Annotated in this window: 90 protein-coding genes, 1 riboswitch and 1 other annotated feature (2 of these 92 cut by a window edge); of the genes, 71 read left to right on the forward strand and 19 right to left on the reverse strand. The window is 45.5% G+C overall.

Translation table 11 applies throughout. The annotated features are described in order from the left end of the window. A protein-coding gene (locus tag MHI32_RS08075; RefSeq protein ID WP_076184718.1) for an FAD-dependent oxidoreductase crosses the window boundary here: on the forward strand, positions 1-249 show its end. The gene continues 1014 nt to the left of window position 1, outside the view; the window shows 249 of its 1263 coding nt (coding positions 1015-1263); its start codon lies beyond the left edge, outside the window; it ends in the stop codon at positions 247-249. Positions 250-543: 294 nt separating this feature from the next. Next, positions 544-1461: a DUF5692 family protein gene (locus MHI32_RS08080; RefSeq protein WP_076192878.1), complete on the forward strand. Its 918-nt coding sequence runs from the start codon at positions 544-546 to the stop codon at positions 1459-1461. A gap of 83 nt (positions 1462-1544) precedes the next feature. Here MHI32_RS08080 and MHI32_RS08085 read toward each other — a convergent pair whose 3' ends face one another. Then, on the reverse strand, positions 1545-2405 hold the full coding sequence (locus MHI32_RS08085) for a type II CAAX endopeptidase family protein (protein WP_340012138.1): 861 nt from the start codon (positions 2403-2405) through the stop codon (positions 1545-1547). A 520-nt stretch (positions 2406-2925) separates the two neighbouring features. Between MHI32_RS08085 and alaS the strand changes: the two genes are divergently transcribed. The 13 genes from alaS to MHI32_RS08150 all read left to right on the forward strand — a co-directional run bounded on the left by alaS (position 2926) and on the right by MHI32_RS08150 (position 18461). After that, positions 2926-5559 carry an alanine--tRNA ligase gene (gene alaS / locus MHI32_RS08090; protein WP_076126297.1) on the forward strand — a complete coding sequence of 878 codons (2634 nt, stop codon included), beginning with the start codon at positions 2926-2928 and terminating at the stop codon, positions 5557-5559. Positions 5560-5873: 314 nt separating this feature from the next. After that, positions 5874-6149, forward strand: a complete 276-nt coding sequence (locus tag MHI32_RS08095) for an IreB family regulatory phosphoprotein (protein WP_036675601.1) — start codon at positions 5874-5876, stop codon at positions 6147-6149. Beyond that, the gene (ruvX, locus tag MHI32_RS08100) at positions 6146-6565 is read left to right on the forward strand and encodes a Holliday junction resolvase RuvX (RefSeq protein WP_036675598.1); all 420 of its coding nucleotides are present in this window, start codon (positions 6146-6148) and stop codon (positions 6563-6565) included. Before MHI32_RS08095 ends, ruvX begins: the two co-directional genes overlap by 4 nt. 13 nt (positions 6566-6578) lie before the next feature. After that, positions 6579-6887, forward strand: a complete 309-nt coding sequence (locus MHI32_RS08105) for a DUF1292 domain-containing protein (RefSeq protein WP_038569507.1) — start codon at positions 6579-6581, stop codon at positions 6885-6887. Continuing rightward, the gene (locus MHI32_RS08110) at positions 6880-7188 is read left to right on the forward strand and encodes a DUF1292 domain-containing protein (protein ID WP_076104918.1); all 309 of its coding nucleotides are present in this window, start codon (positions 6880-6882) and stop codon (positions 7186-7188) included. The genes MHI32_RS08105 and MHI32_RS08110 overlap by 8 nt, the downstream gene beginning before the upstream one ends. Before the next feature lie 172 nt (positions 7189-7360). Beyond that, a complete protein-coding gene (gene mltG / locus MHI32_RS08115; protein ID WP_248547697.1) occupies positions 7361-8410 on the forward strand; it encodes an endolytic transglycosylase MltG in 1050 nt (349 codons plus the stop codon). A 56-nt stretch (positions 8411-8466) separates the two neighbouring features. Beyond that, entirely contained in the window at positions 8467-9399 is a 933-nt protein-coding gene (locus tag MHI32_RS08120) for a peptidase U32 family protein (RefSeq protein WP_076126299.1), read from the forward strand. 99 nt (positions 9400-9498) lie between these two features. Further along, positions 9499-10830: a U32 family peptidase gene (locus MHI32_RS08125; RefSeq protein ID WP_036675585.1), complete on the forward strand. Its 1332-nt coding sequence runs from the start codon at positions 9499-9501 to the stop codon at positions 10828-10830. Positions 10831-11149: 319 nt separating this feature from the next. Beyond that, positions 11150-13336, forward strand: a complete 2187-nt coding sequence (locus tag MHI32_RS08130; RefSeq protein ID WP_248547696.1) for a methyl-accepting chemotaxis protein — start codon at positions 11150-11152, stop codon at positions 13334-13336. 169 nt (positions 13337-13505) lie between these two features. After that, complete coding sequence (locus MHI32_RS08135) at positions 13506-15386, forward strand: sensor histidine kinase (protein ID WP_340012139.1); 1881 nt, start codon at positions 13506-13508, stop codon at positions 15384-15386. A 22-nt stretch (positions 15387-15408) separates the two neighbouring features. Next, positions 15409-16719 (forward strand): ABC transporter substrate-binding protein, encoded by a 1311-nt coding sequence (locus tag MHI32_RS08140; RefSeq protein WP_340012140.1) that lies wholly within the window; start codon positions 15409-15411, stop codon positions 16717-16719. A 45-nt stretch (positions 16720-16764) separates the two neighbouring features. After that, complete coding sequence (locus MHI32_RS08145; protein ID WP_076184715.1) at positions 16765-17829, forward strand: LacI family DNA-binding transcriptional regulator; 1065 nt, start codon at positions 16765-16767, stop codon at positions 17827-17829. A 71-nt stretch (positions 17830-17900) separates the two neighbouring features. Next, entirely contained in the window at positions 17901-18461 is a 561-nt protein-coding gene (locus MHI32_RS08150) for a GNAT family protein (protein WP_076184714.1), read from the forward strand. A gap of 62 nt (positions 18462-18523) precedes the next feature. Here MHI32_RS08150 and MHI32_RS08155 read toward each other — a convergent pair whose 3' ends face one another. From MHI32_RS08155 to MHI32_RS08170, 4 genes are all read right to left on the reverse strand, one after another. Beyond that, a complete protein-coding gene (locus MHI32_RS08155; protein WP_076126309.1) occupies positions 18524-19426 on the reverse strand; it encodes a manganese catalase family protein in 903 nt (300 codons plus the stop codon). 504 nt (positions 19427-19930) lie between these two features. Then, positions 19931-21103, reverse strand: a complete 1173-nt coding sequence (locus MHI32_RS08160) for a glycosidase (protein WP_076303821.1) — start codon at positions 21101-21103, stop codon at positions 19931-19933. After that, a complete protein-coding gene (locus tag MHI32_RS08165; protein WP_076307033.1) occupies positions 21103-22317 on the reverse strand; it encodes an AGE family epimerase/isomerase in 1215 nt (404 codons plus the stop codon). Before MHI32_RS08165 ends, MHI32_RS08160 begins: the two co-directional genes overlap by 1 nt. A 21-nt stretch (positions 22318-22338) precedes the next feature. Then, on the reverse strand, positions 22339-23289 hold the full coding sequence (locus MHI32_RS08170) for a 1,4-beta-xylanase (protein ID WP_340012141.1): 951 nt from the start codon (positions 23287-23289) through the stop codon (positions 22339-22341). A gap of 296 nt (positions 23290-23585) precedes the next feature. Between MHI32_RS08170 and MHI32_RS08175 the strand changes: the two genes are divergently transcribed. From MHI32_RS08175 to MHI32_RS08210, 8 genes are all read left to right on the forward strand, one after another. Beyond that, positions 23586-24365, forward strand: a complete 780-nt coding sequence (locus MHI32_RS08175) for a helix-turn-helix domain-containing protein (protein ID WP_340012142.1) — start codon at positions 23586-23588, stop codon at positions 24363-24365. Between the two features lie 319 nt (positions 24366-24684). Further along, positions 24685-26052: an extracellular solute-binding protein gene (locus tag MHI32_RS08180; RefSeq protein WP_076126319.1), complete on the forward strand. Its 1368-nt coding sequence runs from the start codon at positions 24685-24687 to the stop codon at positions 26050-26052. A gap of 128 nt (positions 26053-26180) precedes the next feature. Continuing rightward, positions 26181-27062 (forward strand): sugar ABC transporter permease, encoded by an 882-nt coding sequence (locus MHI32_RS08185; RefSeq protein ID WP_036675555.1) that lies wholly within the window; start codon positions 26181-26183, stop codon positions 27060-27062. Positions 27063-27065: 3 nt separating this feature from the next. Then, positions 27066-27899: a carbohydrate ABC transporter permease gene (locus tag MHI32_RS08190; protein WP_076126321.1), complete on the forward strand. Its 834-nt coding sequence runs from the start codon at positions 27066-27068 to the stop codon at positions 27897-27899. A gap of 76 nt (positions 27900-27975) precedes the next feature. Next, entirely contained in the window at positions 27976-29007 is a 1032-nt protein-coding gene (locus MHI32_RS08195) for a glycoside hydrolase family 130 protein (RefSeq protein ID WP_036675546.1), read from the forward strand. Positions 29008-30877: 1870 nt separating this feature from the next. After that, a complete protein-coding gene (locus MHI32_RS08200) occupies positions 30878-31840 on the forward strand; it encodes an alpha/beta fold hydrolase (RefSeq protein ID WP_139332032.1) in 963 nt (320 codons plus the stop codon). Positions 31841-31887: 47 nt separating this feature from the next. Then, positions 31888-33960 carry a methyl-accepting chemotaxis protein gene (locus MHI32_RS08205; RefSeq protein ID WP_081386426.1) on the forward strand — a complete coding sequence of 691 codons (2073 nt, stop codon included), beginning with the start codon at positions 31888-31890 and terminating at the stop codon, positions 33958-33960. A gap of 165 nt (positions 33961-34125) precedes the next feature. After that, positions 34126-35949, forward strand: a complete 1824-nt coding sequence (locus tag MHI32_RS08210) for a penicillin-binding protein 2 (protein WP_340012143.1) — start codon at positions 34126-34128, stop codon at positions 35947-35949. On the opposite strand, the gene MHI32_RS08215 is transcribed toward MHI32_RS08210, so the two are convergent. Further along, on the reverse strand, positions 35907-37100 hold the full coding sequence (locus MHI32_RS08215) for an AI-2E family transporter (protein WP_076126329.1): 1194 nt from the start codon (positions 37098-37100) through the stop codon (positions 35907-35909). The two genes, MHI32_RS08210 and MHI32_RS08215, sit on opposite strands and share 43 nt — an antisense overlap. A 208-nt stretch (positions 37101-37308) precedes the next feature. Between MHI32_RS08215 and MHI32_RS08220 the strand changes: the two genes are divergently transcribed. Beyond that, complete coding sequence (locus MHI32_RS08220; RefSeq protein WP_076192865.1) at positions 37309-38709, forward strand: polysaccharide deacetylase family protein; 1401 nt, start codon at positions 37309-37311, stop codon at positions 38707-38709. A 177-nt stretch (positions 38710-38886) separates the two neighbouring features. Here the strand turns inward: MHI32_RS08220 and ilvD are convergent, their stop codons facing one another. Then, a complete protein-coding gene (ilvD, locus tag MHI32_RS08225) occupies positions 38887-40572 on the reverse strand; it encodes a dihydroxy-acid dehydratase (protein WP_036680967.1) in 1686 nt (561 codons plus the stop codon). Between the two features lie 494 nt (positions 40573-41066). Between ilvD and MHI32_RS08230 the strand changes: the two genes are divergently transcribed. From MHI32_RS08230 to MHI32_RS08265, 8 genes are all read left to right on the forward strand, one after another. Continuing rightward, positions 41067-42020 (forward strand): glycoside hydrolase family 43 protein, encoded by a 954-nt coding sequence (locus tag MHI32_RS08230; RefSeq protein ID WP_076192862.1) that lies wholly within the window; start codon positions 41067-41069, stop codon positions 42018-42020. Positions 42021-42425: 405 nt separating this feature from the next. Next, positions 42426-44171 (forward strand): extracellular solute-binding protein, encoded by a 1746-nt coding sequence (locus MHI32_RS08235; protein ID WP_076126335.1) that lies wholly within the window; start codon positions 42426-42428, stop codon positions 44169-44171. A gap of 11 nt (positions 44172-44182) precedes the next feature. Beyond that, complete coding sequence (locus MHI32_RS08240) at positions 44183-45154, forward strand: ABC transporter permease subunit (RefSeq protein ID WP_076141368.1); 972 nt, start codon at positions 44183-44185, stop codon at positions 45152-45154. A 15-nt stretch (positions 45155-45169) separates the two neighbouring features. Then, positions 45170-46105, forward strand: a complete 936-nt coding sequence (locus MHI32_RS08245) for a carbohydrate ABC transporter permease (protein ID WP_076126337.1) — start codon at positions 45170-45172, stop codon at positions 46103-46105. 58 nt (positions 46106-46163) lie between these two features. Further along, positions 46164-47945, forward strand: coding sequence for a glycoside hydrolase family 2 (locus tag MHI32_RS08250; protein ID WP_076279754.1), 1782 nt, complete (start codon positions 46164-46166; stop codon positions 47943-47945). Positions 47946-47972: 27 nt separating this feature from the next. Continuing rightward, positions 47973-49721, forward strand: a complete 1749-nt coding sequence (locus MHI32_RS08255; RefSeq protein WP_076281100.1) for a sugar-binding domain-containing protein — start codon at positions 47973-47975, stop codon at positions 49719-49721. Positions 49722-49763: 42 nt separating this feature from the next. Further along, complete coding sequence (locus MHI32_RS08260; RefSeq protein ID WP_076279753.1) at positions 49764-51158, forward strand: family 43 glycosylhydrolase; 1395 nt, start codon at positions 49764-49766, stop codon at positions 51156-51158. A 145-nt stretch (positions 51159-51303) separates the two neighbouring features. Beyond that, entirely contained in the window at positions 51304-52251 is a 948-nt protein-coding gene (locus MHI32_RS08265; RefSeq protein WP_076126345.1) for an ArsR family transcriptional regulator, read from the forward strand. An 89-nt stretch (positions 52252-52340) separates the two neighbouring features. Here MHI32_RS08265 and MHI32_RS08270 read toward each other — a convergent pair whose 3' ends face one another. Further along, positions 52341-53381 (reverse strand): fucose 4-O-acetylase, encoded by a 1041-nt coding sequence (locus MHI32_RS08270; protein ID WP_076126348.1) that lies wholly within the window; start codon positions 53379-53381, stop codon positions 52341-52343. A 193-nt stretch (positions 53382-53574) separates the two neighbouring features. On the opposite strand from MHI32_RS08270, the gene MHI32_RS08275 reads away from it, so the two are divergent. From MHI32_RS08275 to mgrA, 4 genes are all read left to right on the forward strand, one after another. After that, positions 53575-54318 (forward strand): alpha/beta hydrolase, encoded by a 744-nt coding sequence (locus tag MHI32_RS08275; protein WP_076126350.1) that lies wholly within the window; start codon positions 53575-53577, stop codon positions 54316-54318. Between the two features lie 34 nt (positions 54319-54352). Continuing rightward, positions 54353-55117, forward strand: coding sequence for an HAD-IA family hydrolase (locus tag MHI32_RS08280; protein WP_076281099.1), 765 nt, complete (start codon positions 54353-54355; stop codon positions 55115-55117). 34 nt (positions 55118-55151) lie between these two features. Next, positions 55152-55892, forward strand: a complete 741-nt coding sequence (locus MHI32_RS08285) for an NAD-dependent protein deacylase (RefSeq protein ID WP_076134068.1) — start codon at positions 55152-55154, stop codon at positions 55890-55892. 107 nt (positions 55893-55999) lie between these two features. After that, positions 56000-56998 carry an L-glyceraldehyde 3-phosphate reductase gene (mgrA, locus tag MHI32_RS08290; RefSeq protein ID WP_340012147.1) on the forward strand — a complete coding sequence of 333 codons (999 nt, stop codon included), beginning with the start codon at positions 56000-56002 and terminating at the stop codon, positions 56996-56998. Positions 56999-57089: 91 nt separating this feature from the next. Here mgrA and MHI32_RS08295 read toward each other — a convergent pair whose 3' ends face one another. Next, on the reverse strand, positions 57090-57956 hold the full coding sequence (locus MHI32_RS08295; RefSeq protein ID WP_076126358.1) for an AraC family transcriptional regulator: 867 nt from the start codon (positions 57954-57956) through the stop codon (positions 57090-57092). 218 nt (positions 57957-58174) lie between these two features. On the opposite strand from MHI32_RS08295, the gene MHI32_RS08300 reads away from it, so the two are divergent. From MHI32_RS08300 to MHI32_RS08315, 4 genes are all read left to right on the forward strand, one after another. Next, positions 58175-59350, forward strand: a complete 1176-nt coding sequence (locus MHI32_RS08300) for a galactokinase (protein ID WP_076126360.1) — start codon at positions 58175-58177, stop codon at positions 59348-59350. A 4-nt stretch (positions 59351-59354) separates the two neighbouring features. Further along, on the forward strand, positions 59355-60341 hold the full coding sequence (galE, locus tag MHI32_RS08305; protein ID WP_076126362.1) for a UDP-glucose 4-epimerase GalE: 987 nt from the start codon (positions 59355-59357) through the stop codon (positions 60339-60341). A gap of 54 nt (positions 60342-60395) precedes the next feature. Then, complete coding sequence (locus MHI32_RS08310; protein WP_076184698.1) at positions 60396-61976, forward strand: UDP-glucose--hexose-1-phosphate uridylyltransferase; 1581 nt, start codon at positions 60396-60398, stop codon at positions 61974-61976. A gap of 163 nt (positions 61977-62139) precedes the next feature. After that, the gene (locus tag MHI32_RS08315) at positions 62140-63303 is read left to right on the forward strand and encodes an iron-containing alcohol dehydrogenase (RefSeq protein ID WP_076184697.1); all 1164 of its coding nucleotides are present in this window, start codon (positions 62140-62142) and stop codon (positions 63301-63303) included. A 181-nt stretch (positions 63304-63484) separates the two neighbouring features. Here MHI32_RS08315 and MHI32_RS08320 read toward each other — a convergent pair whose 3' ends face one another. Continuing rightward, positions 63485-63772 carry a hypothetical protein gene (locus MHI32_RS08320; protein ID WP_340012149.1) on the reverse strand — a complete coding sequence of 96 codons (288 nt, stop codon included), beginning with the start codon at positions 63770-63772 and terminating at the stop codon, positions 63485-63487. Positions 63773-65221: 1449 nt separating this feature from the next. Here MHI32_RS08320 and MHI32_RS08325 point away from each other — a divergent pair. The 7 genes from MHI32_RS08325 to pulA all read left to right on the forward strand — a co-directional run bounded on the left by MHI32_RS08325 (position 65222) and on the right by pulA (position 75831). After that, entirely contained in the window at positions 65222-65758 is a 537-nt protein-coding gene (locus tag MHI32_RS08325) for a protease (RefSeq protein ID WP_076184696.1), read from the forward strand. Further along, the gene (locus tag MHI32_RS08330) at positions 65758-67359 is read left to right on the forward strand and encodes a flotillin family protein (RefSeq protein ID WP_076308706.1); all 1602 of its coding nucleotides are present in this window, start codon (positions 65758-65760) and stop codon (positions 67357-67359) included. Before MHI32_RS08325 ends, MHI32_RS08330 begins: the two co-directional genes overlap by 1 nt. 411 nt (positions 67360-67770) lie before the next feature. Then, a complete protein-coding gene (locus MHI32_RS08335) occupies positions 67771-68649 on the forward strand; it encodes a PRD domain-containing protein (protein ID WP_076126370.1) in 879 nt (292 codons plus the stop codon). A 265-nt stretch (positions 68650-68914) separates the two neighbouring features. Then, positions 68915-70984, forward strand: coding sequence for a glucose-specific PTS transporter subunit IIBC (gene ptsG / locus MHI32_RS08340; protein ID WP_076135917.1), 2070 nt, complete (start codon positions 68915-68917; stop codon positions 70982-70984). Positions 70985-71082: 98 nt separating this feature from the next. Next, a complete protein-coding gene (locus MHI32_RS08345; RefSeq protein ID WP_076126374.1) occupies positions 71083-71358 on the forward strand; it encodes an HPr family phosphocarrier protein in 276 nt (91 codons plus the stop codon). After that, positions 71351-73063: a phosphoenolpyruvate--protein phosphotransferase gene (gene ptsP / locus MHI32_RS08350; protein ID WP_076126376.1), complete on the forward strand. Its 1713-nt coding sequence runs from the start codon at positions 71351-71353 to the stop codon at positions 73061-73063. Before MHI32_RS08345 ends, ptsP begins: the two co-directional genes overlap by 8 nt. A gap of 380 nt (positions 73064-73443) precedes the next feature. Beyond that, positions 73444-75831 carry a type I pullulanase gene (gene pulA, locus MHI32_RS08355; protein ID WP_340012151.1) on the forward strand — a complete coding sequence of 796 codons (2388 nt, stop codon included), beginning with the start codon at positions 73444-73446 and terminating at the stop codon, positions 75829-75831. 61 nt (positions 75832-75892) lie between these two features. On the opposite strand, the gene MHI32_RS08360 is transcribed toward pulA, so the two are convergent. The 5 genes from MHI32_RS08360 to MHI32_RS08380 all read right to left on the reverse strand — a co-directional run bounded on the left by MHI32_RS08360 (position 75893) and on the right by MHI32_RS08380 (position 83794). Continuing rightward, positions 75893-77506, reverse strand: coding sequence for a sensor domain-containing diguanylate cyclase (locus tag MHI32_RS08360; protein ID WP_340012152.1), 1614 nt, complete (start codon positions 77504-77506; stop codon positions 75893-75895). A 413-nt stretch (positions 77507-77919) separates the two neighbouring features. Further along, on the reverse strand, positions 77920-79092 hold the full coding sequence (locus MHI32_RS08365) for an ABC transporter permease (protein ID WP_139330124.1): 1173 nt from the start codon (positions 79090-79092) through the stop codon (positions 77920-77922). Further along, complete coding sequence (locus MHI32_RS08370; RefSeq protein WP_340012153.1) at positions 79089-79787, reverse strand: ABC transporter ATP-binding protein; 699 nt, start codon at positions 79785-79787, stop codon at positions 79089-79091. Before MHI32_RS08370 ends, MHI32_RS08365 begins: the two co-directional genes overlap by 4 nt. Further along, entirely contained in the window at positions 79784-81208 is a 1425-nt protein-coding gene (locus MHI32_RS08375) for an efflux RND transporter periplasmic adaptor subunit (protein WP_340012154.1), read from the reverse strand. The genes MHI32_RS08370 and MHI32_RS08375 overlap by 4 nt, the downstream gene beginning before the upstream one ends. A gap of 24 nt (positions 81209-81232) precedes the next feature. Further along, on the reverse strand, positions 81233-83794 hold the full coding sequence (locus tag MHI32_RS08380; protein WP_076281088.1) for a hypothetical protein: 2562 nt from the start codon (positions 83792-83794) through the stop codon (positions 81233-81235). Between the two features lie 265 nt (positions 83795-84059). After that, positions 84060-84345, forward strand: a binding site (T-box leader). A gap of 60 nt (positions 84346-84405) precedes the next feature. Here MHI32_RS08380 and pheS point away from each other — a divergent pair. The 3 genes from pheS to MHI32_RS08395 all read left to right on the forward strand — a co-directional run bounded on the left by pheS (position 84406) and on the right by MHI32_RS08395 (position 90293). After that, on the forward strand, positions 84406-85440 hold the full coding sequence (gene pheS, locus MHI32_RS08385) for a phenylalanine--tRNA ligase subunit alpha (protein ID WP_076126387.1): 1035 nt from the start codon (positions 84406-84408) through the stop codon (positions 85438-85440). A gap of 118 nt (positions 85441-85558) precedes the next feature. After that, complete coding sequence (pheT, locus tag MHI32_RS08390) at positions 85559-88003, forward strand: phenylalanine--tRNA ligase subunit beta (protein ID WP_340012156.1); 2445 nt, start codon at positions 85559-85561, stop codon at positions 88001-88003. Between the two features lie 199 nt (positions 88004-88202). Beyond that, on the forward strand, positions 88203-90293 hold the full coding sequence (locus tag MHI32_RS08395; protein ID WP_340012157.1) for a hypothetical protein: 2091 nt from the start codon (positions 88203-88205) through the stop codon (positions 90291-90293). Positions 90294-90431: 138 nt separating this feature from the next. Here MHI32_RS08395 and MHI32_RS08400 read toward each other — a convergent pair whose 3' ends face one another. Then, complete coding sequence (locus MHI32_RS08400) at positions 90432-90785, reverse strand: cupredoxin domain-containing protein (protein WP_340012158.1); 354 nt, start codon at positions 90783-90785, stop codon at positions 90432-90434. 315 nt (positions 90786-91100) lie between these two features. On the opposite strand from MHI32_RS08400, the gene MHI32_RS08405 reads away from it, so the two are divergent. Next, complete coding sequence (locus MHI32_RS08405) at positions 91101-92168, forward strand: GGDEF domain-containing protein (protein ID WP_076126393.1); 1068 nt, start codon at positions 91101-91103, stop codon at positions 92166-92168. 70 nt (positions 92169-92238) lie between these two features. On the opposite strand, the gene MHI32_RS08410 is transcribed toward MHI32_RS08405, so the two are convergent. Beyond that, the gene (locus MHI32_RS08410) at positions 92239-92586 is read right to left on the reverse strand and encodes a phage holin family protein (RefSeq protein ID WP_036683548.1); all 348 of its coding nucleotides are present in this window, start codon (positions 92584-92586) and stop codon (positions 92239-92241) included. A 152-nt stretch (positions 92587-92738) separates the two neighbouring features. Between MHI32_RS08410 and MHI32_RS08415 the strand changes: the two genes are divergently transcribed. The 3 genes from MHI32_RS08415 to MHI32_RS08425 all read left to right on the forward strand — a co-directional run bounded on the left by MHI32_RS08415 (position 92739) and on the right by MHI32_RS08425 (position 96314). Next, a complete protein-coding gene (locus MHI32_RS08415; protein ID WP_076126396.1) occupies positions 92739-95105 on the forward strand; it encodes an endonuclease MutS2 in 2367 nt (788 codons plus the stop codon). 31 nt (positions 95106-95136) lie between these two features. Then, positions 95137-95556 carry a DUF350 domain-containing protein gene (locus MHI32_RS08420; protein WP_036683543.1) on the forward strand — a complete coding sequence of 140 codons (420 nt, stop codon included), beginning with the start codon at positions 95137-95139 and terminating at the stop codon, positions 95554-95556. Positions 95557-95768: 212 nt separating this feature from the next. Beyond that, positions 95769-96314: a hypothetical protein gene (locus MHI32_RS08425; RefSeq protein ID WP_051491295.1), complete on the forward strand. Its 546-nt coding sequence runs from the start codon at positions 95769-95771 to the stop codon at positions 96312-96314. A 443-nt stretch (positions 96315-96757) separates the two neighbouring features. Here MHI32_RS08425 and MHI32_RS08430 read toward each other — a convergent pair whose 3' ends face one another. Beyond that, the gene (locus MHI32_RS08430; protein WP_076126399.1) at positions 96758-98008 is read right to left on the reverse strand and encodes an FAD-dependent oxidoreductase; all 1251 of its coding nucleotides are present in this window, start codon (positions 98006-98008) and stop codon (positions 96758-96760) included. Between the two features lie 176 nt (positions 98009-98184). Between MHI32_RS08430 and MHI32_RS08435 the strand changes: the two genes are divergently transcribed. The 11 genes from MHI32_RS08435 (at position 98185) to MHI32_RS08485 (ending at position 106782) form a co-directional block, all read left to right on the forward strand. Beyond that, complete coding sequence (locus tag MHI32_RS08435) at positions 98185-98418, forward strand: spore coat protein (RefSeq protein ID WP_036683535.1); 234 nt, start codon at positions 98185-98187, stop codon at positions 98416-98418. A gap of 30 nt (positions 98419-98448) precedes the next feature. Next, complete coding sequence (locus MHI32_RS08440; RefSeq protein WP_076126401.1) at positions 98449-98832, forward strand: spore coat protein; 384 nt, start codon at positions 98449-98451, stop codon at positions 98830-98832. Between the two features lie 259 nt (positions 98833-99091). After that, a complete protein-coding gene (locus MHI32_RS08445) occupies positions 99092-99592 on the forward strand; it encodes an Lrp/AsnC family transcriptional regulator (protein WP_036683529.1) in 501 nt (166 codons plus the stop codon). Positions 99593-99605: 13 nt separating this feature from the next. Further along, positions 99606-100826 (forward strand): aminotransferase class I/II-fold pyridoxal phosphate-dependent enzyme, encoded by a 1221-nt coding sequence (locus MHI32_RS08450; RefSeq protein ID WP_036683526.1) that lies wholly within the window; start codon positions 99606-99608, stop codon positions 100824-100826. A 250-nt stretch (positions 100827-101076) separates the two neighbouring features. Next, positions 101077-101265, forward strand: coding sequence for an aspartyl-phosphate phosphatase Spo0E family protein (locus MHI32_RS08455; protein ID WP_232061510.1), 189 nt, complete (start codon positions 101077-101079; stop codon positions 101263-101265). Between the two features lie 171 nt (positions 101266-101436). Then, the gene (locus tag MHI32_RS08460; protein WP_340012159.1) at positions 101437-102003 is read left to right on the forward strand and encodes a cob(I)yrinic acid a,c-diamide adenosyltransferase; all 567 of its coding nucleotides are present in this window, start codon (positions 101437-101439) and stop codon (positions 102001-102003) included. A 1-nt stretch (position 102004) separates the two neighbouring features. Next, positions 102005-102991: an RluA family pseudouridine synthase gene (locus tag MHI32_RS08465; protein ID WP_340012160.1), complete on the forward strand. Its 987-nt coding sequence runs from the start codon at positions 102005-102007 to the stop codon at positions 102989-102991. Positions 102992-103184: 193 nt separating this feature from the next. Further along, entirely contained in the window at positions 103185-103550 is a 366-nt protein-coding gene (locus MHI32_RS08470) for an arsenate reductase family protein (protein WP_076126405.1), read from the forward strand. A gap of 60 nt (positions 103551-103610) precedes the next feature. Then, on the forward strand, positions 103611-104510 hold the full coding sequence (locus tag MHI32_RS08475) for a 5'-3' exonuclease H3TH domain-containing protein (RefSeq protein ID WP_076279418.1): 900 nt from the start codon (positions 103611-103613) through the stop codon (positions 104508-104510). Between the two features lie 163 nt (positions 104511-104673). Beyond that, positions 104674-105555, forward strand: coding sequence for an ROK family protein (locus tag MHI32_RS08480; protein WP_051491338.1), 882 nt, complete (start codon positions 104674-104676; stop codon positions 105553-105555). 210 nt (positions 105556-105765) lie between these two features. Further along, positions 105766-106782, forward strand: coding sequence for an HRDC domain-containing protein (locus MHI32_RS08485; protein ID WP_076192821.1), 1017 nt, complete (start codon positions 105766-105768; stop codon positions 106780-106782). A gap of 86 nt (positions 106783-106868) precedes the next feature. On the opposite strand, the gene corA is transcribed toward MHI32_RS08485, so the two are convergent. Then, positions 106869-107804, reverse strand: coding sequence for a magnesium/cobalt transporter CorA (gene corA, locus MHI32_RS08490; protein ID WP_036684479.1), 936 nt, complete (start codon positions 107802-107804; stop codon positions 106869-106871). A 396-nt stretch (positions 107805-108200) separates the two neighbouring features. Then, a riboswitch (SAM riboswitch) is annotated at positions 108201-108330 on the forward strand. A gap of 115 nt (positions 108331-108445) precedes the next feature. On the opposite strand from corA, the gene metA reads away from it, so the two are divergent. The 6 genes from metA to thrS all read left to right on the forward strand — a co-directional run. After that, a complete protein-coding gene (gene metA / locus MHI32_RS08495) occupies positions 108446-109366 on the forward strand; it encodes a homoserine O-succinyltransferase (protein WP_076126410.1) in 921 nt (306 codons plus the stop codon). A 36-nt stretch (positions 109367-109402) separates the two neighbouring features. Then, a complete protein-coding gene (locus MHI32_RS08500) occupies positions 109403-110575 on the forward strand; it encodes a PLP-dependent transferase (protein ID WP_076126412.1) in 1173 nt (390 codons plus the stop codon). A gap of 626 nt (positions 110576-111201) precedes the next feature. Next, a complete protein-coding gene (gene mqnC / locus MHI32_RS08505) occupies positions 111202-112338 on the forward strand; it encodes a cyclic dehypoxanthinyl futalosine synthase (RefSeq protein WP_036684474.1) in 1137 nt (378 codons plus the stop codon). Between the two features lie 530 nt (positions 112339-112868). Beyond that, positions 112869-113711 (forward strand): SPFH domain-containing protein, encoded by an 843-nt coding sequence (locus MHI32_RS08510; protein ID WP_036684473.1) that lies wholly within the window; start codon positions 112869-112871, stop codon positions 113709-113711. A gap of 11 nt (positions 113712-113722) precedes the next feature. Next, a complete protein-coding gene (locus tag MHI32_RS08515; protein WP_036684471.1) occupies positions 113723-113893 on the forward strand; it encodes a toxin-antitoxin system HicB family antitoxin in 171 nt (56 codons plus the stop codon). Between the two features lie 506 nt (positions 113894-114399). Further along, a protein-coding gene (thrS, locus tag MHI32_RS08520; RefSeq protein ID WP_076135889.1) for a threonine--tRNA ligase crosses the window boundary here: on the forward strand, positions 114400-115343 show its 5' end (the start). Its footprint extends 997 nt past the window's final position; the window shows 944 of its 1941 coding nt (coding positions 1-944); the start codon lies at positions 114400-114402; its stop codon lies beyond the right edge, outside the window.

A 115343-nucleotide genomic window follows, 5' to 3' on the forward strand; every position in this document is an offset into this window, starting at 1 on the left:
CTGGAAATGCGAGAGACGGTAGAAAATAAACTTCGCGAGCTGGGCGGAGAGAGCATTCGACTATATATGATGAAGCGTTGGAGGCATTTCCCACATGTGGATTCTAATGCGCTACATGAGGGATTTTATGAACGGGTTGATCAGATGCAGGGGAAAAACAATATCTATTTAGCTGGAGAAATCATGAACTTCCCTACACTTGAGAATTGTATTATATACGCGAAACACTTGGTTGAACGATTCTTTTGAATAACATTAATGAGGAACCTTGTCCACAAAGAAATTTGTCGACAAGGTTTTTTTACATTCAAGTTAGGTTTGCAGTATATAGTTCTATAGACATGTATTCTAATAGATTTCTCAGAAGAAAGGTAGAAAGTTTGGCGAATTCTAGTGCTAGGGTTGTGTAAACTCAACTTGAAATGAAACTAAAAAAACACTGATAAATCAACGTTTTAAGCGATTTGATCGTTTAAAGAGGGATGGGCTATATTGGACCTGAGACACAGATTACATACACCAACCTACAAGGAGGAGTAAAACATGTTTTTATTCGAATCGATTCCCTGGTACTCTGCGCTAATGTGGTTAGTAGTACTAGCAGGATTAATGTTTGTAAATGAAATCGCACGGAAGAGCAAGTGGTTCTCAATCATTCTTTTTATAGTTGTCCCTATTGTTCTTACCATAGCGGTTTGGCCAAATACGGCAGGAGAAGGTTCCAGTACTGGAACATGGTTTCACTGGGTAAAAGTATATTCTGCTTTGGCAGGATGTATAGGGTTTATGGCTATCCGTTATGTTAAAGGATGGGACAAAAATAAATATATATTAATGTTCCCGGCTATTATCCTTGCAGTTAACATTCTTGAAGCAGTTATTCGTGATTTCCAAGTGTACAGCTTGCAAGGTATGGTGGATGGCGTAATGATGGTAGGTGGTCCTTGGAACATTATGAACGGGATCGCAGGTATTCTGAACATTATTACGATTTCTGGTTGGATGGGTATTGTGATCAGTAAAGATAAGAGTAAAGATATGTTGTGGCCTGACCAGCTTTGGTTCTGGATCATTGCTTATGACATTTGGAACTTTGCCTATGTATATAATGCAGTTTCTGACCATTCCTTCTATGCAGGTGCAGCATTGTTGATCTCTTGTACCATCCCGGCGTTCTTCTTTAAAAAAGGGGCATGGCTGCAGCATCGTGCACAGACTTTGGCGATTTGGATGATGTTTACGATGTCGTTCCCGGCGTTTGTTGGCGAGTCAAAGTTCTCTGTACAATCCTCTCATAGTGAAACCGCTCTGTGGATAGTAAGTGCATTATCTTTAGCTGCTAATATTGCAGTGTTTGGTTATCATTTCTATAAAATCATCAAGCATAAACGCAATCCGCTTAAAGCGGAAGTTTATACGGATTTAGCTGCTTATAAAGCTATTGCAGAGGGTGCGAATTAATAGAGACATTATAGTAATAGTGATAGAAGTTCCTCCTGCTTAAAGGGGGAACTTCTTTTTGTGAATAATTAAAGTTCTAATTATCAGAGCCCCATATCCGCCCGTTGCTGCGCACGAAATGTTTTCCTTTTTATACAAAGCAAAAGACAAGTCAGTAATAAGACACATAATAAAGTTGCCGTATATGTGAAATTGCTGTTCCAAAACACTATCTGAATATTCATTAATGAGTGAACGCCGATCACGAAAACTAAATTTCGGGTTAAGATATAGAGTAGAGCGAATATAATTCCTAGAATTAGAAGCATGATAAAATCATAAACAAACTCCATTCCAACTAATCCTGAGTAAATCCGGTTTGGGATATGTATGGCGGCAAAGATCGATTGTGAAATTAGCATTGCAGAGATCATCCGTGTAGTTTTGTTGTTGATTTTTTTTAAGCATAGATAGATTTGAACGAGCAGGAAGCCGCGAAATAAGATTTCTTCCAATAAAGCATTTCCGAAGATTTGACCTAGAATTTCACCGAAAACTAAATTTGAATGGCTGAAGATAGCATTGTTAAGTGTTAGCTCTGAGTGATTCAGGTGTACCATACACAAATCTACTATATTTATAGCGAGCCAAAACAGAAAGGTACCCAGCAGTCCGGCTCTTAATTTTTCTATTTTTAACCCAAAATCCCGGGGCGAAACTTTAGCTATCAGAATCAAAAAAATAATTACTTCTAAGAGAAGCCCAACTAGATTGGCGGCTAACGTTTCATTGATCCAGTGGTTTGTGTTTTTGGCAATAAAACTTAAATATCCATGCTCAAAAAGGATGAGATTAACCGTAAGAGTACAGATAATATGAATAAAAATGAGGCTCGCTATAAAAAGGTAGTGTGTAGGCTTTGCTTCAAAAATCGATGATGGATTGAACTCCTTGGCGTGAAGCATCGACGGCAGTCCTCCCAATACAAAATATTCCAAATTAACCTTAGATTTCACTATATCCTTTTTGAGGCCAAGTTTACTGTTACAAAAATCATGTGTTATTCTTCACATTCGCCCATCCCCAGATTGACAGAAGCAAGGGCACTGGCTATACTTGAAATGTTAAAATGCAAATCGGACAAATCGTTGATGAAAATGAAGTACACCGGAGGATGGCTTGATCAGAGAAAAGGTTCCTTTACGAAACGTTTCGTAATGGCTGTGAGAACCTTGAAGACAGGCCGGTGGAAAGCTAATTTCGGAGTGTGAGATCAATGCTCACCGGGGGCGCCCGTTATCAGCCGCGACAAGGCGATCGTCTGCAATTGTCCCATTAGTGGGGTCAAGGCGATAACCAGGGTGGTACCGCGATATTAATCGTCCCTGAATTATTCAGGGGCGTTTTTTTGTTTTTATTTTTTAGGTATTTTGTAATTTCCGGTGTAAATGCCGAAGTAAAAAGATGAGACGGGAGCTGTAAATGATGAAAGCAAGTGAAATTCGTTCCAAATGGCTTAAATTTTTTGAAAGTAAAGGTCACAAGATTGAACCAAGTGCGTCCCTCGTTCCTCACAACGATCCTTCGCTTCTGTGGATTAATGCGGGTATGGCACCTTTGAAAGTGTACTTCGATGGCCGGGAGGTTCCAGAAAATCCGCGCCTGACTAACTCACAAAAATGTATTCGTACCAATGATATCGAGAATGTGGGTAAGACACGCCGTCACCATACATTTTTCGAGATGCTGGGTAACTTCTCCATCGGCGATTATTTCAAAGAAGAAGCTATCACATGGGCTTGGGAGTTCCTAACCGGCAAAGAGTGGATCGGCTTTGACCCGGAACGTATTTCCGTAACGGTGTACGCAGAGGATGAAGAGGCATTTAAGCTGTGGAATGAAAAGGTTGGCCTGCCTGCTGAACGCATCATTAAGCTGGGCGACGATAATTTCTGGGATATTGGCGAAGGCCCATGCGGTCCTTGCTCGGAAATCTTTTATGACCGTGGTGAAGCTTACGGCAGTGATATGAGCGATCCGGAAATGTATCCAGGTGGAGAAAATGAACGCTGGTTAGAAGTATGGAACCTGGTGTTCTCACAATTCAACCATAACAAGGATGGCAGCTATACGCCGCTTCCGAATAAAAACATTGATACAGGGGCTGGCTTGGAGCGTTTTGCATCCATTCTACAGGATGTAGATTCCAACTTCGACACTGATTTGTTCCAACCTATTATTCAAAAGACAGCACAGCTCGCGGGTGTAACTTATAAAGATAACGTTGAGCAGGATATCGCGCTTAAAGTAATCGCTGACCATGTGCGTACCGTTACTTTTGCGGTCGGGGATGGAGTACTTCCTTCTAATGAAGGACGCGGTTATATTATCCGCCGTTTGCTTCGCCGTGCTGTTCGGTACGGAAAGACCTTGGGTCTGGATCGTCCATTCCTGTATGAGCTGACTGAAACCGTTGGCGAAATTATGGGTGTCTACTATCCATCCGTTGTGGACAACCGCGAATATATCGCAAAGATTATTCGTACTGAAGAAGAACGTTTCCACGAAACATTGTCTGACGGATTGGCTATTTTGGGTGAGATCAGTGCTAAAGCAAAAGCAGAGGGTCTCAGCAATATTGCTGGAGCCGATGCATTTAAGTTATATGATACTTATGGGTTCCCATTTGACCTGACCGAAGATTTCGCAGCGGAGCAAGGTTTAACTGTAGACCGAGAAGGTTTTGATGCGGCTATGCAGGAGCAACGGGACCGTGCGAGAGCTGCACGTCATGATGGCGGCAGCATGAAGATCCAGGGAGGCGCACTAGCAGACCTGACGGTTAAAAGTGAATTTGTTGGATATAATGACTCGGTAACAGAGTCGAAAATCCTGGCTATTGTTGTGGGTGATGAATTGGTAGATGTCGCCGGTGAAGGCGCAGAATGCCAAGTTATTCTTGATACAACACCGTTCTATGCTGAGAGCGGCGGACAAGTAAGTGACACGGGTGTGCTTACTGGGGGTTCAGTTACAGCTAAGGTAAAAGGACTCTTTAAAGCTCCACACGGCCAACACGTACATTTGGTAACTGTGGAAGCGGGAGAATTGAAAGTGGGCGAATCCGTTCGCGCGGAAGTGGATCGTGCGGAGCGTGAAGATATCGTGAAGAACCACACAGCTACCCATTTATTGCACAAAGCGCTTAAAGAAGTTCTTGGCGGGCATGTTAATCAAGCGGGATCTTTAGTGGAAGGTGCTCGTTTGCGGTTTGACTTCTCCCATTTTGGAGCGATTACTCCAGAAGAATTGAGCGATATCGAACATCGCGTAAATGCACAAATCTGGCGCGGTCTAGATGTAGTGATTGAGAACAAGCCGATTGATGAAGCTAAAGCAATGGGAGCAATGGCACTCTTTGGTGAAAAATACGGTAATATCGTCCGTGTCGTTCAAGTGGGTGATTACAGCCTTGAGCTTTGCGGTGGTTGTCATGTATCCAACACGTCGCAAATCGGAATTTTCAAGCTGCTTAGCGAAAGTGGCATTGGTTCCGGAGTGCGCCGCATCGAAGCGGTTACCGGACGTTACGCTTACCAGTTCACTGAAAGTCAGCTAGATTTGCTCAAACAATCAGCAGGCCTTCTTAAGTCTTCTCTGAATGACGTTCCGAAACGGATCGAAGCGCTGCATAACCAGGTGCGTGAGCTTTCGCGTGAGAATGAGTCCTTGCAATCCAAGCTGAGTGCTACTTTTGCTGCTGAACTAACAAGCAGTGTGAAGACAGTTGGCGCAGGTACGCAGCTCCTGGCTGTTGCTGTTCAAGCAGGCAATATGGATGCTTTGCGTTCCACAGCGGATGAATTGAAATCCAAGCTTCCGGATGCAGTGCTTGTATTAGGTGCGGCGATGGATGATAAGGTGAACTTTGTAGTATCTGTACCGCAAGACCTGGTGAAGAAAGGTTTCCACGCTGGTAAACTCGTTAAAGAAATTGCAGCGGTTTGCGGCGGTGGTGGCGGTGGGCGTCCAGATATGGCGCAAGCCGGTGGTAAAGATGCTTCTAAGCTAAACGAAGCATTGGCAAAGGCTGAAGAATTGGTAGCTTCCTTAGCCTAAGTTAAAATTACGAAACCATTTCTCTAACTAAACGTATTACGAGAAAACATAGCGGTACTGAGAGTTTGATATCAGTACCGCTACTCTTTATTAGCAGGATGTTAGATATTCATGAATAATTGTGCTTGACAATAGCTTAAAAGCCAAAAATATCATAATTTTTGTAGAGAAAATGCCAAAAAAAGCGTTAATAACGGGCAGGATTTCCTCGTTGGGGCATGAATATGTTATGATAAAGGAAGCAAGCGAGCTGCACAGTAGCAACTTTGCGAAGCCGTCCCAAAAGGCGATTTTGCAGAAGGAAGGTGTCACAAATGGACTCCATGGACAAAACGGTCAAATTCAATGTGAAGGGCGACGAAAAGGAAGCTTCTCCCCAGGAAATATTGCTAGCAGTATACGATGCACTGGTGGAGAAAGAGTATCATCCGATCAATCAGATCGTAGGGTATCTTCTTTCCGGAGATCCGGCTTACATTCCGCGCCATAACAATGCGAGAAGTTTGGTCCGGAGAAAAGAACGTGATGAGCTGATTGAAGAGCTGGTTAGATTCTATCTCGTCAATCACAGGGTGGACAATCCGAAATGAAGAAGAAGTTAGGTTTAGATTACGGCGACCGTAGAATCGGTGTAGCCACAAGTGATGTTTTTGGCTGGACGGCACAAGCTCTTGAAACGATTGAGCGCCGAGGTACGGGTAATGAGTTCGAACGCATTCGTGAACTTGTTGCAGAGCACGAAATTGGAGAGATTGTAGTTGGTCTACCGAAGAATATGAACGGCTCAGTAGGACCCCGGGGCGAAATCTGTATAGAGTTCGCTGATAAGCTACGGGAAGAGTTAGAAATGCCCGTACACCTTTGGGATGAGCGTCTGACGACGGTATCCGCAGAGCGGGTGCTGATAGAAGGGGACGTCAGCCGGAAGAAACGCAAGGGGATTGTGGATAAAATGGCTGCAGCCCTGATTTTGCAAAATTTTTTGGATGCTAACAGTAAAAGGTGAGGGGTGCGAGGATATGACAAACGAACAGATTGGCCAAGAGGAAGAACCGGAAATTATCTATATTCCCGATGAGGAAGGTAATGAAGAGGAATTCGAGGTCATTATGAAGTTTGAGGTTGATGGCTCGGACGCTAAGTATATGATGGTGGTTCCGCTAGACTCCGAGGACGAGGAAACCGATGAGGTATACGCGTTCCGTTATGTGGAAGAAGGCGACGATCTTCAATTGTTCATGATCGATAATGACGAGGAGTGGGCGATTGTCGAAGAGACTTTCAACACACTGGTCGACGAGTTGGACGGAGGATCGGAGAATGACTGAGATATCCGCTGATCAAGCGGTATGGACTTCACGGCTTAAAGAAGCCTACGGAGAAACTGTAGAACTGGAAGATGAGCAAGGCAAATCTTCCATTTACGATATTATCGCCGAATTTGAAGTCGGTGATCGCGGATATGCAGTGCTGAAAGGCTCTGGCAAAGACGTGGAGTATGAGATCCTGCGTATCGTTGTCTCTTCTGACGGACTTCCGGAATTGGAGAGCATTATGGACGATGAAGAGTGGGAAGACATCTCTGAGCTATACGATGAGATGACTTTTCCAGCAGATGGCGCTGAATAAAACTTAAACATGTACGTTACATTTATGATGGGCACGGAAGAGGGCGGAGAATTCCGCGCTCTTTTTGCTTGAAATGCGAGCAATATCCTATATACATCAATCTAAGGAAATATATATTGAATTTTAGGCAATACACTTTTATACTTTATAGTCGGAAAGTGAGGAACCAGACTTGAAATCCGCAATCCGTACTGTGTTAATCATTATTCTTTTGCTGGTAGCAGCAGGAGGTGGGGGCGCATGGTACATTTGGAACGGGATGCAGCCGGTAGAGCCTGCAGGTCCTGCTGTAACATTTACGATAGAGAAGGGCATGGGAAGTGCGGAGATTGCTGATCTGCTTGAGCAGAATGGCATTATCCGTAAGAGTCTTTTTTTTAAGGGATATTTGAAATGGACTAAAGAAGGCTCTAGCTTCAAAGCAGGTACTTATATCGCTAAGCCCGGTGACAGCTATGATGAACTCATTGCAAGATTAAATGCAGGTGATGTAGTTAAGGAAGAAACTGTGGTCTTTACTATCCCCGAAGGATATACTGCTGAGCAGATCGCTAAGAAGCTCGCTGAAGCCTGGAATCAGGATGCGGCTACTTTTCTTGAAATTATGGATACTGGTGCAGGTTTGAAGGGGATTGATATTCTGGGTATCCCGCAGGATAAGAATCTACGCCACCGTCTTGAAGGATATTTATTCCCCGAAACCTATGAACTGGCCAAAGATAGCACGCCCCAGGAAGTTGTAGAAGCGCTTTTGGATCAGTTCCAGAAGAAGCTAGATACGATTCCTAACTGGCAGCAAAAGCTAGAAACGCGTGGATTGTCTCTGCATGAACTGTTGACCGTAGCCTCGCTGGTTGAGCGGGAAGTTGTGGTGGATAGTGAACGTCCGCTTGTGGCTGGTGTTATTTATAACCGCCTAAAGAAAGAGCAGAAGCTGGAGATCGACGCTACCGTTCAATATTTACTCAATAAGCAGAAGGAAAGACTTTTGTATAAAGATTTGGAAGTTGATAGTCCATATAATACGTATAAGAATATTGGACTTCCTCCGGGACCTATTAGTAATCCGGGGCTGGAGTCCATTCAAGCGGCACTCGAACCAGAAGCTTCTGAATATTACTTCTATGTGACCAAAAAAGATGGTACACAGGGCCATTTATTTGCTAAGACCTACAAGGAACATTTAGCCAATATCGAAAAAAGTAAGCAAGAATCGAAATAAACTATTAAAATGAAGAGTGGTGCGGTTGAAATAACTGTACAAGTAGGAGGTACAACATGACTAACAAACCTGAATTGCTGGTGACGGCAGCGTCCTTGGAGGAAGCTGCTGCTCTGCTGGATGCCGGAGCAGATGCGTTGCTCATTGGGGATGACCGTTTCGGGATGCGGCTTGCTGGACATTTCTCTCTGGAGGATACAGCGACTGTCGTAGAAATGGCACATTCGCGAGGCTGCAAAGTGTATGCAAGCTTGGGTGGGCTGATGTCCAACCGTCTGCTGGATGAGCTTCCTGCCTATGTGAAGGCTTTAGGTGAGCTTGGCATTGATGGTGTTGAATTCGGGGATCCAGCAGTGTTAACCACAGTGAAGAAAGAAGCGCCAGCAATGAAACTGCACTGGAATGCGGAAATGACTTCCACCAACTATGCGACCGCGAATTATTGGGGACGCAAGGGGGCTTCTCGCGTTGTGCTGGCCCGTGAGCTGAATATGGATGAAATGACGGAAATGGTTCCGCTTTTGGAGATTGAGGCACAGGTGCAGGTTCATGGAATGACCAATATATACCATTCCAAGCGGAAGCTTGTTGAAAGCTATATGTCACATCAAGGCCGTCCTAGTGATGGAGGAAGTCTCGGGAAGGAACGCGGACTATTTCTGATTGAGGAAGAACGAGATGACCAGAAATTCCCGATTTATGAAGACGAGAACGGCACTCATATTATGAGCTCGGATGATATTTGTATTTTGGAGGATCTGCATATTCTGATGGCTGCAGGTATACACAGCCTTAAGATTGAGGGACTCTTGAAATCGATAGCGTATAATGTAACGGTTGTGAAGACTTATCGTAAAGCTATAGATCTTTATGCGGCTGATCCGGAAGGTTATGCCTTCAATGAGGAATGGATGGATGTAATCAGAACGGTGCAGGACCCTGAACGGGAGTTAAGCTTCGGATTTTTCTATAAAGAGCAAGTATATTAAGTTTGATAAAAATAAAGAGGTTATAGGTCCCCACGAAGATTAGGTACAGCATTTATAGCATGTGACTTAGCTTTGTGGGCGATGGAGGGGAGAACAGGAATGGGAACCATGACAAAGCCGCAATATAAGGGCAAACGTTACCGTCTGGACAAACCGGAGCTCCTCGCTCCGGCTGGTAATTTGGAAAAATTGAAGTTCGCAGTACACTATGGTGCGGATGCTGTTTATATCGGAGGACAACAATACGGCTTGCGTTCCGGCGCAGATAATTTCAGCTTCGAGGAAATGCGCGAAGGTGTTGAATTCGCCAAGAAATATGGCGCTAAGGTATTTGTTGCAACAAACATTTATGCTCACAATGAAGATGTCGCGGGAATTGAAGAATACCTGCGTAACTTATATGAAGCTGGCATTGCTGCTATTATCGTAGCTGATCCAATCATTGTAGATACAGCACGCCGGTTAGTGCCTGGTCTTGAAGTGCATTTGAGTACACAGCAGTCTACGTTGAACTGGCAAGCGGTGTCCTTCTGGAAGGAAGAGGGGCTTCCGCGTGTTGTTTTGGGCCGTGAGACAAGCCTGGAAGAGATCGCTGAGATTAAAAAACATGTCGACATTGAAATCGAAAGCTTCATCCATGGTGCAATGTGTTCCTCGTATTCGGGTCGTTGTGTATTGTCCAACCATTTCACCGACCGTGATTCCAATCGCGGGGGCTGTTGCCAGTCTTGCCGCTGGAAATATGATTTGTTTGAGGATGCACGTCCGGAAGGGACTTGGGTGTCTGAGGAAGAGCAGGCTGAAGCGAAATCTCCAGCTCCTTTGCTTCCAGGGGTAACTCAGATTCCACTGCATCAGCAAGGAGATAATCCCTTCTCCATGGGCTCTAAGGATTTGTGTATGCTGGAAAGTATACCTGAACTGATTGAAGTGGGCATCGACAGCTTCAAGATCGAAGGGCGAATGAAGTCAATCCACTATGTGGCTACTGTCGTTAATGCATATCGTAAAGCCATTGATGCTTATATGGCAGATCCGGAAGGGTATGAATTGAAGCAGGAATGGCTGGATGAGCTTAATAAAGCCGCTAACCGTCCGCTAAACACAGGATTCTTCTATGATACTCCGGATCATGAAGATCATATCTATGAGCCTGAAGAAAAAGCAGCTCCGTATGATTTTGCCGGACTTGTAATTGAGTACGATGCTGAAAGTGGTACGGCACTAGTTCAACAGCGCAATCACTTTAAGCCAGGTCAGGAAGTAGAATTCTTTGGACCTAACGATACGTTCTTCAAGCAAACGGTTGGCGAAATATGGGATGAGAAAGGCAATTCGCTTGATGCTGCCCGTCATCCACTGCAACCTATTCGTATGAAGGTAGATCAACCGGTTGCATACTTTGATATGATGCGTAAGAAGAAGTTTTAATAAAAAACAGGGAAGCCTTTGGTCATCCAAGAGCCTCCCTGTTTTTCTTTTTGACAAAGCAAACAATAAGTTATATATATTAGGGATTAACAAATATCTCCAAGAGAGGAGGTGCAGCAAGCTATTTATTATGTTTAAACATACATAGGTTAAAAGTTGTAAAAAAAGTCTCGTAAAGCTAAGGAAAAAGACCTAATACGCCGATATATATATTGGTTAACGCTTTCATGCGTATTCTAATATTAGCGGGTAGGTGATCAAGATGGGGGATCCTGATCAAGATAGTATTAGTGAAAAGCATAATGAGAGAAGGTTTAGCATGAATAAAAAGAATAAGAAATCGGCGATCACAGGAAACAAGGAAACAAGCAAGATTGAAGGGGCAGTTAAGACACCTAAGTTTAATTTGAAGAATGGGATAGATTTGCGGGGACAGATCAAAAGAGTTAATCCTATGGAATCTGTTGGCGTGAAGATATTCCTGATATTTTTGTGTGCAATTGTAATTGTGGTAATGGCACTTGGACTGCTATCTTATTCAAAAGCCAAGAAGACAATTAAGAACAACGTATCGGAAGCCTACCGTCAGACTATTATTCAGACCTCAGAGAAGTTAGATATTACTTTGAAGCAGTACGAGAACTTGGCTTTACAGCTTTATTTTGATGCGCAGATGCAAGAAGATTTGAAGTCTTTAGTGACTGCACAATCTTCCTATGAGAAATTTGAAGCTACAAGCGCAGTAAGTAAAAAGTTGTCCAGTCAGATTACAACGGATTCTAATATTCTTAGTGTTTCTTTGATCCCGGAGTCGCCTGATCAAGACATTGTTACAAGTGGCAGTGGCGGCATTAAGTTAGATAACATAAGAGAACAAGAATGGTATAAGAAGATTGTCGACAACACTGCATCTTATGAATCCTACTATTCTAAAGGTGATGGTGATGCAGCCAAGAACATATGGTTCTCGACAGCTGTTCAAGGTGATGGAGACAAAAATATTGCTATGGCAAGATCTCTCAAAACCCTGGGCTCAGGTACAGGATACATAGTCATCCTTGTGTTGAAGAATACATTGCTGGAGGAATCATTCGCAAGTGTACAGCTGGGAGATGGCTCTCGAATTCAACTTGTCACTCCTGATGGAACCGTAGTAGCTTCTTCGGATTCAAAAGACGATGGTAAACCTTCAGAGTTCGCTTTTATTCAGGCAAGTAAAAAGGATAACAAAAGCTTGGATGAGAAGGATACAAACGGGAAAGAGATCCTTGCTGTCTTTAATCCAATGATCCGGGCGGATTGGAAGTTGGCAGGGGTAGTCCCAACAGATGAGCTAGTAAAAGAAGCACGTCCGATTCTGTTGACTACTTTTATTGCGGCTGCTGGTGCGGCTCTGCTAGCCATAGTAATCGGGATCTGGATGGTGCGTATGATTGCTCGCCCTCTAGCACGCTTGAAGGATCTTATGGTACAAGGTGCAGGTGGTGATTTAAGTGTACGTACAGAATATGTCTCTAAAGATGAAATTGGCCAGCTATCAGCTTCCTTTAACGTGATGATGGAGCGTATTACTGAGCTTGTATCGCAAACGACAGAAACCGCTCGGGATGTGCTGGAGACCGCTGGTGAGCTTGGTGAAGCCTCACGGAAGACAGCTATTTCTGCGAAGGAAATCGCAGCCGCTACGGAAGAAATTGCCGGTGGGGCAGGCAGTCTGGCGCTTGAAGCTGAACGAGGTAATGAGCTTACAGATGTGATAGCTACGCAAATGCAGACTGTAATATACGCCAACACTGAGATGGATGAAGCAGCACGTGGGGTTGGTGAAGCTAGTGCTCAAGGTGCTAAGCAATTAACTGACCTGCTGGATCAGACTAGCCGCACTGGAGAAAAAACAAGTGCACTTGTCGAACGTGTCAACCACCTGAAGGAGACAGTATTCTCCGTAATTAAGGTGTTGGATGTGATGAAGAGTATCACGCAACAGACGAATATTTTATCATTAAATGCGACAATAGAAGCCGCTCGTGCAGGAGAAGCTGGTAAGGGCTTCATGGTAGTTGCGGGTGAAGTGCGGCAGCTTGCTGACCAATCGAAACAATCTATTGCCCTTGTTGCTGGAATTACGGATAAGATCATGGCGGAAATGAACGAAACGGAAGCTGTATTATCCGAAGTAGCACCACTGTTTAAAGAACAAGTAAGCTCCGTGAAGAGTACAAGTGATATCTTCCTGTCCGTAAAAGGACAGATGGATGAATTCATAACAAGCCTGGAATCGGTGACGACAGCGATTAGCAGTCTGAATCATTCGCAAGGTGTGTTGTCAGAGGCTATGGGGAACGTTAGCGCCGTAGCTGAGCAATCTTCAGCAACTTCCCAAGAAGTAGCTTCACTCAGTAATGAACAGCAAAATGTAAGTGATCAACTCGTTTCATTATCTGGCAAGCTGGAAAGTGCTTCAGGTCAATTGAAGGACAAGCTGTCATTATTCACTATAAAATGAGTGGATTCATCACTAATTTCTAAATTGTTTACCTAACAAAACCGCTTCTTCAACATGAAGAGGCGGTTTGTTGTTGTGTAATGAAGAACTACACCGTATAATAACTTTGTTAGGTATTTGTTATAATTTAATAACAAGTTAGGTAAAAAGTATTAAGGAGAAGGACCAAATGAAAGGTAGACGCATCTCTGGCTGGTGGTCCGTTATCGGGGACATGAGCATGGAACGCAAGCTGCTCCTCGTCTTTTTAATTATCATTACCCTCCCGCTATCCTTCATCAGTGTATTTACCTTCAAGAGCTACTCAGAATCTATTCAGGGGAACACCATTGCTTATTCTGAGAAATTAATCGACCAAATGATGGATGGAGTAGACGATTATATCGAAGATATGAAGCGTATTTCATCTATGCCCGCCTATGTGAATGATATCAAACAGAATTTAATACGTTCGAACAACTACCATGAGCAGAAAAAGATTATGGGAGGCGCAACTGGGAGTGCTGCTTTGTCGCCCGGTGATTTTGATCTTCTGTTGTCCATTCAACGGGGGATAGAGGGCAATATTTCGTTTATTAACAATATTAAGCGAGGTGCGAACTCGGTTTATATTTTTGACGCTTACGGAAATGGTTATTATTCTGCGAAGGATGGTGGCGTACGACTCGATCTCGAGCAAAGCTATAAATACTGGAGCCAGCAGACTAAGGATTCCAGCGGAGAAGCATTATTGTTCGGTACTCAAGCGTATACAAGTAATCTGCAGAGCACCCGATATGCTTTTACCGTTGTTCGCAAAATCGTGGATGGCTTGTTAAATCCAATCGGGCTGATTGCGGTTGAAGCGAATATTAGCAATTTGGAGAATCAAGTTACGGAGCTGGATAAAGTCACCCATGGGAAGTCGTTGATTGTGGATGAGAAGGGAATGGTCATCTACGACAGCGACAAGAAGCTGCTGGCCACAGATATTTCTGATTCAGACTTGTTCAAAAGAGTTGGAGGCATTTCTGGAAGCTTTTATGATACAGTCAACGGAAAAGAGCGGTTGAATATTTACTCTGGCTCTACCAAAACCAATTGGAAGGTAATTATCTCTATTCCTGTTGATGTACTGATGCGTGATGTGAAGCTGACCCGTAATACAACACTTGCTGCTACATTAAGTATCATAGTGCTAGCGTTAATTATTTCGATTATTCTTTCCGTTGCCCTTACTAAATCGCTGACTCAAATGATTCAATTGATGAAAAAAGTTCAGGGCGGCGATCTGGATGTGATGTTCAGAGTTAAACGGCGTGACGAAATTGGTCTGCTAGGGCATCAATTTAATCGTATGTTAGCCCGAATCAGGCAGCTAATTCAGGATATTTACCGCATAGAAGAACAGAAAAAGGAAGCAGAGCTTCATGCGCTGCAGAGTCAAATCAATCCTCATTTTATCTATAACACACTGGAGTCCATCCGAATGACCGCCGAGCTGAATGATGATGTCGAAGCTGCGGATATGATCTCTATTCTGGGCAAACTGCTACGGTACAGTACAAGTGATCTGAGTGGTAATACGACATTGAAGCAAGAGCTTGGGTATGTGCGTAATTACGTCGAGCTGCTGAACTATCGTTATCCTAACCGTTTTTTACTGGATATCGATGTGCCGAAGTCGTTAGATAATTACTCTATTATCAAGCTGGTCTTCCAGCCTATCATTGAGAATGCAGCTTACCATGGCTTAGATGATAATAAGCCGCAAATGCATTTAAACATCCGCTGCGAGATTACAGAGCAAATGCTGTTGTTTCATATTAAAGACGACGGGATCGGAATGGATGAGAAGACTTTGGAGAAATTGAATGATGGGCTGCAGAACGAAAGTCCTCCTAAGAAAAGCATTAACGGGGGGATAGGCATGAAAAATGTACAGCAGCGAGTGCGTCTTCATTATGGAGCGGCATTTGGGATCCAGGTATATAGTGAGCTTGGACGAGGGACCGATGTTATTTTGTCGCTGCCATTACTGGAACAGGAATTAATTGGCTTACCTGAGTAACGAAATAAGAGGGGGCTGTCCGTTGAAGGGGTTGAAATTAGAATGGACTATGCGGACCATACTGTTACTTCTCTTAGTGTTATTGAGTAGTAGCTGTGCCAATAACAATAAGCAGACGGAATCCACTCCGCCTCCAGTTGGAGACAAGGTGAAGTCTGACTTGTCCGGCACCATAGTCATGATGACCAATCGAATAGATCTGATTGAGAACGGAACTTTTCAAGGATACGCGGACCAATTTAAACAGAGATACCCCGAAGCCAATGTGGAATTTGAAGGCTTGTCCAATTATGCAACGGATATTCTGGTACGGCTGTCCACGAAAGATGCCGGTGATGTACTGTTGCTTCCGGTGAATCTTCCGTCAAAGGAGCTGGATTATTTTTTCGAACCGCTGGATGAAGAAACCGCCGCTAGTGAGCGTTTCACCTCTTTTGCTACGTATAACGGGAAACGTTATGGGCTGTCCACGGGGACTACTACGGTTGGGATTGTCTATAATAAAAAGGCATTTGAAAAAGCAGGAATAGCTACTGTTCCTAAGACGCTGGATGAATTCTACGAAGCTTGTGCGAAATTAAAACAAGCGGGTATTATCCCCCTATATATGAATTATGGAGCCGTCTGGCCTTTACGTGAATGGGGAAACAGTTTGGTTAACTATATGACAGGTAATCCAGAGTATCTAAATAATATGGTAAATGAGGATAGCCCGTGGCAGCTTGATAATGAGTGGGGGAAATCAATTTCCATTGCTCGAACCTTAATTGGTAAAGGCTATGTTGAAGATGAACTATTCTCGAACAATTGGGAGATATCGAAGACTAAGCTAGCTAAAGGTCAAGCAGGGATGTATTTACTGGGAAATTGGACGATTGGACAAGTCCTTGATGTGGGGGCTGCCCCGGATGATATTGGATTCTTCCCGTTTCCGTATGATAATAGCAGTGCTCATTATGCGCCGATCAATCCAGATTGGTTCATGGGGGTTAGTAAATATACCAAGAACAAAGAGCTTGCTATGGCGTGGTTGAATTTTTTTGTGAAGGAGACTTCCTATCGAGATGATTGGGGATTTCTTCCGGCAGATGGAAGCTTGAATCCCTCTATGTCGCAGTATCGTGAGTTTTTATCTTATAAGCCTAAGCTACTCGATGCTACTGTACAAAGTGATGCGTTCATCGAGCTGGCGAATAGAGCCAAAATGTCCTTTTGGTCCGGGGATTATATTCAGGAGTTACTGGCTGCGCCTGATTTACAAAAGGCTTTTGACGAATTAAATGCAAAATGGAAGGAAGCGCGGGCAGGAGCGCCACAAACTTCTCAGCCTTAAAGTTAGTACTACATAAATTTGATGACATTCTCTGGAGGGTTATATATGGCTAAAAAGGTTACCATGCAAAAAATCGCTGATCATCTCGGCGTATCCAAATTCGTTGTCTCCAAGTCACTTTCGGGTAAAGGCGGCGTTAATGAGACGACAAGAGAACGAGTGATTCAAGCGGCATCGCAGCTGGGTTATTTTACGCAAAAAAATGCTTTTGTCCAAGGTATAAAACGCACGCCTCCGGTAGGTGGCGGGGATCGGAATAAGCAATCCGTGCTGGTGTTAATGCCGAATATTCGTTCTCAGACGCAGGATTCCTTGTATTGGGGAAAAATTGTGGATGGTATTGCGATTGCGCTGGATCAGGAAGGGCTTGGGATGGTCATTATCTCCGAGAACCGTGCGGATAATTTCGTTAATATTTTGAATCCCAATGGAATCCTTGGTTTGATAGGTGTGGGCCAAATCTCTACTTCCTTGCTGCTTGAGGTACACCGTATTGGTTTGCCGATGGTGTTGATTGACCATGAAGATCCGCTAATTCCAAGTGATACTGTGTTTGCGAATAATGTGGATTCTATGGCTCGACTTACGAATCATTTGATGGGCACAGGCCATACCCAAATGCATTTTATCGGCAATATTGGATTCTCACGCAGTTTCCGCGACCGGTGGATTGGCTTCCGGAGTGCGCTGGAGGAGAGCGGAATAAGACTGCCTTTGGAAGATGATGCGAATCTTTTTCTGGAAGGGGTGGAGGAAGACTTGTTTCAGGAGGATTTTAAAAGCTGGGTGAATAAGCGTAAAAAAGCCAAAACACTCCCGACAGCCTTGGTTTGCGCTAACGACTCCACAGCCCTTTCGGTCAGTGACATCCTCAAGGAAGAAGGGTTTAATATTCCGGAGGATATCTCGGTTACTGGCTTTGATAATATTGAGGATGCCTTAAGAGGCGTTCCACCGCTTACAACTGTTCATGTTCCTAAAGAAGCGATGGGCCGAGCCGCAGTGGAGAAACTTCTGAGCCGTATTCATAATCCTTCTGCACCGCTTGAGAAAATCCTTATCGCAGCGGACATTGTTCATCGTGATTCCGTGGATAAGCCGCGAGACTAGAACTTTGTTGATCTAAAAAGTATATAAAAGCCATGGAATCTAGTTTTGCTTGAGTAAGGGGGAATTTAGTTATGACAGAACCAGTTGCCATCCCAAAGATTGATGGTGAACAGATTCAACTACGTGGTGTGCAAGCATCCGATCTGGAGGCTTATTATAATTTTTTGCTTGATGTTGAGATGGGGCAATTAACAGGATCGCAAGGAGATTTCTCTCGTGAGCAAACGGCAGCTTGGATTCGTAAGATTAGTGTTCCAGCCGAGGATCGTGTAGATCTTATGATTATAGTAAAGGACACGGGTGAGCTCATTGGAGAAGTGGTACTAAATGAAATAGATCCGGACAATCGTAGTGCAAATATCCGGATCGGCATTTGTGGGCATGAACATCGGGGTAAGGGTTACGGGACTGAAGCTATGACTCAAATGCTACGATATGGCTTTGAAACTATGAAGCTGCATCGCATCCATCTCGGTGTATATACTTTTAACCCCAGAGCCGTTCATGTCTATGAGAAGCTTGGTTTTCAACGCGACGGTGTGGAGCGGGATGCTCTTTATGTAGACGGAGAGTTTCATAACATGATTCTGATGTCCATGCTTGAGGATGAGTTCCGCAGTTTGTACAATTAAAAAAAGTGAATCTAGGGTAAGGAAGATTGTAAGTAACTTCCTCACCAGATTCACTATGAATATTAGTCTGTAATGTTTCCAGCCATTTTGAGACGTTTGGCAATTTCTTTAAAGTCTTCGGGGGAGATTCCGGGAGCGAATTCCTCTTCGACTGCCGGAGCAACGGGGATCGGAAAGCCTTTAGGGGATCCTTGAATAACTTCAAGAGGAAGATTATCCTCTGGGTGGGTTCCCTTCCAAATCTGATCGATGGCGCCGAAGTCACTTTCACTCCAGGTGTATAGCTTGGTATGCACGCCTTTTTCTTCATATTTTTTTGCTTCGCTGAATGATTTATTATTTAACGAAGGAATCGGCACGAGCTTAGTTACATTAACACCTGTTGCCACTTCGATGGCTTTGGCATAAGCGACCACGTGGACACCACCACGGACTAAAAGGAATCCGACTACAGCGCGTGCAGCTGGATGGTCTGTCATTTCGTAGACCTTCATTTTATGTGTTCTGGCTCCGCATTCGAGGAAGAAGTTATGTAGCAGATCTTCCACTAGGTTGCCGCTATTAAAGACGTTTGCTCCGGTCCACGGGTTCCCCGTTGAATCAAAAGGCATAGCCCCTTGTGCACCAGCCAGAAAGTGATAGGATAGACGCGCATCTTTTGCGGACCCTAGAGGGGTGGAATCGGGCTCTTTATAACTTGTTGACCCTCGAAGACATTTGTTGATGGCATGCGAAACCAGCTCGACATGGCCAAGCTCTTCCGCTGTTATGCTCATCACCAAATCATAAAAAGGCTTCAGCTTGTCTTTTGAACGGAAATTAAAGGATTGAAAGAGGTAATTGTTAAGGGTCGACATTTCACCGAACTTTCCGCCAAGTAATTCCTGAACAGCGGCAGCAGCATTGGGATCGGGCTTCTCAACTTCAGGAATCTCAATCATGATTTCATCCATACGTTTGAACATTAATATCTCAGCCTCCTTGGAGTTAGGGGTTACTGACCTATTTTGAGCTTAATCTATAGGAATTACTCATGAATGGGCTGAAAAGTATGGATGTGCGTCATGTAAATGGCTTTTTGTGTCGAAAAGGCAAACTGCAAATACTATCAAATACGCAATCAAAAACACAATCAAATACGCAATCAAATACGCATAGTAACCCGCTAACGGACACAGCAGACCCTATATGCAGTATTATCCGATATTTACAATGCTAACGGACTCCAGCGCAGCTATCGGCCTAGAAAACGCCCCAAATGGGACTCTTTTCAGGGAATAGCGCCCCTGGAGTCCGAAAACTTACTTTGAAGGCTAAATACATGTGAATAGCGTCATCTGAGTCCTTAAGTTACTCTGGATGATTGATATTCGCTTGAAGCAAACAGTGAATGATCAAAACGCAGAGCAGCGATCCTCCTAATATAGGAGAATCGCTGCTCTGTTGATTTTTAGGGTTTATGAACTTTTTTACAATGCTAAATTACGATCAATAAGAGCAATACGTTGCTGTACACAAGCATAAGAACGAAGGGGATCCTCTGGAGTGTTCAGCACATAATCTAACATTTGGTCAACGGTAGTTGTAGCCACATGGATACGAGTGTCGGAGGAGGCGTAGTAAATATAGATTTCACCGTTATCACGTGCAATCACGCCATTACAGAACACGACATTGGAGACATCGCCGACACGTTCTTCACCGTCTGGCGCGATGAAATGACCGCCAGGTGAATGAGTAACTTTGTTTGGCTCATCCAGGTCAGATAAGAAAGCATATAGCACGTAGCGGAGTCCAGCAGCTGTGTTGCGTACACCATGAGCAATATGCAGCCAGCCTTTTGCAGTTTTGATTGGAGCTGGACCTTGGCCATTTTTAACTTCCTTGATGGTATGGTAGTAGCGTTCGTCCATGATAGTCTCGCTGGTAATTACGGCATCTTCAATTGTATCCGAGAGTCCCCAGCCAATACCGCCACCGGAACCTGCATCGATAAAGCCATCTTGTGGGCGAGTGTAGAAAGCGTATTTTCCATCTACAAATTCAGGGTGTAGCACGACATTACGCTGCTGAGCAGAGCCTGTTTTGAGATCCGCCAGACGTTCCCAGGTCTTCAGATCTTTGGTGCGAACAATACCACACTGTGCTACTGCGCTAGAAAGGTCACCATGTGGAGCATCTGGATCTTTGCGTTCTGTACAGAAGAGGCCGTAGATCCAGCCATCTTCATGGCTAACGAGGCGCATGTCGTAGACGTTGATATCAGGAACTTCTGTCTCCGGCAGCACAACTGGATGATCCCAGAAGCGGAAACCGTCCACGCCATTGTCGCTTTCTGCTACAGCGAAAAAAGATTTGCGGTCATTGCCTTCCACGCGAGCAACAAGATAGAATTTGCCATTCAGTGCAATAGCACCCGGGTTGAAGACGCCGTTGACGCCAATTCTTTCGGCAAAATAAGGGTTGGTATCTGGGTTAAAATCATAACGCCAGATTAAGGGCGCATGCTCAGCAGTTAGCAGTGGATGAGCATATCGGTCATAAATGCCGTTTCCATAAGGAAGCTTTTCGTTCTTGCGAGCGATCAGGGCTTCATAACGTTCTGTTAATTGTTGTTTGCGTTCTTGGAATAATGATGACATTAGACAGTCTCCTTTATAGTTGATTTCAGTCGTGCGATCATTTCGAAGCAGGCTCTGCTGTTATGATAAGGACATTTCCAGGCGCTAACCTTTGATCCGTGAGGCAGGGGCTGAAGGTTCTCGTCCACGCCCCAGTACCATTCACCCAGCTTGTGATCCACCATGTATTTATCGATAAAAGTCCAGGAGGCTTGGGCAGCCTCATTAAATTTGCTGTTACCAGTCAGCTGATAAGCATTATAGAATCCAACAACCGCCTCAGCTTGCGGCCACCAATCTTTATCTTTGCTCAGCAGCCCGCTTGGGTCAGCTTCATTCCATATCCCTCCATCGCTATCAATACCTTCCGCAAGAACGGCTTCTGCCATGGAGACAGCGACTGTTCGCACACGCTGCAGCAGCTGCTCTTCTCCAAGGGTTTCAGCAGCTTCCACCAGCAGCCAGCTTCCTTCGATGTCATGTCCGTAGGAGATAATATCTGATTTCACATTCCATGCTTCATCTAAGAAAAGATGAAAATGCTGGCCTTCCTGATCAATGATATGATCCAGCATCGTTTCGATTAGCTCAGTTAGCGTGCTCTTTAGTTCCTCCGACTTCCATACTCGATAGAGACCGGTATACGCTTCCAGAACATGCAGATGGGTATTCATAGATTTTTTTTCATTCATATCCTTGCTGCTGAGACTGAGGTTATCAGTGATTTGCCATTCCCGTGATAAAGCTTCGACATAACCTTTATAAATAGAATCATAGCCGTATTTCTCAACTAGCTGGAATAATTGAATCGCATCCTCTAAGACTTCTGGACGTCCGGTCGCATGGTAGAATTCAGCCAGTGCGTAGATAGCAAAGGATTGGCCATAGATCTGCTTTTTCTCTTGAGAAGGTCTGCCCTCAGCATCCACCATCCAGTATAATCCGCCATACTCTTTATCAATGAAGTGTTCCATCAGGTAGGTATAAGCACGTTCTGCCATCGCCAGATATTCCGGTTTACCGTAGATCCGGTAAGCGCTCGCAAAGGACCAAAGGATCCGGGCATTAAGCACAAGGCTTTTCTCTGCGTTAGGAGTAATGTTCAGCTGATTGTCGATTTCACCTACAAAACCGCCGTTTACTTCATCCTTCGTCTGTTTCATCCAAAAACTAAGAATATTATCCTGCAGTTCATCCTCAAGTTGGGTCAACCATAATTCTGGTGAATTAATCATTGTAATCAGTCACTCCTCACATTATTTGGTGATTTTTGAGGTGAAATATTCGTTGATGATCCCAGCGGCTTGCTTACCGTACATACAGTAATCATCATTCTGTGCTGCTTCTTCAATTGGATAAAGATGAGTAGGCCAATCCCAGAGCATAAAGCCCTGAACCCAATCTCTGTGCTCACAGCCTTGAAACATTGCCTGATAGAATTTACTTTGTTCTTCTTGACTTGGTTCGCCCTTTAAGGTCCAATCATTGGGAATCGCAGCGCTTCCGCTCCGGCTTGGGCAACCCGCTTCCATGAAAAAGAACGGCTTATTCTGTGAGTGCACCACTTGCTCAATCCGGTCGAGCTGAGCCTCCCAATCACTAGCTGGATAATACCCACTTGAAGAAATCACATCGAGCGCATCCCACCAGGTTACGTTATCCTCCTGATACTTATCGCAATTATAAGTAAGAATACCTGAGTAGACCTTCCGCACCTCAGCAATAAGCGAACGCCATTCGGCTTCGCGTCTATCCGTCTGTACAAGCTCACAGCCAATACAGAACATTTCACAGCCTGTTTCCTCAGCGATAGCGGCATAGTGCAGAATAAATTTAGTATAAGAGCTGAACCACTCAGACCATTTAGGCTCGCAAGGGACATCCTTATCAAAAAAGTTAATATGGGCACGCCAAGTTCCGTCAGCACAATTAACAATCGGCTTCAGGCATACTTTTAGCTGCAGTGACTTCGCTTTGCTGATAGCCCATTTCACTTCTTCGTCGCTAACGGTTGGAGCCTCCCAGTAGGGGATTTCCGTAGAATGAGCGGTAGCTTGAAGCGCACTGAGCGCAATGGCCGTCCAGTTCGCTCCGGTGACAGAGGACATTAATTCCAGCGAACACTCAGCTTCTTTTGTTGTCCATGAACCACGTCTACCCGAGAAACCCCAGGTTACGCCTGCAATGTATTCGTTGTTTAACATCATCGAGAATCCTCACTTTACACACAAAAATAGAAAAATTAGCAATCTTCATTTTGTTAGATAGTTATTATTGTTTTGTTAGTTTATAATAACAACTTAATTTAGTTATATACTTTTTTGCAGATGATTTCAAGGACAATTTGTAGTTGAAGCTGGGAAATTTGAATAACTTTAGTTATAGTAAATATAAGACTATAAAAGGGCGCAATCGTACATTGACGTAATACATGGGGAGATACTATTCGTGATGATAGCGCAATCATAATAACTGGCGGATACAACTGGAGGGAATTACTCAAATGATAAATGTTATGATTGCGGACGACGAGGAAGTCATTCGCAGGGGGCTCGAAAAAATCACATCCAGAATGGAAATAGACGTACATGTAATTGGATCTTACGGCAACGGCTTGGAAGCCTGGGAACATTTAGAAAAGTTATCCCGGGAGGATATAGATCTGCTTATTACAGATATCAAAATGCCTAGAATGGATGGTTTTAAGCTGATTGAACAGGCTAGAGGCCATATGGAGGATATCCCTATTGCTGTCCTTAGCGGTTTTAGTGAATTTGAATATGCCCGTCGAGCGATCCGTCATGGGGTGATGGATTATTTGCTTAAACCGATTGATAAGACTCAGCTATATGAACTGCTTAAGAGAGTAGAGGATGTAAAGAAAAAGACCGTGACGGAGCATGAGGAGATTTTCTCACAAGCTGCGGATGGTGGAGAACATTATGTAGTTGAGCAGACAAAAAGTATTCTGGAGAGAGAGTATGATCAGAACTTCGAGCTTGAACGCCTAGCGGAGATGGTGGGCATGAATGCGAGTTATCTCAGCCGTTTGTTCAAATTAAAGACGGGGCAGACGATCACAGACTATCTGATTCGGATTAGAATTTCTAAAGCAAAGGAACTGTTAATGGAGCATCCTGACCTGAAAAATTATGAAATTGCCGAGAAGGTGGGTTATAGCGATCCGGTATATTTTAATAAATTGTTCAAGAAAATGTGTGGTATGACACCTAAGGATTATAAAAGCGGCTGTAAATTCCCGAAAATTGAACGTGAGTTTTAGGCATATATAGGAAGTTATTTATTAGGAGGGCGAAAAGCTCTCTTTTTTTGTGGATATTTTTATAAATTAGATAACAAAATTGTTATAAGTAAAACAAAAATAACAAATACAAGACCAGAAAAAGCAATTGAAACCATCGTTTTGCGTCGAAAATAGATTTATAATGGGTTTGTAAGCGATATCATCACTTGTTTTCAAGAGTAATTCAGATAATCCGGTATTAATGGCTACTCTTTCAAGTTATGAGTGATGATAAAAGTTATTATTTTTGTTATTTACCTAAAACTAGAGTTGAATTGAAGAGAGGGGTCGTAACAGCATGAAAAAAGGCAAAACAATGATGGGCTTGATGGCACTAACACTTGTGGCGGGATTGTTTAGCGGTTGTTCCTCAAACAACAACACTAACAATGAAGCTGCTAAAAACACAGGAAACAATGGTTCTTCAGCAGAGGCAACTGCTCCAGCTGATGGTACAGCAGCTAAGGATATCAAAGGGGATATCACAGTCATAACGCAAAGAACAGATATTGTTGATACCGTATTCAAAGAGTATGCGGCTAAATTCAATGAGAAATATCCTGATGTAAAGGTGAACTTTGAAGCGCTCGCTACTTACGAAGATCAAATTAAAATTCGTATGAGCACTAGTGATTATGGCGACGTTCTTTTGTTACCTACTAGCATAGCTGTAAAAGATATTCCTGATTTCTTCGAACCCCTTGGCAAGCTTGAAGAAATGAGCAAACAATACACAGGGTTGGAAGAACGTGCAGTAGACGGAGTTGCCTATGGTATTCCGATGACCATCAACTTTAACGGGATTATCTATAACAAACAAGTCTTCAAAGATGCCGGAATTACAGACGTTCCCAAAACCCCTGAACAATTCTTGACTGCCCTGCAGACTATTAAAGACAAAACACAAGCTGTTCCTCTTTACACAAATTACGCAGCAGGCTGGACATTGACGCAATGGGAAGCGGATCTGGCTACAGTAGCTGGTGACCGTGATTATGTGAACATTGCTCAAGTGGCTAGCGACGACAACTATGTAGCGGGTCAACCACACTATGAATTGTACAAAATTCTGTACGATGCAGCACAAAAAGGTTTGATTGAAGAAGATCCAACTACAACAGACTGGGAATCTTCCAAAGCTGATCTGGCCAACGGAAAAATTGGGACTATGGTGCTTGGATCTTGGGCAATTGGGCAAATCAAAGGCCTGGCTACAAATCCAGACGATGTTGGATTTATGCCTTTCCCAACCAATGCGGATAAAATCCTTGTGCCGCTTGCTGGGGACTACAATCTGGGTGTCAGCGTACACAGTAAAAACAAAGAAGCTGCTAGAGCTTGGGTGGATTGGTTCATCAACGAATCTAACTATCCTACAACTGAAGGCGGCGGTATGAGCCCGGCTATCGGTGCAGAGCTTCCAGAAATCCTGAAACAATATGAAGGTACAGATGTAACCTTTGATACTCTTGCTCCTGCTAAAGCTGGCGAAGAAGGCTGGTCTGATGAAATCGACAAACAAGCTGAGATCGGTGCTTGGCAGCCAGACTTCAAGAAACGGATTATTGAAGCAGCGATTGGCAACAGAAAAGAATCCTATGATGACATCATGAAAGACCTGAACGACAAGTGGAAAGCCGCTCGCGCTAAAGTCACAGCACAGTAACAACTATAAGCTTCTTAGATGCTATAGGCGGTAGTGAATGTGGGAGGGGATATGCTAACAAGCATTTCCCCCTTCACATTTAAACGAGTCTTAAATAAATGAGGATGCTTTTTCTGGAGGTGTATCGGGTGTTTAAGTTTTCAAATTTGAGCTATAAAAATCAAAGAATCGCTATCATCATCTTATTCTCATTAGTGCCGATATTGTTGCTGCTCACATTCGCTTATTATCCAGTCATCAGTATGTTTCGGTACAGCTTCACCAGTTGGAATGGATTGAGCAAAAATATGGAATATGTCGGTTTAGAAAACTACAAGACCATTTTTACGAAACCTGAGTATTTTTCTGTGTTTAAGGTCAGTTTGTATTATTTCTTTACCACCTTTATTCAGATGGCACTTGCCTTGTATTTTGCAACCATCTTGAGCTTTAGTGTTCGCATGAAAAACTTGTTTAAAGGGATTTTGTTCTTCCCGACCTTGCTAAACGGTGTAGCAATCGGTTTTATCTTCCTGTTCTTTTTCAAACCAGATGGAACGTTAGATACGATTCTCAATCTGATTGGGCTTGGCAGTCTGCAGCAGAAGTGGCTTCTAAATCCTAATTTGATTAACTTCTCGCTCGCAGGTGCGTCACTGTGGAGATACATGGGAATGAACTTCCTGATTTTCCTCGGAGCTATTTCTTCTATTGGTAAGGATATCTATGAGGCCGCTGAAATTGACGGTGCAAACAGATGGCATCAGTTTATGCATATTATTTTGCCAAGCATTAAACGTATTCTGCAATTGAACTTGATTCTTGCGGTTAGTGGCGCCATTGGGGTATTCGAAATTCCATACGTCATGACAGGCGGATCTAACGGAAGTAGTACATTCGTAATTCAGACGGTCGATGTAGCTTTCAAATACAGCAAGGTTGGTTTGGCATCGGCGATGGCCGTGGTATTGCTGGGTATTGTTATCATAGTTACTATTTTGCAGCGCGTTCTGATCAAGGAGGAGAAATAAACTATGCATTCTGTAAAATATACCACTGCTAGTATATTCAAATATCTCACCTTGATTTTGGGAGCACTTGTAGCTTTGATACCTATCGTGGTCGTGTTTTTCGCTTCATTAAAAACCGGAGCCGAATATGCTTCTACCGGACCGTTAACGCTGCCAGAGAATTGGTTGAATTTCTCCAACTACACTAAGGCTTTTGTAGACGGAAAAATGCTGCTCGGTTTTAAAAATACTGTCATTATCGTTGTGATTTCTATTGCGGGTGCTACGTTGACGGGTTCGATGATGGCTTATATTTTATCGCGCTTCAAATTTAAAGGCAGTAAGATCCTAATTAGTATGTTCCTGATTGCCACCCTGATTCCAGGTGTAACTACACAAGTAGCTACTTTCCAAATCATCAATCACTTGGGATTATTTAATACCAGATGGGCACCAATCGTTATGTACTTGGGCACGGATATTATCGCTGTTTATATCTTCATGCAGTTTTTGGACTCGATCTCCGAGTCACTGGATGAATCCGCGATGCTGGACGGAGCTTCGTATTGGACAATTTATTGGAGAATTATTTTGCCACTGTTGAAGCCGGCGATTGTAACTGTAGTGATCGTGAAGGGTGTTAATATTTATAACGATTTTTACACCCCTTTCCTTTATATGCCGAAAACAGATCTGCAAACGATCTCCACAGCACTCTTTAAGTTTAAAGGTCCATATGGATCGCAGTGGGAAGTAATATGTGCGGCGATTATGATCGCAATTATACCGACATTGGTTGTGTTTACCGCCTTGCAAAAATATATCTATAATGGTTTTTCACAAGGTTCTGTAAAGTGAGCTCAACAGTAAATTTAATAACAGTACTAGATAAAATAGCATACTGAAAAGTTGCATACATTTGGAGGGAAAACTAATGAGTGAAGTAAAATTGGTTGGAGCAAGTGCAATTAACATCCCGAACATGCCTTGGCAAGAAAAGCCTGCTGGCTACGAGAATCCGATTTGGAGACATAATGATAACCCGGTTATCAAAAGAAATCCTGCAAAAGGTGTAGCCCGTATTTTCAATAGTGCGGTTGCTGCGTATGAAGGCAGTTTTATTGGTGTATTTCGTGTAGAAGATAACACTACTCGTCCGCATCTGCGTATGGGACATAGTGTGGATGGTTTGGATTGGAAAATCGATGATGAGCCGATCCGATTTATAGATGAAGAAGGTAATCCTTATCAGCCGCGTTATGCTTACGATCCGCGTCTGGTGAAGGTTGAAGATACATTTTATATTATCTGGTGTACAGATTTCTACGGAGCAGCTATTGGAGTAGCAAAAACACAAGATTTCAAAACATTTATCAGCTTGGAAAACCCATTCCTGCCATTCAACCGGAACGGTGTACTGTTCCCTAGAAAAATCAACAACAACTTCGTGATGTTGTCCCGTCCAAGTGATAGTGGCCATACGCCATTTGGTGATGTATTCCTTAGTGAGAGCCCTGACTTCGTATATTGGGGAAAACACCGCCATGTAATGACCAAGGGTGGTCAAGGCTGGTGGCAAAGTGTCAAAATTGGTGGCGGACCAGCGCCGATTGAAACTACTGAAGGCTGGTTGATGTTCTACCATGGCGTAACTGGAACGTGCAATGGTCTTGTGTATAGTATGGGAGCGGTTATTTTGGACATCAATGAGCCCTCGAAAGTAAAATATCGCTCGAAGAACTTTGTATTAACGCCAGAAGAATGGTACGAGGAAAGAGGTTTTGTGAATAACGTCCTGTTCCCATGTGCTACTCTGCATGATGCAGAAACCGGCCGTATCGCCATCTATTATGGCGCGGCTGATACTTATGTAGGCGTTGCTTATACAACGGTTAATGAAATCGTCAACTATGTCATCGAAACCCATGAAGAGGTTGGCGATGATGCAGGTTTAGGCAAAATCTAATTGGACTTAATAACCTATATTTTCAGTGAGTTTGCTAGAGTTCCGGAGAATTGCGTAGCGTAGAGTTCGAAAGAAGTGTGTTGGGTTTGGTGTGTTGAATGTTGTTGGGTGTGCTCAGTGCGGAGGTTGCCTTGTGCGACCTCCGTGTTCTGTTGCAGAATGTACAACAGAACGACACATTATCGCCTGTAATAGATAAGTAGCAGGCGAGGGGGAAATTCGGCTCTGTTGGCGATTCTGATCACTCTGTTGTTTAGTCACTCTGTGGCTTGGTCACTCTATGGCTCTGACGTAAATAGTTGCACTATGTGCACTTAAACTAACATTTCTTTGTTTACTAGGCGATATAATTGCACTTCGTGCAACTATATCAGCGAAGTAACCTCCAAAAGCTCCTTTTACCGTTTTTTAGTTGTACAAAGTGCAACTAAGATTAGAAACAAATATATTTCAGCTGTAATAGCTGCACAAAGTGCAACTCTATGGCTCTGACGTAAATAGTTGCACTATGTGCACTTAAACTAACATTTCTTTGGTTACTAGGCGATATAATTGCACTTCGTGCAACTATATCAGCCAAGTAACCACCAAAAGCTCCTTTTACCGTTTTTTAGTTGTACAAAGTGCAACTAAGATTAGAAACAAATATATTTCAGCTGTAATAGCTGCACAAAGTGCAACTATCCAGTCGCAAACTGTTACTGTGCCGATTATAAAGAAGTTAATAGGCAAAATGGAAATGTGGGTGTTGTGAAGGCAATAAGAAGATAGCGGATAAGTGGAATGTGAGTGGTTGTAGAGGTAATAAGAAGGTAGTAGGTACGTGGAATATGATTAGTTGTGGAGGTAATAGGCAAGCAGCGAGTGAGTGGTGAATGTGGCTCTGTTGGCGCTTCTGCTACTCTGTTGCTTAGTTACTCTATGGCTTGGTTACTCTATGGCTCTGACGTAAATAGTTGCACTATGTGCACTTAAACTAACATTTCTTTGGTTACTAGGCGATATAATTGCACTTCGTGCAACTATATCAGCGAAGTAACCACCAAAAGCTCCTTTTACCGTTTTTTAGTTGTGCAAAGTGCAACTAAAAGGGAAAAAACACATATTCAGCTATAATAGCTGCACAAAGTACAACTATCCAGCCAGAAGCTGTTACTGTGACGATTATAAAGAAGTTAATAGGCAAGGTGGAAAATGTGGGTGTTGTGAAGGTAATGGGAAGATAGGTGCAAGTGGAATGTGAGTGGTTGTAGAGGTAATAAGAAGGTAGTAGGTACGTGGAATGTGATTAGTTGTGGAGGTAATAAGAAGGTAGTGGTACGTGGAATATGACTAGTTGTGGAGGTAATAGGCAAGCAGCGAGTGAGTGGTGAATGTGGCTCTGTTGGCGTTTCTGCTACTCTGTTGCTTAGTTACTTAGTTACTCTATGGCTCTGACGTAAATAGTTGCACTATGTGCACTTAAACTAACATTTTTTTGGTTACTAGGCGATATAATTGCACTTCGTGCAACTATATCAGCGAAGTAACCACCAAAAGCTCCTTTTACCGTTTGTTAGTTGTACAAAGTGCAACTAAAAGGGAAAAAACACATATTCAGCTATAATAGCTGCACAAAGTACAACTATCCAGCCTCGGAGCTGCGACTAAACTATCCAGTCGCATAAAACGCAACTATTGCATCCCACTCCATCGCAACTTTTCCATCCCAACTATCCCATCCCACTATTCCATCGCAACTATCCATACATCAACGGAAAACCCATATTGGGTTTTCCGTTTCTATCTAGCATAGTAACTCTAACGTTGCTTCGCGGTTACGAACAGCAAGCGAACAATTTCGTTACATAACTTAAGGAGGAATAATATTTTGGGAAGCGACATGAATTTGTCACAATTAAAGGAATATAACGGAAGTAGTCCAAAACCGGATGATTTCGAGCAATTTTGGGAGCGGGCATTGCGTGATCTGGATGCACAGCCGCTGGATTATGAACTGGAACCAGCGGAGTTTGTCAGTGAACTTGCGGAATGTTTTCATTTGTATTTTACCGGAGTTGGCGGTGCAAGAATCCATTGCAAATATGTAAGACCGAAGAACAGCATACATAAAAAAGGTCCCGGTGTAGTGATGTTCCATGGATACTCCTGTGACAGCGGGGATTGGATGGAGAAGGTGGCTTATGCTGCTCACGGGATTAGCGTCCTGGCGATGGATTGCCGCGGCCAGGGTGGCCTCTCCGAAGATAACCTTACCGTAAAAGGGACTACGATACGCGGACATATCATTCGAGGGATGGATGATCCTAATCCTGATAACCTTTATTATCGCAATGTGTTTTTGGATACGGCACAGACTGCCCGAGTTCTGATGTCTATGGATGAAGTTGATCCTGAACGTGTAGGTGCCTTTGGACTATCTCAAGGTGGAGCGCTGACTGTGGCTTGTGCAGCATTAGAGCCTCGCATAAAAATAGCTCTGCCTGTATATCCCTTCCTTTCAGATTATAAACGTGCTTGGGAGCTGGATATTACCACCTCAGCTTATGAGGAGATCAACTATTATTTCCGTTTTTTTGATCCCCATCATTTGCGTGAGGATGAGATTTTTAATAGGCTCGGTTATATCGATATTCAGAATCTTGCCGAAAGAATACAGGCTAAAGTACTGTGGGTTACCGGGTTATCCGATACGATTTGTCCACCTTCAACTCAATTTGCCGCATACAATAAAATACTAGCGTCCAAAGAGCTTATGGTTTATTATGAGTACGGTCATGAGTATTTACCATATCTTGCCGATCGGGCGTTGGAATTGTTCATGACCTTGTAAGAGATAAGCCAGCAGGCATAACTGAAGACAACGGTGGTGAACAATTGATGAAGTCGCAAGTAAAAAAAGAAAAGGCGCATTTCCAGCTGCACCCTGCCAAATCGATTGGGGTGCGGCTTTTTCTCATCTTCTTCATCTCAACAATGGTGCTCGTTCTCTCACTTGGCTACATTTCCTATTCCGTAGCTGAGCAAACGATCGAGAATAACGCGCTGTCAGCCAATCAACAGACAGTCGTCCAAGCTGCAGAGAAGTTTGATGTTGAATTATTGCGTTATGAGGATGGCCTAGGAAGAATTCTTTACAACAATGAGATTCAGGATGCACTCAAACAAGGGAATAATCCCACTACAAGTAATGAGGAACGTAATTTGCAGTCCAACCAGATTAGCGCCGAGCTAAATGCCTGGCTGACCGCATCAAAGGGGGTAGAAGCTGTATACCTCATCCCGATGAATCAGGAAGTCCCTACTTCGTCAGCGGGATCAAAAGACAGCGCTTTTATCAAAGAATTCAGAGAGTCCTCATGGTTCAAGCAGCTTGAGGAGCAACCACAAACATTGTGGATTCCCCGAACAGAACAGGGGCAAGCCGGAAATACTTCGGGTATGTTTCATTTGGCACAATCGATAGCTGGGGATACACAAAGCCCGGGATACATAATTATCTGTGATATTAGAATTAGTGAATTAGAAAATCAGCTTCGTAAAGTTGATCTCGGACCCAGCTCTTACATGCAATTGCTGACGGATAAGGATGAATTGATCGCATCGTCCCAGCAAGTGGGAACAGATACTTATCTCAGTCTGGGAGGGACTCTTCTTCATGGTTTGGAGCATGAGGCTGGATCATTGCCAACGAAGGATGAGAAAGGAAAATCCATTCTGGCTGTGTACGGGACGATGGAAAGCTCCAGCTGGAGATTGCTTGGTGTTGTTCCGGCTGAGAATCTTACGAAAGACGCACTTCGTATTCTAAAAACTACATATATTATTGTTGCGGTGGCTGCTATTGTCGCCATTCTAATTGGTTACTGGATGTACAGAATGGTATCTAAGCCCTTGACCCGACTTAAGGATCTAATGTCTCAAGGGGCAGATGGAAATCTTGGAGTACGTACGGATATTACCTCACGAGATGAAATTGGTCAGTTATCGGGTTCCTTTAATAGGATGATGGAACGGATCACAGAACTGGTAATCCATACTAATGAAACCGCGAGGAAGGTAATGGAAACTGCCGATGAACTTAGTAGAGTATCGCGTAAGACAGCGATGGCAGCCAAAGAGATTGCCGCAGCGACAGAAGAAATTGCCGGAGGTTCAGGCAGCCTAGCTTTGGAGGCGGACCAGGGTAACGAGCTTACGGGGCAAATTTCGGTGCAAATGAACAAAGTGAACTCAGCTACGCATGAGATGGATCATACCGCACATAGTATCGGCGTGCTTAGTGAAGAAGGTTTTAATGAGTTAAAAGAGCTGCTTGGCAAGACCAATAAGACGGGCGATATGACGAATAAGCTTGTGCTGAAAGTGAATGAGCTGCAAGACACCACATCATCAGTGATGAAGGTGCTTGATGTTATGCAGAATATTACACAGCAGACGAATATTTTGTCTCTAAATGCAACGATAGAAGCGGCAAGGGCAGGGGAGTCCGGCCGGGGGTTTATGGTAGTGGCCGATGAAATACGCCAGCTTGCAGATCAGTCCAAAGAATCCATTGCTGTGGTGGCTAATATAACAGACACCATTATGAAGGATATGAACGAGACCGTAGGTGTTCTCTCGGAAGTAGCCCCTCTTTTTAATCAGCAGGTTACTTCAGTGGAGAGCACTAGCGATATCTTCGTATCTGTACAGGATCAGATGCGTCATTTTATTACACGCTTGGAATCTGTTGCTTTATCGATGGATAGCTTGAGCCAATCCCAGAAGGTGCTGTCAAATTCGATGGGCAATATCAGCTCCATTGCAGAAGAATCATCAGCAGCTTCTCAAGAAGTGGCTTCGCTTAGTGGGGAGCAACAAAGTGTGAGTGATCATTTAGTGGAGCTGTCTGAGCAGCTTGAGCATGCGTCCCGGCAGTTGCAAGAAAAACTGTCCAAGTTTAATTTGTAACTTTGCATAACCTAAGTAAATATTTTTAACTACAAAGACCAGTCTCCAATTATTTGGGACTGGTCTTTGTGATATTCAAAAGGCTATAAATTAGCTAACTAAGCATGAGTGTAAATAATCCAGCGGGTAGGACATAATAAAGGCTATGAACGTCAGTCAGGAGGAATGGGATTGCACAATAATGTCCACAGACGTATACTCGGCGGACTGATTATTTTATGTTCAGTAGTAGCCGTGTTGGTCCTTAGGCTGGCGTGGATTCAACTGTTTATGAAGGAACAGACGGTCCCTGGAACGAAATATACACTTGCAAAGATGGCAGAAATTCAAAGCGAACGGGAGACGGTATTGGACACTGGGCGGGGGCGTCTGTATGACCGAAAGAGTGAACCCCTTGCCGGGGAAACCATTTGGACGGCTGCGTTTTTTCCTCAAGAGGCGAAGGCTAGGAATACCGTGACGCAGGTCGTATACGAAGAAGCTGAGTCCATGCAGCGGTTGGCAGCTATCCTTGGAGTGAGTTATGAGCAATTGCTAAACAAGCGCTCTTCCCTTAAAGAACCATTGCTTTGGCCATCCTCAGTGGGAAAAGGACCGCTCGCACTTACATCCGCACAAGCAGAAGAAGTGAGTGCATTGGGGATCGACGGCGTAGGCGTGCTTCCTTTTGCTCGCAGATATGATGGGAACGCAACTGGTCGGCAGTGGCTTGGATATTTATCGGAAGCGGTCCCAAACACTGGTGGGAAGGCTTCGCCATCGGGGCTGAGAATTCCGATGACAGGAACGGACGGGTTAGAAAAGACCCTGGAGCCGTTGCTTCGAGGTGTAGGGCATACTGAGGCATACGCTCAGGTTGATGCGCGCGGGCAACGTGTCCCGGGCAGTCCCATTCAAGTAAGAGCCCCGGGCAATCCGTATTATCCGCTGTCTTTATATACAACGATTGATAAAAAGCTTCAGGAACAAATAGAGGAGTTAGCTGTTAAAGCTGGAATGAAGGAAGGAGCCGTGGTGGTGTTAGACACCGGAACGGGAGATATTGAAGCCATGGTATCTTTACCTTTTTACGACCCAGAGAAGATATCCCCTGAAGGGGGAGAGTGGAATAACCGGGCGTTGCAGGCTGCCGTACCTGGATCAATTTTCAAAATCGTCACAGCAGCAGCAGCACTAGAAGCCGGGGTCACCTCAGCGGATGAGCTCTTCTATTGTTCAGGGCAATATGAGAAATATGGATTGTCTTGTCTAAAAGGAAAAGGAAAAGGACACGGTCCCCTCACGCTGGCGCAAGGGTTCGCTGTGTCCTGTAATACTGTATTTGCTGCGCTGGCAGAACGTTTGAGTGGGGCGCAGCTTCAAGCGACAGCACTCGCGCTGGGGCTCGGAAGAGATATTAGCTGGCAAGCGGAGAATACGCTTGGTTTTCCAGTTCTTAAGCCACTGTCCGGTGAGCAGAAGGGGACGATCTTTACTTCTTTGCTGCCGGATGATCCAGGCGCCAGAGTGCAGACGGCCATTGGGCAGCGAGATGTGCAAGTGACCCCACTTCAGGCAGCGAACCTGGTGGTGACGTTACTGCATGGCGGGGAAGTGAGAGCGCCAAGAATTCTCCAGCGTGTAACCTTTGCAAATGGGCAAAAGCTAGAGGATCTGCCGGGTCATCTTTCCCCTTCAACTGCCGGGAGGATCTCAGAATCTACAGCCCGCCAGCTGCTGTCCTGGATGCGTAAAGTAGTTACGGATGGAACCGGCACAAGTCTGCAGAGCACAAAATGGCCGGTTGCCGGGAAATCAGGTACGGCACAAACCCTTGTTAAGGGTATGCCGCGTAACAATCAATGGTTTATCGGCTATGGGCCGGTGGATCATCCCAGATATGCTGTGTCGGTAGCGGTGGAGAACGTTGCTCCGGACAGCTCACATCTAGCCGTTAAGCTGTTCGGTCAGGTATTGGATTTATTATCATCGGTTCCCTCTGGAGCTTGAGGTTCAGGTGGTGGCGCAGAGCTGGTCTGATTGGAAGCTGGACCGTTAGCTGCAAAGGGCGAAATGATAAATTCCTCTTGCGGAAGATAGATCCAGCTCTGAAGATACCCTTGTTGAATCAGTTCTTTTATCAGAATAAGCAGAATCGGCGACAGGATCAGACCAGCCATACCGAAAGCAGATGTGGACAGAATGACGAACGACAGCATAAGGAAGGCTGAGGATACGCCAATCGAATTCCCGGTAATCTTCGGCTCAAGCAGCTGCCTAACAATTAGTACAATGGCAAGGAGGATAATTAATCCGATAGCCAGTGAAGTATTGCCCACGATGAACAAATAGATGATCCAAGGGACTAAAATTGTCGTCACGCCAAGAAGCGGCAAAACATCAAATACCGCGCAGACTAATGCCATTGTGATTTCGTTGCCGGTTCGCAGAATAAATAAGCCGACTAGAACTATGGCAAAAGTAATGCTGATCAGAATAAGTTGTGCTTTTAAATAGGAACCGATAGCTTTGAATACATTGCCTTGCAAAAAGGCGAAGGCGTTCTTAAAGGTTTTTGGCATTTTGTCATGCGCGATTTTACGCCAATCTTTGATTTCCATGCTAAGAAAAAATGCCAAAATAATGGCTATCCCGAAATTGGCCATGAAGGTGGAGAAGGAGCCTAGAATACCGGCCATGTATTTTAGAAAAGTAATCAGCCATCCTGTTAGAACATCCGTGGCATCTTTAAAGTACCCGTTGACCTTGTTCGTAATATCGGGTGGCAAGTTATCTATTTTTTGCTGCAGGTAGGTCGTGGTCTCCACAAAATGCTGCTGCACCACATATGTATATTTAGGGAGGTTCTCTTGGAAGTGAAGGGCCTGGATCGTAATCAGTAGACCGGCACCAAATAATGTACCTAACAGCACAATCAGAAAGAGCAACACTGAAATGGCGGAGGCAAAAGGTTTACCAAGACCACGGCGGTTCAAGAAGCGGGCCAAGGGTTCGATAAGCAAAAATACAAAAAAAGACAGGAATACAGGTGCAGCTAACTGATACAGCTTACTAAAGGAGAACATAATTAGATAAACCGTGAGGACAATTAATCCGATGTCAAAAAATGTGCGCCAATATTTTTTGTATAACGGCAGCATAGATATAAACAACTCCCTTTTTTTATAAGTGGATACGCCAGGTTGATTACATTGTACATGATTTTACTTTAAAAGCGTCTATTTCTTTGATACATGTGTTAAAATAGGGGGTAACGTTTTTTTATTCTACTTCACTTGGCCGTTTCACGGGTTCTGCTTGCAGACATTAGGCGAGCCAAAGTCAACTCTGGAAAAGCGGGGAATTAATATGCAGACTTTGCTGCTCTGGTTATTTTACATCTCATCATTTTATGCTTTTATCCCTGGTATGATCAGCCGGATTTTTGGTTACCGTGTCTTTCGTAAAGGAACTGGGCGAAATGAATTCGCACTGACCTTCGATGATGGACCTGATCCTCGATTTACACCATTACTGCTGGAATTACTGAAGAGGTATGATGCAAAAGCAACCTTTTTTGTAGTCGGCTCTAATGCTGAACGTTATCCTGATCTTATTCAGCGTATCCATGATGAGGGACATCTCATCGGAATTCATAATTATGTTCACAAGACGAACTGGCTCATGCGGCCAGCAACCGTCCGCCGGCAGATTCAACGTACGAATGATATTATTTATAATATTATTGGCGAACGCAGTACGTATTACCGTCCACCTTGGGGTATTGTCAATTTATTTGATATTTCCAAACGACGCCAAGTTGAAATTGTGCTTTGGTCGGCAATGTTTGGCGATTGGCGTGAGAAGCTCGGCGCCGAAAAACTCACTGAGAAGATGCTGGCCCGTCTAAATCCCGGGGAAGTGATGTTGTTGCATGATAGCGGCACAACGCTGGGTGCAGATGCGGATGCTCCAGGGAATATGCTTGTGGCTCTTGAGCAGACTCTGGAGGAAGCCCGTAAACGGGGACTACGCAGCATTCGGATTGATGAGATGATTAAGATGGCTGAGACGTCACCTATCCGGCGCTTATCTTTTGGTAAACGGGTGCTTGTAGGACTTTGGTTAGCTTGGGAACAGGTATTTCAAGCTCTTTTTCATCTCCAAACGATTACTCCGTCAGATCCTTTCCTGCATTATCGGATGCGGAAATATCAGGGTGAACCGGTTGAACTCGAGGGCGGAGAACTGCTGCGTAAAGGTGACAAAGTCATTGAGCTGCACATCGATAATAAACAGTTGTTCGAATTAGGGATTCATTCACGTTCTTCCGCTCAACTTGCGATTCGAATGATCCGCAGAATGGAAAAGGATCTGCCCATTCTTGCTGAGATCATTGCCAAAGATGTGGATCTTGCGGAAGCCAAAGCGCTTTATGGAGTCAGCATGATTAACCGGGGACCGGAGAAATTCGGCTTTACCGTACGTGATTTGCCGGATGGCTTATTCGCACGTTCCTCCAAATTTTACTTAAGGATCCTGTTAAGTGTGATTCATCCAGCAGGTGGGGCAAGGCTTAAAGAACGGAGCGAGGTCCTTGTGCCGAAGCTTATCCTGATGCCTGTCTCAGAGCTGCTCAAAAAGATGAATCAACAGCTGCCTCATCATCCGAAAACTGCAAAAAAACGCAAATCGCAACAGGAAGAATCGTTGTCACTTAATGATTCGGTTGCGGATGTAGAAATGCCAGGTGCGACAGTAACCAATTGATTCATGATCTTATTGATAAATATTTTACAGTGGACATGTAAAGAGATGTTCTACAATCCAGCGATGGGTTGTGGAACATTTTTTTATTGGGATAATTAAAAAAAGAGCAGCCCGCCAGTAGAAATACTAAGGTGGGACTGCTCTTGCTTGTTTTAATATTCTTTTTTGCTAAAGGGATTAGATCTTCAGCACTGCGCCGTTACTTGCATTGGTTACCATTTTGGAGTAACGAGCCAGGTAACCAGTTTTAACTTTAGGTTCGAATTCTTTCCAACCCGTACGACGAACTGCTAATACTTCTTCTTCAACCAGCAATTCAATCTTCCGGTTGTTGAGATCCAGCTCAATGATGTCTCCATCCTCAACAAAAGCGATCGGACCGCCTTCAGCTGCTTCTGGAGAGATATGACCGATACTGATTCCGCGGGAGGCCCCCGAGAAACGACCGTCTGTAATCAGACCGACCTTAGCACCTAGCCCCATACCCACGATTTGTGAAGTAGGCGCCAGCATTTCCGGCATTCCTGGTCCGCCCTTAGGACCTTCATAGCGGATAACGACTACATGGCCTTCTTTAACTTTACCGTTCGCGATACCTTCCAGTGCAGCTTCTTGGGAATCAAAGCAGATCGCAGGACCTTTATGATATCCACCTACTGAAGCATCAACTGCACCAACCTTGATGATAGAACCCTCTGGAGCCAAGTTTCCGTAAAGTACGGCAAGACCGCCTCTTTCGGAGTAAGGGTTGTCGATAGTATGAATTACGGAAGTATCTTGGATCTCGTGTCCGATTACGTTCTCAGCTAATGTTTTGCCGGTAACGGTCATACATTCCCCGAACAGAGCACCTGGTTTCTTCAGCAGTTCATTCAATACAGCACTAACGCCGCCCGCACGGTCCACATCTTCAATAAAGATATCAGAAGCTGGAGCCAGCTTAGCCAGATAGGGAACACGGTTTGCAACTTCGTTAATGCGTTCAAGCGGATAATCGATACCTGCTTCTTGAGCTAATGCAAGGGTGTGCAGCACTGTGTTAGTAGAACCACCCATTGCCATATCCAGTGCAAATGCGTTATCAAGGGATTCTTTAGTTACGATATCTCTTGGTTTAAGATCCAGCTTAATCAATTCCATCAGTTGTGTTGCGGATCTACGAACAAATTCTCTACGCTCATCAGCAACAGCCAAAATTGTACCGTTACCTGGCAATGCCAGTCCAAGTGCTTCTGCAAGGCAGTTCATGGAGTTGGCAGTGAACATTCCGGAACAAGATCCACAGGTTGGACAACCGAATTGTTCTAATTCTAGCAACTCTGCATCGTTGATTTTGCCGACTTGGTGAGCACCAACGCCTTCAAATACCGAGGTCAGAGAGAGCTTGTTACCTTTACTATCTACGCCGGCTTTCATTGGGCCGCCGCTTACGAACATGGTTGGGATGTTAACACGCAGTGCGCCCATCATCATGCCCGGTGTAATTTTATCACAGTTAGGGATGCAGACCATGCCATCGAACCAATGCGCGGAAACTACAGTTTCCAAGGCGTCAGCGATGATCTCGCGGCTTGGCAGTGAATAACGCATGCCGATATGTCCCATAGCAATTCCGTCATCTACGCCGATCGTATTGAATTCAAAAGGAACGCCACCAGCTTCGCGAATCGCTTCCTTAACGATTTTACCGAACTCTTGCAAATGCACATGCCCTGGAACAATATCAATATAGGAATTGCAGACCGCAATAAACGGCTTTCCGAAATCTTCTTCTTTTACTCCGGCTGCTCTCAGGAGACTACGGTGTGGAGCACGGTCAAAGCCTTTTTTAATCATGTCTGAACGCATTTTCTTGGCTGCCATAATGACATTCCCCCCTAAATGAATTTCAATCAAATATAGTGTCGCATTAACGCAATGAACTCCAAAGACCTGCGTATATACGGTTTATAGAAAGAACGGGGACCTGCTTCCTCAATAAGAAAAGCGATGCCGTTTCTATAAAAAAAGCCGCTGTTTTGGTATAAACAGTTACCGCCTAAAATGAACGGAGAAGTCATTGTTATTAGTGAGTCTATCACAAAGAGCACGTTTTTTCTACCGGACAATGTGAAGTTTGTCGATTGACGCAAAGCGTGGGAAGTGGAGGAAAAGCTCATTTTCGAAAGGAAAGTGCTTTATTTGGAAAATGGAACAGGGTTCGGATGTATCTATTTACCACTCTAGACAACTTTAGGAGAGCTGAGTATGATGGGAGTTATTATTTTATGGGAGGTGCTGGAAAATCGGGATTTGTCTATTATTATCGCCGCGGTGGATCGTTTTTACGGGGATGAAAAGCTAAGGAGGGAAAGGGAATGTCACAGCGTACAACTTTTTTAAATCCAATTGTAGCAAGCTCAGGAGACCCATGGGTATTCAAACATACCGATGGCTATTATTACTTTATGGCCACAAAAGCTAAATGTCTGGAGCTGACGAGATCTAGAACCTTGACCGGCCTTGCGGAGGGCGACAAGAAAGTGATCTGGTCTCCCGAACCGGGGGGCAGCTACAGTTACAATCTGTGGGCGCCGGAAATCCATCATTTGGACAACAGATGGTACATTTACTACACTGCGAATGACGGAGGAGGCGACGATTCACGGCGGATTTGCGTGCTGGAGAATGAAGCGGCGAACCCGCTGGAAGGACAGTGGGTATGGAGAGGTGCTTTGCAGACACCTGTCCCAGGGTTGGATGGAACAGTAATGTCTTTGCGGGATCAGCTGTATTTTCTGTATGCGGGATATGGTCATTTTCCTGATTATGGGTCGGCTATTTACATTATGCGAATGAGTAATCCTTGGACCTTGGAAGGGGAGCATCACCTGCTTACCGCTCCAACTCTGTCATGGGAGAAGCAAGGTGGCATGGCGATTAACGAAGGTCCGGTAATTTTGCAGCGAAACAATCGTATTTTCATGGTTTATTCGGCAAGTACGACTTGGTCTGAGGATTATGCACTAGGGATGCTCACCATGAACGAAGCGGCAGATCCTTTGCAACCGCTGTCATGGGAAAAATCAATGTCGCCTGTATTTTGCAAAAGTGTAGAGAACGGGATTTTTGCCACGGGGCACAATAGCTTCACACATTCTCCTGATGGCAAGGAAGATTGGATAGTCTATCATGCGCTTCCTTCCGCTGGAGCGGATGTGTCTTTGCGCGCGACCCGTATCCAGAAATTTGGGTGGAAGGTGGATGGGACACCAGATTTTGGGGTTCCTTGTAGGGATACGCTTGCTCAGACCGTACCGTCGGGAGAATAAGAATAAAACAGGAAATCAAGACTGAAAAGGCCATTCATTACAGAAAAACTGTAATGAATGGCCTTTTCATGTAATGCAGATATTTTTATTCGCTGTCGATAATAATTGACGAAAAACGCCTGTTTTATAAGGGGTTTTTCGCCAAAATATAGGATGGTTAGTACGGTTTTTTAATAGGTTTGTAGTTGGTATAGCCACATATTTGTTTGAGAAAAGTTCATAAGATTACAAAATTATTGTATGAAAGCGTTGACATATGAATTTTGGATGCTTATAATTCGATCTGAGATACAGAAAAACTGTATTAATCAAGGGGAGTTATCTACAGGGCAAAAAGGAGCGTGGTTCCAAGCTTTGGATTTGCTTAAGGCGTTATGGCAAATATTTTATAGTGGGAGGTTAAGTATGAAGAACAATGCAAAGCGTTATTTTAGTCTTTTATTTGTGTTAATACTGATCATTTCGACTGTAACAGCATGTAGTGGCAACAGTGCAAACAATGGGGCTGATAAGGGTGTCTCCAACAACAAAGAGAACGAGAGCACAGCCAAAGACCCGGTTGAGTTTACAGATATCAGCGCAGACATACGCGGCAATACAGCCCCAACGCAAGAGCAAATCGACGAAGTTAATCATTCCTTGAATGATACATACCTCGGCGACGTCTTCGATGAAGTCATTCCAAATGATTACTCAGCTTATCCTGTTAAAGGTGATGTGGTTCTGGATGTATGGATGCCTGCGAATTCCAATATTCCGGATATGAACAATCATGCTGTCCAGAAGCAGGTGGAGCAATTAACGGGAATCAAAGTAAACTTCATCACGCCGCCAATCGGCCAGGAAGCGGATGCCTTCACGCTGATGATCTCCTCCGGTGAACTGCCTGACATTATCATTGAGCCGGGACGTTATCCGGGAGGTTTTGAAGCGGGCGTAAATGACGGCGCTTATATCGATCTGACAGATCTGATGGAGAAAAATGCTCCGAACTATACGAAGTGGCGCAATTCGGATGAATCAAGAAGAAAAACCACGGTCACGGATGACGGCAAGCTGCTCGGCTTCTATGGCATCGCCCCATATTCAGAGTGGACTTGGTTTGGAACATTGATTAAGCAGGAAGCGCTGGACAAAACAGGGCTTGAAGTTCCAAATACGATTGATGAATGGCATACCTTCCTGACTAAAGCAAAGGAAGTCGGATACAAAGCACCGCTTAATTACGGCTCTACTTACGGCCAGATTTTTACCGGCATCATAAATGGCGCATATGGAGTATGGGATTGGACGTTCCTTGATGAGAATGGCAAAGTGGCCTGGGGGCCAGCACAGCCGAAAGCTAAGGAATATTTGACCACCATGCAGCAATGGAACAAAGAAGGATTACTGAACCCGGACTGGGCAACGGCAGACTTTAACCAGAGAATGGCGAGCGCCATTTCGGGAGATACCGCGATGATGATGGACTCTCCGGATACGATGTGGAGTTATTGGAAAGAGCAGAGCGGTATCGACTTTGTGGGCGCACTGAACCCGGTTCTGAACAAAGGAGATAAGTCCGCAACCACGTACAAAAATTTCAAAAGAGCGGGGATCGAAGCTGCAATCACCACGCAAAGCAAAAATGTAGAAGCGGCAATGGCTTGGCTTGATTTTAATTACAGTAAAAAGGGCTGGGAATTGATTAACTTTGGTGAATACGGCACGGTCCACCTGATTGATGAGACGGGAATGCCTTATTATCCAGAGAACAGTTATATCTTTAAAGACCCTGAAGGTCAGCCCGTATCGACAACCTTATGGAAATACCGGATGCACAACTGGCCGGATATCCGGGATGAGCATCATTCCAACCCGCTGATCGCTGCCAAAGGAAGTTACTCGGGAGACATTCGCAAGAATTGGACAGAAAATATGGACACCAGTATGGCTATGCCACCTATTTCCTTTACCAAAGATGAAGCTTCGCGGGAAGCCGAGCTTGGAAACCAGCTGTCGACACTGCGCGGAGAGTATTTTGCAAAAATCATAATGGGAGACCTGCCGGTAGATGCCTATGATAAATTTTTGAAAGAAGCTCAGAGTATGGGATTGGAAGAGTTTTTGAGTATCCATCAGGCAGCCTTAGATCGATATAACAAACGATAGGTGGTTGTTTTATGGAAATATTACGAAAAAACAGAGCGATAAAGCCCATTCCTCAGGATGCCAAACCTAAAAATACCAAGTTAGTGATTAAGAAGGATTTGAAAAAGAACTGGTTTGTCTATCTGTTGGCTGTCCCTGTTGTAGCGTGGTTCCTGATTTTCTGCTACGGGCCGATGTGGGGGGTTATGATCGCCTTCAAGGATTTTAAACCCCTGCTGGGGTTTGGCCAGAGCGAGTGGGTAGGGTTTAAGCACTTTATTGATTTTTTCCAAGGGCCTTATTTCTGGCGGGTCGTTAAAAACACCCTTCTCCTCAATGTTTGGGGGATTGCCTTTGGATTTACAGCCCCGATTATTCTGTCCTTGATGCTGAACGAAATCCGTGGGGTTAAGTTTAAAAAGGTGGTCCAAACGATCACCTATATGCCGCACTTTATTTCCCTGGTGGTGGTATGCGGGATCATTCATATCTTTGCCGCAGATGAAGGGATTATCACGCAAATCCTGCAATTTATTACCGGAAAAGAGTACTCTTCACTGCTCGGCTACTCTGCGTTCTTCCGGCCGATTTATACCTTCTCCGGCATTTGGCAGAGCATCGGCTGGGATAGCATCATCTACCTTGCGGCGATGAGTTCCATCGATACTTCATTATATGAAGCTGCTGAAATTGACGGAGTGGGACGGATTAAAAAAATGTGGCATATTACGCTGCCGCAGATCAGCCCAGTTATCATCATTCTGTTTATTTTTGCCATCGGCGGGTTGATGTCGTCCGGGTACGAGAAGATTATCCTGCTGTACAATCCTCTGATCTATGATACGGCGGATGTTATTGCCTCTTACGTGTATCGTCGCGGTTTAAGAGAAGCCAGTCTTAGTTATTCCACGGCTGTGGGCTTGGTCAGCTCAATCGTTAACTTTGGGCTGCTCTGGATGACCAATACAATAGCCAAACGCAGGTCCGAGGTCAGCTTATGGTAAGAAAGAGGGACAGCTATGAAAGATAATTTGCAGCGTAAAGCGAAAAAAAGACGAAAACATAAATCCATCGGTGACAGAGTATTTGACGGCACACTTTATACTCTGCTGACCGCATTAACCTTGGTGTGTTTTTATCCGATCCTGCACATCCTGTTTGCCTCCGTCAGCGACCCCGGCATGTTGATTGCTCATAAAGGCATTTTGCTGAAACCGCTGGGATTCACTTTGGATGGCTATAAGCTGGTATTTAAAGATAACAGTCTGATCAACGGCTATAAAAACACGATTATATATGTAGGATTAGGCACATTAGTCAACATGATCATGACCATTCTGGGAGCTTATGTATTATCCAGACGAGGATTGTATTTCAAAAACTTCATCATGATCCTGATTACAATCACCATGTTTTTTGGCGGCGGGTTGATTCCTTGGTTCTTATTAATGAAGGATATAGGTCTGTACAATAATTTGTGGGCCATGATTTTGCCAAGTGCTTTAAGCACATGGAACATTATTATCCTACGAACTAGCTTTCAAGCCATTCCGCAGGAATTGGAAGAAGCGGCTACCATAGACGGGGCAAGTCAGGCCCATATTTTAACGAATGTGATTCTTCCGCTGTCCAAAGCTACGCTGGCCGTAATCTTTTTATACTATTTAGTGGGGAACTGGAACTCATGGTTTAATGCGATGGTGTTGTTGAAGGACAGACAGCTGTTCCCACTGCAGCTATTAATGAAGGAAATATTAGTAGCTAATGATGCAACCGCAACCTCGATCGGCAGTGCAGGCGGGGTAGTCATCGATAGTGCCCAGAGCCAGACGGCTTTCCGCGAGCTGGTTAAGTATTGTGCGATCGTCGTTTCTACGCTTCCTATATTAATGGTATATCCTTTCTTGCAAAAATATTTTGTTAAAGGTGTTTACGTAGGTTCGATTAAAGGATAGCGGGCAAAAAAACAAGTTCATCTTATATAGAAATTATTTAATAGGAGTGAAGTACACCATGTTGACAGAAGCAAGCAGCACATCCGTTCCACGTCCAGAATATCCAAGACCCCAATTTGCCCGTAAGGATTGGCTTAGCCTAAATGGAGAATGGGATTTTACGTTTGATGATGAAGATGTCGGTGAGGAAGAACAATGGTATCGGACGGACACAAAGGGTTTATTTTCACGGGTTATTCAAGTGCCCTTTGCGTTTCAGAGCAAGCTGAGCGGGATTGAAGATCCTTCATTTCATGATGTTGTGTGGTATAGAAGAACTTTTGAAGTTCCTGAGGGTTGGAATGGGAAGCGGATTGTCCTCCATTTCGGCGCCGTTGATTATTTGGCAAAAGTCTGGGTGAATGGTCAGCTGGTGGCCGTGCATGAAGGCGGACATACACCATTTCAGGTCGATATCACTCCTTCGCTGCTCAAAGGAAGGAATACCATCATACTGCGCGCAGAGGATTTCAGCCGTGATGTCACCTTGCCGCGTGGCAAGCAATATTGGCTGGAGCAGTCTGCTGCCATCTTTTATACCCGCACAACCGGAATCTGGCAGAGTGTCTGGCTTGAACCGCTGTCTGCAGTGCATCTGAGTAAAACCATGATGACACCAGATATTGACCGCAATGAAATCCGGCTTCGGACCTTTCTGCAAGGATTTAAGTCTGCTGATCCGCTCAAGCTGCGCATAACGGTATCGTATGACAGTGAAGTAATTGCGGAAGATCAATATATGGTCATGAATGGTGAGCAGCTGCGCACTATCGGCTTGGGTGATTTTGCGGATCATGGTCTTGGACGTTTATGGAGCCCTGAGCATCCGAATTTGTATGATATTCAATTTCAATTGCTTCGGAATGAGGAAGTAATTGACGAAGTGGCGAGTTATTTCGGCATGCGCAAGGTGTCGATTGAAAATGGCAAGCTATGCTTGAATAACCGCCCATATTTCCAGAGACTGGTGCTTGATCAGGGATACTTCCCTGACGGGATACTAACCGCACCTACAGACGAAGAGCTGAAACGTGATGCCCAGCTGACGAAAGAAATGGGCTTTAACGGGGTGAGAAAACATCAGAAGACAGAAGATCCCCGGTTCCTGTATTGGTGTGATAAGCTCGGCCTGCTGGTATGGAGTGAGGCAGCCAATGCTTACGAATATTCCGAGGAGTATGTCCGCCGTTTCACGAAGGAATGGCAGGAGATCATCGAGCGCGACTATAACCATCCTTGTATCGTGACCTGGGTTCCGCTTAATGAGAGCTGGGGTGTTCCCAATGTCCAGATTGATACACGCCAGCAGCAGCACGGATTGGCTATGTATCATTTAACGAAATCCTTGGATGAGATGAGACCTGTTGTGTATAACGATGGGTGGGAGCATATGACTACAGATTTGGTGACTATTCATGACTATGAGAGCCATCAGGCAGTGCTGGAGGAGCGATATGCCACGGCAGAATCTTCTGTAAATGCGATGCCGGCCAACCGCAAAATATTTGTCGGTGGAGCTTCGTATCAAGGCCAGCCGATTCTCGTATCCGAGTTTGGTGGAATTGCCTTCAAGAAAAGTGAGTGGGAGGGCTGGGGTTATTCTGGGGCAGAGAATGAAGAGGATTTCCTGATGAAGCTCAAGGCTGTGGTTGACCCGATGTTCACTTCCCCGGTGATCCAAGGGTATTGCTATACCCAGCTGACGGATGTCGAGCAGGAAATCAACGGACTGCTCACCTATGATAGACAGCCCAAAGCTCCGCTTGAAGCGATCCGCAACATTATGATGCATATCCAATAAATAACATTTACTAAAAGGAGTTACACCATGACACAACAAGCAACGCTTCCGCGTCCTGAATATCCCCGCCCTGACTTTGTTCGACCAGAGTGGATCAATCTGAACGGCCAGTGGCAATTCGAAATTGATCATGGCAAAAGTGGGAAGGAACGCGGATACCCTGTTTACGAACATAATCTCTCAGGGACAATTACTGTGCCCTTCTGTCCGGAAAGCAAGCTGTCCGGTGTAGAATATAAAGATTTTATGGCTGCTGTATGGTATAAAAGGGAGTTTACCGTGCCGGAGAGCTGGACAAATGGCAGAGTTATCCTTCATTTTGGCGCCGTTGATTATATGGCGGAGGTCTGGGTGAACGGCGTATCCGTAGGTACGCATCGCGGAGGATATACTCCGTTTAGCTTTGATATTACTTCTAATCTTTTAGCGGGCAGTAATGTGATTACTGTCTATGCTGAAGACGACGTTCGATCGGGACGACAGCCACGGGGCAAGCAGAGTGAACAGTTCCATTCGCACGGCTGTGATTATACACGCACTACAGGAATCTGGCAGACGGTATGGCTTGAGCAAGTCCCTGAAACCTATCTGTCTAATCTGAAAGTTGTCGCTGATCCCGACAATGGCTGTGTGCACCTAGAAATGAAGGTACAAGGGAACGCAGCGGGGGACACGCTTAGGGCCACTGCTCTTTATGGCGGCAAACCCGTTGGGGACAGCAGTGTGATCGTTTCCGGACCCTCTATAAAACTTACAATTCCGCTATCAGAGATTCACTTGTGGGAAGTTGGAAACGCCAGATTGTATGACCTGAAGTTGTCCTTGCATAGTCAGGGACGGGAGAGTGACGTGGTCCATTCTTATTTTGGACTCCGCACGGTACGACTGGATGGGATGGCATTCCGGATCAATGGGAAATCCGTATTTCAGCGGTTAGTTCTGGATCAAGGTTTTTATCCGGAGGGAATCTATACCGCTCCTACTGATGAAGATCTGCGCAGAGACATCGAAATCTCAATAGGGCTTGGCTTCAATGGCGCGAGGCTTCACGAGAAGATCTTTGAACCGCGTTATCTTTATTGGGCTGACCAATTAGGTTATCTTGTCTGGGGAGAGCATGCCAATTGGGGGCTGAATATTACTGGAGCGGATAGCCTGACTCACTTCCTGCCGGAATGGCTCGAAGGTATGCAGCGTGATTTCAATCATCCCGCGCTGATCGGCTGGTGCCCTTTTAATGAGACCTGGGACCGGGACGGTGCGAAACAGCATAACCCCGTGCTCCAGATTGTTTACGACGTAACAAAACGTATGGATCCAACACGTCCAGTAATTGATACAAGCGGCAACTTCCATGTGGCTACAGATATCTTCGATCTTCATGACTATGACCAGAATCCGCAGACGTTCCGGGACAGATATGAACCGATGAAAAGTGGCGGAGAAGTATTCAATACCTTCCCGGATCGCCAAACGTATGAAGGTCAACCTTACTTCATCAGCGAGTATGGCGGAATTTGGTGGAACCCGCAGCAGAAAGATGAAAAATCATGGGGGTATGGGGACAGACCGACCTCAGAGCAAATGTTTATCGAACGCTACGAGGGGTTGACGAATGTTCTATTGGATCATCCGCTGATGTTTGGATTCTGCTATACCCAGCTGTACGATGTGGAGCAGGAAGTCAATGGACTGTACACTTATGACAGACAGCCGAAGTTCGACCCCGAGCGAATCCGCGGCATCAATGCGCGTAAGGCTGCAATTGAAGATTAGAGGCGCTACGTAACTATTCATTCGAAAGGAATGTGATAGATTATGAAAGTGAATTTCCGGCAAAAATGTCTGGTCGCCTTAAGTGTTCTTCTTATTCTTCCAATGGGGAAGGTGACCCTAGCTGTCTCTGATCATAATGACTTTTACAACGTGGTTATGCAGGACGGGGCGGACCCATGGGTGTATAAACATACAGATGGCTTCTATTATTTCACCAAAACAACAGGTGGCAATGTTACCCTCTGGAAGTCAGCCCAGTTGACCACTATTGATGCAGCGCCTACTAAAGTTGTCAACACGGGCGGTAGCGGCATCTGGGCGCCTGAGCTACATTATATAAACGGAGCTTGGTATATCTACTATGCGATGGACGACGGAGATAACGTAAACCACCGCATGCATGTAATGGAGAACACAGCGGCAGACCCGATGCAGGGAACTTGGCAGTACAAAGGCCAGATCACAGATTCAAGCAATAAGTGGGCTATAGACGGTACTGTGCTGCAAGTGAACGGCGAGCTGTATTTTATCTGGTCCGGCTGGGAGGGGAATGTTAATGTGCGGCAGAATCTCTATATCGCGCATATGAGTAATCCCTGGACCATTGATTCCGAACGCGTAGAGATTTCAAGACCAACGTATAGCTGGGAAACGAATCATTCCCCAAATGTGAATGAAGGACCACAGGTGATTATAAATGGAGAAGTCATTAGTTTGGTCTACTCGGCAAGCGGAAGCTGGACTAATGATTATTGTCTGGGACTGATCACCGCAGACATCTCCAGTGATCTGTTGAATCCGGCATCATGGAATAAACGCAATCAGCCTATCTTTTCCTCAGGCAATGGACTTTATGGACCTGGACACCATTCGTTTACAAAGTCTCCTGACGGCCAAGAGGATTGGATCATGTACCATGTCGCCAAATACAATAACGCTGGCTGGAACCGCGAGGTGCGGATGCAGAAATTCAGCTGGAATGCTGATCATACACCTAATCTGGGTATTCCCGTTGACCCTAATCTTCCGATAACTTTGCCTTCAGGTGAAACCATGCATACCCGCTACGAAGCGGAAAAAGGGATATTTGGCGGCGATGCCTATGCCTCTTCGAGTCCCAAGGGCTCGGCTGGACTTAAGGCGGGTCATATTGATACGCCGGATAGTTACGTGGAATTTTCGGTTGATGCGGCAGCCGCAGGCGAGTATATTCTTTTGGCTCGAACGGCGAATGGAACGTCTGGCGGGAATTGGTCGAATTTTCAGCTTAGTGTCAATGCAGGACCTGCCAGCCCATTTTATATCACCAATAAAGGGTGGGAGAATTGGGGGCTGTCCACAGCCCGGGTTCAACTGAAGGCAGGCATGAACAAGCTTCGTTTTACCAAAGGCGAAGGTTACGGAGAAATTGATTTCATTGATATTAAGCCATTGTGAATCGAACAAACCTAAGAGACATATGAAATGGCTTCCGGTTTTCCGGAGGTCATTTCTAGGTGAAAGGGCCTGTAGGTGTGATTGTTTTTCATCTCATTAAGAAGTAAGATTAGGATAATTATTAGGATACAAGGAGAGCTGATTTGTGCTGGAACTTAGCTTAAACGACCCGGAAAAATTAGTCACAGTAACGCATGCTTTATCAACTCGTTCTAGGGTTGATATTCTTCGGCTCTTAAACTCCAAAAACTTAAATATTATTGAAATCGCTGAGAGGCTGAAGCTTCCAGTGTCGACGGTAGCAAGCAATATTAAAGTATTAGAAGCAGCAGAGTTAATTCATACAGAATTGCTTCCGGCTTCACGCGGGGCAATGAAAGTTTGCAGCCGGAATTATGATGATCTTCATATTGCCTTGAATTTGAAAGAACCGATGTCAAAGGGATTAACTCATGTCTATGAAGTAGAGATGCCGATCGGCCATTATAGCGACTGTGAGGTATCTCCTACTTGCGGAATGGCTAATAGCGAGGGTCTTATTATCAAAGAAGATGAACCGTCGAGCTTTTATCACCCTAAACATGTCAACGCTCAGCTGATCTGGCTCCGCAAAGGATTTCTGGAATATTTGCTGCCTATGGATATCCCCTCCGGAGCACAAATTGAATCGCTGGAATTATCCATGGAGATCTGTTCGGAAGCTCCGAATTATGACCAGAACTGGCCTTCGAACATCTCTGTATGGGTGAATGGATCGGAGATCGGCATGTGGACCAGTCCCGGTGATTTCGGTGACCGGCGGGGCAAGCTGAATCCGAACTGGTGGTGGGATGGATCTACACAATACGGGTTTCTCAAGACCTGGCGTGTTGACCATGAAAAGACGACACTTGATATGGAGAAAGTGTCGAATGTTTCCTTAAATGATCTTCTGATTAACCGGAGCCCCAAATTGCGGCTGCGCATTGGAATCAACCCTGATGCAGTTCATCAAGGCGGACTTAACCTGTTCGGGCGCCAGTTTGGCGATTATGAACAACATATTATGATGAAGGTAAAATATACCATGGATCAGGATGAAGTAGAACTTTAGCTTAGGAGATGAACAAAGCAAGGCGGTTCCTCGGAAACGAATCTTCGTATCCAAGGAACCGCCTTGCTTTGTTTGTTCTGGATGTAAAGCTAGAGTGTGCGCCGTAGGGCGGCACGCTGAAGGGTGATCATCCAGTCAACGGACGGCTCAACCAGCGGGTGAAAGAGCCGTTTAACGGACGGCTGAGCCAGCAATACGGTGAATAATACGGCGGTGAGCAGCAGGACTACTGCCCCAGCAGCATTGCCAATATAGGTGTAAATCCCGGAAACGGCAGCCAGACGAACGATAAAACCATGAAGCAGGAAAACATACAATGTGCGGCGCCCCCAGTCGGTCATGCGGCTCGCTCCGTAAGGTACGAGGCCGAGGAAAGCGAGTGAAGCGACAATTTGTAGTCCGTACAGTCCCAGACGGTATACGCCTGCATACCATACATTGGCATCAAGCTGCATATAGGTCATGCTGCCATATAACCAGCCAAAGGGAAATCCTGCCCCCCATGCGGCCATGATGGCAAGGAGTAGAATGGAGGCGGCTGCTGCAAAGATTTTGATATATTTCTGATAGAGCTTGACGAAGGTTTCGAAGGAGAAATGATAGCCGATAATGAAAAAAGGCAAATATACAAAGGTACGGCTGATGCTAAACCATACACCGTCCAGCTGGAGATATCCGACAGCCACCCCTGCTGTTACAGCGAAGAGGAGCTTAGCGGTTATGGACCATCTGCTCATACCGAGCATCAGGAGGCGCCAGCAGGCATGACTGGCCAGAAACCATAGGAGCAGATAGGGTGCAAAAATGGAATGCTGGATGTTGCTTACATGAAAGAGGGAAACGTCGAGTGCGGAATATAAGCTTTGAAAAATGAGGTATTGCAATCCAATTTGCAGCAGCATTTTGCGGCCGGTAGTTCCGGCAAGGCTTTTTCTGGCGAAATAGCCGGTCACCAGTACGAACAGCGGCATGTGAAAGCTGAAAATCCACATATATAATCCGTGTATTCCGCTCATTTTGTTAATCAGAGGTTCAATTGCATTACCGGCAAAAACAGTGATAATAAGCATAAAACGCAGGTTGAGAAAAAAGGTTTCTCCGCGCGTTTCCAGCGAGTTTTCCCCTACCATGATTTAGCCTCCAAATTATGCTGTATGCAAATTAATTTAATTTTAAAATACTAGATTTTCTTTGATTTAATTGTGAATTAAGTCACAATAGAAAGCGTTATCATGTGTGCGAAATGTGGCGATGTGTTGAAGGTTGTTAGAATAGAGGGATTCCACTATAATTTTTATATGCATTAACATCTGGGAGTGGAACATGTTGAAGAGAAGAATAACTAAGCGTCGCGTCGCTATTTTTGTATTGATTATTTTAGTGGTAGCCGGGTTGCTGATATGGAAGTATTTAACGCCATATGCACCGGCTCAAGAAGCCGAAACCGCACTGATTTCAAGTGGTGGAGTTACCGTCGAACAGAATGATAATTGGATCTCGTTCGAACCTTCCATTACTAAGGGCGCCTCGATTATATTTTATCCTGGGGCTTTGGTTAAACCGGAAGCTTACTCCCCTCTTGCGAAGAGCGTCGCTGCTGCAGGGCATCCCTTCTACATCGCCAAAATGCCGTTTAATTTAGCCGTAACGAAGGGGGATGCCGCAGAAGAGATAATTCGTGTGCATCCGAAGCAATCTTTTGTGCTGGGTGGACATTCACTTGGGGGTGTCATGGCCTCACGTTACGCAATTGAGCATACGGACCAACTGGAAGGTGTGTTTTTCTTAGCCTCTTATCCAGATGAAAAGGGCAGTCTACGAGAGACTACTTTGTCAGTGTTGTCGGTTGTGGGTACTGAGGATCAAGTGATTGACAGAGATAGCTACAACAAAGGGCGCTCCTATCTGCCAGATAATACAGTTTATAGTTCAATTATAGGTGGCAATCATGCGCAATTTGGCAGCTACGGGCCTCAGAAGGGGGACGGCGAAGCCACAATATCCGAGGAAGAGCAGCAGAGTCGCACAGTAAGTGCCCTGTTGGATTGGCTGGGAAATCTGAGGTAGTTACGGGTCATTCAACAGAGGGAGGAAACAATTCATGCCCATATTACACATTAACGATGAATGCGTTCCCTGCTCCGGAATATTGTTTGATAAAGACGGGACAATACTCGATCTATTAGCCACCTGGGGGAATTGGGCGGAGCTTGTGCTGCGTGGACTGGAAGATCAACTTGCGATCATGGGAGCGGGATTTATTGTAGAGCGCAGCAAGGTGCTGGGTACGCAACATGATCCGCAAGGGAAGTTAATGGGGTACGACCCGGCGGGGCCGCTTACCATGGCTACAGAAGAAGAAAGTTACGGTGTACTCGCATGGCAGCTATATGCAGCAGGAGTTCCTTGGAATGAAGCGCTGACCCGTGTGAAAAGCATAACTAAAAACGCGATGTATGAATTACGCCGACGCCGTATGGCACAGCCTTTAGCGGGACTTCATTCTTTTTTGGAGCAATGCTCTGCGGCATCGCTTAAGCTTGGCGTGGTTACCTCCGACGGGGCAAAGACCACCGGAGAGCATTTGGAATGGCTTAATGTGGCAGGCTATTTTGATTCGGTAGTTACTAGGGACAGAGTGAAAAACGGAAAACCAGCTCCTGAAATGGCTGAATTGGCCTGCCGGGAGTTAGGGCTTTCGCCTGAAGAGACGATTATTATTGGGGACAGTAATGCCGATATGCAATTAGGTAAAGGTGCAGGGCTTCGCCTCGCAATTGGGATTTCCGCCAGTGGTGATGGGGAGCACCTTATAGATGCAGATGTAATCATTTCCGGTTTCAATGAGCTTCGGATCACTTACTGATCAGCTAATAAAAGGAAAGGATGTGCTACTTAGCATGGATCAATTGCAGACACTTGCTTCTTGGATCAAAGAAAGTGACAATATCGTTTTTTTCGGAGGGGCGGGTACGTCTACAGAGAGTGGAATTCCTGATTTCCGCTCCGCAGCTGGATTATATCAAACTCAGCACAATTCACCTTATCCACCTGAAGTGATGCTGAGCCGCACTTTTTTTATGTCCTCACCGGACATTTTTTTTGATTTTTACCGCAGTAAAATGATTCATCCAGAGGCCCGTCCGAATGGTGCGCATCAGCTACTAGCGGAGTTGGAACAGCAGGGGAAGCTGAAAGCGGTGATTACGCAAAATATTGACGGCCTGCACCAGCAGGCGGGTAGCCGTAGTGTCCTTGAGCTGCATGGTTCGATCCATCGCAACTATTGTATGGACTGCTCACGGTATTACGGGCTGGATCAACTGCTGGAAATGACTGAGATCGTTCCTCGCTGCCCGGAATGTGGCGGAATTATCAAGCCGGATGTGGTTTTATATGAAGAAGAATTGGATCACTCCGTGCTTATGGGCTCTGTAGCAGCGATTGCCTCTGCAGATATGCTTATTATTGGTGGAACCTCGCTAACGGTTCAGCCTGCGGCCAGTCTGGTGACTTATTTCCGGGGCAAACGTACGGTGCTGCTGAACGGAGATCCCACACCTTATGATGATCAGGCGGATTTGCTGATTACAGATCGAATTGGAAAAGTAATGGGCAGTGTCAAGGATCTATTAAGCTAGAAGGAAAAAGCTGTCCTTTGGTTTCTCTTGCCAGATTATTATTACGCTCAGAAGTTTAAAGATAAGGTAGGCTCACAACAGCGTGTAATGAGAGGCAGGGATAAGCAATGGTATATGTAGCAGACGATAAACGGTATGACAACATGCGTTATAATCGTTGCGGGAACTCAGGTCTCAAGCTCCCAGCAATCTCATTAGGATTATGGCAGAATTTTGGTGGGATCGATAATTACGAGAACGGCAGAGAAATGATCACTCGTGCTTTTGATCTTGGAATTACCCATTTTGATCTGGCCAACAACTATGGTCCACCAGCTGGTTCAGCAGAAGAGCTGTTCGGTAAAGTTCTTGCCAATGATATGTATCCTTATCGTGATGAAATAGTGATCTCTACAAAAGCAGGGTATAACATGTGGCCCGGCCCTTATGGGGAATGGGGTTCACGTAAATATATGCTGGCTAGTCTTGATCAGAGCCTGAAGCGGCTAGGCCTAGATTATGTTGATATTTATTACTCTCATCGTCCAGACCCGGAAACACCGCTTGAAGAAACCATGCAGGCGCTGGATTATGCGGTACGTTCTGGCAAAGCTTTATATATAGGACTATCCAACTATAATGCGGAGCAGACGGCTGAAGCCCTCAGTATTCTAAAAAGCCTGGGCACACCGCTCTTAATCCATCAGCCTAGTTATTCTATGCTCGATCGTTGGATTGAGGGCGGCTTACAGGATGTACTGGAACATAGTGGTGTAGGAAGCATCGCTTTTACACCCTTGGCTGAAGGCTTGTTAACCAACAAATATTTGAATGGTATTCCAGAAGGGTCAAGAGCTGCCAAGCCGTCTGCCGCCTTGAATGAGAGCCGGATTACACCGGAGGTGCAGCGGAGGATTCGCGCACTTAATCAGCTTGCGGTTTCGCGAGGACAGAGTCTGGCTCAGTTTGCACTGGCTTGGACACTCCGGGGTGGCAAGGTTACTTCTGCCCTGATTGGAGCAAGCAGAGTGGATCAGATTGAAGAGAATATAGCTGCTTTAGCTGATCCTGATTTCAGTCCGGAGGAGTTAGAGCGGATTGAAACGATTTTAAAGACAGAACTATAGCATATTGAACAGTAACAGCCCGGTTCCTTACGTTAAGGAAGGTGGGCTGTTGTTGTATAGTGGATTTATGGATTTATGGATTAAGGGCAAACTAACGTTCAGGTTTCTCTGCTTGTCTCGTTGTAGTCATCCGGTAAGCCGTCGGTGACTGGGCACAAAACCGTTTGAATTGGCGAGAGAAGTATAAAGCATCGGTGAGCCCCACAGATGCTGCTACCTGTTCCACGGACAGCTCCGGTCGTTCACGCAGCAGTTGTCTGGACTTTTCAATCCGCAGCTTCAGCAAGTAGGTCACCGGAGATAATCCGGTCTCTTGCTTAAATACACGGGACAGGTAGGCTCGATTATAACCCAGCGTATCACACATTTGTTCAATAGAGACCGGGTGCGCATATTGAGATGCCATGTAGTGGATCATTTGCTTCACAGTACGCTTAACCTGTGATTCTGCGCCGGGAAGACGAGAGAAGGAAGAGAGCAAATCAGCTGCTTCGCCGACAATGAGATAGAGATAGCCAAGCGAAGTCAGATGGGCACTCTCTTTGTTGGCGTTGAAGGCTTGCATGATGCTGGACAGGGCACCTGGAATGAGGCTTTCACCTGTTGTAGTCACCACAGGCTGTTGTGGTGTGAACCCTGTCTGCAGCACCAGATCGTCAGCTTCGCTGCCAGTAAAAGCTGCCCAGCGATAGCACCAGGGCTGGTCTTTATCCGAGACGTAACTGACTAATTGTCCCGGATGGATCAAGAAGCAGTCCCCTTTACCCAACTCATATTTATGATGTTCTGTACGGAAAACGCCCGATCCAGATTCTATGAAATGCAGCAGATAATAATCATAGATCTTGGGTCCAGCTTGATGCATGGGCAGGGTCTGACTCTGGCCGGCAAACAGTACATGAAGGTTCTGTTTATCGTAATACACTGGATTGGATCCTACGGAATAAGTATGCTCCATTTGGGACAGCCTTTCTTGTGTTAATGTCATTTAATGGCTTATAGTTTAGAGAGTAACAGTAATATATGTAATTATTATATTATGGGAAGTCACATTTATCCATACATTACACACATGATTGCATTATCAGAGGATGAATGAATCTATTATAATGAGTACATAAAGAACGCTTTACTAATTCCCACTGGCTGAAGCAGCGAAAGGATGGAGTGGCATTAATGAGCATACAGGAACTTAATAACAAATTTATTGAAAAATATGGGGTGAGCGGGGAAGAGGCTAAGGTGTTTTATGCACCAGGTCGTGTCAATCTCATCGGAGAGCACTTGGATTATAACGGCGGGTATGTACTTCCCGCAGCTTTGGAATTCGGTACAACGCTGATTGTGCGTCCACGTAGTGACAGCAAAGTGAATTTTGCATCAACTAATTTTCCTTACGAAGCTTCTATTGATTATAGCGAAATTGGCAAGGCCAAAACGGGTGAATGGATTGACTATCCGATTGGGGTAATGGTTGAGCTGGATAAGAAAAGCACACCAGTATCCAAAGGGTACGATCTGCTGTTCCATGGCGATATTCCGAATGGAGCAGGCTTGTCCTCCTCGGCCTCTCTTGAAGTCGTTACTGCTTATGCGTTCCTGACTCTCGAAGGTGGCGATACAGACACTGTTGAGATTGCACTTTTGTCCCAGCGTGCTGAGAACCAGTACGTAGGTGTAAACTCCGGAATTATGGATCAGTTCGCAGTTGCTAACGGCAAACGCGATCATGCGATCCTGCTGATGTGCGACACACTTGAGTACAATTTGGTACCGTTCATCACAGGTTCATACAAATTGGTTATCGGCAACACGAACAAACGCAGAGGGCTTGTAGATTCCAAGTACAATGAACGCCGTCAGCAGTGTGATGAGGCATTGGCTATTTTGCAAAAAGAAGTGCCTTCACTAGCTTATCTGGCACAGCTTAATCGTGAACAGTTCGAAGCACATCAAGATAAAATCACAGACGAAATTGTAAGACGCCGCGCTCGCCATGTTGTGGAAGAGAACCAACGCGTGCTAGATTCCGTTGAGGTATTAAAAAACAATGATCTGAAGCAGTTTGGACAGTTCATGAATGATTCGCATGCATCCTTGCGCGATTTGTATGAAGTTAGCTGTGCAGAGCTTGATATTATGGTTGAAGAAGCTGGGCGCATCCCAGGTACACTCGGTTCCCGTATGACTGGCGCGGGTTTCGGGGGCTGTACAGTATCTTTGGTACATGAAGATGATATAGAACGTTTTATTCGTGAAGTTGGTGAAGCCTATACCACAAGATCTGGTTTGGTTGGCGAGTTCTACGTTTGCGGCATCGGTAATGGTGTCCAAGAATTGAAGGGAGTGTAATCAGATGGCGATTTTAGTAACAGGTGGAGCAGGGTATATTGGGTCTCATACTGTAGCGGAGCTGCTGGATCGTGGCGAAGAAGTGGTGGTTCTCGACAATCTGCTAACAGGGCATCGTGAGGCGTTGCTGGGTGGCAAGCTGTACGAAGGTGATCTGCGTGATAAAGAACTGCTGGGTAAGCTGTTCGCTGAAAATGAGATTGAAGCGGTTATCCATTTTGCTGCAAGCTCTTTGGTCGGAGAAAGCATGAAGGACCCTGTAAAATATTACGACAACAACGTATATGGTACACAGTGTCTTCTAGAAGCTATGCAAAAAGCGGGCGTGAACAAGATCGTATTCTCGTCCACAGCCGCAACCTACGGCGAACCGGAAAAGGTGCCGATTGAAGAAACAGACCGCACTGAACCAGCCAATGTGTATGGAGAAACTAAGCTGACCATGGAACGGATGATGGCTTGGTTTGATAAAGTACTGGGCATTAAATACGTAGCATTGCGTTACTTCAATGCAGCTGGCGCACATGCCAGTGGCAAAATTGGTGAAGACCATCGTCCAGAAAGTCATTTGGTGCCGCTGGTATTGCAAACGGCCTTGAAGCAACGGGACAGTATCGCAGTTTTCGGAGATGACTATCCTACAGAAGACGGTACTTGTGTGCGCGACTACATCCATGTCAGCGATCTGGCTGACGCCCATGTCCGTGCGGTAACTTACCTGCGCAGCGGAAGCAGCAGCAATATTTTCAACCTGGGCAATGGACTTGGATTCTCGGTAAAACAGGTGATTGAAACGGCGAAGAAGGTTACTGGACTTGAAATTCCTGTAGTCATTCAAGAACGCCGTGCCGGCGATCCGGCTGTGCTGGTAGCTTCCTCCGACAAAGCGCGTAGCGTCCTTGGATGGAACCCGCAGCATGCAGATTTGGAAGATATCATTCAAAGTGCATGGAACTGGCACTCTGCCAATCCGCAAGGATACGGAGAATAAGGGACTTTAGGTTAGCTTATCTTGAACTTGAGACCCTACTTAAGGAGAATTAAAATGCACAACGAGAATAAGATTACACCTGCTGGCCAGAAAGCATTACATGCGATTGAGCAGCTTGTTCTGTTCGCACTGCGCCAGCAGCTTATAGCTCCATCCGATGAAGATTATAGCCGTAATGTGCTGCTCGAACAGTTCGGTTTCAGTGAGCCGCATGTAGGTGACATCGATCAAAGTCCATTGGAAGGGCCGCAGGCTCCACTCGATGCACTGATTGATTATGGTTTTGAAATCGGATTGATCCCAGAGAATAGTGACACTTACCGTGACTTGCTGGATGCCAAGATTATGGGACTTCTCATGGCCCGTCCTTCGGATGTAAATGCTGAGTTCTATAGTCTGACCGCTGAAAAAGGCATCTCCGCGGCTACAGACCGTTTTTATAAATTGAGCATTGATTCGAACTATATTCGGATGGATCGGATCTCGAAGAATGTCTACTGGCTGCAGGATTCGCCGTACGGAGACATTGAAATGACGATCAATTTGTCCAAGCCTGAGAAAAATCCGAAGGAAATCGCAATGGCTCGGCTGCTCCCGCCGCCAGTCTATCCGAAATGTCTGCTGTGCCGTGAGAATGTAGGTTATGCCGGACGGATCAATCATCCGCCGCGCCAGAACCTGCGTATCATTCCGCTTAACCTGAATAATGAAAAATGGTTCTTCCAATACTCGCCATATGTTTACTACAATGAGCACTGTATTGTATTCCATCATGATCATGTGCCAATGAAGCTTACCAAGGATACCTTGAAGCGGCTGCTTAGCTTCGTGGAATCATTCCCGCATTATTTTATTGGCTCAAATGCAGACTTACCGATTGTTGGCGGCTCTATTCTGACGCATGACCATTTTCAGGGCGGACGTCATACATTCCCGATTCAAAAAGCGCCTAAGGAAGATATATTTACACATGCATCTTATCCGGGTGTCAGCATTAATATCGTAAAATGGCCGATGTCCGTATTGCGCTTAAATGGAGAAGATCCTGCGGTTCTATTGGAATGCGGAAATGCGCTTTATGAAGCTTGGAAAGCCTACAGCGATCCAGAGGCGGAAGTGCTAGCCTTTAGTGAGGTTGACGGTGATGTACAACCTCATAATACCGTTACTCCTATCGTACGCCGGGCCGAGGACGGCAGCTTCGAGATGGATCTTGTGCTGCGGAATAACCGGACTAATGAGCAATATCCTGAAGGGATTTTTCATCCACACCGGGAAATGCATCATATCAAGAAAGAAAACATCGGCTTGATTGAAGTTATGGGACTGGCGATTCTGCCGGGCCGTTTGAAGGAAGAACTCGATTCCACCGCAGGTATTCTTGCAGGAGATCAAGCGCTGTTAGAAGCGGTGAAGAATGACCCTAGTCATTCTCTTGCGCAGCATGCGGCTTGGATTCAGGAGCTGGTGGAGCGATTCGGAACTGCACTGCAACACGAGGAAGCGCTCAAGATTGTGCAGAACGAAGTTGGCATCAAGTTTACGCATATTCTTGAACACGCTGGCGTTTACAAACGGACTCCAGAAGGTCAAGCGGCTTTCCGCCGTTTCGTAACAAGCTTCGGCGCTTTGTAGTAAGTGAATTTGGATTTAAGGATGACCTCAAGCCTATGGGCTTGGGGCATCTTTTTTTATTCGGAATGACGAAACCCAGCCACCTAATTTGAATGCGGGTAACCAGAGGTTTATAATACGAAGGAGTAAGACATTATGAATTAACTACTGGAGGTTTACACATATGCGTAAATTTGAATTTTATAATCCTACCAAGCTGATTTTTGGACAGGGTACCCTTGAAGCCTTGAAGACGGAGGTTCCTAAGTACGGTAAAAATGTGCTTTTGATGTACGGTGGCGGCAGTATCAAGCGCAGTGGTCTGTACGATAAAGTAGTTGCTGAGCTGAGTTCAATAGGCGCTACAGTGACTGAACTCTCTGGAGTAGAACCCAATCCACGTCTTTCCACAGTACATAAAGGCGTAGAGCTGTGCCGGGAGCATAATATTGACCTGGTTCTTGCAGTGGGGGGCGGAAGCGTATTGGACTGCGCAAAAGCTGTTGCTGTTGGAGCGAAATATGATGGTGATATGTGGGACTTTGTAGAGCGTAAAGCAGCGGCTCAAGACGCGCTTCCACTGGGTACAGTGCTGACAATGGCTGCTACGGGTTCCGAAATGAATAATGGCTCCGTAATCACAAACGAGGTTACTAAGGAAAAAATGGGCTGGGGCAGCGTGCATGCCTACCCGGCATTCTCGATTCTTGATCCAGAGAACACTTTTTCTCTGCCACGTGATCAGACCGTTTATGGCATGGTGGACATCATGTCACATGTACTGGAGCACTATTTCCATACAGACGGCAATACACCGGTACAAGACGGGTTCTGTGAAACTTTGCTGCGCACTGTAATTGAAACCGCGCCGAAGCTTATCGAAGATCTGAACAACTACGAGCTGCGTGAGACCATTATGTACTGCGGTACGATGGCGCTTAACGGAATGGTCAGCATGGGTTTTGCCGGAGATTGGGCGACTCATAATATCGAGCATGCAGTGTCGGCTGTATACGATATTCCGCATGGCGGAGGTTTGGCGATTCTGTTCCCGCAATGGATGAAATATAATCTCAGCACAAACCCTGCGCGTTTCCGTCAGCTTGCAGTAAATGTGTTCGGAGTTGAACCTGCTGGCAAAACTGATGAAGAAATCGGGCTGGAGGGTATTGAGGCTCTGCGTAATTTCTGGGATTCCATCGGTGCGCCGAAGACGCTCGGAGATTATGATATTGATGACAGCGAGATCGGCAGTATGGCTGACAAGGCTGTTCGTTTCGGAGCGTTTGGTAATTTCCGCAAGCTTGAGCGTGAAGATGTAGTTGAGATTTATAAAATGGCTTTGTAAGTAATTCTTCTACGAAAAGAGACCATTTGTCTTTATTCCAGAAGTCACAATAGAATGTCAAAGAAGCGATTCCTCCGTTATGGGAGAATCGCTTCTTTGTATTTATGGTCTAGTGTGACTTGCTCCTCTGGCTATACTTTTCTGTCGTGCTCATCCCAAGAACTCGCTGCCGCTGGCGAACCTACGCTGCCGCTGGCCGAACCTCCGCTGCCGCTGGCGTACCTCCGCTGCCGCTGGCGTACCTCCGCTGCCGCTGGCGTACCTCCGCTGCCGCTGACCGAACCTCCGCTGCGGCTGGCGAACCTCCGCTGCCGCTGGCGAACCTCCGCTGCCGCTGGCGAACCTCCGCTGCCGCTGGCATACCTCCGCTGCCGCTGGCGAACCTCCGCTGCCGCTGGCGAACCTCCGCTGCCGCTGGCGAACCTCCGCTGCCGCTGGCGAACCTCCGCTGCCGCTGACCGAACATCACTGCCGCTGACCGTACCTCACTGCCGCTGACCGTACCTCACTGCCGCTGATCGCACCTCATCAATCACTGTTCGCACCCGTAATCTAATCCGTCGACCGTCCTCGGGAGTCTTACGGACCTAGCTGACGTTATTTGCGAATTTTCAGCCTTTTGAGCAAGTTTTCGGACACCAGAGACACTATTGCTTCGAAATGGTCTTATATTTGGTGTTTTTCATGCCAATAGGGGCTATGCGGTCCGATAGCATACCAAATGTGGGAAAAATCGGCGAATAGGGTCTGCTGAGTCCGATGGGCCGAGGTGCGTAAGCAGCATAGCCTCTTCATACGCGCGAGAGTGTTACCCAACCAACTAGGGTTTGTAAGATCCCCTCACGACTGATTCCTCTACAAATATACGCCTACCCTACGGACCCAGCTGACGTTATATGCGAATTTTCAGCCTTTTGAGCAAGTTTTCGGACACCAGAGACACTATTGCTTCGAAATAGCCTCATATTTGTTGTTTTTCATGCCAATAGGGACTATGCGGTCCGATAGCATACCCAATGTCGGATAAATCGGCGAATAGGGTCTGCTGAGTCCGATGGGCCGAGGTGCTGAGGCGCCGAGGTGCGAAAGCAGCATAGCCTCTTATGCGCGAGAGTGTTACCTAACCAACTAGGGTTTGTAAGATCCCCTCACGACTGATTCCTCTACCAATACACGCGTACCCTACGGACCCAGCTGATGCTATATGCGAATTTTCAGCCTTTTGAGCAAGTTTTCGGACACCAGAGACACTATTGCTTCGAAATGGTCTTATATTTGCTGGTTTTTATGCCAATAGGGGCTATGCGGTCCGATAGCATACCAAATGTCGGATAAATCGTCAAATAGGGTCTGCTGAGTCCGATAGGCCGAGGCGAAAGCAGCATAGCCTCTTCATACGCGTGAGAGTGTTACCTAACCAACTAGTGTTTGTAATCCCCCCTCACAACCGATTCCTCTACCAATACACGCCTACCCTACGGACCCAGCTGACGTTATTTGCGGATTTTCAGCTTTTTGAGCAAACTTTCGGACACCAGAGACACTATTGCTTCGAAATGGTCTTATATTTGCTGATTTTCATGCGAATAGGGACTATGCGGTCCGATAGCATACCAAATGTCGGAAAAATCGGCGAATAGGGACTGCTGAGTCCGATAGGACGAGGTGCCGAGGCGCGAAAGCAACATAGCCTCTTCATACGCGCGAGAGTGTTACCAACAAAAATCAGCGCCTCAGCAACTATTGAACGGCCTTTAGGACAGCCCCAGCACATGTAATAAAATAGTGCCAATGTGAGCATGCTTATCCTCTGAATGGAACTTATTTGGGTGAATATCCAAAGATTGTGAAACCAAGGACCTACTTTGTACGTTTAATGTAATATGACAGTCCTGATTGAAGACAGGAGGAAATAAAAATGCAAACGCTGTATTTAGGCTGCTTGGCGCTAGGCGTCATATTTGCCATAGTCAGCGTCCTGGTGGGAGATCTGATCGGAGATGCCTTGCATGGGGTCTTTGATTTCGTATCCGTAGATTTTCTGAATCCCACCGTACTGGCAGGAGGAATAACCGTGTTCGGCGGAGCGGGCATTCTTCTAACCCGGTACAGCGCTCTGGAAGCTGGGGCGATCATTGCTTTGTCTTTGTTAGCCGCCGCTTTTTTGGGAGTACTTATGTATCTAGGGGTGGTTAAGCCCATGGAAAAAAGCGAAATGTCCAATGGTTTCTCAATGAGTGATCTGCCAGGCAAGATCGGGGAAATCACAATTCCTGTTCCCGCCACTGGTTATGGTGAGATTATGGTAAAGTTTGGCGCCGGCAATAGCCTGCATACGGCAGCAAGCTTTGATCATGAGCTGCTTCCGGCAGGGATTAAAGTTGTTGTAGTGGAGGTTAGAGAAGGCGTTGCATTGGTGTCAGAATTCGAAAAGAGAAGAGGAGTGGATCTTTAATGTTCGGTATTCCTGAGTATTTGTTAGTCCCTGCAGTTGTCGTTGCTGTTTTGTTTGTGCTAGGTATCGCATTCTGGGCACGTTACAAAACGGTTGGACCCGATGAAGGGATGATCGTAACGGGGTCGTTCTTAGGGAAAAATCATATTTCAGACGATGGTTCTGGTCGTAAAATAAAGATTGTACGCGGGGGCGGGGCCTTTATACTCCCAGTCTTCCAGAAGGCTGAATTTATGTCGCTTCTTTCTCATAAACTCGATGTGACGACCCCGGAGGTATACACCGAACAAGGGGTTCCGGTTATTGCCGACGGTGTGGCGATCATTAAAGTGGGTAGCTCAACGGAAGATGTGGCGACAGCTGCTGAGCAATTTATGGGCAAACCGATTGAAGCACTGAAGAGCGAAGCACAAGAAGTTCTTGAAGGTCATCTGCGGGCCATTCTCGGTTCGATGACCGTTGAGGAAGTATATCGTAACCGTGACCGCTTTGCGCAAGAGGTTCAAGGCGTGGCGGCGCGTGATCTTAAGAAAATGGGTCTGCAAATTGTTTCCTTTACCATCAAGGATGTGCGAGACAAACATGGATATCTAGAGGCACTGGGTAAACCGCGGATAGCTGCTGTGAAGCGGGATGCAGAGATCGCTGAAGCAGAAGCAGTGCGGGATGCGAGAATTCAAAAGGCAAACGCAGAAGAGCAAGGGCAAAAAGCTGAGCTGCTGCGGGATACGAATATTGCCGAAGCCTCCAAGGAAAACCAGCTTAAGGTGGCTGCGTTTAAACGGGATCAGGATACAGCGAAAGCGGAAGCCGATCAGGCTTATCATATTCAAGAGGCACGTGCAAAGCAGACCGTTGTTGAAGAACAGATGAAGGTTGAGCTGGTACGTAAGGAACGTGAAATCGATTTGCAAGCCAAAGAAATTCAAGTTCGCGAGAAGCAGTATGATGCTGAAGTGAAGAAAAAAGCAGAAGCGGATCGTTATGCAGTAGAGCAAGCGGCGGAAGCCGATAAGGCGAAGAGAATGCGTGAGGCAGATGCCTTGCAATATAGTATTGAAACGCAAGCTAAAGCGACATCTGAGCAGAAGCGTCTTGAAGGTCAAGCGATGGCGGATGCAGAGCTGGCTAAAGGTACAGCGGATGCTGAGGTTATCCGGTTGCGTGGTCTAGCGGAAGCAGAAGCCAAAGAGAAACTGGCGGAAGCTTTCCAGAAATTCGGCGAAGCAGCGGTGCTCGATATCATCGTCAAAATGCTGCCTGATTTGGCTGGCCAAATTGCGAAGCCGCTGGCATCTATTGATAAACTTACCGTTGTAGATACAGGTAACGGGGAAGGTGCAGCCCGGGTCAGCAATTATGTGACTCAGCTAATGTCCACCGCTCCAGAGATGTTGAAGAGCGTCTCAGGGATTGATGTAGAGGCACTGATCAAGGGGTTGACCTCTAAAGCTTCCGGAAGCAAAGGAGCATCAGTTACACCAGTCGCACCAGTCGCACCTGTTGCACCAGCTACACCTGCAACTTATATTCAGCCATCAGCAACATCTAGTACAGCCAGCGAGACATTAACTTCTGTGCCTGAACAAAAGGAAAAATAGTTTAATGCAATTTATATTGATTTAATTTACTTAAGGTATGACTGGCAAAGCTGCTGGTCATACCTTAATCTTTATGTTTTGATCTGTTTTGCATCTAAATTAGACAACATGATAAAAAGCTCATGCGTTTACAGGTGATTTTTGATAAAGCTTATAGCTTATCGGCATCCCGTGGGAATTATTGTATATACAGACATCGACGCTTTCACTGGTGTTTAAAGATTTTTTCAGGTAAAATAAAAGCCTTTAAGGCTGTTCACTCTGATCTACTAGCTTAGTAAGGACACAGAGTGTTCTTCTAATATGCAATTCTTGGTGTTATGATGGTAGCAAAGCTTGTATTCATCGTACGATTTCTTATTGCGTATGCTGCTGGAAGTTAGGTGTTTAGAAATAAAAGAGGTGTCAAAAATGAGTAGCATAACAGTGGCGAAGGTGTTGAATAACAACGTTATCATTGCCCAGCATCCTCAATATTCCGAGGTTGTAGTTATCGGTAAAGGGATAGGGTTTAACCGCAAGCTGCGGGATCAGATTAATCTATCCTCCGTGGAGAAGATGTTTATTCTTCGCAGCCAGGAGGAACAGGAACAATATAAACAGCTACTTCCCCAAGTGGATGAGAAGTTGATTGAGGTCGTTCAAGAAATAGTATTACATATTATGCATTGTAGCCGTCAGCCGCTTAATGAGCATATTCACATTGCACTTACCGACCATATTTCCTTTGCTATCCGTCGTTTTGAACAAGATATCCCAATTCATAATCCATTTTTGTATGAAACTAAGGAGATTTATCCTGAGGAATATAAGATGGCAGAATATGCGATTGGACGGATCAATGAGGCTATGGGCGTGGAATTGCCGGTGGATGAGATAGGTTTTGTGGCTCTTCATATTGTCAGCGCACTTAGTAATAGGCAAATTTCCGAGGTTAGACAACATTCTCTCTTGATTGGAGAGCTGGTTGGGTTAGTCGAGAATTATCTGGACTATCGAATCCCACGTGATTCACTTGATTACTCAAGACTGGTAACCCATCTGCGATTCGTTCTAGAAAGATTACGCCGTGGAGAGGCGGTACAAGAGACCTCAACCCTGGATGGACTCATGAAACGGGAGTATCCTGAGATGTATTCGTTGGCTTGGAAATTAACAAAAATTATCGAACAGCGTGTGCGAATTCCCGTGTATCAAGCTGAGGTAAGTTATTTGACGATTCACCTGCAGCGTATTGCTCAGAAAAAAGTGGACGAACAAGATATGGACAAGAATGGTGAAGCTCCTTAAAGTGCAAAAGTTGTAACAAATCATGGTTTCAAAAAAAACGCTTGCCACTTAAAAAAAACGATGCTACAATGTTCACTGTCATCAACAAAACAGAATATCGAGCGTGTAACTGATTCGATCAGGCATGAGTGAATTACAGTATTTTGGTTGTTAACCCCCTTCTTGGGGCAATCTAACGATAGCGTTAGATTACAACTCCTATACTGTGTTGCTCATGCCTTTTTTGGCATCTGTTTTAGTGAAGTTAATGAAAGGAGTAACCTAAATGTTTAAAAAGTTGTTTGGTGTTTTACAAAGAGTTGGTAAAGCTCTGATGCTTCCAGTAGCTATTCTGCCTGCGGCAGGTTTGCTTCTTGGAATAGGAAACATGCTGGTAAACCCAGACTTCCTGCAATATGTTCCAGCACTGGAGAACCATGTTGTTCAGGCTGTTGCCAACGTATTGATGAACTCAGGACAAATTGTATTTGATAATCTAGCCTTACTCTTCGCGGTGGGGGTTGCGATAGGTTTAGCCGGCGGTGAAGGTGTTGCGGGTCTAGCTGCCATTATCGGTTTCCTCGTAATGAACATTACGATGGGTACAGTTATTGGCGTTAATGATTACGTCCTGAGCCAAGGCGACTTCTCGTATGCCAGCGTATTAGGGATTCCAACACTGCAAACAGGGGTGTTTGGAGGTATACTCGTCGGTATATTGGCTTCGGCCATGTACAAGCGATTCTTCAAAATTGAGCTTCCTTCTTACCTAGGTTTCTTCGCAGGTAAACGTTTCGTACCGATCATGACGGCGGTAACAGCTCTAATCTTGGGTTTGTTACTGACAATAGTATGGCCACCTATTCAACATGGTCTGAACTATGTGTCACAAAGTATGATTGATACGAACAAAACGCTTGCAGCGTTTATCTTCGGAACGATCGAACGTTCGCTCATTCCTTTTGGACTGCATCACATTTTCTACTCTCCATTCTGGTATGAATTTGGTACCTACGTTGATAAAGCTGGAGAATTGGTACGTGGTGACCAACGGATCTTCATGCAGCAGCTTCGCGATGGAGTAGACTTCACAGCAGGGACATTTACTACAGGTAAATATCCATTCATGATGTTTGGTCTTCCAGCAGCGGCTTTGGCTATCTATCATGAAGCTAAACCTCAGAATAAAAAGATCGTCGGAAGTTTGATGATTTCCGCGGCATTGACATCGTTCTTGACAGGGATTACTGAGCCGCTCGAATTCTCGTTCCTATTCGTGGCTCCGTTGCTGTTCGCTGTACATGCTGTGTTTGCAGGTCTGTCCTTTATGACTATGCATATTCTGGATGTTAAAATCGGCATGACATTCTCGGGTGGCTTTATCGATTTTGTGCTCTTCGGTATTATCCCGAACCGTACAGCTTGGTGGCTGGTCATTCCGGTAGGTCTGGTCCTTGCCTTAATTTATTACTTCGGCTTCCGGTTTGTAATTCGGAAATTCAATCTTATGACACCGGGTCGTGAAGAAGATACGAATGAAGAAGAAGAAGTGAATACGGAGTCTGTCTCCAGAGCCGGTGATGATCTACCGCGGAACATTTTGTCCGCTCTAGGTGGTAAAGAAAACATCACTCATCTAGACGCTTGTATTACCCGGCTTCGTGTTGAAGTTAAAGATAAGGCAGGCGTAGACAAGAACCGTCTTAAGAAACTTGGTGCATCAGGTGTGCTGGAAGTGGGTAATAACGTTCAAGCGATTTTTGGCACACGTTCAGATACGATTAAATCGCAGATTCAAGATGTGATTAACGGAAAGACACCTGCAGCTTCAGCAGCTCCAGTAGTGGTTACTCCAGAGCCAGAAGAAGAACAACAGGCAGGTGAAGCTGGTGAAGCGATTATCAAGGAAGATATCGTATCTCCAGTAAACGGTGAGTTGTTGGATATCACAGAGGTGCCAGATCCAGTATTCTCCCAAAAAATGACGGGCGACGGCTTCGCGTTCCTATCCGAAGATGGGAAGATTGCTTCACCGGTTTACGGTAAGGTATTTAACGTGTTCCCGAGCAAACATGCCATCGGTATTATGTCTGACGGAGGCAAGGAAGTGCTCGTTCATATTGGGGTTAATACGGTTAAGCTTAAAGGTCAAGGCTTCACGGTATTAGTTGAAGAGGGCGATCTTGTAGCGGCTGGACAACCGATTATGGAAGTGGATTTAGAGTATGTAAAAGCACATGCACCTTCTGTAATCTCACCTGTTATTTTCTCTAATTTACCAGAAGGCTCTTCTGTAACATTGAAGAAGCCGGGTAAGGTTTCTATAGGAGACCAAGACATCATTACGATTCAGTAAAAGTGCAAGGGCCGATGCTTCCTTGTTCATACAAGGAAGCGAAGCTTTCACTATAAATTTAAAATACTTTAATAACAGAAAGCGAGTTGGATAATATTATGCAAAAAACATTCAGAATTGTCGATGAAGATGGAATTCACGCACGTCCAGCAACTGCCTTGGTAAATACAGCAACAAAATTCAAAGGTACAGAAGCATATGCAGAAGCTAAAGGTAAAAAAGTAACTTTGAAATCCATTCTTGGCGTATTGTCATTGGGTCTTGAAGCTGGAGATACTTTGTCTTTGATTACTGAAGGAAGCGAAGAAGCAGAAGCTTTGAACGCTCTTCAAGAAGTAATGATTAAAGAAGGGCTAGGGGAAATCCATGAATAAGATTTCAGGAATCGCGGCTTCAGCAGGGATTGCAGTAGCCCGTGCTTTTATCCTGAAACATCCGGATTATACGATTACGAAGACAAGTATCAGTGATACTGAAGCAGAAGTCGCTAAGTTGAATGATGCACTCGCCAAATCAAGAGTGGAGCTGCAAACGATTAAAGAGCGTACTTTGGCAGAGCTGGGGGAGAAGAAGGCTGAGATTTTCGAATCACATCTGCTTATTCTTGATGACCCAGAGCTGATCAATCCTGTAATTGATAAAATCCGTGAGGAATCGGTTAACGCGGACTATGCGCTAAACGAAGTGGCTACGCAATTCATTGAGATGTTCGAAAATATGAAGAGTGCCTATCTGCAGGAACGTGCAGCTGACATGCGTGATGTTACCAAGCGCTTGCTGAACCACCTGCTGGGCATTCATTATGTAAGTCCTGCAGAAATCAGTGAAGAAGTAATCGTGATTGCTCAAGATCTAACACCATCGGATACAGCACAGCTTAATCGTAAGTTCGTTAAAGGCTTCACAACGAACATCGGTGGACGGACTTCTCACTCTGCAATTATGGCCCGTTCTTTGGAAATTCCAGCGGTTGTTGGAACTAAAACGGTTCTGTCAGAAGTGAATTCTGGCGATTTGGTGATTGTCGATGGTCTGAACGGAGACGTTCTGATCAATCCTAGCGAAGCTGAAGTGGCAGAGTACACTCGCAAGCAGGAAGCTTACGACTTGCAAATCGCAGAATGGAAGAAACTTCGCGACGAACCTACAGTATCAGCAGACGGTAAACATGTTGAGCTAGCTGCCAATATTGGTACACCAAATGATGTGAATGGTGTCATTGAGAATGGTGGCGAAGGTGTAGGTCTGTACCGCACTGAGTTCCTTTACATGGGTCGCGATAAGCTGCCTTCTGAGGAAATTCAATATAACGCCTACCGTACTGTACTTGAGAACATGAAGGGTAAGCCGGTAGTCGTACGTACCCTGGATATCGGTGGCGATAAAGAGCTGCCTTATCTTGACCTTCCGAAGGAAATGAATCCTTTCCTTGGTTTCCGTGCGATCCGTCTTTGCCTGGATCGTCAGGATATTTTCCGTACTCAATTACGCGCGTTACTAAGAGCGAGTGTTCACGGGGATCTTCGCATTATGTTCCCTATGATAGCTACGCTTGGTGAATTCCGTGCTGCACGTGATCTTTTGCTCGAAGAGAAAGCTAAGCTTCGGGAAGAAGGTAAGGAAGTATCAGACAACATTCAGCTTGGCATAATGGTTGAGATTCCATCAACTGCTGTACTGGCTGACCAGTTTGCTAAGGAAGTTGATTTCTTCAGTATCGGTACGAATGATCTTATTCAATATACAATGGCTGCGGACCGTATGAATGAACAGGTATCTTACCTGTATCAGCCTTACAATCCAGCCATCCTGCGTTTGGTCAAAAATGTAATTGATGCAGCCCATGCAGAAGGTAAATGGACGGGGATGTGTGGTGAAATGGCTGGTGACGCAACAGCTATTCCGCTGCTACTGGGTCTTGGTCTCGACGAATTCAGCATGAGTGCAACTTCCATTTTGCCAGCGCGTAGTCAAATATCTAAATTGTCGGCTGCCGACATGAAGGATTTGGCTGCAAAAGCGTTGCAGCTTGGCACGGCTGAAGAAGTCGCTGCGCTTGTTCAAAGTATCGCTAAGTAACTTTTTACGCATGCATTAATCCGTTTTAGCGTTCTACTGTTTTTCCAACTACTATTGCCGACTTCCGATGGCTGGAGGTCGGCTTTTTTATGTTTTTTAACCTTTAATTTTCTATAATTCGACCTCATTTACTGTTCACTGTTTATTTTCTTTATTGCGCAGATGTCTATACCGATAGTATTAGTAATGAGCATAAAGTCGATAAGGAACCCAAACCTATAAATATGTCGTACATATAATAGTAAGGATCCATAGAAAGTTTATACTCCATTTGCTGACTTGCAGCGCTGTGCAAGTATTAATATGAAATAAATTGGTAATATATGGACTTATAAGCAACCCCACAGGTTAGGTGGGGAGCCATAGGATGGTGTTAATTCATGAGTAAAAATTATATAAATGCAGAATTGATGATGGAAGTCTACGAGGGCAAGGATTTAGGCTTGAGGTATTCAACGGAGTACAGTGTATTTAAAGTCTGGGCACCTACGGCACTTGCTGTGTCCCTTGTACTGTACGAAACAGGTGGGCATCAATTGAATACTGAGTCACCTAAGAGTGCTATGGACAATGGTCGTATTGTATATATGCAGCGTAGTAATGGTGGAGTCTGGCAGACCAAGTTATCAGGTGATCTAAAAGGGAAATATTATATGTACCGTGCTGTTTTTGCAGATGGCAATGTGACGGAAGCAGTAGATCCTTATGCAACAGCGGTATCTGCAAATGGTTTAAGATCAGCAATCGTTAATTTGCAGGATACGAATCCAGAACATTGGGATCAGGATGTAGCGCCTCCGTTACAGCATCCTGCCGACGCAGTGATTTATGAACTGCATGTTCGTGACTTCTCCTCACATGAGAGCTCAGGTATGCATTATAAGGGTAAATTCAAAGCATTTACCGAATTTGGATTAAAGGATTCGGCAGGAAATACAGTGGGGATTGATCATCTGGCTGAATTAGGGATTACCCATGTACATCTGATGCCGGTATTTGATTTTCAGACCGTGGATGAGCTGAAGGTGGTCAATCGGGGTTCCTCCATAACTAATGTGGACTACAATTGGGGGTATGATCCCCAGCATTATAATGTACCTGAAGGATCTTACAGCACCGATCCTGCCAATCCTGGCTTGCGGATTCGTGAATTTAAAGAGATGGTGCAGGCCTTACACAGCCGCGGGATCGCGGTAATTATGGATGTCGTTTACAACCATACGTATGCTGTGGAGAATGGCCCCTTTGAGCCGCTTGTCCCAGATTATTTCTATCGCCGCGATTTTACGGGACGTTTGTCGAATGGCTCCGGGGTTGGCAATGAGCTGGCTACAGAACGTCCGATGGTCCGTAAATTTATTAAGGACTCCTTATCCTATTGGGCTTCGGAATATCATATGGATGGTTTCCGGTTTGATCTAATGGGACTGATGGACAGTGTTACCATGCGGGAGATTACCGAAGAGCTTCGGCTAGAAGTGAATCCGAATCTGTTGCTTTACGGTGAACCTTGGACGGGTGGAGATTCTCCGCTGGCCACTAAAACGCTAAAAGGTGTACAGCGGGGCAAGGGCTATGCTGTCTTCAACGATAACTTCCGTTCAGCGATCAAAGGGGATAGTGATGGCTTCGGAAGAGGGTTCGTGACAGGCGAATACGGCAAAGAAGGTGCTATTGCAGCCGGAATTAAAGGAGCAATTCATGAGTTTACGGACTCGCCTGTGGAATCGGTGAACTATGTAACTGCCCATGATAATTTGAATTTATGGGATAAGATGCTTATCGTTCAAGGAGGGAGTCAGGAAGCTGATTTTCCGGTAATCGCTAACATGGATAACGAAGATCTGGAAGAGGCAGTGGCCCTTGCCAATCCATACGTGAATGTAGATCAGGAGAATATTCTCGGTAATGCAACTATACGTCGATCCTTGCTTGCTAACGGAATTATTCTGACCTCGCAGGGGATTCCTTTCCTGCATGCTGGAGATGAGCTCCTGCGCAGTAAATTTGGAGATCATAACAGCTACCGCAGCGGTGATGCGGTCAACTCGATCCGCTGGAATATGAAAAGTGCATTTAAGCCCGTATTTCAATATTATAAAGGTCTGATCGAGCTGCGGCGTACACATCCGGCATTTCGTCTGCATGGCCGCCAGGAAATTGAACGCTCCTTAGAATTTCTGCGTTGTGATGGCGGAATAGTATCGTATCTGCTTAGAAGCCATGCAGGAGGTGATCTCTGGAATAATATTACCGTTGTCTTCAATGCTAATAATGACCGGATGTCGGTATCACTTCCTGAGGTTGCTGATAGTTGGAACGTAGTAGTAGACCATACCCGTGCCGGGATAGAAGCCATCCGCAGAATCGAAGGCAATGAGGTAGAGGTGGAAGGGTTGTCGATGATGGTCCTTTATGATGAATGTGGTGAGCCAGCCCCACGCTCTAAAATTATCGAAATACACTATGAACGCCCAGATCAGAATTACCAAGGCTGGAATCTTTGGGTTTGGGATACAGGAATCCAGGATGGACAATGCGATTTCCGTTATATGGAGAACGGGCGTGCAGTAGCCCGCATCGAAGTGCTGCCAGATACCCAAACTATCGGATATATTTTGCGGCTTAATGATTGGGAAGAAAAAGATGGGGACGGAGACCGTTTCATTGATTGTTCTACGAATGGAGAGTTAACCAAGGTCTTAGTTCGGGATCGTGATCAGGAGATTGACGAAATTTCAGAAGATCATCTTCGGTTAAGCAGTTAGAGGCCATACAAAAAAAGCTGTTTCAGGGTTGATTTTTCCTGAGACAGCTTTTTATTTGCTCTTATGGTTTTACAATGGTCTGGTTAGCTAACCCTTCGTCCACAAGCTCGTAGTAGAGATTGGCTTTATTGCCACCATGGTCTTTGGAGCGATACATCGCCAAATCGGCGGCACGCAGCAGTTCATTAATACTGCTTCCGTGTTCAGGAAATAAAGCGACTCCGATACTCGCGGAGGTATGGAAGCTGGACCCGTTATCAACAGACCAAGACTTGTTGAACAGTTTAAGTAACCGCTGCAGTGTTTCATCAAGCATCTCTGGAGAAGTGAATCGATGCAGTACAACTGCGAACTCATCTCCGCCGATCCGGAAGGCCTGACCTATTCCTTTAACCGTATGCTGAAGTTCACGGGAGAGCAGCTGAAGAAATTCGTCTCCAGCCAGATGGCCTAAGGTATCATTTAGCTGCTTGAATCTATCACAGTCCAGCAGGGCAAGCGCAATATTTTGCCTCCGTCCTTCGGGTTGGGTGATAAGGTTCTCCATATACATTTTGAAATGAGCCCTGTTGGGAATCGCTGTTAAATGGTCATAGAAGGCTAGCTTATGTAGTCGTTCTTCGTATTGTTTTCGCTGGGTAATTTCCCGAGATAACAGCATAAATTGTGCTGGAAATTTACGGCTGCCGAGAACAGGTGACACCTTAGTTTCAAGCCATACCCATTGACCTTCTGCTCCGCGCATGCGCAGTTCAGAAATGCGCGGAGTTCCCTGAACAACACTTTTTAATTTAGCCCAGGCAATTTCCGGTTCACGTATGTAGTTGGATAACGGATCTCCTTTTTTAGGCACATAACCTAGAATACTGGAGTGTGAGGGGGAAGCATATAGAATCAACCCGTTGGGATCCGTCAAAATAATGAAATCAGACATGGTTTCACCGATAAGCTGATAAAGTGTTTGTTCTTCCAGCATTTCATTCTGGAGCCAGATGATTTTGCGTCCAAGGTAAATAATAACTAGGAGAAACACAAATAAGAGGAGTGAATAAAGAGAGAACAAAGCGCTTTTTTTATCTCCAAATCCATCCGTTACTTGCAAGGCGTAGTTGCCAATCAAGTCCTCTGCTTGATCGAGATGTGCCCTAGCTTCATTGAATTGCGAGTTTAGGGTGAGCGCAGAATATGAATCTGGGTTCCAGCTGCTCTTCGTCCGTTCTGTTATTAGCTTATACCCTGAATTTTTCCATTTGATAATGGTAGTTTCGAAGGAGCTGAGCTCGTTTTTTAATTCGGAAAGGATAATTCCACTTTGTTTCATATCACTGTAAGGGTTTTTTATAGCGTTGATATTTGATCTTGCTACACTTATTCGTTCCTCCGCTTGAAGATTATTATCTATAAACTCCTTAGTGAACTGTTCACCTTCTGCGGCTGTTAGGTTTGGACCCATTGCGATTTGCAAGGCTACAGCGGCTTGATGCAGATCACGATCCGCGCTCAGTATGAGCTTAGAGTTCTGATATATATCATCATAAAGAGAATCTGACAATCTATTAATCGTGTAATTTAAATAGAGTAGCGAGGCGACGCTGATCCCAACCAGAAGGACGGAGATTGCAGCGAAGACATAGAATAGTTTGCGTGTTACCTTGAACTCAAAGAATCCTGCCACAGTCATCTTCTCCCTGTATAAGATGATTAAGAAAATCTATTGCTGCTTAAGTAGAACCTGCAGAACGCAATCTATGGTCAGGCGTAATTTAATACATTCACTGATGTTTGAAGGTGCTTTTGGGATAAAAGAGGTGTTGTATACATAGTGGGAAAACATAGGAAAGTGTACGTGTGAGTAAATGGTAGTTTCTAGTATATCAAGTATATAGGACGTGCTGCTTATAGAGCAATCTTTACTCAGATAATAATCAAAATGACAAAATTTAAAGTTTAGTGTATGGGCCTATTGAATTATCTATATTCAAACCGATGGTTCCTATTACCCAACTCGAGCATAAATGATACCTATTACAGCTGCTGAAAAAAACTGCCCTTAGTCATCTTAATGACTATAGGACAGCTAATCATTCATTATTCGTTACGCAGTGCGTGAATGGGGCGAAGTCGTGCGGCTTTGTTCGCAGGCATCATTCCAAAAATCACGCCGATGAGTAAGGAGAAAATAAAAGAAATCAGTACCATATCCCAAGCAATGGAAACTGTAAGTGCAGAGTATTTCCCCAGCAGCCAACTGCCCGCGATACCAATGCCGACCCCAAGCACCCCACCCAAACCGCTGAGCACGATGGATTCAATCATGAATTGAGCGAGGATATCGAATTTTTTGGCACCAATTGCTTTACGGATACCAATCTCACGTGTTCTTTCATTGACAGATACGATCATGATGTTCATGATTCCGATGCCGCCGACAAAAAGTGAGATGCCTGCTATGCCTGCAAGCGCCATGGAAAGTGTATCTGTTGTGGAATTGACAGTTTCCAGCATTTCCTGAGAATCAAACACACTAAAAGCATTATCCGCATAATTGAATTTAGCATCAAGCGTACTTTCCAGTTTTTCTTTTGCAGCTGCTACAGTATCTGCTGAAGTTGTCTTAATGGTGATGGAACGTACGCCTTTGCTTTTTAATTGGCGTTCTGCCGTGCTTATAGGAATTAGTATGATATCGTCGTTGGAACCACTTAGACTGGAGCCTTTTGTTTCTAAAAGCCCAACGATTTTATAGCTAATCCCGTTTAACTGGACCTTCTGCCCTACAGGATTATCTGTACCGAATAAATCTTCGGCCGTACCTGAACCGATCAACGCTACCTTTTGCCGGTATTCGTTATCAATATCAAGCAAGAAGCGGCCCGCCTGTACATGAAAATCCTTAACCTCCTCATAAGAGGGGGTGATTCCTTCTACAGTTACACTAACGTTGTCCGTTTTGTTCTTGGCTGTAGCATTGCCGCTGATCACAGGAGCTACATTTGCTATACCCTCTATATCCCCTAGAGCAAGGGCTTCCTCATAGGTGAGAGAGGTAGTCGCCCCACGGCCAGTAATGTTTACAGTGAGTTGGTTTGTGCCTAGTCCGTTTAGCTGCTCTGTGATCTGTGAAGTAGTTCCTTGTCCAACAGAAACAAGAATGATGACCGAAGAGACTCCAATAATAATCCCAAGCATCGTTAAAAAAGCTCTAACCTTACTGCTGTTGATGCTCTTCAGGGCCATTCGCATGCTTTGGTACAATTTCACCCCGCATTCCTCCGATCTTCCACGAGGTTGCCATCCTGAATACGAATAATCCGCTCCGCTTGTTTAGCTATTTCCAGATCATGTGTGATAAGGATGATGGTATGTCCTTGCTTATTTAACTCACGTATCATTTGCATGACTTCCTGTCCCGTCCGTGTATCCAGTGCCCCGGTTGGTTCATCGGCAAGTAGAATAGGGGGGGATCCCGCCATAGCCCGGGCAATCGCTACCCGCTGTTGCTGTCCTCCCGAAAGCTCAGAAGGGCGGTGATGCATCCGATCCTCCAGCCCTACTTTAATGAGTGCTTCCTGTGCTAGTTGTCTTCTTTCCCGATGGGAGAGGCCACGATAAATCAATGGCAGCTCCACATTTTCAATGGCTGACAGCTTGGGGAGCAGGTTGAAATTTTGAAAGATAAAGCCGATCTTCTCATTGCGGATCGTTGCGAGCTTATTGTCGGATAACTTGCGAACCTCTTGTCCATCTAGAAGATAACTTCCTTCATCGGAGATATCGAGGCAACCAAGCATATTCATGAGTGTTGATTTACCAGAACCGGAGGGACCAATAATAGCTACGAACTCCCCCAGATCAATTGTAAAGGAAAGGCTATTTAAGACCGTCATGGTTTCTCGGGCCATTGTGTAGCCGTGGGACATGTCGTGAACTTCGATCAGAGGTGCTGAAGCACTCATCTGCCGCCACCTCCGCCACCACCTGGTGCGCTGCCCATACCACCAGCGCCACCTCCGGTGAAGCCGCCACCCCCACTAAAGCCACTGCCGCCGAAGCCAGCGCCACCCATACCGCCCATACCACCTCTAGTTTCCGTTTCCGTGCTGGTTGTTCCGGTTTTCGTAGAGATTACGGTAGGGATGATCACATGGTCCCCTTCATGGAGTCCGCTGACAATTTCAATGCTGCTCTCATCATGGAGACCCACTTCGACAGTGACCATCTGTCCTGAGCTATTGCCGCGATTTCTTCCACCGGCAGCGCCGCTGCGAGCGTCAGGAGCCCCGCTGGGCATAGCGCCGTCGCGAGCGTCAGGAGCCCCGCTGGGCATAGCGCCGTCGCGAGCGTCAGGAGCCCCGCTGGGCATAGCGCCGTCGCGAGCGTCAGGGGCACCGCTAGGCATTGGTACTTGGCCCTCGCCAGCAGTTTTGGAAGTTGTGACTGAACCCGCTGCTAGAGGAATAGAAACTGTGTATTTTCCGTTTCTTTCTTGTACAGCTTCAATAGGTACTGTTAATACATCCTTTTTCTCAGCAGTGGTTACTGAAACTTCCGCAGACATTCCAACAAGAGCACCTTCGGAGCTTGTTAGACCTATGGTAACATCGAAGAGGGAAACACCGTTTGAGGCAGTGCCCTCATTAGCTATTTTCGTAACCGTTCCCTTGAATTCCGTATCAGGCAGAGCATCCAATGAAATAGTGGCAGGCATCCCTAGCTTTACAGTAGGAATATCAAGCTCATCCACCTGCACAACTACACTTAAATTAGCATAATCGGTAATGTCGATGAGTTCAGAGCCGTCCATGGCTTTTTCGCCGCTTGCAATATTAACTGTCGTTACAGTTCCATCAATAGGAGCCGTTAACGGATCAGGAGGAAGCATATCTTCTTGGACAGAAGCTATTTTTTCCTGTTGCGCCGAAATGTCGGTTTTGGCCTTTTCAATCGAACGTTTGGCATTGCCTAGCTCATCTTCTGATGCACCTGCCACGGCCAGCTTCTTATATTGCTCCTGCTTGTCCTCAAGATCGGTCTCAAGCGAGGCAAGTGAAGTTTGCTCCTGCTTGAGATTGTCACTCAGATCATTGCCTTCAAAGGTAATCAAAGTCTGGCCTTTTTTCACTAGATCGCCCTCTTTGACAAGAACCTCAGCTGCCGTCCCGCTGTCCTTCGTTTTTACTTTACCAGTTTCTGTAGCAATCACGGAGCCGGCTCCGGATACACTAACTACGATATCGCCCTTTGTAACGGTAGCTGTATTAATAGGCGCTTCAGCGGCTTGACTGTTCTTATCAGGTAACAATGTATAAACCAGCATTCCTGCTGTGGCTACAACTACTACTCCAAGAGTCCAGAACACTATTTTTTTCTTCTTCATTTCTATCCTCCCTAGCTCATCATATTAATTGCCGGATGTATTGCTGGTGTCTGGATCTGTGCCAGAAGTAGAGTTGCTGTTCGAAGTCGTTGATGCCGCCTGATAAGTGACGACATAGGTTTGTGTTCCCAGCAGATTTCGATGGCCTTGGAATTCGTCGTATAGATTCAACCGGATTGCGCCGCCACCCAGTGTTTTGTACAGGCTGCTTGTGAAGGTTGTGGTGTACGACTTGAAGTTACCTAATTGTAGATCTGTGCCAAGTGTTAATGTTTTTTCCATGCTTTGTCCTAAGGGGTCAATCAGCTCCAACACCAGTTTGTGCTCGTAGGTGCCTGATTCATAAAGCGTGCTGGCTGACATGTTGTAGGTTAGTGCAGTGCTGAGCGTATCTTTACCAGCGGTGACGGTGGCGACTGCATTTGTAACGGATAGGGTATAAGGAAACATTTCCACGTTCAAAAGATTGCCTTTGGGCTCCACTCCCAGCTGGTTCAGTCCAAGTGATACCGTATTGATATAACCCGTCGATTGACCGCCAGGAGCGGTAAGCTTGCCTTCAGAAACACCCTCCCCGATGTATAGGACAAGGTTCGCTGGATCTATACCGAGAGGGAGCTTACTCCAGAGGGTGACCAGACTTTTTCCGTTAGGACTGGTGGAGGTTTTGGACTGGGTGACTTCGGCTTCATAATATTGATTGTCTTGTGTTTTGTAATAGGCTACGAGTTGAGCCTGTTCGGATTTACGCGATTCCTCACTGTTCATTTCTAGTTCTGTGTACAAGAGATTTGAATCTGTACCTGGGTACACGAGGGTCCGGCGTACAAGTAATTCCGCTTTTTTACCTTCAAGCTCAAGATGGAAAGAATTTTCAGCTGCAACACTCTGTACTCGGCTGTCCAGTTGGGTAGTACTTAGAGAAAGGAAGTTAAGCTTACTTTCACCTGAAGTTTCTTGCAGGGTGATTTTTAATTGATTGAAAGTATAGCTATAAGGAACATTGGCTACGACATACACAGCAGCCGATTCATTTGGACCGAGGATGGTTTGCGTACTTTCTGAGACAACCTGGGAAGTGCTGCTGATGTCACTTTCTCCAGCTTTGACGACACTTGTAAGCGCAGGAAGCTGAACAGAGGTTGATTTAGTGTTGCGGATGTTGATTTTAGCTACGATCTGGTCTTTGTCGGACCAAGGGAGTCTTTGAATGTTTGCAATTTTGACAACAAATGTACCGTGACTGTTCTCAATGGGGTATTCCGTGTCCTGCCAATTGTTAGTTTGCAGCGTGTAAGGGATCTGATAATAGGCGGTAGGAAAAATGATCTTGCCTTCAGCAGCCGGCTCAGTCATTTGCAGCTGCAATGTTCCTTGATTGAGTGTGAGTGGTACATCTGCGCTGAGTTCAATAATCTTTTCTTCAAGCGGTTTCAATGTTAGGCTGGCAAAATCCTTCGTATCCACCGGAAAGCTATACCCTTCAGCGGCTTTAATAGCAAGTTCATAGGCAGGCACATTCACCGCTTTGTTGCCGCTATTTTTGATGCGGAACTGTAGTGTCCACTTTGCGTTGCCATTGTCAGCATAGACGTTAGCCGTTTTCAACTGTGTTTCGACTGTATTATTGCTGATTGTAAGCTTCTTCGTGACATTGCTGGCTACGACAAGATCCGGTGTTGTTGCAGCGGGGAGATTGTAGGCGACAACCGGCAACGCTATTTTTAATGAGGCATCTTCTCCGGCAAATTGCAGCGCCATGTTGTCTGTCTTCATATAAGAAGGGATTTCCGTCAAATAGTAGATCGTCTTCTTTTCCTGAGGCTGTACTTTATAGCTGGTGCTGGTGTCATCAAGTGCGAGTTCAAATACAGATCCTCCAGCGGAAGCGAGGTATCCTTTAAGTCCAGTATCACTGAGTACCTTGGTTCCTTGATTAGTGAAGCTAACGCCAACCTTGGCATAGACCTTACCGTTATATTTATAAATTTGCAGGCTCTCTGCCTTGGTGGTTACAGGGAGATTGTTTAGGGTGATCTTTTTACTCTGCCCTCTGGCGACAGCTTGTGAATATCCTGTTGGTACGGTGAAGTTCCCTAGCTTTTTTTGATAATCGGTGGTGTTGAAGTCCCATCCGTACAATGAAATTTTGACCCCGTTTAAAGAGGTGGATTTGCCGATGTTTACATAGTAGGTGATAGATTGACTGCTTTTCGCGGCAATGGATTTGATGGTTGCACTGCTGGTAATAGGGCTTCCTTGAATAACTGTACCGCCGCTAGTAGTTACTTTGGAGAAAAAGTCCACCAGATTGAGGCTAGCGTTGCTTCCATTAGAGTAGCTGAGTGTGTATGTAAGAATATTTCCGCCATCCTGAGTTAATAAGCTGACATCCGTCAGCTTTGCGCTGATGTTAGTCTTCAAGGCTATGGAGCCTAGTTTATCCAGAGCGGATACGGAAGCTGTTGTTGCTATTTTGGTGGATGTAGTCCCGGCCCAAGCGGTATGAGCACCATACGCTGCAGATTGGCTAAGTACAGCTGTGCTTAGCAGCACCGCGGCTACTTTTATTCTCCGTACATGCATTTGATTTCCTCCCAATAGGATAGTTAATAGTCTGCGAAGGTGCACCCGAGTGGATAAGCAAGCCTTCCTAGTAATGGAAATTATCAAGCTCCGCTGAATGTTAGCTGAAAAAAAGTTGGAAAAATGGCTCTGAAGCTTAAAGCCAGCTTAAAAGAAGATAAAAATTAGCCTAATTTTGTCCAGCTTGTCAAAACGACAGATTTTGCATATAATAAAGAGACATATCTCTTGTAGTAAAGAGATACCTGACAATTAGCATGAATTGTGAAATGCAGTGATGGAGAAGAGTACACAGTGCCTGACTTACAGGGAGGAGACGCCGCGGATTGAGAGCGTTTCTAAGAAGCAGAGCTGTCGAAGTTCACTCCGGAGCAGTTCCCTGAATTCCTTAAGCTATCTAATAGGGAAGGGTAGGGGATACCGGTCACAGACCGTTATTTCTGTATAAAGTGAGATAGGTATCTGTCCAGCCAAAAGAGGGAATGAAGCTCTTAAGGGGAACAGATCAGCTTGTCTAACAAGGGTGGTACCACGGTCTTTTCGTCCCTTACCGGGAGAAAAGGCCTTTTTTTGTTGAACTAGACAATGATTGAAGGGGGCTGTACACGGCCATGAAAGAGAAGTTGGAAGCATTGAAGGTTGAAGCGCTGGCTAAGCTGCAGGAGGTTATGGATCCGCAGGTACTAAATGATCTAAGAGTGAAGTATCTCGGTAAAAAAGGTGAGCTTACAGAGGTTCTGCGCGGTATGGGAGGACTTAGTGCTGAGGAACGTCCGGTAATCGGGCAAGTAGCGAATCAGGTTCGCAGTGCTATTGAGGAGATTATCGGCGCGAAGCAGGAGGCTTTTCAAGAGCAGGAAACCCAGCAACGTCTGCAGGCTGAAAAAGTAGACGTAACCTTACCGGGTCGCCGTATGCAGCAAGGGGGCATTCACCCGCTTAGCAGAGTCGTACAGGAGATTGAGGATATTTTTATCGGCATGGGCTACCGTGTAGCTGAAGGTCCGGAAGTAGAGACCGATTATTATAACTTTGAAGCTCTAAATCTGCCTAAGAATCACCCGGCACGTGATATGCAGGATTCTTTCTATTTAACGGATGACCTGTTAATGCGCACACAAACCTCGCCGGTACAGATTCGTACTATGCAGGCTATGAACGGTGAAGCTCCGGTAAAAATCATCTGCCCGGGTAAAGTATTCCGCCGTGATGATGATGATGCAACGCATTCCTTCCAGTTCCACCAAATCGAAGGTTTGGTCATTGGAAGTAACATTCGAATGAGTGATCTGAAGGGCACCCTGCAACAATTTGTGCAGGAGATGTTTGGACCGAATACAGGCATTCGTCTTCGTCCGAGCTTTTTCCCATTCACTGAGCCAAGTGTTGAAGTAGATGTAAGCTGCTTCAAATGTGGCGGCGATGGCTGCAGACTATGCAAGCAAAGCGGATGGTTAGAAATCCTTGGCGCAGGTATGGTGCATCCAAATGTACTGAAAATGGGTGGCTATGATCCTGCTGAGTACAGCGGCTTCGCTTTCGGAATGGGTGTAGAGCGGATTGCAATGCTTAAATACGGCATCGATGACATCCGACATTTCTATAGTAATGACATGAGTTTTGTGAAGCAATTCAAGGGCGTTTAGTTTTTGTGGGCGCGCTGGCTGATAGTGGCGGAGAATGGCTTTGGAGTGTTCTCCCACAGGAAGCAGCGCGAACGACAGTGAAATAAATACATCTGAAACATAAAGGAAGTGAGCGGATATGAAAGTATCAACCGGATGGTTGGCTGATTATACATCGATTGAAGGAGTAACCGCCGAACAGCTAGCGGAGAAGATTACCGCTGCCGGCATTGAGATTGACGGCGTAGAGCGCCGCAATAAAGGCATTTCCGGCATCGTAACCGGCTATGTGAAATCAAAGGAAAAACATCCTGATGCAGACAAGCTGAACGTATGTATCGTGGATGTGGGCCAAGATGAGGAGCTACAAATCGTTTGCGGCGCAAAAAATGTAGCTGCAGGTCAAACTGTACCTGTAGCAATGGTTGGCGCTAAGCTGCCAGGACTGGATATCAAAAAAGCCAAGCTGCGCGGTGTCCTGTCGCAAGGAATGATCTGCTCGGCCAAAGAATTGGGACTGAATGATAAATTGCTTCCAAAAGAGCAACAAGAAGGTATTCTTGTGCTGCCTGAAGGGACAGAGATTGGTCAGGATATTTCCAAGGTCCTCGGCTTAGATGACGAGATTCTGGAATTCGATCTGACTCCGAACCGTTCAGATTGCCTCAGCATGATTGGTGCTGCTTATGAAGTAAGTGCAATTCTTGGGCGTGAAGTTAAATTACCTGATCCAAAAAGCGAAATGATTGAGATCAGTGGTCCTGCTGCGGATTCCATTTCCGTCAAGATTGAAGATGAAGAATACTGCAGCCATTATGCAGTTCGTTATATTGCAGGTGTTAAACCTGCACCATCACCGCTGTGGATTCAGAATCGTCTGATGGCTGCTGGGGTTCGTCCAATTAATAATATTGTGGACATTACCAATTATGTGATGCTGGAATATGGACAGCCGCTGCATGCTTTTGATGCAGATAAAGTACAAGGTGGAGAACTCGGCGTTCGTCTTGCCCATGAAGGTGAAGTTTTGGTTACACTTGACGGTCAAGAGCGTAAGCTAGAGCCGCAAATGCTCGTTATCGCTGATGGAGTAAAAGCTGTAGGTCTGGCCGGAGTAATGGGTGGACGGGATACAGAGGTTACTGCTGAGACGGTAAACCTTGTTCTGGAATCTGCTAAGTTTGATGGAGGAACGATTCGTAAAACCTCGCGTCAATTGGGACTTCGCTCGGAAGCCTCCCTTCGTTTCGAGAAGGAAGTGGATCCAAGTGCAGTTATTCCTGCATTGAACCGTGCAGCCGTACTGATTGCACGTTATGCTGGCGGATCGGTCCATGAAGGCATCGTGCAAGCAGGAACTGACGCTGTTCAAGAGAAGGTTCTCACCTTGTCCTTAGAGAAACTGAATCGTTATCTGGGAACGGATTTGTCCTTGTTGGAAGTGAAGACATTGTTTGGCCGTCTACATTTCAAATGTGGAGATACCGCACAAGGGCTGCTTGAAGTTCAAGTCCCAACCAGACGTGGCGATATCAGCTATGATGTTGATCTTATTGAAGAAATTGCCCGCCTGTACGGGTATGACAATATTCCAACGACTCTAATTGAAGGAATTACAACGCCAGGAGCACTAACTCACAAGCAAGCGCTCCGTCGTGAACTGCGTCGCCTATTGTCACATGGCGGTTACCAAGAGGTGATGGGTTACTCCTTCATCCAGCCGCAACAAAGCACAATGTTCCCTGAGTTATCAGAAGGAGCAGTAGCGGTGAAGCTGGCTATGCCGATGAGTGAAGAACGCAGCGTACTGCGTACCAGCCTTCTACCACAACTCTTGGATATTGCCAGCTACAATACCAATCGTCGTCAAAGCGACTTGGCATTGTTTGAAATCGGCAACGTCTTCTTCACGGATGAAGAACAGTTGACTCGTCAGCCACGCGAACTGCCGGTGCTGGGGCTGCTGCTTAGCGGAAGCTTAACAGTGAAGCAATGGAATGTTTCGGCACAGCCTGTGGACTTCTTTGATTTGAAGGGTGCGCTGGAAACGGTATTTGCTCATTTAGGGCTGACCGATAAAATCGTCTATGTAGGAGATAGTCCAGAAGGATATCATCCTGGGCGTTCCGCGTCGGTATATTTACTCGGAAACGAGGGTCGTGTGAAGATCGGAACGATGGGACAGATTCATCCGGATCTGCAAAGACAGCTGGATCTGGTGGATACTTATGCGGCAGAAATTTTATTGCAGCCGTTATATGAAAGTGCGCAAAGCCGTTTGCAATATAATGAGCTTCCGCGTTTCCCAGGAATGGAGCGGGATATTGCTGTGGTCGTGGATTCCGCTGTACCAGCGGGCGATCTGCTAGCTTCCATCCGCGATAACGGAGGTTCTTTGCTCCAGTCCGTACAGGTATTTGACGTTTATACTGGTGGTAAGCTGGAGAATGGAAAGAAGAGCATCGCGATCTCACTGCTGTATCGTCATAGTGAACATACACTGACTGATGAGGAAGTAGGAGAGGTGCATGAGAAGGTATTAGCATCTCTTCAACAAACTTTTGGTGCAGAATTAAGAAAGTAGCAGGAATTGTGTAAAGCCGCAGCGAATCCATTTAGAAACTGAGATTCGCTGCGGCTTTTTCTAGGTAGAGTGCAAAGCGGAGAATATCAGCCATAATCTATTGAATATTAGGGATTTTGCCAAATGCTTACCAAAAAAGCTACAATAGAAGAAGTGAAACTAGCTTAGAATCCGCACACATACAAAGGAGGGCACAACTGTGGCTATGGACCGGACACGTGTCGCCGTGGAGATATACGGAACTTCCTATAAACTCGTCGGAAGCAGTACTGAATATATGAAACAAGTGGCCCGTTATGTTGATGAACATATGCGCACGATTTCTAAATCTCACACCAGACTGGACACACCGCGTATAGCGGTGCTTGCAGCTGTACATATGGCGGAGCAGGCTATTCAGGTTCAGGACTTCAAAAATGAACTAAACATGATGACAGGTGAACGCAGTGAACTGCGATTGGAAGTATCTCGCCTGCTGGAGGTACAGCGGGAGCGGCAAGAAGAATTCGAGCGACTTGAAGCTGCGGCCAAAGAAGAGGCTGGGCGACTGATTGCTGCTGCGGAGGAAGAACGTAAGCGGCATTTGGAGATTCAGGAGAATGAACGCAAGGTACATGCGGAACAGCTTCAGGAGGCAGTGCAAGCTGTGGAAGCTGCACGCAAGAAGCTGGAAGAAGAATTGCTTGAGCGTGAGATAGAGCTGCAAGCACTGCGGACAAGCTACGAAGAAGAGCAGGCAGCTAGTCGTGAACACCAGCGGCAGGAACTGGCGAAGGCGGAAGCCATCCGCTTGCAGCAGCTGGAGGAGCAGAAGGCTGCTCATCTGCAAGAGCTGGAGAACATCCGGGAGACGCTGACCAAGGAGAAGACAGACACGCTGTCTGCTCTGCAGCTTGAACTGACCGAGACCAAGTCAACACTGGAGGAAGAGCTTGAGGTTACCAAGTCTACATTAGGTAAAGAACTCGAAGATACCAGATTGACGCTGGGTAAGGAGCTTGAGGATACCAAGTTGACGTTAGGTAAGGAGCTTGAGAGTACCAAAGCGAAGTTGGGCAAAGAGCTGGCGGAAGAACGTGAAGCACTGCAGCGGGAACAAACCAAGAATAAGGAACTGCGGCAGTCACAAGGCACTCAAGAGCATAGACATAAGCAAAATATTCAAGAGCTGGAAAAACAGCTGGCTGAGCTTCGTGGTGGGACAGGGCAACTTCAGTCCAGATTACGTGCGGCTGAAGCCAGTCTTAAGAGTGAACGAGATGCAAGACAGACGCTTCTTGGACAATATGAAGCGATTGTTAAACGTGAAGAACAGCTCAGTGAAGAGCTTCACACGGCTACTGAGCTGGGCACACTGTTGAATGAGGAGCTGGAAGAGTTACGCCAGCGTTATCAACAGTCACAGAATGAAGCTACAGAGCTAAGAGCGTCACTACAGGAGACGAGTGGAAATCTGCACCGTGTTCAGGAAGAGCTTGCGGGATCAGCAGCAGAGGCGGCTAACTGGCAGGAGCTTTCGGATAAACGCATGGAAGATATTGGTGAACTGGAAATGAATCTGCTGGAGTCTGAGGAGAAATCCGTGTTGCTCCAGAAAGAGATTGACACGCTACGTGGGCAAGCCGATGGATTAGTACAGCAGCTGGATCAGGAGGTTCAGCTTCGTACAGATGCAGAACGCGAAACAGCGGTACTTCGGGAGCAAGGTGTGCAGGCTCAGAAGGAATTGTCTGCGCTTCGTGTTCGTTATGAGGAACTGATTGCTCAATACGACGATGTACTGCAAGAAGGAGAACGCCTGCAGGAAAGATATCAACTGTTGCAGGAAGAAGGCGAAGAGGCAACACGACGCTTAGAAGAGTTATCTGAAGCTAGTCGTGAAGCTGCTGCTACTGTTGCTGAGCAACAGGAAGTGCTGAAGGAAGCAGAGGCGTACGGAGCTTCCTGGAAGCATAAGTACGAGGAACTATCCGATCAGCAGCTGCAGTGGACGGATCTCGAAGCAAAGCTGCGTGAGGAGATCGACATTTGGCAGCAGGAAGCCGGTGAGGCTGAAATGAAGCAGGAAGCTATTGATCGTGAACGTAGCGAAGTGCTTCAGCAGCTAGGTGAAGTTGGTGAAAGCTATGAAATGGTTCAAGGACAGCTTCGTTTGTTGCAGCTCCAGTTTGAAATGCGTCAGGAAGAGCTTGACAAGCTGACAGATGAGCATCGTAACCTTAAAGAGGAATATGCCAAGCTACAAAATGAATATAATGAATGGATTCAACTGATCGAGCAAGACAGTTGAGTGCCGGATGCAAGTAAAAGAGCTGACCTGATGAGTAGAGAGATCTATTTCGGGTCAGCTCTCTTTATTAATGAGCTCAAATTAAAAAAACAGCCGATCTCAGGGGGAATCCCTAATAATCGGCTGTTTATGTGTAATCTATTCCACGATGATTGTAGCTCTCATTCCGCTATGTCCGGAGCCACACATAATGGAGCAGGTCATTTCGAAAGTTCCAGCTTCCTCGGGTACGATCACCTTTGAGGATTTTTTTTCATTAAGCTGCAGCTCGAACTCTGGAATAAGGATACCGTGATTGCCGTCATCATTTTTAAAAATGATTTTGACGGGAACACCCTTTTTTAGATGATATTCTTCCTGATCAAAGCTGTAATTTGTAGCTGTAATTATGAGTTCTGTTTCTGCCTCGATTTCCGGCTCCGCTGTGTTAGTATTGCCAGCAGCACTATCATTGTTGTTCCCACAGGCTGTAAGTGCTATAACGAACACCATTGAAAGTAGAATTGCAAATTTTTTAATAATCTAAATCCCCTCCCAAGAAGTCCAAGCATAGTGAAAATGTGACAATTATGTAGACATCATAACTTAAAATTTAAGTAAGCGCTTTGATGAAATGTGAAAACTATGTGAACAGGCAGACTGTTCAAACTTTGTCGTAAATTGCAAAAAAATGATGAAAATATAACTAAAATTTATTATAATGAAAGCTATTACATTAACGTATAAAAGTAGGGGATACATATTACAAGTATTAATGATGCGCTAAGTACGGAGGTTTGGCACCGTAGAATCTTACAAGGCTATTGGATGGTAGTCATTCTTTTATTAATCTCACAGTTGCTGTTTTTGTCGAATATTGACCGACTCCAAATAAAAACAACCATGGATACGAATCTATGGCATTTATTTATAGCCTGTAATTTACTAATTGTGTTCCTTATGATTACTGCGGAGCTGTGGCTGCGTTATAGTAAACAGTCCCCTAAATATGGGGTGGTTAGCTGCGGGTTTTTAGTGTCCTATCTTATGTATTTTGTATTAGAGCCTTTTGTTGACGGTGCTCAGATGACACTTATGATGCCGATTATGGTTGCTCTTATTTATTTTGATCGTAAGCTCCTGTACATAATGGGGTTATTTAGTATTGTGTTTTATGCCGGGGTATATTTTGGGTTGGAACGGCCATTCCTACATAAACCGCTGCTTGAATTCTTGATGGTAGAGTGTGTATTTTTGGTATTTGTGCTGATGGCTATTGCAGTAATTATTCGTGCTCGTGAAGCGCGTATTAATTTAGAAAGATTAACCAAGGCGGGCCAAGATCTAATGGTGGAGAGGGCTATTTCGGATAAGCTGCTGAAGATAGACGCACTCACTGGACTCTATAATCATAAAACCTTTCATGAATATTTGGATTCATTATTGGAGCAATGTGAAAGCAACAACCTTCAGCTACAGCTGGCTCTTTTCGATATTGATAACTTCAAGCAAGTGAATGATACCTACGGACACAGGGTTGGAGATCTTGTACTTAAGGTGATAGCGGACAAGGTAGGCGGCATGATTGAGTTAAATGATTTTGCGGCTAGGTATGGCGGGGAAGAGTTCGCTGTGATTTTTACAGATAAAAGTTTCTCGGAGTCCTATGAAGCAGTAGAGAAATTACGGAAAAATATTGCTCAAATTGAACATTTGCAGGCTGGTAACAAGCCGATCACCGTGAGCATTGGAATTTGTGATTATCAGCTTGGGGATGGAAAAGAGCTTCTCTTTCGTAAAACAGACAAAGCGCTCTATACCGCTAAAAAGCAAGGCAAGAACAGAGTGGTCAACTGTGCGGAGAGTCATAAAGAGGAGATTGTGTCTTTTGCATAAAAACAACACAGAACCCCTTATTGCCGGAGAAGAACCGGAATAGGGGGTTCTGTGTTGCGAAGAGCTTTTGTTACTTAGCGGCCTCAAATGGAGTGGATACCGGCAGAAACAGGTCGATAATCCCAATGACAAGAGCTGCTAAGATGGCACCCAGAATGGATACGCTGACTCCGCTGACTACGAATTGAGCGACCCAGATTACTACCGCGCTGACAATAAAGCCGACGATACCACGACCGAAAGGCGTTGCTTTTTTGCCGAAGATTCCTTCGACTACCCAGCCGAGTAGCGCAATCACCAGTGCAAGGATTAAAGCGCTCCAGAACCCACCAACCGTGAACTGTGGAACAATCCAGCCAACAACCATCAGAACAAGCGCTGCGACCACAAAACGACCAACATGACTTAAGAAATTCACTGTACTAACCTCCTTTGGCCCATGCTAAGGATATGTGCAGTTCTTATTGTGACCTTATTACGTGATTCTATGCTTAAAAATAAGACCCAAATAGCGAAATTGACCTGAATTCTGTATAATGGAAACATCTATGAAGGGAGCTGTGACTGTAATTGGACGACAAAATTTTGCATACGCTTGAATATCGCAAGATTTTAAATAAATTAATGCAATATACGCAAACCCCCATGGGAAGATTGGCTGCGGAGCAGCTAAGGCCCTCCGGCGATTTCGAAGGTGTGAAGAAGCTGCTTCAAGCCACGGATGAAGCGGCTAATGTGGATCGCCTGAAGGGCATTCCTTCGTTCGGCGGGGTAAGCGATATTCGAGCTGCACTAAAACGTGCTTCTATCGGCGGAATGCTGGGAACAACTGAGCTGCTGGCCGTTGGAAATACCATTGGCGGCGCACGCAGAGTCAAACGTTTCCTGGCAGCTATGCATGAGGAAGAAAAGATTGAGCTCCTGTTCTCACTGAGCGACGTTTTATCGGAGCAAAAACATGTGGAAGATGCCATCCGTTTATGTATAGACGAGAATGCTGATGTACTTGATACAGCTAGTTCTGAGCTGGCTAACATTCGCCGTGAATTGCGCGGAGGAGAGACCAGAATTCGTGAGAAGCTGGATTCGATGATTCGTTCGTCTTCTGTAGCGAAAATGCTGCAGGATCAGCTGGTGACCATTCGTGGTGATCGGTTTGTTATTCCCGTAAAAGCGGAGTACCGTGCCCATTTCGGTGGTATCGTACATGATCAGTCTGGATCAGGAGCGACTTTATTTATCGAGCCAGAGTCTATTGTGGCGATGAATAATAAACTCCGTGAAACACGGCTGCGTGAGGAACGGGAAATCGAGATCATTTTACACAGGCTGACGGCACTTGTAGCCGACATTGCGGAAGAAATGACCTACGATATTGATATTCTGGGAGAACTGGACTTCATCTTCTCCAAGGCGCGTCTTGCTCGTGATATGAAGGCTACTCAGCCGCGTATGAATGACCGCGGTTATCTTAAGCTGCGCAAAGGGCGGCATCCGCTTATTCCAGCGGAGCATGTGGTTCCTTTGGACGTGGAGCTGGGCAATCAATACAGCTCAATTATCGTAACCGGACCGAATACCGGTGGTAAGACCGTTACCCTCAAAACCATCGGCTTGTTGAGCTTAATGTCGATGTCCGGCTTGTTTATTCCAGCAGAGGAAGGCAGCCAGATGTGTGTGTTTGATGCCATTTATGCTGATATTGGCGATGAACAGAGCATTGAGCAAAGTCTGAGTACCTTCTCTAGTCATATGACTAATATTATCTCCATTCTGCGTAGAATGACTCCTAAGAGCCTTATTCTGCTTGATGAGGTGGGGGCTGGAACCGACCCGGCAGAAGGCTCTGCGCTGGCAATTGCCATTCTGGAGCATATTCACCGGATCGAATGCCGGATGGTCGCAACAACACATTATAGCGAACTGAAAGCATACGCTTATGAGCGTAAGGGAGTCATCAATGCCAGTATGGAATTTGATGTTCAGACCCTTAGCCCAACCTATCGCTTATTGATCGGCGTACCCGGACGAAGCAACGCCTTTGCGATTGCCGAGCGTCTAGGCCTGCCTCATGCGATTCTGGAGCATGCCCGCGGCGAAGTGAAGGAAGAAGATCTGCGCGTGGAGCATATGATTGCTTCTCTCGAAGAGAATCGGCTGGGAGCGGAACAGGAGCATGAACGTGCAGAGGGCATCCGCCGCGAAGTGGAGGAGCTGCGCAGCAGACAACAGCAAGAGCTTGAGAAGCTGGAAAGCCAGCGTGAGAAACGCCTCGAGAAGGCTGAGAAGGACGCCAGCGCGATCCTGGACAAAGCGCGTAAGGAAGCTGAGGAAATTATCAGTGATTTGCGCCGCTTGGCTATGGAAGAAGGAGCTTCAGTTAAAGAGCATAAGCTGATTGAAGCGCGGCGACGTCTGGATGAAGCTGAGCCATCACCGCGCAAGAAGGCTGTTACCCGCAAGACTACCAAGGCTCCACGTACAATTGGTCCTGGAGATGAAGTGAAAGTCGACAGCTTGAACCAAAAGGGCTTTGTGGTGGAGCTAAGCGGTACTAAAGAGGCGCTGGTGCAGTTTGGCATTATGAAGATGAAGGTAAGGCTGGATGATTTGGAATTGCTCTCCTCGAAAGCAACAGCTGCGCCAACGGCCCTTCGCCATGCGACAACCGTCAAACGTTCCCGTGATGAGAACATTCGCAGTGAACTGGATTTGCGCGGGACTAACCTGGAGGAAGCTATCATGGAGACAGATCGTTTTATCGATGAAGCCTTTTTAGGTAATCTGGGTCAGATCGCCATCATTCATGGTAAAGGAACGGGTGTGCTGCGCACAGGAATTCAGGAATATTTGCGTAAGCACAAGCATGTGAAGAGTTATCGGCTCGGGAATTATAACGAAGGCGGCGCGGGCGTAACTGTGGCTGAGCTGCAATAGCGGGATTTCCCGGCAGAAAGAAGGGGAAAGCGTGCAAGAAGATATTGATCTTTTGCTGGGTCATCCGCTAGGTGCCTTGCTTGGCTACTTTGCAGTGGCGATTCTTGGGCTGGTTGTATTTCTGTCTTTTTTTGAAATGGTAACGAAATATAATTGCTGGGAAGAAATTCGTAAGGGAAACCTGGCAGTGGCAATGGCCACAGGCGGCAAAATCTTCGGAATTTGCAACGTACTGCGTTTCAGTATTGAAGCAGGTGTTTCAATTTACGAGACAATGAAGTGGTCCGTCGTCGGTTTTTTGCTGCTGCTGCTTGCCTATTTTTTATTTGAATTTCTGACCCCTGTATTCTCTATTGACGAGGAGATCGCTGCGGATAACCGTGCTGTTGGACTTATTGCCATGCTGATCTCGGTATCGTTGTCTTATGTAATAGGTGCGGCTATTTTTTAAATCCGTCCTTATAAGGACACCCTGCAAAGGATTATGGATCTGGACAAGCTTTGAATTGAGCAGTCCCACTCTTTGTGGGGTATCTTAGGAGGAAATCATGAAGATTCTCACCCGAGTTCTGTTTCTGTCAGCGATTGCTTTTATAGCAGCCGGTATTATTTATTTAATGATGAATTAAATTTAAAAGTGAAAGTATGAAGGAGATTATAAAGATGGAAACAACTGTATGCCCTTGGTGTCATACTGAAATTGTATGGGACGAGGAATTTGGACCTGAGGAGAATTGTCCTCACTGTAACAATGAGCTTAGCGGATACCGTACGGTCACTGTTGGGATTGACGGCATCGAAGAAGAAGAAGTAGAGGAAGTCGTAGAGGAACCCAAACAAGAGGTTGTTAATGACGATGATCTTTGGGGAGAGCCTGATAAAGACAGCGTAGTTCCAATCTATAATACGCTTAATCAATTCGGCGATGATTATGACTTGAACAAGTACGAAGAGAGTGTCTCAGCTATTCTGGCCATTCAGGAGGAAGCTCCGGAATGTACTCAATGCCATGAACTTACGATCCTTGCGGGTAAGCAGCCTGTGAGCAGCTTTGAGCCGTCTGCTCCAGCTACACTAGGTAAGTCGGTATTAACCGCTCCATTCTCACTCAATGTTTACGTATGTCCTTCCTGCTTCCATGTTCAGCACAGTCTGGCACAGGAAGATCGGATTCAGCTCGTACGCAATTTGAGCAACGCTCAGGCGTAAGAAGTAAGTATATAAAAAAAGGGGCGGTCCCATAAGCTAATAGCTGCTGGGGCGTGCCCCTTCTTTTTTTGGACCTTACTTGACCGTTGACCGTTGTCGGAAGCGTGCGTATATGTAATCACTGTGGATGCGCATAGTAACCCGCTAACGGACACAGCCGGCCTTAATCGCACCATTATCCGATATTTGGAATGCTATCGGACTCCAGTGCAGCTATTGGCTTGAAAAACGCCTATATATGGGCCTCTTTCCAAGGATAGCATCACTGGAGTCCGAAACCTTGCTTTAAAAGCTAAAAACATGTAAATAACGTCAACTGTGTCCGTAAGCTCCATGGGATGATGGATTTACGATTGTAGCAGGCAATTTAATAAAAAGCGGGGTTGTCCCAAAAGCAGTGAAGCGGCTGGGAGGGCCAGCCCCGTTTTTATTTTCTACAAAAATCAGTTCTGTTTCATCACGTCCAAACTCTTAGAAGGAGAGGGTTTGGCTGACCGGGTGAGTGAGAATAAATCTAACTCAGGCCGATGTTTGCCGGCAATCGTATCCGTTAACAACTCCGCAGCGATCATACTGTACACCGTCCCATTGCCTCCGTAGCCCTCGATGAAGTAACAGTGAGGGAACTTTGGATGTGGGCCGATATATGGAAGCCCATCACGAGTAGAACCGAACACAGCACCCCAAGAGTACTCCAGCTCAATGCCTTTAATTTCTGGAAATAAGGCTTCAAGCTCTTCGAGCAATTTTTGACCTTGAGAAATCACTCGGACCTCACGACGTTCGGGGTCTGTCAGCTGCTCATCCTTACCTCCTGCAATAATCCTGCCTTCAGGGGTTGTCCGAAAATATAAATAAGGGCGGGCTGTCTCCCACAGCAGGCTACGCTCATGCCACTTTGGAAAATCCTTTAGAGGTTTGGTCATCACTGCATACGTGTTGATCAGCTCAGCGCCCCGGTCTTTTTTGAATTCCTGTGTTTCATAACCCATTGCAAAAATAACATCCTTGGCAATAATCCGGCCACTTTCTGTATGGCAAATCACGCCATCCTCAGTAAACTCATAATGTTTCGCTTCGCTCTGTTCAAAGACGCGTACGCCATTCGACGCTGCCTTGGCGATTAGGCTGTGCACCGTTCGATAAGGATTCGCTTCGGCATCCCCGCGTGAATAAAGTCCTGCTGGTTTTGAAAAAGAGTACAGAGCTGCAATCTTATCCTCTTCCCAAAATTCAGAATCGAAGCCATTAGCCACGAGATTCTCATATTCTTCCCGCAATGCAGGTACATCCGCAGGAGTGCTGGCATACAAAAGACTGCTGCGAGGAATGATCTGCGGATCGATATCGAGCTTGTCCGGCAGGTCCAGAATGTTCCTTACCCCAGCCTGGCATAACTGATAAAAGAGCAAACCGTTCTTTTGCCCAAAGGTGTTCATGCATGAGGTTAACGATTTATCGTTGGAAATCTGCAGGAGTCCAGTGTTAGCATGCGAGCTGCCGCTGCCGACCCGTCTTTTTTCGATCAGAACAGCATCCGCTCCACTTAAGGACAAGCGATAGGCGGCCATTGCCCCACCCATTCCGGCGCCTACAACCAGGCAATCACAATGAATAGTACCTTCTAGAGAGGGGTAAGTTGGAGGGTTCTGTAAAGTGCTTGACCAAGGTGTATTTCCACTATTTAAATTCATGAATTGTTCGCTCCTTCATTCGTGCCGTGATTTAGTATTGGCGGCATTTTATCGTCTCATTCGCGGTATGTTCTTATTTCTGTCATAACTCTCTAGTGCCTTTCGGCAAATAAATCGCGGGCATAGGCGGCATACTAAAGCCTGTATGAATCAACTACAAGGAGGGACTACAACAAATGCAATCAACGCAAATGCAAGCGCTAAGTGGTAAGGAATTGGAGTATATCGCTGACTCCATCTCTAATGAGGACTTGCTTCTCAAGCAATGTGCAGCAACGGCTGCGACAACACAGAATCAACAAGTTCGCCAAATTTGTATGCAGCATATGCAAAATCACACCAAACACATGACTGAGCTCACTCAGTTAATCCAACAACATCAACAATACGCGCCAACAAGCCCACAATAATTGCAATATTAATTCTAGGGAGGTTATTTAATGAACGCGCAAAATACTGGGGCATTTATGCCGGATGAGGATTTACTAAACACCATTTTGTGTGATTTGAAGCGGACCGTACGCGAATATGCTACAGCTGCTACAGAATCAGCATGTCCAGCCGTTCGTAGGGTTTTTAACACTATGACCATGGACACTTTGCAACTCCAAGGTGATTTATACACGCATATGTCTCAACTGAATATGTATCCTGCACCTGCAAAAGCATTGCGCCAAGATGTGGACAAGCAGCTTCAAACCGCACAGCAAATGCAACAGCAAACAGGGCAATTTGTTCAACAAAAAACCGGGCAATTTGGCGCATACGCTCAGAATGCTCATATCCCGGCTAACGGACAACATCAGCCTTCTCATTTAATGTAACCATGATGGTTGGCGAATGAAGCAAATCGCTTCATGAGTGTGGAGATAACGCCCGTTTTTACTGGTTAAATCCGGTAGAACGGGCGTTTTTTCTATTTTTTTGTGTATGTTCTATGTAAACTCTGCCTTTCATGGAAGCTCCTATGGGGTTATTTTGTTTGCAGAGATGCACATTTCATGTCATATTAGTATTAAACTCTTTTCGCGGGGCGACGCATTAATAGCGTACCGTCATTGGCGAACTATCCGGAGGGAAGGCATGAAGGAAATGAACGAGCTTAAGAGGAAAGTGCTGGAACTGCTTAAGGAAGACGCGAGAAGATCTACTGCACTCTTAGCAACGCTGCTTGGCGCGGAAGAAGAAGATGTGAAGACTGCGATTGAGCAGTTGGAGAAAGATCATGTCATTGTAAAATATGCCGCCGTTGTAAACTGGGATAAAGTGGACGATGAGAAGGTAACCGCACTGATTGAGGTGCAGATTACGCCTGAACGAGGGCGTGGTTTTGAAGGGATTGCCGAGCGAATCTACCTGTATCCACAGGTCAAATCAGTTTATCTGATGTCTGGTGCTTATGATCTTCTGGTGGAAGTGGAAGGCCGGAATTTACGTGAAGTGGCCAATTTTGTATCTGAGAAGCTGTCTCCAATTGATTCAGTACTTTCAACCAAAACGAATTTTACCCTTAAAAAATACAAACAGGACGGGATCATCTTCGAAGAGCATGAGGAAGACAACCGTCTGATGATCTCTCCATAAAGGAAGTAATCATATGATCACGAATAAATCGCAGCTAACTGGAGAAGACAGCAAATCAATGGATTCTTATTTGGCCCCGTTGGTACAGCAAATTCAACCTTCGGGTATCCGCAAGTTTTTTGATCTGGCTGCAGGCAGTAAGGATATCATCTCTTTGGGAGTTGGAGAGCCTGACTTCAAGACCCCCTGGCATGTCAGAGAGGCTTGTGTCTATTCGCTGGAAAGAGGATTTACAGGGTATACATCCAATGCAGGAATGCCTGAACTGCGAGAAGGGATCGCGAATTACTTGCACAGCCGTTTTGCTGTGGAATATGATCCTGCCAATCAAATTATAGCAACCGTTGGCGGAAGCGAGGCCATCGATTTGGCACTACGTGCGCTGATTTCACCGGGGGATGAAATTCTGATTCCTGAGCCTTGTTATATCTCTTATTCGCCGATCACCGCGATTGGTGGAGGAATACCTGTAGGTATTGAAACGGTTGGTGAGAATAACTTTAAACTTACTGCGGAAAGCTTGGAAGCCAAAATCACTCCGCGCTCCAAGGTTCTGATTTTGTGTTACCCTAGTAACCCTACGGGAAGTGTAATGACCCGAGAAGATTGGGAGCCGATTGCTAAGGTAGTAGAGAAACATGATCTTATAGTGATTTCAGATGAGATTTATGCAGAATTGTCTTATGGCATTAATCACGTCAGCTTTGCCTCTTTACCAGGCATGATAGACCGTACGATTCTGGTTAGCGGCTTCTCCAAAGCTTTTGCAATGACCGGATGGCGGATGGGGTATGCTTGTGGTCACCCGGATCTTATCGCTGCAATGCTTAAGATTCATCAGTATACTGTGATGTGTGCTCCTTCTATGGGACAGGTGGCTGCACTTGAAGCGCTGACCAATGGGATGGAAGAGAAGGACCGGATGGTGGATTCCTATAACCAACGGCGGAGGTTGATCGTCAAGGGCCTACGCGATGCAGGGCTGGAGTGCCATGAGCCGCAGGGCGCCTTCTACGCTTTTCCAAGCGTGCGCAAGACAGGGCTGACTTCTGATCAATTTGCTCAGCGGCTTTTGCTTGAATACAAGGTTGCAGCTGTGCCTGGAAGTGTCTTTGGATTAGGTGGAGAAGGCTACTTACGCTGTTCTTACGCCACATCAGTATCCCAACTGAACGAAGCAGTAGAACGCATTGGTGCTTTTGTCACAAAGCTTACACGTGAGAGAACGGATTAGTGAAAATTGAACTATAGCCGATCATACAATCCTATGGTATTATTTTACTTTGAGAGTAATTAGCCCCTATAATAGAACTTACAAGGATCCATTTACTCTGGAACTAAGCGTTGCTTTGAAGTTGCTTTATTTAACTTTTATGCTCTTTTGCAGCACGCGCTCAATAATACTTTTGGGAGGGATGATTGTGCTTAGCGCCGATTATTACTTACCTTCCTATGGTGGGAAATGTTTCTCTGGAAATGGGAAAATACCCCCCAAGGGTGATGCTTCTGCTCGCATACTCTCTCTGGAAGATGAAATTAGAATACTCCGCAGCAAGATGGAGCAGCTTTTCCTGCAGGAAAAATCATTCACTTCGGATAATGTGATTGAAATTAGCAGTTTATTGGACCTCAAAATAAATGAGTACATGAAGGGGCGTCCAGCTGGAAAATAGTGCTGCTGAATGCTCTTGAGAGGACCCTAGGGTCCTCTTTTTGTTGTGCACTCTTACTAATGATGGTGTTTTTGTGTATACTCTTAATTTGCTATCTTTATTGCCTTCCTTATAGCAGAAAGCTTAAACTATCAGTATATGTTTTTTAAGAATGGATAGGAGGCTTAAACCATGGCGATTTATACACGTACGGGTGATGCAGGTCAGACCTCAGTGATTGGCGGCCGGGTCGACAAGGATGATGTCCGCGTCGAGGCCTACGGAACGATCGATGAGCTGAATTGTTTTGTAGGGCAAGCACGAAGCCTGATGGAAAGTGATAATTTCGACGATGTCCGCGAGCAATTGCTCGAAATACAGCATGAGCTGTTTGATTGCGGCACGGATTTAGCATTTGTTAGACTTGCTGATGGTGGTCAATATATGGTGACAAGTGAGATGGCTCAGCGGCTGGAAGGCTGGATAGATACTCTACAAGAGGAGAATCCGCCACTTGAGAAATTTATCCTGCCAGGAGGGAGTCAGCTGGCTTCGGTTCTACATGTATGCCGCACGGTTTGCCGTCGTGCAGAACGCCGGGCGGTTACCTTAGGGCGAACTGCGGACATTAACCCAGAAGCGGTGATTTATCTCAATCGATTGTCGGATTATTTTTTTGCTTTGGCTAGAACGGCTAATACACGGTCAGGGATTACTGATGTAGAATACATCCGCAGTAAAAAGGTGTTCCGAGACTAATATGACAAGCTATTATTCACCCATTACTTATATCATACCGCCTGAAGAGGATGACTTCCTGCTGAAGACCATCCTGCACAAACGGATGGATGTCTCACGCAAGCTGCTCTCTCGCCTGAAGCAGACGGAGCAAGGCATTACATTAAACGGTGAACGTGTATACATTAGTGTGCATGTAAAGGCAGGAGATACCGTGCAGATTCGCATGGAAACGGAGACTTCGGATGATATTTTGCCGCAGCCGATTCCATTTGAGATTTTATTTGAAGATGAACATCTGCTAGTGGTTAACAAGGCAGCGGGAATTATAGTTCATCCCACACATGGACATTACACCGACACGCTTGCCAATGGTGTGGTTTATTATTGGGCACAGAAGAATGAACGCTTCCGTTTCCGGCCTGTTCACCGTCTGGATCAGGAGACCTCCGGTGTGTTAGTGATCGCCAAAAATCCTTACAGCCATCAGCATATTTCCGAGCAGATGATCGCCGGTACTGTGGATAAGCGTTACGCTGCATTTGTTCACGGGGTTCCTGCGGAGTTATCCGGCGATATCGACGGCAATATCGATCGTGATCCTGAGGAGCCACATCGGCGTATCGTGACACCGGATGGATATCCTTCCCTAACCCGATATGAGGTTAAGCAGGTGTATTCAGCTGGCTCTAGAGTTGAACTAAAGCTGGAGAGTGGGCGTACGCATCAGATTCGGGTCCATATGACCTCAATCGGCTGTCCGCTGATTGGGGACAGCATGTACCGTCATGAGCTGTACAATCTACCAGAATTGACTTCAACTCAAAGCGAGCAATTGGAGACCGTTGCAGCACTCGATGCTTCCATACCGCGTCAGGCACTGCACGCAGTGCGTCTGACGTTCAAGCACCCGGTGCTTCTGCAAGAAATGATTTTCGAAGCCCCGTTGCCACCTGACATGGCAGCCTTGGAGAAAATATTGGAGCAAGGTCCGACAGTGGATTTGTGATAAAATTATGATTCAGGCGATAGAGTGGCGAAGGGGAGGATTGGAACTGTAGGAGCGATAGCGACCGCCTTTGTCTGCGGATTTCAAACGTGTTTAACGGTAAAATTGAAGAAATCTGTAGACAACAGCAGCCGGAAGTTCAAACCTTCCCCGTAGTTACGATATTATTAGCCGATTATTAAAGGAGCACAGCATGAGCAAATTAAAAGTATATCAATATCCTAAATGCAGCACCTGCCGCAGCGCAGTGAAATGGTTGCAGGGACAAGGTCATGAGCTGGAGCTTCAGCACATCGCAGAGCAGCCACCTACGGTGGACGAGCTGCGTGAGCTGCTCGCGAACAGCGGCCTTGAGCTGAAAAAGTTTTTTAATACAAGCGGTGAAGTTTATAAATCATTAGGTCTGAAGGACAAGCTTCCCCAGCTTACGGAACAGGAGAAGTTAGAGCTGCTCTCAAGCCACGGGATGCTGATCAAACGCCCGATTGTCACCGATGGAGTTAAAGTTACGGTGGGATTCAAAGAAGACCAATATGCCGATACTTGGGCTAATGTTTAATATCAATACAACGATCAAGGGAGAGGTTTATAAGTGAGAACAGATACAACGGGCCGGGTAATGCTTGTAGATGGAATGGCTCTGCTGTTCCGGGCCTTTTATGCGACCTCTTATGGAGGATATATTCGCAAGACAAAGGAAGGTTTACCGACGAATGCGGTATATGGATTTTTGCAGTATTTTTTTGATGCAGTAAGTACGTTTGAGCCTTCTCATGTCGTATGCTGCTGGGATATGGGTAAAGGAACGTTCCGTACCGAGAAATATGATGGATACAAATCCAACCGGATCGAAGCTCCGCTGGAATTAATTCCGCAATTTGATCTAGTAAAAGAAGTAGTGGCTGAGCTAGGTGTGCCAAACATCGGTCTTGCCGGCTATGAAGCAGATGATTGCATTGGTACGCTAGCATCCTGTTACAGCGATAATTCTGAGGTTTACATTCTGACGGGTGACCATGATATGCTGCAGCTTATTGATGAGAATGTTAAGGTCGTCATTATGAAAAAAGGACGCTCCAACTATAAAGTTTATGACCTTGCAGAATTGCTTGAGGATAAAGGTCTAACCCCTAGACAGGTTATTGACCTGAAGGGCTTTATGGGCGATACAAGTGATAATTACCCTGGTGTAAAAGGGATTGGTGAGAAAACCGCGCTGAAGCTGTTAACGGAATACGGTACAGTTGAAGGTGTAATTGAGAATCTTCACTTGCTCCCTAAAGGTGTGCGGTCCAAAATTGAAGGCGACCTTGATATGCTGCATCTATCAAGAGAGCTGGCTGAAATCCGTTGTGATGTGCCTGTGGTCTGTGAGCTGGCGGAAGCTTTATGGCAATTACAACGGGAAACAGCCGCGCGTAAATTTCAAGAACTGGAATTTGGCAGCCTGATGCATTTGATCGCTGAGGTGCAGGACGAACGGGGAATTGTACAGATTGAGTTAGGTGATCTGGGTTAAGGAGAGTCTCCCTTCATGCAAAAAAGCATGAAGGGAGTTTTATTATTGTGATAGCGCTTCATCCAACGTATAATAAGGGCTGTTGATTGTTTTATTTTATATTAATTTTTATTTTCAAACTGGATGGCGGATTATTGCTTAATGGAGAAGGGAGATAGTTGCTATGAAGTTATTGGGAGCGATTGAAGCAGGCGGAACGAAGTTTGTATGCGGAATTGGTTATGAGGACGGTACCATTCTGGACCGAGTTAGCTTTCCGACAACAACACCGGAAGAAACGATGGGACTCGTAATCGACTATTTTAATGGGAAGAATGTAGAAGCTTTTGGTATTGGATCGTTTGGACCGATTGATCCCGTGCTGGACAGCCCTACTTATGGTTACATAACAACGACACCAAAACCTCACTGGGGACAATATAATTTGGTAGGTACAATGGCTGAGCAATTTAACGTGCCGATAGGTTTTGATACGGATGTGAATGGTGCAGCGCTGGCGGAAAGTAAATGGGGAGCGGCTAAAGGTCTGGACAGCTGCCTTTATATTACGGTTGGGACAGGCATTGGAGCGGGAGCAGTAGTTGGAGGTCAGATGGTGCATGGATTGTCTCATCCTGAGATGGGACATATTCTAGTTCGCAGACATCCAGAGGACACGTTTGAGGGCTACTGCCCTTATCATGGCGATTGCCTTGAAGGGTTAGCCGCAGGTCCGGGGATTGGCAAACGCTGGGGACAACCAGCAGGCGAGCTGCCTGTTGACCATCCAGCTTGGGATATGGAAGCTCATTATCTTGCACATGCACTTATGAATTACGTGTTGATTCTGTCTCCCGAAAAAATCGTAATGGGCGGTGGTGTCATGAAGCAAAGCCACTTGTTCCCGCTAATTCGTACCAAGCTGCAGGAGCTGCTGAAGGGTTATGTTCAGCATCCAGCGCTAAATACCGACATCGATAATTATGTTGTGCCACCGCAGCTTGGAGATAACGCAGGACTTGCAGGTGCGATTGGACTGGCAACTTTAGCTTTGGCAAGAAACTAGTATAAAAAGATATTGACTGTTAGGAAATATATGGTATTGTAGGATATAACAGTATAGCATTTAATGAGGGAGCACCTCTTTCACGTTTATCGTGAGAGTGGTGCTTTTTTGCGTTTTCCGAGTCTGACAGTGTGGCATTCACATCAGCGAATAAGTAGCTCAGACCGGTAGGTATAGTGCTTGCTGAAGACTAGAAAGGCAGGGATGAATATGCAAATTGTATTTATGAATCGCTTATCCAGAATATCCGGGGTGGATCAAGAGGTGTTCGCTCAGCTATGGATTGGAGAGGAAGAAGGAGTGTGGAGTCTGGGCTGGCGTGATTTTTCAGGCGGTGAGGAAACACAGGAGCATTTGTGGTACGCGGGTGGTTCATGGAATGAAATGCTTTGTGTTTACAGGCATGAGCTGGCGGTGAAGATGGGGGATGGCTATCGGCCGTTGATTGATGGCGTATTTCATGAAGAAGACGGCCTTACCGGGCGTAATCAGGAGCAGCTAAGGCTGCAATATTACAGTGAATATAATGGGAACGAAGCTATATATGAGGAGTTATGTGCTTGGCGCCGCAGCCTAGCTTCTAGTGAACGGAAAGCCCCTTACATTCTTGCCAGCAATCGTTTGTTACGTTTGATAAGCACTTTCTTGCCGCATACACCAGAGGAGCTGCTGCAGATCCCTGGTGTAGGGGAAGGAAAGGTAGCCCAATATGGCACGGATTGGTTGGCTATAACCTCTACGGCTGCAAGGGAACATTCCTTTCCTTTGAATTGGGTACACCAAGAAATTGAGGAGGATTCTTTTGTATCCTGGCTCTATAAACAGAAAGAGGTCAAATATAAGAAACAGCTAGAAAGACTGCGATTACGGCGAATTCTGCTGCAAGGGATCGAGAATGGGTTAGGGTTAGAACAGCTTAAGGTGAACAGTGGAGTGAACCGTCGCGAACTGATTGAGACGGTAGAGGAGCTGGAAAGAGAAGGTTATTGCGTGGAGAAACTGATCGAGGTAGAACTGAAAAATGTGCCGCAGAATGAGCAGGAGGCGATATGGAATGCCTATGCAGAGGTAGGAGATCTTTTTCTAAAGCCAGTGCTGCATAAGGTGTATGGGGAGGATTTTTCAGCAGCAGAAGGGCTGGATAGCTATTATGAACGTCTGCGGCTGATCCGCATTCGTTTCCGGCGGGAGCAAGCTCCTAAAGTGGGCATGGCGACCAGTTTCTAGTAGCTTTTTATCATATCAAAAAGACGAAGGCTTCCTTACACCATAGGGTTAAAGGGCCTTCGTCTTGCCTATTCGTCCGTTTATTTTCATAGCCATTCTTTCTTGCGGAATACATACAGCATCCCACAGCCTAACGTCAACATTAGACCTATAACGGCAAAATAACCGTATTTCGTATGCAATTCCGGCATATGATCAAAGTTCATCCCATAGATTCCGGTAATTACGGTCAAAGGCATGAATATCGTTGTAATCGCGGTAAATACTCTCATAATTTCATTGGCGCGGTTGGCGATACTGGATTGGTAGGCCTCACGTAAGTTGCCCATGAGATCGCGGTACGTCTCAAAGGTTTCGGATATTTTAACTGCATTTTCATAAATGTCGCTAAAGTATTTCTGCAGCTGATCATCAATCAGACGGAGGTCTTTTTTATTCAGGGTATTGATAACCTCTTTCTGTGGTCCCAGCATCTTCTTTAACCATAAGATCTCACTTCGCAGACCGATAATCTCACTCAGATGAGATTTCTTGGTATGCATTAGGATATCCTCTTCAAGCTTCTCAATCCGGGCTTCAATTCGGTCACCTACGGAGAAATAATTATCTACGACAAGGTCGATAAGCAGGTAAAGGAATTGGTCGGGTTCGCTAACCTCTTGTTCCCATAACATGGGCTTCAGGACGCGTAGCTCGTGAATCTTTTGTTTCGTTACAGTAATAATATAATGTCTGCCCAAGAATATATTGAGCGCCCGCAGGAAGATTTCCTCATCATCAAAGCGGATGCTGTTTACAACAATAAAGTAATGACTTTCGTATATTTCGATCTTTGGACGTTGATCCTCTTCACTAAGGCAATCCTCAACAGCGAGATCATGCAGGTTGAACAGGGGCTGAAGCAGCTCCAAATCCTCCACATCTGCATCAATCCAATAGAACCCTTCTGTTGGGGGTGTCAATGTTTCATCAATTTCATCAATAGGTGTAAAAACCCCTGCATTCACCAGCCGGATTTTCATCTGATTCCACTCCTTCTATCCCCGGGTCTTCACCAGGGACTGCTAATTAAGCACAGAGAAAAAATCAGCTTGGCCGGCGTTACAATCAATACAAGAGGCCGAATGACGATTCGAGGGCATGAAGAAGAACTGCTCCCGCCGCCGGCAAGCTGATGATTATCCTGTGTGGTTGCTCATTCTGTACACTTAATTGCGAGCTCGGGTCGCCTTCCATTCTTCTTCTCACCTCTTCTTTTCGTTCAGGTATGAAATACTTGTCTAGTATAACAACGGAGTATGCCTCTTTCAAGCAAATTTATTGTTACTTTGAGGCTACTTCAGCATTGTATGGACTTGACGAAAAGGAGGTTCATGATTTAAAGTAAATTTTAAAGAAATTTAATTGAATACAGCTAAATCTTATCAAGAGCAGGTGGAGGGACTAGCCCTATGAAACCCGGCAACCGGCGTGTGAACGCACGGTGCTAATTCTTGCGGAACTTTGCTGACGACTAAACCTCGTCCAAAAGTTTCTGGCAGATGAGAGAGGCGCATATGACTGTAGATATGACCTTTCTCGTTTTCCGAGAAAGGTCTTTTTATTGTTCAGAAAGCCGCGATGTGACAACATAACCTAAATACAGTTAAGGAGTGGAAAGACAATGCCAATTAAAATTCCCGACAGTTTACCAGCAAAAGAAATACTATCCGGTGAAAATATTTTTGTGATGGATGATAGTTTGGCTTTCCATCAGGATATCCGTCCACTAAGGATTGCTATTCTGAATCTCATGCCGACTAAAGAAACGACGGAGACTCAATTGCTGCGTTTAATAGGAAATTCACCGCTACAAGTTGACGTTACCTTGCTGCATCCACGCTCACATACTTCTAAGAATACTTCTGCTGAGCATTTGAGAAGCTTTTACAAAACTTTTGACGAGATCAGCCACCGCCGTTTGGATGGTCTTATTGTTACAGGAGCACCCGTAGAGCAAATGGAGTTTGAGGAAGTATCCTATTGGGAAGAGCTAAAAGAGATTTTTGAATGGAGCAAGGATAATGTGACCTCGACCATGCATATCTGTTGGGCGGCGCAGGCAGGGTTGTATCATCATTTTGGTGTTCGTAAAGTAGCTTTGCCTGAAAAATGTTTTGGAGTATTCTCCCATACGATTAATCAAAATAACATTAAATTGCTGCGCGGCTTTGACGAGGTATTCCATGTACCGCATTCCCGTCATACCGATGTCTCCCGCGAAGATATTGAGAGCAATCCAGATCTGCAGATTCTGGCGGAATCCGAAGAAGCTGGTATGTATCTAGTAGCTACGACCGACGGCAAACAAATATTTGTGACCGGACATTCCGAATACGATCCATTATCCTTGAAATGGGAATATGATCGTGATTTGGAGAGGGGCATGGAGATGGCCTTGCCGAAACACTATTTCCCTAAAGATGATCCAGAACGAACACCTCCTGCAGTGTGGCGTGCACATGCCAACTTATTATTCTCTAATTGGCTCAATTACTATGTATATCAAGAGACACCTTACGATATCGACCCGATTGTTTATTAAGATCAGCGCTACATTACAATTTAGGAGGCATTTATCATGGACGACAAACTTAGGATTGAAAGCAGACTGGCACAAATAGGTTCACAAGAAGATCCGGCTACCGGAGCCATTAATTTTCCTATCTATAATGCTACGGCATTCCGTCACCCGAAGCTTGGGCAGAGCACAGGTTTCGATTATAGCCGTACCAAAAGTCCAACCCGTTCCGTACTAGAGAATGCGGCTGCGGAATTGGAGTCTGGTGATGCAGGTTTTGCCTGTAGTTCTGGGATGGCAGCTATTCAAACCATATTTACCCTGTTTGGGCAAGGCGATCACTTGATCGTTTCGCTGGATCTTTACGGCGGGACCTATCGTTTGTTGGAACGAATTATGTCCAAGTTTGGAATCACTGCTTCCTATGTAGATACGAATGATTTGGATGCGCTTGAGGCTTCACGCCTTCCAAATACGAAGGCGATATTTATTGAAACGCCAACGAATCCTTTGATGATGGTTACGGATATTGCAGCAGTAGCTACTTGGGCCCGTCATCATGGGCTGCTCACAATTGTAGACAATACACTGCTGACTCCATTTTTCCAGCGTCCTCTGGAATTAGGTGCAGACATTGTAGTCCATAGTGCTACCAAATATTTGGGCGGACACAATGATGTACTTGCTGGTCTTATTGTATCTAAAGGGGCTGAATTATCCGCTGAAATAGCGATTCTACATAACTCTATTGGCGCTGTGCTTGGGCCAACAGACAGTTATCAGCTGATGAGAGGCATGAAGACACTGGCCCTGCGTATGGAACGGCACGAGAGTAATGCGCTAGCAATTGCCCGCTATCTACAAGGGCATCCGGCGATTGCGGAAGTGTTCCATCCAGGTCTGCCGGATCATCCGGGATATGAAATCCAGAATCGCCAGTCCTCGGGCAATACCGGAATTTTTTCTTTCAAATTAAAAGATGCCAGATACGTAGAACCTCTGCTTCGTCATATCCGGCTTATTGCCTTCGCGGAGAGCCTCGGCGGGGTTGAATCGCTAATGACCTATCCTGCAGTACAGACGCATGCGGATATTCCTGTGGAAATTCGGAATGCGGTGGGTGTAGATGATCGATTGCTGCGCTTCTCGGTCGGTATTGAACATGCGGAGGATCTAATTGCTGATCTTGGTCAAGCTTTAGAGGCTGCGCGGGCGGAAATCGAAACGAAGTAAAAGTAACGGCAACCCAGATCGGCACCGAATGCTGGGAAATATCGAGGATCTATCTCACCGTTGATTTAGAGCTGGTGTTGGACGCAGGATGAAATAGAGCTGTCTCATAAGCCGGGAATTGGCTGCTGGGATAGCTCTTCTTTTTGGACTTTTTGCTATTGGACACAGCTGACCTTAGACACAGCATTATTACACATTTGGAATGTTAACGGACTCCACAGCAGCTATTGCGCTAAAAACCAGCCTTCATGAGTCTCTTGTCAAGGAATAGCGTCGCTGGAGTCCAGAACTATGCTCCAAAGGCTAAATACTAACTAATAACGTCATCTGTGTCCGGCAGCCTCAAGGAATTTTGATTCACCGGGTGCAGGCAGCAATGTAAGGACTCTTTCTGCTGGATGGTATCTTGCTAAGAAAGTAAAAAGTTTTTCAAGCTGTTCAGATTGTGATACGATGAGGAAATGAACTGTTCATTTATTAAAATATAAGGTATAAGTTACATACTGTACTTTATCCTTATGTTACTACGAGAAACGGTTGTTATCTCTAAAGGACGACAACGTTATTTTTCTTGTGATTTTGTGAATCTACCATATCCCTAAGGGTTTAAAAGGAGGATGCGAACGATGAGTGCGATAGATCTTATTTTGGATAAAGCCCTGCGGGGTGACCGTCTCCAATTGGAAGATACCATCCGACTATTCGAGAGCAACGAAATTGAGAAAATGGGTGCTGCTGCAAACACTATTATGGAACGCTGGCATCCGGACCCGTTAGCCACATTTGTAATTGGCCGTAATATTAACTATACGAATGTATGTGATGTGTACTGCCGTTTTTGCGCTTTTTACCGCAGACCAGGCTCGGATGAAGGCTATGTGCTGCCAGATGAGGCGATTTATCAAAAAATTGCTGAAACGATTGCTGTTAATGGTACAGAAATTCTTATGCAAGGTGGAACTAATCCTAACCTTCCATTTAGCTACTATACAGATATACTGCGCGGAATTAAGCAACGTTTCCCTGAAATTACAATGCACTCCTTCTCTCCTGCGGAGATTATGAAGATGAAAGAAGTGTCAGGATTACCACTGGAACAAGTGGTTCGTGAAATTCATGCTGCGGGTCTGGATTCCTTGCCAGGCGGAGGCGCAGAAATTCTTGATGACCGTACACGCCGCAAAATCAGCCGGCTAAAAGGCTCGTGGCGCGAGTGGATGGATGTAATGCAGACAGCACATAAAGTGGGTATGAATACAACAGCAACAATGGTGATTGGGCTTGGAGAAAGTATGGAAGAACGAGCTTTGCACTTACTACGTGTACGTGAGGCTCAGGATGAGTGTATTGCCAACAAATATGATTCTGAAGGTTTCTTGGCCTTTATCTCATGGACATTCCAGCCGGACAATACCAACCTGAAGCTGGACAGACAAACGCCTGAGGAATATCTGAAGACGGTAGCGATCAGCCGCCTTGTGTTGGATAATATTAAGAACTTCCAATCTTCTTGGGTCACTATGGGGCCAGAGGTCGGCAAGCTCTCCTTGCAATATGGCTGCAACGATTTCGGCAGCACAATGATTGAAGAGAACGTAGTATCTTCTGCGGGTGCGACTTATAAGGTAAACATCGAGTCGATTACTCAGCTGATTCGCGAAGCAGGCAAAGTTCCAGCACAGCGGAATACACGTTATGATATTCTGCGGGTGTTCGATGATCCTAATGCGAAGATTGATAATGATTTTGTAATGCAGAACTAATATATATTAATTATTAATCAACGCTTGATGCTTGTTAATCCTTAAGTGGATTACTGAGCATCAAGCGTTTTTTTGTAAGGTTAGGTTTACGATCATTAGCAAGTCTTATTGCAGAACACATCTGAATCTTCGCTTGTTAAATCATCCGCTAGGCGTACGGACCCAGTGGACCTTAATTGCAAATTCAGCGCTTCTTGAGTCGGGGTTCGGACCCCAGCGACGCTATTCCTTGAAAAGAGCCTCATATAGGCTGGTTTTTAGTGCAATAGCGTCTGTGGGGTCCGATAGCATAGGGAAAATCGGAAAATGTGGCATATAAGAGCATCAGTGTCCGATAGAGCTGAAGTATACGAACATTTTGAACTAAGGTTAACTACACAAACGAGGGTTGGTGTGGAGTACGCCTTTTAACGAAGCTTTATATAAATGTGAACATAAAAATATTTTTTTATTTCTTTTTACCCATTCACATTATTATCCAAAAGTGATATCATAATCATATCAAAAGAATATCTAGTGGGGGTGCTTTTATGAAAGAGAAAACGCTTCGTCCTGTCAGTGGATTTTGGGTCCTCGCATTGATTGCAGTTTGTTTAGCTGGGGGAATTTATGGTGCGGTTCAAGAGTATGTCGCAGTGCCAGTCATTCTGTTCGTTGTAGCAGGGGTATTATGTACAAGTGTTACGGTTGTGCAGCCCAATAAGTCGGTTGTAGTTACCTTTTTCGGGCAATATGTAGGGACTATCGTGACAAGTGGCTTGTTTGCAGTCATTCCGTTCAGTTTGCGCAAGACGGTTTCCCTCCGCGTACGTAACTTTAACAGTGTCAAGCTGAAGGTTAATGATGTGGAAGGGAATCCGATTGAAATTGCTGCAGTTATCGTATTTAAGGTAATTAACTCTGCAAAAGCGCTTTTTGATGTAGATAAATATATGGCGTTTGTGGAAATTCAAAGTGAAACAGCGCTGCGTCATGTGGCCAGTAAATACCCGTATGATAACTTCAATGAATCGGGCATGTCCCTGCGGGCCAATGCAGATGAGATTGCTAAAGAATTGGCAACCGAGCTGCAAGAACGTTTGTCGATATCTGGTGTAGAGGTCATTGAAGCGCGGCTCACACACTTGGCTTATTCCACAGAGATTGCCAGTACAATGTTGCAACGTCAGCAAGCATCTGCAATTCTGTCCGCTCGTCAAATCATTGTTGAAGGCGCCGTGGGCATGGTCGATATGGCGATTAAACAGCTTAAAGAGAGTGGCGTGGTTGAGCTTGATGAGGAACGCAAAGCGGCGATGATTAATAATCTGATGGTTGCGATCGTGTCGGAGCGCGGAGCGAGTCCGGTCATTAACGCCGGCTCGTTGTACTAAGGCGGTGCATCATGGCGGCCAAGAAAAGCTTTCCACTGCGGATTGATCCGGATTTACATGAGGCGCTGGAACGATGGGCGGGAGAGGAATTTCGCAGCGTAAACGGACATATCGAATACTTGTTGCGTGAGTCTTTGAAACGTGCAGGCCGCTTACCTGAAAAAAAACGGCGAGAGGAATAACCATAGAAGGGCTGTTTCAGCATCCATGTATTGGCTGCAAGAACAGTCCTTATGTGTGTCTTCTGACTGTGTTTCTATCATTTTGGACCCTTTTCTGACTTGACTGTCAGAGAGGACAGATTTATAATTACTCCATAATTCACGTTAACAGCATTGACGAAGATATGAGTTGATTGTTCTGGACCGTTCAGAGAGAGGAAACTTAGGCTGAAATTTCCTCCGGCATCCTGCTTTCGATTTACCCCTTTGTAGCTGCGGTTTTGAATTCCCTGTAATGGGATAGTAAGAGCTGCCGGTTCATGGTCGTTACTCCATGCTTACGAAGGATTCTATCTTTGCTCCGCTTGAGTTTTCAAGGGAGGCTAGAGAGAATCGAATTTGGGTGGAACCACGGGTGTAATCGCTCGTCCCTTTGCGGGACGGGCGTTTTTTTGTGTGCGTGGATGTTATTGTTCCGCAAAGGTTAAAGGGCCGTTAGGCTTAATTATATGAAGGAGGAATTAGCAATGTCAGTAAGTATTAAGCTTCCGGACGGTTCTGTCCGTGAATACGCAGAGGGTAGCAGTATTGATGATGTAGCAGCTTCTATTAGCAGTGGCCTGCGCAAAAATGCAGCAGCGGGGAAATTGAACGGTATCGTTGTAGATTTATCTACTCCCCTTGAAGAGGGCGCACTGGTAGAGATCGTAACTTTGGATTCACCTGAAGGTCTGGAGGTTATGCGCCACAGTACAGCTCACTTGATGGCTCAAGCGGTTAGACGTTTGTTCGGAACAAAAGAAGTTAAGCTTGGTGTAGGTCCGGTCATTGAAGATGGCTTCTACTACGATATGGATCTGGAACATCCTCTAAATCCTGAAGATTTGCTCAAAATCGAAAAGGAAATGGACCGCATAATTTCGGAGAACCTGCCGATCGTGCGCAAAGAAGTTAGCCGCAAGGAAGCCCTTGAAATTTTCGGTGAGCTAGGTGATCCTTACAAGCTGGAATTGATCGAGGCATTGCCTGAAGATAGCGTAATTTCTATCTATGAACAAGGAGAATTCTTCGACCTATGCCGTGGACCCCATGTGCCGTCGACTGCTAAGATCAAAGTCTTTAAATTGATGAATGTAGCCGGTGCTTACTGGCGCGGCGACAGCAAGAATAAGATGCTTCAACGCGTATACGGCACAGCTTGGATTAAAAAAGCTCAGCTTGATGAGCATCTTCGTCTGCTTGAAGAAGCGAAGAAACGCGATCACCGGAAGCTCGGTAAAGAGCTTGAAATCTTTACATTTAATCAATTGGTAGGACAAGGCTTGCCAATCTGGTTGCCTAAGGGTGCCAAATTGCGCAGTATTCTGGAGCGTTATATCGTAGATCTGGAAGCAAGTCTTGGCTATCAGCATGTATACACACCAGTTCTGGGTAATGTTGAACTGTACAAAACTTCAGGACACTGGGAGCA

Origin of the sequence: Paenibacillus sp. FSL H7-0690 (genome assembly GCF_037980415.1) — a bacterium.
Taxonomy (GTDB): Bacteria; Bacillota; Bacilli; order Paenibacillales; family Paenibacillaceae; genus Paenibacillus_AQ; species Paenibacillus_AQ odorifer.

Excerpts from the sequence above, each read along its gene's own strand:
- MHI32_RS08240 (WP_076141368.1), top strand. The coding sequence starts at position 44,183 with ATGGAAATATTACGAAAAAACAGAGCGATAAAGCCCATTCCTCAGGAT.
- MHI32_RS08280 (WP_076281099.1), top strand. The coding sequence starts at position 54,353 with ATGCCCATATTACACATTAACGATGAATGCGTTCCCTGCTCCGGAATA.
- MHI32_RS08475 (WP_076279418.1), top strand. The coding sequence starts at position 103,611 with ATGCTTGTAGATGGAATGGCTCTGCTGTTCCGGGCCTTTTATGCGACC.
- MHI32_RS08085 (WP_340012138.1), bottom strand. The coding sequence starts at position 2,405 with ATGCTTCACGCCAAGGAGTTCAATCCATCATCGATTTTTGAAGCAAAG.
- MHI32_RS08120 (WP_076126299.1), top strand. The coding sequence starts at position 8,467 with ATGACTAACAAACCTGAATTGCTGGTGACGGCAGCGTCCTTGGAGGAA.
- MHI32_RS08160 (WP_076303821.1), bottom strand. The coding sequence starts at position 21,103 with ATGTCATCATTATTCCAAGAACGCAAACAACAATTAACAGAACGTTAT.
- MHI32_RS08380 (WP_076281088.1), bottom strand. The coding sequence starts at position 83,794 with ATGCATGTACGGAGAATAAAAGTAGCCGCGGTGCTGCTAAGCACAGCT.
- MHI32_RS08190 (WP_076126321.1), top strand. The coding sequence starts at position 27,066 with ATGCATTCTGTAAAATATACCACTGCTAGTATATTCAAATATCTCACC.
- ptsP (WP_076126376.1), top strand. The coding sequence starts at position 71,351 with ATGAATAAGATTTCAGGAATCGCGGCTTCAGCAGGGATTGCAGTAGCC.
- MHI32_RS08155 (WP_076126309.1), bottom strand. The coding sequence starts at position 19,426 with ATGTTCAAACGTATGGATGAAATCATGATTGAGATTCCTGAAGTTGAG.
- MHI32_RS08255 (WP_076281100.1), top strand. The coding sequence starts at position 47,973 with ATGACACAACAAGCAACGCTTCCGCGTCCTGAATATCCCCGCCCTGAC.
- alaS (WP_076126297.1), top strand. The coding sequence starts at position 2,926 with ATGAAAGCAAGTGAAATTCGTTCCAAATGGCTTAAATTTTTTGAAAGT.
- MHI32_RS08445 (WP_036683529.1), top strand. The coding sequence starts at position 99,092 with ATGAAGGAAATGAACGAGCTTAAGAGGAAAGTGCTGGAACTGCTTAAG.
- MHI32_RS08105 (WP_038569507.1), top strand. The coding sequence starts at position 6,579 with ATGACAAACGAACAGATTGGCCAAGAGGAAGAACCGGAAATTATCTAT.
- galE (WP_076126362.1), top strand. The coding sequence starts at position 59,355 with ATGGCGATTTTAGTAACAGGTGGAGCAGGGTATATTGGGTCTCATACT.
- MHI32_RS08210 (WP_340012143.1), top strand. The coding sequence starts at position 34,126 with ATGGGATTGCACAATAATGTCCACAGACGTATACTCGGCGGACTGATT.
- MHI32_RS08450 (WP_036683526.1), top strand. The coding sequence starts at position 99,606 with ATGATCACGAATAAATCGCAGCTAACTGGAGAAGACAGCAAATCAATG.
- mqnC (WP_036684474.1), top strand. The coding sequence starts at position 111,202 with ATGAGTGCGATAGATCTTATTTTGGATAAAGCCCTGCGGGGTGACCGT.
- MHI32_RS08440 (WP_076126401.1), top strand. The coding sequence starts at position 98,449 with ATGAACGCGCAAAATACTGGGGCATTTATGCCGGATGAGGATTTACTA.
- MHI32_RS08500 (WP_076126412.1), top strand. The coding sequence starts at position 109,403 with ATGGACGACAAACTTAGGATTGAAAGCAGACTGGCACAAATAGGTTCA.
- pulA (WP_340012151.1), top strand. The coding sequence starts at position 73,444 with ATGAGTAAAAATTATATAAATGCAGAATTGATGATGGAAGTCTACGAG.
- MHI32_RS08270 (WP_076126348.1), bottom strand. The coding sequence starts at position 53,381 with ATGGTAGGGGAAAACTCGCTGGAAACGCGCGGAGAAACCTTTTTTCTC.
- pheS (WP_076126387.1), top strand. The coding sequence starts at position 84,406 with ATGAAAGAGAAGTTGGAAGCATTGAAGGTTGAAGCGCTGGCTAAGCTG.
- MHI32_RS08405 (WP_076126393.1), top strand. The coding sequence starts at position 91,101 with ATGGTAGTCATTCTTTTATTAATCTCACAGTTGCTGTTTTTGTCGAAT.
- MHI32_RS08315 (WP_076184697.1), top strand. The coding sequence starts at position 62,140 with ATGCGTAAATTTGAATTTTATAATCCTACCAAGCTGATTTTTGGACAG.
- MHI32_RS08150 (WP_076184714.1), top strand. The coding sequence starts at position 17,901 with ATGACAGAACCAGTTGCCATCCCAAAGATTGATGGTGAACAGATTCAA.
- MHI32_RS08470 (WP_076126405.1), top strand. The coding sequence starts at position 103,185 with ATGAGCAAATTAAAAGTATATCAATATCCTAAATGCAGCACCTGCCGC.
- MHI32_RS08145 (WP_076184715.1), top strand. The coding sequence starts at position 16,765 with ATGGCTAAAAAGGTTACCATGCAAAAAATCGCTGATCATCTCGGCGTA.
- MHI32_RS08435 (WP_036683535.1), top strand. The coding sequence starts at position 98,185 with ATGCAATCAACGCAAATGCAAGCGCTAAGTGGTAAGGAATTGGAGTAT.
- MHI32_RS08425 (WP_051491295.1), top strand. The coding sequence starts at position 95,769 with ATGGAAACAACTGTATGCCCTTGGTGTCATACTGAAATTGTATGGGAC.
- MHI32_RS08300 (WP_076126360.1), top strand. The coding sequence starts at position 58,175 with ATGAGCATACAGGAACTTAATAACAAATTTATTGAAAAATATGGGGTG.
- MHI32_RS08130 (WP_248547696.1), top strand. The coding sequence starts at position 11,150 with ATGAATAAAAAGAATAAGAAATCGGCGATCACAGGAAACAAGGAAACA.
- ptsG (WP_076135917.1), top strand. The coding sequence starts at position 68,915 with ATGTTTAAAAAGTTGTTTGGTGTTTTACAAAGAGTTGGTAAAGCTCTG.
- MHI32_RS08125 (WP_036675585.1), top strand. The coding sequence starts at position 9,499 with ATGGGAACCATGACAAAGCCGCAATATAAGGGCAAACGTTACCGTCTG.
- MHI32_RS08110 (WP_076104918.1), top strand. The coding sequence starts at position 6,880 with ATGACTGAGATATCCGCTGATCAAGCGGTATGGACTTCACGGCTTAAA.
- MHI32_RS08335 (WP_076126370.1), top strand. The coding sequence starts at position 67,771 with ATGAGTAGCATAACAGTGGCGAAGGTGTTGAATAACAACGTTATCATT.
- MHI32_RS08175 (WP_340012142.1), top strand. The coding sequence starts at position 23,586 with ATGATAAATGTTATGATTGCGGACGACGAGGAAGTCATTCGCAGGGGG.
- MHI32_RS08510 (WP_036684473.1), top strand. The coding sequence starts at position 112,869 with ATGAAAGAGAAAACGCTTCGTCCTGTCAGTGGATTTTGGGTCCTCGCA.
- MHI32_RS08165 (WP_076307033.1), bottom strand. The coding sequence starts at position 22,317 with ATGATTAATTCACCAGAATTATGGTTGACCCAACTTGAGGATGAACTG.
- MHI32_RS08180 (WP_076126319.1), top strand. The coding sequence starts at position 24,685 with ATGAAAAAAGGCAAAACAATGATGGGCTTGATGGCACTAACACTTGTG.
- MHI32_RS08080 (WP_076192878.1), top strand. The coding sequence starts at position 544 with ATGTTTTTATTCGAATCGATTCCCTGGTACTCTGCGCTAATGTGGTTA.
- MHI32_RS08260 (WP_076279753.1), top strand. The coding sequence starts at position 49,764 with ATGAAAGTGAATTTCCGGCAAAAATGTCTGGTCGCCTTAAGTGTTCTT.
- MHI32_RS08370 (WP_340012153.1), bottom strand. The coding sequence starts at position 79,787 with ATGAGTGCTTCAGCACCTCTGATCGAAGTTCACGACATGTCCCACGGC.
- MHI32_RS08375 (WP_340012154.1), bottom strand. The coding sequence starts at position 81,208 with ATGAAGAAGAAAAAAATAGTGTTCTGGACTCTTGGAGTAGTAGTTGTA.
- pheT (WP_340012156.1), top strand. The coding sequence starts at position 85,559 with ATGAAAGTATCAACCGGATGGTTGGCTGATTATACATCGATTGAAGGA.
- MHI32_RS08170 (WP_340012141.1), bottom strand. The coding sequence starts at position 23,289 with ATGATGTTAAACAACGAATACATTGCAGGCGTAACCTGGGGTTTCTCG.
- MHI32_RS08400 (WP_340012158.1), bottom strand. The coding sequence starts at position 90,785 with ATGGTGTTCGTTATAGCACTTACAGCCTGTGGGAACAACAATGATAGT.
- MHI32_RS08480 (WP_051491338.1), top strand. The coding sequence starts at position 104,674 with ATGAAGTTATTGGGAGCGATTGAAGCAGGCGGAACGAAGTTTGTATGC.
- MHI32_RS08245 (WP_076126337.1), top strand. The coding sequence starts at position 45,170 with ATGAAAGATAATTTGCAGCGTAAAGCGAAAAAAAGACGAAAACATAAA.
- MHI32_RS08460 (WP_340012159.1), top strand. The coding sequence starts at position 101,437 with ATGGCGATTTATACACGTACGGGTGATGCAGGTCAGACCTCAGTGATT.
- corA (WP_036684479.1), bottom strand. The coding sequence starts at position 107,804 with ATGAAAATCCGGCTGGTGAATGCAGGGGTTTTTACACCTATTGATGAA.
- MHI32_RS08215 (WP_076126329.1), bottom strand. The coding sequence starts at position 37,100 with ATGCTGCCGTTATACAAAAAATATTGGCGCACATTTTTTGACATCGGA.
- MHI32_RS08330 (WP_076308706.1), top strand. The coding sequence starts at position 65,758 with ATGTTCGGTATTCCTGAGTATTTGTTAGTCCCTGCAGTTGTCGTTGCT.
- ruvX (WP_036675598.1), top strand. The coding sequence starts at position 6,146 with ATGAAGAAGAAGTTAGGTTTAGATTACGGCGACCGTAGAATCGGTGTA.
- MHI32_RS08205 (WP_081386426.1), top strand. The coding sequence starts at position 31,888 with ATGAAGTCGCAAGTAAAAAAAGAAAAGGCGCATTTCCAGCTGCACCCT.
- MHI32_RS08325 (WP_076184696.1), top strand. The coding sequence starts at position 65,222 with ATGCAAACGCTGTATTTAGGCTGCTTGGCGCTAGGCGTCATATTTGCC.
- MHI32_RS08430 (WP_076126399.1), bottom strand. The coding sequence starts at position 98,008 with ATGAATTTAAATAGTGGAAATACACCTTGGTCAAGCACTTTACAGAAC.
- MHI32_RS08515 (WP_036684471.1), top strand. The coding sequence starts at position 113,723 with ATGGCGGCCAAGAAAAGCTTTCCACTGCGGATTGATCCGGATTTACAT.
- MHI32_RS08135 (WP_340012139.1), top strand. The coding sequence starts at position 13,506 with ATGAAAGGTAGACGCATCTCTGGCTGGTGGTCCGTTATCGGGGACATG.
- ilvD (WP_036680967.1), bottom strand. The coding sequence starts at position 40,572 with ATGGCAGCCAAGAAAATGCGTTCAGACATGATTAAAAAAGGCTTTGAC.
- MHI32_RS08310 (WP_076184698.1), top strand. The coding sequence starts at position 60,396 with ATGCACAACGAGAATAAGATTACACCTGCTGGCCAGAAAGCATTACAT.
- MHI32_RS08465 (WP_340012160.1), top strand. The coding sequence starts at position 102,005 with ATGACAAGCTATTATTCACCCATTACTTATATCATACCGCCTGAAGAG.
- MHI32_RS08275 (WP_076126350.1), top strand. The coding sequence starts at position 53,575 with ATGTTGAAGAGAAGAATAACTAAGCGTCGCGTCGCTATTTTTGTATTG.
- MHI32_RS08095 (WP_036675601.1), top strand. The coding sequence starts at position 5,874 with ATGGACTCCATGGACAAAACGGTCAAATTCAATGTGAAGGGCGACGAA.
- MHI32_RS08235 (WP_076126335.1), top strand. The coding sequence starts at position 42,426 with ATGAAGAACAATGCAAAGCGTTATTTTAGTCTTTTATTTGTGTTAATA.
- MHI32_RS08230 (WP_076192862.1), top strand. The coding sequence starts at position 41,067 with ATGTCACAGCGTACAACTTTTTTAAATCCAATTGTAGCAAGCTCAGGA.
- MHI32_RS08345 (WP_076126374.1), top strand. The coding sequence starts at position 71,083 with ATGCAAAAAACATTCAGAATTGTCGATGAAGATGGAATTCACGCACGT.
- MHI32_RS08485 (WP_076192821.1), top strand. The coding sequence starts at position 105,766 with ATGCAAATTGTATTTATGAATCGCTTATCCAGAATATCCGGGGTGGAT.
- MHI32_RS08195 (WP_036675546.1), top strand. The coding sequence starts at position 27,976 with ATGAGTGAAGTAAAATTGGTTGGAGCAAGTGCAATTAACATCCCGAAC.
- MHI32_RS08220 (WP_076192865.1), top strand. The coding sequence starts at position 37,309 with ATGCAGACTTTGCTGCTCTGGTTATTTTACATCTCATCATTTTATGCT.
- MHI32_RS08295 (WP_076126358.1), bottom strand. The coding sequence starts at position 57,956 with ATGGAGCATACTTATTCCGTAGGATCCAATCCAGTGTATTACGATAAA.
- MHI32_RS08250 (WP_076279754.1), top strand. The coding sequence starts at position 46,164 with ATGTTGACAGAAGCAAGCAGCACATCCGTTCCACGTCCAGAATATCCA.
- metA (WP_076126410.1), top strand. The coding sequence starts at position 108,446 with ATGCCAATTAAAATTCCCGACAGTTTACCAGCAAAAGAAATACTATCC.
- mgrA (WP_340012147.1), top strand. The coding sequence starts at position 56,000 with ATGGTATATGTAGCAGACGATAAACGGTATGACAACATGCGTTATAAT.
- MHI32_RS08285 (WP_076134068.1), top strand. The coding sequence starts at position 55,152 with ATGGATCAATTGCAGACACTTGCTTCTTGGATCAAAGAAAGTGACAAT.